The sequence below is a fragment of the Limnohabitans sp. TEGF003 genome (assembly GCF_055395455.1).
In genome coordinates, this window is sequence record NZ_AP029225.1 from 775,664 (window position 1) to 886,498 (window position 110,835).

Annotated in this window: 111 protein-coding genes (2 of these 111 only partly in view); 65 read left to right on the forward strand and 46 right to left on the reverse strand. The window is 62.4% G+C overall.

Features of this window, described 5'->3' with window-relative positions:
• Window positions 1-95 carry the 5' end (the start) of a crotonase/enoyl-CoA hydratase family protein gene (locus tag ACZ5RT_RS03730; protein ID WP_291929466.1) on the reverse strand. 652 nt of this gene lie to the left of the window's left edge, so the window shows 95 of its 747 coding nt (coding positions 1-95); its start codon is at window positions 93-95; the stop codon falls past the left edge of the window.
• A gap of 260 nt (window positions 96-355) precedes the next feature.
• On the opposite strand from ACZ5RT_RS03730, the gene ACZ5RT_RS03735 reads away from it, so the two are divergent.
• Window positions 356-1,228, forward strand: coding sequence for an amidohydrolase family protein (locus ACZ5RT_RS03735; protein ID WP_291929434.1), 873 nt, complete (start codon window positions 356-358; stop codon window positions 1,226-1,228).
• 15 nt (window positions 1,229-1,243) lie between these two features.
• Here ACZ5RT_RS03735 and ACZ5RT_RS03740 read toward each other — a convergent pair whose 3' ends face one another.
• Window positions 1,244-2,599: an MATE family efflux transporter gene (locus ACZ5RT_RS03740; protein WP_464453548.1), complete on the reverse strand. Its 1,356-nt coding sequence runs from the start codon at window positions 2,597-2,599 to the stop codon at window positions 1,244-1,246.
• A 38-nt stretch (window positions 2,600-2,637) separates the two neighbouring features.
• Window positions 2,638-2,979: an ATPase with chaperone activity gene (locus tag ACZ5RT_RS03745; protein WP_291929436.1), complete on the reverse strand. Its 342-nt coding sequence runs from the start codon at window positions 2,977-2,979 to the stop codon at window positions 2,638-2,640.
• A gap of 152 nt (window positions 2,980-3,131) precedes the next feature.
• Between ACZ5RT_RS03745 and ACZ5RT_RS03750 the strand changes: the two genes are divergently transcribed.
• Window positions 3,132-3,605, forward strand: coding sequence for a DUF4148 domain-containing protein (locus tag ACZ5RT_RS03750; protein ID WP_464453549.1), 474 nt, complete (start codon window positions 3,132-3,134; stop codon window positions 3,603-3,605).
• 65 nt (window positions 3,606-3,670) lie between these two features.
• Here ACZ5RT_RS03750 and ACZ5RT_RS03755 read toward each other — a convergent pair whose 3' ends face one another.
• Complete coding sequence (locus ACZ5RT_RS03755) at window positions 3,671-4,009, reverse strand: zinc ribbon domain-containing protein YjdM (protein WP_464453550.1); 339 nt, start codon at window positions 4,007-4,009, stop codon at window positions 3,671-3,673.
• A 108-nt stretch (window positions 4,010-4,117) separates the two neighbouring features.
• Here ACZ5RT_RS03755 and ACZ5RT_RS03760 point away from each other — a divergent pair, with 108 nt between their 5' ends.
• Window positions 4,118-5,878 carry an ABC transporter transmembrane domain-containing protein gene (locus ACZ5RT_RS03760; protein ID WP_464453551.1) on the forward strand — a complete coding sequence of 587 codons (1,761 nt, stop codon included), beginning with the start codon at window positions 4,118-4,120 and terminating at the stop codon, window positions 5,876-5,878.
• A gap of 115 nt (window positions 5,879-5,993) precedes the next feature.
• On the opposite strand, the gene ACZ5RT_RS03765 is transcribed toward ACZ5RT_RS03760, so the two are convergent.
• On the reverse strand, window positions 5,994-6,164 hold the full coding sequence (locus ACZ5RT_RS03765; RefSeq protein WP_464453552.1) for a hypothetical protein: 171 nt from the start codon (window positions 6,162-6,164) through the stop codon (window positions 5,994-5,996).
• Window positions 6,165-6,280: 116 nt separating this feature from the next.
• On the opposite strand from ACZ5RT_RS03765, the gene ACZ5RT_RS03770 reads away from it, so the two are divergent.
• The 18 genes from ACZ5RT_RS03770 to ACZ5RT_RS03855 all read left to right on the forward strand — a co-directional run bounded on the left by ACZ5RT_RS03770 (window position 6,281) and on the right by ACZ5RT_RS03855 (window position 22,471).
• A complete protein-coding gene (locus ACZ5RT_RS03770; protein WP_464453553.1) occupies window positions 6,281-7,195 on the forward strand; it encodes a polyprenyl synthetase family protein in 915 nt (304 codons plus the stop codon).
• A gap of 32 nt (window positions 7,196-7,227) precedes the next feature.
• Window positions 7,228-8,442 (forward strand): methyltransferase, encoded by a 1,215-nt coding sequence (locus ACZ5RT_RS03775; protein WP_464453554.1) that lies wholly within the window; start codon window positions 7,228-7,230, stop codon window positions 8,440-8,442.
• A 37-nt stretch (window positions 8,443-8,479) separates the two neighbouring features.
• The gene (bchC, locus tag ACZ5RT_RS03780; protein ID WP_464453555.1) at window positions 8,480-9,433 is read left to right on the forward strand and encodes a chlorophyll synthesis pathway protein BchC; all 954 of its coding nucleotides are present in this window, start codon (window positions 8,480-8,482) and stop codon (window positions 9,431-9,433) included.
• The gene (locus ACZ5RT_RS03785; RefSeq protein ID WP_291929443.1) at window positions 9,430-10,446 is read left to right on the forward strand and encodes a chlorophyllide a reductase iron protein subunit X; all 1,017 of its coding nucleotides are present in this window, start codon (window positions 9,430-9,432) and stop codon (window positions 10,444-10,446) included. Before bchC ends, ACZ5RT_RS03785 begins: the two co-directional genes overlap by 4 nt.
• Window positions 10,447-10,459: 13 nt before the next feature.
• Window positions 10,460-12,013 (forward strand): chlorophyllide a reductase subunit Y, encoded by a 1,554-nt coding sequence (gene bchY / locus ACZ5RT_RS03790; RefSeq protein WP_291929444.1) that lies wholly within the window; start codon window positions 10,460-10,462, stop codon window positions 12,011-12,013.
• Window positions 12,010-13,536 carry a chlorophyllide a reductase subunit Z gene (gene bchZ, locus ACZ5RT_RS03795; protein WP_464453556.1) on the forward strand — a complete coding sequence of 509 codons (1,527 nt, stop codon included), beginning with the start codon at window positions 12,010-12,012 and terminating at the stop codon, window positions 13,534-13,536. Before bchY ends, bchZ begins: the two co-directional genes overlap by 4 nt.
• Window positions 13,537-13,676: 140 nt before the next feature.
• Window positions 13,677-13,820, forward strand: a complete 144-nt coding sequence (gene pufB, locus ACZ5RT_RS03800) for a light-harvesting antenna LH1, beta subunit (protein ID WP_019425952.1) — start codon at window positions 13,677-13,679, stop codon at window positions 13,818-13,820.
• Between the two features lie 44 nt (window positions 13,821-13,864).
• Entirely contained in the window at window positions 13,865-14,089 is a 225-nt protein-coding gene (locus tag ACZ5RT_RS03805) for a hypothetical protein (RefSeq protein ID WP_100120009.1), read from the forward strand.
• A gap of 10 nt (window positions 14,090-14,099) precedes the next feature.
• Complete coding sequence (gene pufA / locus ACZ5RT_RS03810) at window positions 14,100-14,309, forward strand: light-harvesting antenna LH1, alpha subunit (RefSeq protein WP_053168888.1); 210 nt, start codon at window positions 14,100-14,102, stop codon at window positions 14,307-14,309.
• An 83-nt stretch (window positions 14,310-14,392) separates the two neighbouring features.
• Complete coding sequence (pufL, locus tag ACZ5RT_RS03815; RefSeq protein WP_108426794.1) at window positions 14,393-15,229, forward strand: photosynthetic reaction center subunit L; 837 nt, start codon at window positions 14,393-14,395, stop codon at window positions 15,227-15,229.
• Between the two features lie 47 nt (window positions 15,230-15,276).
• The gene (gene pufM / locus ACZ5RT_RS03820) at window positions 15,277-16,254 is read left to right on the forward strand and encodes a photosynthetic reaction center subunit M (protein ID WP_108426793.1); all 978 of its coding nucleotides are present in this window, start codon (window positions 15,277-15,279) and stop codon (window positions 16,252-16,254) included.
• Window positions 16,251-17,312, forward strand: a complete 1,062-nt coding sequence (pufC, locus tag ACZ5RT_RS03825) for a photosynthetic reaction center cytochrome PufC (RefSeq protein WP_464453557.1) — start codon at window positions 16,251-16,253, stop codon at window positions 17,310-17,312. Before pufM ends, pufC begins: the two co-directional genes overlap by 4 nt.
• A gap of 35 nt (window positions 17,313-17,347) precedes the next feature.
• Entirely contained in the window at window positions 17,348-18,175 is an 828-nt protein-coding gene (locus ACZ5RT_RS03830; RefSeq protein ID WP_464453558.1) for a hypothetical protein, read from the forward strand.
• Window positions 18,168-19,700, forward strand: a complete 1,533-nt coding sequence (gene crtD, locus ACZ5RT_RS03835) for a 1-hydroxycarotenoid 3,4-desaturase CrtD (RefSeq protein WP_464453559.1) — start codon at window positions 18,168-18,170, stop codon at window positions 19,698-19,700. The genes ACZ5RT_RS03830 and crtD overlap by 8 nt, the downstream gene beginning before the upstream one ends.
• Window positions 19,697-20,560: a carotenoid 1,2-hydratase gene (locus tag ACZ5RT_RS03840; protein ID WP_464453560.1), complete on the forward strand. Its 864-nt coding sequence runs from the start codon at window positions 19,697-19,699 to the stop codon at window positions 20,558-20,560. Before crtD ends, ACZ5RT_RS03840 begins: the two co-directional genes overlap by 4 nt.
• Window positions 20,561-20,664: 104 nt before the next feature.
• Window positions 20,665-20,817, forward strand: a complete 153-nt coding sequence (pufB, locus tag ACZ5RT_RS03845) for a light-harvesting antenna LH1, beta subunit (RefSeq protein ID WP_019429105.1) — start codon at window positions 20,665-20,667, stop codon at window positions 20,815-20,817.
• Between the two features lie 12 nt (window positions 20,818-20,829).
• Window positions 20,830-21,024: a light-harvesting protein gene (locus ACZ5RT_RS03850; RefSeq protein WP_291929450.1), complete on the forward strand. Its 195-nt coding sequence runs from the start codon at window positions 20,830-20,832 to the stop codon at window positions 21,022-21,024.
• A 49-nt stretch (window positions 21,025-21,073) separates the two neighbouring features.
• Window positions 21,074-22,471 carry a PucC family protein gene (locus ACZ5RT_RS03855; protein WP_464453561.1) on the forward strand — a complete coding sequence of 466 codons (1,398 nt, stop codon included), beginning with the start codon at window positions 21,074-21,076 and terminating at the stop codon, window positions 22,469-22,471.
• Window positions 22,472-22,685: 214 nt separating this feature from the next.
• Here the strand turns inward: ACZ5RT_RS03855 and ACZ5RT_RS03860 are convergent, their stop codons facing one another.
• The gene (locus tag ACZ5RT_RS03860) at window positions 22,686-23,333 is read right to left on the reverse strand and encodes a LysE/ArgO family amino acid transporter (protein WP_464453562.1); all 648 of its coding nucleotides are present in this window, start codon (window positions 23,331-23,333) and stop codon (window positions 22,686-22,688) included.
• Window positions 23,334-23,408: 75 nt separating this feature from the next.
• Here ACZ5RT_RS03860 and ACZ5RT_RS03865 point away from each other — a divergent pair, with 75 nt between their 5' ends.
• On the forward strand, window positions 23,409-24,302 hold the full coding sequence (locus tag ACZ5RT_RS03865; protein ID WP_464453563.1) for a LysR family transcriptional regulator ArgP: 894 nt from the start codon (window positions 23,409-23,411) through the stop codon (window positions 24,300-24,302).
• 120 nt (window positions 24,303-24,422) lie between these two features.
• Here ACZ5RT_RS03865 and ACZ5RT_RS03870 read toward each other — a convergent pair whose 3' ends face one another.
• The 19 genes from ACZ5RT_RS03870 to bchF all read right to left on the reverse strand — a co-directional run bounded on the left by ACZ5RT_RS03870 (window position 24,423) and on the right by bchF (window position 46,161).
• Window positions 24,423-25,265: a carbohydrate ABC transporter permease gene (locus ACZ5RT_RS03870; RefSeq protein ID WP_369907565.1), complete on the reverse strand. Its 843-nt coding sequence runs from the start codon at window positions 25,263-25,265 to the stop codon at window positions 24,423-24,425.
• Between the two features lie 26 nt (window positions 25,266-25,291).
• Window positions 25,292-26,194, reverse strand: a complete 903-nt coding sequence (locus ACZ5RT_RS03875) for a carbohydrate ABC transporter permease (RefSeq protein WP_108426903.1) — start codon at window positions 26,192-26,194, stop codon at window positions 25,292-25,294.
• Between the two features lie 34 nt (window positions 26,195-26,228).
• The gene (locus tag ACZ5RT_RS03880) at window positions 26,229-27,560 is read right to left on the reverse strand and encodes an ABC transporter substrate-binding protein (protein WP_291929457.1); all 1,332 of its coding nucleotides are present in this window, start codon (window positions 27,558-27,560) and stop codon (window positions 26,229-26,231) included.
• Between the two features lie 58 nt (window positions 27,561-27,618).
• Window positions 27,619-28,692: an ABC transporter ATP-binding protein gene (locus ACZ5RT_RS03885; protein ID WP_464453564.1), complete on the reverse strand. Its 1,074-nt coding sequence runs from the start codon at window positions 28,690-28,692 to the stop codon at window positions 27,619-27,621.
• A 258-nt stretch (window positions 28,693-28,950) separates the two neighbouring features.
• Entirely contained in the window at window positions 28,951-29,394 is a 444-nt protein-coding gene (locus tag ACZ5RT_RS03890; RefSeq protein ID WP_464453565.1) for a BLUF domain-containing protein, read from the reverse strand.
• Window positions 29,391-30,485, reverse strand: a complete 1,095-nt coding sequence (locus ACZ5RT_RS03895; protein WP_464453566.1) for a phytoene/squalene synthase family protein — start codon at window positions 30,483-30,485, stop codon at window positions 29,391-29,393. The genes ACZ5RT_RS03890 and ACZ5RT_RS03895 overlap by 4 nt, the downstream gene beginning before the upstream one ends.
• Window positions 30,472-32,043 (reverse strand): phytoene desaturase, encoded by a 1,572-nt coding sequence (locus ACZ5RT_RS03900; protein ID WP_464453567.1) that lies wholly within the window; start codon window positions 32,041-32,043, stop codon window positions 30,472-30,474. Before ACZ5RT_RS03900 ends, ACZ5RT_RS03895 begins: the two co-directional genes overlap by 14 nt.
• An 8-nt stretch (window positions 32,044-32,051) precedes the next feature.
• Window positions 32,052-32,837 carry a putative photosynthetic complex assembly protein PuhE gene (gene puhE, locus ACZ5RT_RS03905; protein WP_464453568.1) on the reverse strand — a complete coding sequence of 262 codons (786 nt, stop codon included), beginning with the start codon at window positions 32,835-32,837 and terminating at the stop codon, window positions 32,052-32,054.
• Entirely contained in the window at window positions 32,831-33,913 is a 1,083-nt protein-coding gene (gene acsF, locus ACZ5RT_RS03910; RefSeq protein ID WP_464453569.1) for a magnesium-protoporphyrin IX monomethyl ester (oxidative) cyclase, read from the reverse strand. The genes puhE and acsF overlap by 7 nt, the downstream gene beginning before the upstream one ends.
• Before the next feature lie 19 nt (window positions 33,914-33,932).
• A complete protein-coding gene (gene puhC / locus ACZ5RT_RS03915) occupies window positions 33,933-34,454 on the reverse strand; it encodes a photosynthetic complex assembly protein PuhC (RefSeq protein ID WP_108426776.1) in 522 nt (173 codons plus the stop codon).
• On the reverse strand, window positions 34,451-35,104 hold the full coding sequence (gene puhB, locus ACZ5RT_RS03920) for a photosynthetic complex putative assembly protein PuhB (RefSeq protein WP_464453570.1): 654 nt from the start codon (window positions 35,102-35,104) through the stop codon (window positions 34,451-34,453). Before puhB ends, puhC begins: the two co-directional genes overlap by 4 nt.
• Entirely contained in the window at window positions 35,101-35,865 is a 765-nt protein-coding gene (gene puhA / locus ACZ5RT_RS03925) for a photosynthetic reaction center subunit H (protein WP_464453571.1), read from the reverse strand. The genes puhB and puhA overlap by 4 nt, the downstream gene beginning before the upstream one ends.
• A 27-nt stretch (window positions 35,866-35,892) precedes the next feature.
• Complete coding sequence (locus ACZ5RT_RS03930) at window positions 35,893-37,341, reverse strand: BCD family MFS transporter (protein ID WP_464453572.1); 1,449 nt, start codon at window positions 37,339-37,341, stop codon at window positions 35,893-35,895.
• Complete coding sequence (bchM, locus tag ACZ5RT_RS03935) at window positions 37,338-38,045, reverse strand: magnesium protoporphyrin IX methyltransferase (protein WP_416558960.1); 708 nt, start codon at window positions 38,043-38,045, stop codon at window positions 37,338-37,340. Before bchM ends, ACZ5RT_RS03930 begins: the two co-directional genes overlap by 4 nt.
• A 21-nt stretch (window positions 38,046-38,066) precedes the next feature.
• Window positions 38,067-38,978 carry a ferredoxin:protochlorophyllide reductase (ATP-dependent) iron-sulfur ATP-binding protein gene (gene bchL / locus ACZ5RT_RS03940; protein ID WP_019429120.1) on the reverse strand — a complete coding sequence of 304 codons (912 nt, stop codon included), beginning with the start codon at window positions 38,976-38,978 and terminating at the stop codon, window positions 38,067-38,069.
• On the reverse strand, window positions 38,975-42,802 hold the full coding sequence (locus ACZ5RT_RS03945; protein ID WP_464453573.1) for a magnesium chelatase subunit H: 3,828 nt from the start codon (window positions 42,800-42,802) through the stop codon (window positions 38,975-38,977). Before ACZ5RT_RS03945 ends, bchL begins: the two co-directional genes overlap by 4 nt.
• A complete protein-coding gene (gene bchB, locus ACZ5RT_RS03950; protein ID WP_464453574.1) occupies window positions 42,777-44,357 on the reverse strand; it encodes a ferredoxin:protochlorophyllide reductase (ATP-dependent) subunit B in 1,581 nt (526 codons plus the stop codon). Before bchB ends, ACZ5RT_RS03945 begins: the two co-directional genes overlap by 26 nt.
• A gap of 17 nt (window positions 44,358-44,374) precedes the next feature.
• Window positions 44,375-45,655, reverse strand: a complete 1,281-nt coding sequence (locus ACZ5RT_RS03955; RefSeq protein WP_464453575.1) for a ferredoxin:protochlorophyllide reductase (ATP-dependent) subunit N — start codon at window positions 45,653-45,655, stop codon at window positions 44,375-44,377.
• Window positions 45,652-46,161 carry a 2-vinyl bacteriochlorophyllide hydratase gene (bchF, locus tag ACZ5RT_RS03960; RefSeq protein ID WP_464453576.1) on the reverse strand — a complete coding sequence of 170 codons (510 nt, stop codon included), beginning with the start codon at window positions 46,159-46,161 and terminating at the stop codon, window positions 45,652-45,654. The genes ACZ5RT_RS03955 and bchF overlap by 4 nt, the downstream gene beginning before the upstream one ends.
• A 247-nt stretch (window positions 46,162-46,408) precedes the next feature.
• Between bchF and ACZ5RT_RS03965 the strand changes: the two genes are divergently transcribed.
• The 7 genes from ACZ5RT_RS03965 (at window position 46,409) to ACZ5RT_RS03995 (ending at window position 53,952) form a co-directional block, all read left to right on the forward strand.
• Window positions 46,409-47,215 carry a cobalamin B12-binding domain-containing protein gene (locus ACZ5RT_RS03965; RefSeq protein WP_464453577.1) on the forward strand — a complete coding sequence of 269 codons (807 nt, stop codon included), beginning with the start codon at window positions 46,409-46,411 and terminating at the stop codon, window positions 47,213-47,215.
• 130 nt (window positions 47,216-47,345) lie between these two features.
• Complete coding sequence (ppsR, locus tag ACZ5RT_RS03970; RefSeq protein WP_464453578.1) at window positions 47,346-48,734, forward strand: transcriptional regulator PpsR; 1,389 nt, start codon at window positions 47,346-47,348, stop codon at window positions 48,732-48,734.
• A 73-nt stretch (window positions 48,735-48,807) separates the two neighbouring features.
• Window positions 48,808-49,743: a chlorophyll synthase ChlG gene (chlG, locus tag ACZ5RT_RS03975; RefSeq protein ID WP_464453579.1), complete on the forward strand. Its 936-nt coding sequence runs from the start codon at window positions 48,808-48,810 to the stop codon at window positions 49,741-49,743.
• Window positions 49,740-51,101 (forward strand): BCD family MFS transporter, encoded by a 1,362-nt coding sequence (locus tag ACZ5RT_RS03980; protein WP_464453580.1) that lies wholly within the window; start codon window positions 49,740-49,742, stop codon window positions 51,099-51,101. Before chlG ends, ACZ5RT_RS03980 begins: the two co-directional genes overlap by 4 nt.
• Window positions 51,098-52,306, forward strand: coding sequence for a geranylgeranyl diphosphate reductase (locus ACZ5RT_RS03985; protein ID WP_464453581.1), 1,209 nt, complete (start codon window positions 51,098-51,100; stop codon window positions 52,304-52,306). Before ACZ5RT_RS03980 ends, ACZ5RT_RS03985 begins: the two co-directional genes overlap by 4 nt.
• Window positions 52,307-52,364: 58 nt before the next feature.
• Complete coding sequence (locus ACZ5RT_RS03990; RefSeq protein WP_464453582.1) at window positions 52,365-52,856, forward strand: TspO/MBR family protein; 492 nt, start codon at window positions 52,365-52,367, stop codon at window positions 52,854-52,856.
• Window positions 52,857-53,118: 262 nt separating this feature from the next.
• On the forward strand, window positions 53,119-53,952 hold the full coding sequence (locus ACZ5RT_RS03995; protein ID WP_464453583.1) for a cobalamin B12-binding domain-containing protein: 834 nt from the start codon (window positions 53,119-53,121) through the stop codon (window positions 53,950-53,952).
• Window positions 53,953-53,986: 34 nt separating this feature from the next.
• Here the strand turns inward: ACZ5RT_RS03995 and bchO are convergent, their stop codons facing one another.
• The 5 genes from bchO to ACZ5RT_RS04020 form a co-directional block, all read right to left on the reverse strand.
• Window positions 53,987-54,874: an alpha/beta fold hydrolase BchO gene (bchO, locus tag ACZ5RT_RS04000; protein ID WP_464453584.1), complete on the reverse strand. Its 888-nt coding sequence runs from the start codon at window positions 54,872-54,874 to the stop codon at window positions 53,987-53,989.
• A gap of 6 nt (window positions 54,875-54,880) precedes the next feature.
• The gene (locus ACZ5RT_RS04005; protein ID WP_464453585.1) at window positions 54,881-56,749 is read right to left on the reverse strand and encodes a magnesium chelatase subunit D; all 1,869 of its coding nucleotides are present in this window, start codon (window positions 56,747-56,749) and stop codon (window positions 54,881-54,883) included.
• 13 nt (window positions 56,750-56,762) lie between these two features.
• On the reverse strand, window positions 56,763-57,788 hold the full coding sequence (bchI, locus tag ACZ5RT_RS04010) for a magnesium chelatase ATPase subunit I (RefSeq protein WP_464453586.1): 1,026 nt from the start codon (window positions 57,786-57,788) through the stop codon (window positions 56,763-56,765).
• A gap of 65 nt (window positions 57,789-57,853) precedes the next feature.
• Window positions 57,854-59,116, reverse strand: coding sequence for a Coenzyme F420 hydrogenase/dehydrogenase, beta subunit C-terminal domain (locus ACZ5RT_RS04015; RefSeq protein WP_464453587.1), 1,263 nt, complete (start codon window positions 59,114-59,116; stop codon window positions 57,854-57,856).
• 13 nt (window positions 59,117-59,129) lie between these two features.
• On the reverse strand, window positions 59,130-59,720 hold the full coding sequence (locus ACZ5RT_RS04020) for an NnrU family protein (protein ID WP_464453588.1): 591 nt from the start codon (window positions 59,718-59,720) through the stop codon (window positions 59,130-59,132).
• 192 nt (window positions 59,721-59,912) lie between these two features.
• Between ACZ5RT_RS04020 and ACZ5RT_RS04025 the strand changes: the two genes are divergently transcribed.
• The 10 genes from ACZ5RT_RS04025 (at window position 59,913) to ccmI (ending at window position 67,681) form a co-directional block, all read left to right on the forward strand.
• Window positions 59,913-60,239 carry a high-potential iron-sulfur protein gene (locus tag ACZ5RT_RS04025; RefSeq protein ID WP_464453589.1) on the forward strand — a complete coding sequence of 109 codons (327 nt, stop codon included), beginning with the start codon at window positions 59,913-59,915 and terminating at the stop codon, window positions 60,237-60,239.
• A 196-nt stretch (window positions 60,240-60,435) separates the two neighbouring features.
• Window positions 60,436-61,068: a cytochrome c biogenesis heme-transporting ATPase CcmA gene (gene ccmA, locus ACZ5RT_RS04030; RefSeq protein WP_291926687.1), complete on the forward strand. Its 633-nt coding sequence runs from the start codon at window positions 60,436-60,438 to the stop codon at window positions 61,066-61,068.
• A gap of 65 nt (window positions 61,069-61,133) precedes the next feature.
• Window positions 61,134-61,790 (forward strand): heme exporter protein CcmB, encoded by a 657-nt coding sequence (gene ccmB, locus ACZ5RT_RS04035; protein ID WP_464454188.1) that lies wholly within the window; start codon window positions 61,134-61,136, stop codon window positions 61,788-61,790.
• Window positions 61,791-61,800: 10 nt separating this feature from the next.
• Complete coding sequence (gene ccmC / locus ACZ5RT_RS04040) at window positions 61,801-62,559, forward strand: heme ABC transporter permease CcmC (RefSeq protein ID WP_464453590.1); 759 nt, start codon at window positions 61,801-61,803, stop codon at window positions 62,557-62,559.
• Window positions 62,556-62,738: a heme exporter protein CcmD gene (gene ccmD / locus ACZ5RT_RS04045; protein WP_464453591.1), complete on the forward strand. Its 183-nt coding sequence runs from the start codon at window positions 62,556-62,558 to the stop codon at window positions 62,736-62,738. Before ccmC ends, ccmD begins: the two co-directional genes overlap by 4 nt.
• Window positions 62,735-63,181 (forward strand): cytochrome c maturation protein CcmE, encoded by a 447-nt coding sequence (gene ccmE / locus ACZ5RT_RS04050; RefSeq protein ID WP_416558938.1) that lies wholly within the window; start codon window positions 62,735-62,737, stop codon window positions 63,179-63,181. The genes ccmD and ccmE overlap by 4 nt, the downstream gene beginning before the upstream one ends.
• Before the next feature lie 27 nt (window positions 63,182-63,208).
• Window positions 63,209-65,278, forward strand: coding sequence for a heme lyase CcmF/NrfE family subunit (locus ACZ5RT_RS04055; RefSeq protein WP_464453592.1), 2,070 nt, complete (start codon window positions 63,209-63,211; stop codon window positions 65,276-65,278).
• Window positions 65,275-65,889, forward strand: coding sequence for a redoxin family protein (locus ACZ5RT_RS04060; protein ID WP_464453593.1), 615 nt, complete (start codon window positions 65,275-65,277; stop codon window positions 65,887-65,889). Before ACZ5RT_RS04055 ends, ACZ5RT_RS04060 begins: the two co-directional genes overlap by 4 nt.
• On the forward strand, window positions 65,886-66,422 hold the full coding sequence (locus ACZ5RT_RS04065; RefSeq protein WP_464453594.1) for a cytochrome c-type biogenesis protein: 537 nt from the start codon (window positions 65,886-65,888) through the stop codon (window positions 66,420-66,422). The genes ACZ5RT_RS04060 and ACZ5RT_RS04065 overlap by 4 nt, the downstream gene beginning before the upstream one ends.
• A complete protein-coding gene (gene ccmI / locus ACZ5RT_RS04070) occupies window positions 66,422-67,681 on the forward strand; it encodes a c-type cytochrome biogenesis protein CcmI (protein ID WP_464453595.1) in 1,260 nt (419 codons plus the stop codon). The genes ACZ5RT_RS04065 and ccmI overlap by 1 nt, the downstream gene beginning before the upstream one ends.
• 112 nt (window positions 67,682-67,793) lie before the next feature.
• Here ccmI and hemE read toward each other — a convergent pair whose 3' ends face one another.
• The 3 genes from hemE to ACZ5RT_RS04085 all read right to left on the reverse strand — a co-directional run bounded on the left by hemE (window position 67,794) and on the right by ACZ5RT_RS04085 (window position 70,750).
• Entirely contained in the window at window positions 67,794-68,930 is a 1,137-nt protein-coding gene (gene hemE, locus ACZ5RT_RS04075) for a uroporphyrinogen decarboxylase (RefSeq protein WP_464453596.1), read from the reverse strand.
• 90 nt (window positions 68,931-69,020) lie between these two features.
• Window positions 69,021-70,376 carry a chromate efflux transporter gene (gene chrA / locus ACZ5RT_RS04080; RefSeq protein WP_464453597.1) on the reverse strand — a complete coding sequence of 452 codons (1,356 nt, stop codon included), beginning with the start codon at window positions 70,374-70,376 and terminating at the stop codon, window positions 69,021-69,023.
• On the reverse strand, window positions 70,373-70,750 hold the full coding sequence (locus ACZ5RT_RS04085; protein WP_291926709.1) for a hypothetical protein: 378 nt from the start codon (window positions 70,748-70,750) through the stop codon (window positions 70,373-70,375). Before ACZ5RT_RS04085 ends, chrA begins: the two co-directional genes overlap by 4 nt.
• Before the next feature lie 184 nt (window positions 70,751-70,934).
• On the opposite strand from ACZ5RT_RS04085, the gene ACZ5RT_RS04090 reads away from it, so the two are divergent.
• The 3 genes from ACZ5RT_RS04090 to ACZ5RT_RS04100 are packed head-to-tail and all read left to right on the forward strand — an operon-like array spanning window position 70,935 to window position 73,066.
• Window positions 70,935-71,705, forward strand: coding sequence for a GntR family transcriptional regulator (locus ACZ5RT_RS04090; RefSeq protein ID WP_464453598.1), 771 nt, complete (start codon window positions 70,935-70,937; stop codon window positions 71,703-71,705).
• Window positions 71,706-71,708: 3 nt separating this feature from the next.
• Window positions 71,709-72,761 carry a Rieske 2Fe-2S domain-containing protein gene (locus ACZ5RT_RS04095; RefSeq protein ID WP_464453599.1) on the forward strand — a complete coding sequence of 351 codons (1,053 nt, stop codon included), beginning with the start codon at window positions 71,709-71,711 and terminating at the stop codon, window positions 72,759-72,761.
• Window positions 72,758-73,066, forward strand: coding sequence for a 2Fe-2S iron-sulfur cluster-binding protein (locus ACZ5RT_RS04100; RefSeq protein ID WP_464453600.1), 309 nt, complete (start codon window positions 72,758-72,760; stop codon window positions 73,064-73,066). The genes ACZ5RT_RS04095 and ACZ5RT_RS04100 overlap by 4 nt, the downstream gene beginning before the upstream one ends.
• A gap of 74 nt (window positions 73,067-73,140) precedes the next feature.
• Here the strand turns inward: ACZ5RT_RS04100 and ACZ5RT_RS04105 are convergent, their stop codons facing one another.
• On the reverse strand, window positions 73,141-74,052 hold the full coding sequence (locus tag ACZ5RT_RS04105) for a LysR substrate-binding domain-containing protein (RefSeq protein ID WP_464453601.1): 912 nt from the start codon (window positions 74,050-74,052) through the stop codon (window positions 73,141-73,143).
• 257 nt (window positions 74,053-74,309) lie between these two features.
• Here ACZ5RT_RS04105 and ACZ5RT_RS04110 point away from each other — a divergent pair, with 257 nt between their 5' ends.
• From ACZ5RT_RS04110 to ACZ5RT_RS04195, 18 genes are all read left to right on the forward strand, one after another.
• Window positions 74,310-75,338, forward strand: coding sequence for an amidohydrolase family protein (locus tag ACZ5RT_RS04110; RefSeq protein WP_464454189.1), 1,029 nt, complete (start codon window positions 74,310-74,312; stop codon window positions 75,336-75,338).
• A 135-nt stretch (window positions 75,339-75,473) separates the two neighbouring features.
• Window positions 75,474-76,157, forward strand: a complete 684-nt coding sequence (ligK, locus tag ACZ5RT_RS04115; RefSeq protein WP_291927873.1) for a 4-carboxy-4-hydroxy-2-oxoadipate aldolase/oxaloacetate decarboxylase — start codon at window positions 75,474-75,476, stop codon at window positions 76,155-76,157.
• A 139-nt stretch (window positions 76,158-76,296) separates the two neighbouring features.
• Window positions 76,297-77,232, forward strand: coding sequence for an amidohydrolase family protein (locus tag ACZ5RT_RS04120; RefSeq protein WP_464453602.1), 936 nt, complete (start codon window positions 76,297-76,299; stop codon window positions 77,230-77,232).
• 80 nt (window positions 77,233-77,312) lie between these two features.
• Complete coding sequence (gene ligA / locus ACZ5RT_RS04125; RefSeq protein WP_291927877.1) at window positions 77,313-77,750, forward strand: protocatechuate 4,5-dioxygenase subunit alpha; 438 nt, start codon at window positions 77,313-77,315, stop codon at window positions 77,748-77,750.
• A 37-nt stretch (window positions 77,751-77,787) separates the two neighbouring features.
• Window positions 77,788-78,666 (forward strand): class III extradiol dioxygenase subunit beta, encoded by an 879-nt coding sequence (locus ACZ5RT_RS04130; protein WP_464453603.1) that lies wholly within the window; start codon window positions 77,788-77,790, stop codon window positions 78,664-78,666.
• 103 nt (window positions 78,667-78,769) lie between these two features.
• A complete protein-coding gene (locus ACZ5RT_RS04135; protein ID WP_464453604.1) occupies window positions 78,770-79,726 on the forward strand; it encodes a Gfo/Idh/MocA family oxidoreductase in 957 nt (318 codons plus the stop codon).
• Between the two features lie 12 nt (window positions 79,727-79,738).
• Entirely contained in the window at window positions 79,739-80,917 is a 1,179-nt protein-coding gene (locus ACZ5RT_RS04140; RefSeq protein ID WP_464453605.1) for an MFS transporter, read from the forward strand.
• Between the two features lie 68 nt (window positions 80,918-80,985).
• Window positions 80,986-81,819 carry a shikimate dehydrogenase gene (gene aroE / locus ACZ5RT_RS04145; protein WP_464453606.1) on the forward strand — a complete coding sequence of 278 codons (834 nt, stop codon included), beginning with the start codon at window positions 80,986-80,988 and terminating at the stop codon, window positions 81,817-81,819.
• 6 nt (window positions 81,820-81,825) lie between these two features.
• Entirely contained in the window at window positions 81,826-82,263 is a 438-nt protein-coding gene (locus ACZ5RT_RS04150) for an acyl-CoA thioesterase (protein ID WP_108426736.1), read from the forward strand.
• Between the two features lie 4 nt (window positions 82,264-82,267).
• Window positions 82,268-82,513, forward strand: coding sequence for an ATP-binding protein (locus tag ACZ5RT_RS04155; RefSeq protein WP_464453607.1), 246 nt, complete (start codon window positions 82,268-82,270; stop codon window positions 82,511-82,513).
• Between the two features lie 24 nt (window positions 82,514-82,537).
• Entirely contained in the window at window positions 82,538-83,230 is a 693-nt protein-coding gene (locus ACZ5RT_RS04160) for a TetR/AcrR family transcriptional regulator (RefSeq protein WP_464453608.1), read from the forward strand.
• Window positions 83,231-83,329: 99 nt separating this feature from the next.
• Window positions 83,330-83,863 carry a TRAP transporter small permease gene (locus ACZ5RT_RS04165; protein ID WP_464453609.1) on the forward strand — a complete coding sequence of 178 codons (534 nt, stop codon included), beginning with the start codon at window positions 83,330-83,332 and terminating at the stop codon, window positions 83,861-83,863.
• Between the two features lie 16 nt (window positions 83,864-83,879).
• The gene (locus ACZ5RT_RS04170; protein ID WP_291927983.1) at window positions 83,880-85,157 is read left to right on the forward strand and encodes a TRAP transporter large permease subunit; all 1,278 of its coding nucleotides are present in this window, start codon (window positions 83,880-83,882) and stop codon (window positions 85,155-85,157) included.
• A gap of 90 nt (window positions 85,158-85,247) precedes the next feature.
• Window positions 85,248-86,279: a TRAP transporter substrate-binding protein gene (locus ACZ5RT_RS04175; RefSeq protein WP_108426732.1), complete on the forward strand. Its 1,032-nt coding sequence runs from the start codon at window positions 85,248-85,250 to the stop codon at window positions 86,277-86,279.
• 63 nt (window positions 86,280-86,342) lie between these two features.
• Window positions 86,343-86,783, forward strand: a complete 441-nt coding sequence (gene aroQ / locus ACZ5RT_RS04180) for a type II 3-dehydroquinate dehydratase (protein ID WP_291927906.1) — start codon at window positions 86,343-86,345, stop codon at window positions 86,781-86,783.
• Between the two features lie 27 nt (window positions 86,784-86,810).
• Complete coding sequence (locus tag ACZ5RT_RS04185; RefSeq protein ID WP_464453610.1) at window positions 86,811-87,644, forward strand: shikimate dehydrogenase family protein; 834 nt, start codon at window positions 86,811-86,813, stop codon at window positions 87,642-87,644.
• A 41-nt stretch (window positions 87,645-87,685) separates the two neighbouring features.
• Entirely contained in the window at window positions 87,686-88,561 is an 876-nt protein-coding gene (locus ACZ5RT_RS04190) for a 4-hydroxyphenylpyruvate dioxygenase (protein WP_291927911.1), read from the forward strand.
• 13 nt (window positions 88,562-88,574) lie between these two features.
• A complete protein-coding gene (locus ACZ5RT_RS04195) occupies window positions 88,575-89,456 on the forward strand; it encodes a sugar phosphate isomerase/epimerase family protein (RefSeq protein ID WP_464453611.1) in 882 nt (293 codons plus the stop codon).
• 55 nt (window positions 89,457-89,511) lie between these two features.
• Here the strand turns inward: ACZ5RT_RS04195 and ACZ5RT_RS04200 are convergent, their stop codons facing one another.
• From ACZ5RT_RS04200 to istA, 3 genes are all read right to left on the reverse strand, one after another.
• The gene (locus ACZ5RT_RS04200) at window positions 89,512-90,519 is read right to left on the reverse strand and encodes a dipeptidase (protein WP_464453612.1); all 1,008 of its coding nucleotides are present in this window, start codon (window positions 90,517-90,519) and stop codon (window positions 89,512-89,514) included.
• A 61-nt stretch (window positions 90,520-90,580) separates the two neighbouring features.
• Window positions 90,581-91,396 (reverse strand): IS21-like element helper ATPase IstB, encoded by an 816-nt coding sequence (istB, locus tag ACZ5RT_RS04205; protein WP_464453613.1) that lies wholly within the window; start codon window positions 91,394-91,396, stop codon window positions 90,581-90,583.
• On the reverse strand, window positions 91,389-92,909 hold the full coding sequence (gene istA, locus ACZ5RT_RS04210; protein ID WP_464453614.1) for an IS21 family transposase: 1,521 nt from the start codon (window positions 92,907-92,909) through the stop codon (window positions 91,389-91,391). Before istA ends, istB begins: the two co-directional genes overlap by 8 nt.
• A 118-nt stretch (window positions 92,910-93,027) precedes the next feature.
• Here istA and ACZ5RT_RS04215 point away from each other — a divergent pair, with 118 nt between their 5' ends.
• From ACZ5RT_RS04215 to ACZ5RT_RS04225, 3 genes are all read left to right on the forward strand, one after another.
• Window positions 93,028-93,546 (forward strand): hypothetical protein, encoded by a 519-nt coding sequence (locus tag ACZ5RT_RS04215; protein ID WP_464453615.1) that lies wholly within the window; start codon window positions 93,028-93,030, stop codon window positions 93,544-93,546.
• A gap of 170 nt (window positions 93,547-93,716) precedes the next feature.
• Entirely contained in the window at window positions 93,717-97,331 is a 3,615-nt protein-coding gene (locus ACZ5RT_RS04220; protein WP_464453616.1) for a DUF748 domain-containing protein, read from the forward strand.
• Between the two features lie 66 nt (window positions 97,332-97,397).
• A complete protein-coding gene (locus ACZ5RT_RS04225; protein ID WP_464453617.1) occupies window positions 97,398-98,399 on the forward strand; it encodes an aldo/keto reductase in 1,002 nt (333 codons plus the stop codon).
• Between the two features lie 370 nt (window positions 98,400-98,769).
• Here the strand turns inward: ACZ5RT_RS04225 and ACZ5RT_RS04230 are convergent, their stop codons facing one another.
• Genes ACZ5RT_RS04230 through ACZ5RT_RS04245 form a run of 4 tightly spaced genes read right to left on the reverse strand, consistent with a single transcriptional unit; the run spans window position 98,770 to window position 103,479 of the window.
• Window positions 98,770-99,909: an ABC transporter permease gene (locus tag ACZ5RT_RS04230; protein WP_464447237.1), complete on the reverse strand. Its 1,140-nt coding sequence runs from the start codon at window positions 99,907-99,909 to the stop codon at window positions 98,770-98,772.
• A 1-nt stretch (window position 99,910) separates the two neighbouring features.
• Window positions 99,911-101,083, reverse strand: coding sequence for an ABC transporter permease (locus ACZ5RT_RS04235; protein ID WP_464452710.1), 1,173 nt, complete (start codon window positions 101,081-101,083; stop codon window positions 99,911-99,913).
• Window positions 101,084-101,090: 7 nt separating this feature from the next.
• Window positions 101,091-102,059, reverse strand: a complete 969-nt coding sequence (locus ACZ5RT_RS04240; RefSeq protein WP_191819796.1) for an HlyD family secretion protein — start codon at window positions 102,057-102,059, stop codon at window positions 101,091-101,093.
• Window position 102,060: 1 nt separating this feature from the next.
• Window positions 102,061-103,479 carry a TolC family protein gene (locus ACZ5RT_RS04245; RefSeq protein WP_464452709.1) on the reverse strand — a complete coding sequence of 473 codons (1,419 nt, stop codon included), beginning with the start codon at window positions 103,477-103,479 and terminating at the stop codon, window positions 102,061-102,063.
• A gap of 93 nt (window positions 103,480-103,572) precedes the next feature.
• Between ACZ5RT_RS04245 and ACZ5RT_RS04250 the strand changes: the two genes are divergently transcribed.
• Entirely contained in the window at window positions 103,573-104,166 is a 594-nt protein-coding gene (locus ACZ5RT_RS04250; RefSeq protein ID WP_066692010.1) for a TetR/AcrR family transcriptional regulator, read from the forward strand.
• A gap of 100 nt (window positions 104,167-104,266) precedes the next feature.
• Here ACZ5RT_RS04250 and ACZ5RT_RS04255 read toward each other — a convergent pair whose 3' ends face one another.
• Window positions 104,267-105,217 carry a LysR family transcriptional regulator gene (locus tag ACZ5RT_RS04255; protein ID WP_464452708.1) on the reverse strand — a complete coding sequence of 317 codons (951 nt, stop codon included), beginning with the start codon at window positions 105,215-105,217 and terminating at the stop codon, window positions 104,267-104,269.
• A gap of 209 nt (window positions 105,218-105,426) precedes the next feature.
• Here ACZ5RT_RS04255 and ACZ5RT_RS04260 point away from each other — a divergent pair, with 209 nt between their 5' ends.
• Window positions 105,427-105,858 carry a DUF4148 domain-containing protein gene (locus ACZ5RT_RS04260; protein ID WP_374351360.1) on the forward strand — a complete coding sequence of 144 codons (432 nt, stop codon included), beginning with the start codon at window positions 105,427-105,429 and terminating at the stop codon, window positions 105,856-105,858.
• A gap of 419 nt (window positions 105,859-106,277) precedes the next feature.
• On the opposite strand, the gene manD is transcribed toward ACZ5RT_RS04260, so the two are convergent.
• The 4 genes from manD to ACZ5RT_RS04280 all read right to left on the reverse strand — a co-directional run.
• Window positions 106,278-107,489 carry a D-mannonate dehydratase ManD gene (gene manD / locus ACZ5RT_RS04265; protein ID WP_464453618.1) on the reverse strand — a complete coding sequence of 404 codons (1,212 nt, stop codon included), beginning with the start codon at window positions 107,487-107,489 and terminating at the stop codon, window positions 106,278-106,280.
• Window positions 107,490-107,564: 75 nt separating this feature from the next.
• A complete protein-coding gene (locus tag ACZ5RT_RS04270; RefSeq protein WP_464453619.1) occupies window positions 107,565-108,968 on the reverse strand; it encodes a mannitol dehydrogenase family protein in 1,404 nt (467 codons plus the stop codon).
• Window positions 108,969-109,161: 193 nt separating this feature from the next.
• Window positions 109,162-110,223, reverse strand: a complete 1,062-nt coding sequence (locus ACZ5RT_RS04275; protein WP_464453620.1) for a malate/lactate/ureidoglycolate dehydrogenase — start codon at window positions 110,221-110,223, stop codon at window positions 109,162-109,164.
• 147 nt (window positions 110,224-110,370) lie between these two features.
• Window positions 110,371-110,835, reverse strand: partial view of a UxaA family hydrolase gene (locus ACZ5RT_RS04280; protein ID WP_464453621.1) — the 3' portion only. The gene runs 1,065 nt beyond the window's last position; only the last 465 of its 1,530 coding nucleotides appear in the window; the start codon falls outside the window, past its right edge; its stop codon occupies window positions 110,371-110,373.

Here is a 110,835-nt window from a genome sequence, read left to right on the forward strand (position 1 = left end):
TGGAACACGTCGCGCAGCGCCTCGATCAGGCCGTCGTTCAAGGCGTTGCGCTTGGCTGGGCGGCACAGGCGGACCACGGCAACGGCGCCCTGCATGCTCAAAGCAACGCCTTGTGCTGCTGCACGGTCAAGAATGGGCTGGTTTGGATGGCTCATGGTGGCGTCCCTCAAAAGACTTGACCCAAAGGGCAAGAAGGTTATTATCAATAACGATATTGTGCGCAGCGGAATGCACTTTCATGCTTGGGGCTTACCCTAGGTTTTGGCCGAAAATGCCCCTTCCTCGCGCGCAGATGAGCGGGAGAGGGCGGCGATGGGCTATCGTGCAGCTGTGAGACTTGAGAGACTGGAAACCCATGAAACACGAAGACTTGATCGCGATTGACATCCACACCCATGCCGAAGTGAGTTGCTGGAACCCGTTTGACAACTACGGTGAGGAATACGACCGCGCGGCCGACAAGTACTTCGGCTCCAACCGTCGCCCAACGATTGCCGAGACGGTGGCTTATTACCGCGAGAAGAAGATCGGTCTGGTCATGTTCACCGTGGACAGCGAGTCACAGCTGGGCCGCCGCCGCATTCCCAACGAAGAGATCGCCAAGGCCGCACGGGACAACAGCGACATGATGATCGCCTTTGCCAGCATCGACCCGCACAAGGGCAAGATGGGCGCGCGCGAAGCCGAGCGCCTGATCAAGGAAGAGGGCATCAAGGGCTTCAAGTTCCACCCCACGGTGCAGGGCTTTTTGCCGTATGACCGGATGGCCTGGCCGATTTACGAGGTGATCAACCACTACAAACTGCCCGCCATTTTTCACACCGGGCACAGCGGCATTGGTTCGGGCATGCGCTGCGGCGGGGGTCTTCGCCTGCAAAACAGCAACCCGATGTTGCTCGAAGATGTGGCCATCGACTGGCCCGATATCCAGATCGTGATGGCGCACCCGAGCTTTCCGTGGCAGGACGAGGCGCTCAGCCTGGCCACACACAAGCCCAATGTCTGGATCGATTTGTCGGGCTGGAGCCCCAAATACTTCCCCAAGCCGCTCATTCAGTACGCCAACACCTTGCTCAAGGACAGGGTCTTGTTTGGCAGCGACTACCCCCTGATCACGCCTGAGCGTTGGATGCAGGACTTTGAAGTGGCGGGCTTCAAGCCAGAGGTGATGCCCGGCATCTTGAAGGGCAATGCGCTGCGCTTGCTGGGCTTGGACAAGGCGGCTTGAGCCCAGCTTGTGGGCTCAGACTTTGCGGCCCCAGGGTGTGAATTTGACGGCAGCCGCTGTCGCCAAGCCATACAGCACCATGGCCCAGGCCACGAGTTGGTAGAAGTGGCCGGACGTGCCTTGGTGCTGGGCCAGCCACAAGCCTGCGCCGGCCACCAAAACCAGACGCAGCGTGCCCGCCAACACCGGCCCCATGACTTGCCCTGCGCCTTGTGATGCGAAGTACAAGGTCAGGCCCAGTCCAAAAAATGGAAACGCCGGGCCTGCGGTCACGAGATAGTGACGCGCGTAGCTCAGCACCGCCTCGTCTTGCGTGAACAGCCGGGCCCACACATCGGGCGCCAGGGTCACGACGGCCCCAATCAGGGCCAGATTGAAAGCGGACACGCCGCCAGCCACCCAGGCCACGCGCCGCGCGCGTTGCACATTGCCCGAACCCATGGCCATGCCCACCATGGGCACCGAGGCCACCCCAATGCCAAAAGCGATGGGGATCAACAAGAACTCCAGCCGTTGGCCGATGCCGTAACCCGCCAAGGCCTCGGTGCCCAGTTGGGCCAACAGCCCGGTAAAAATCAAAATCGCCAGCACCGATTGCACCGGTGACAAACAGGCGACGGCACCCACCTTGAGGATGTCGGCAAACATGCCGCCTTGCATCTCAAAGCGTTGGCATGGCATTGTCAGACGGCCCTGGCCAGTGATCAAATACCAAAGGAAATAGGCCACGCCCGCCGCAGTGGCGATGATGTGCCCCAGGGCCACCCCCACCATGCCCATGGCGGGTACCGGACCGGCACCCAAGGCCAGCACCCCACCCAAAATGATCTGCAACAAGGCGGTGGCCACCAGCGCCACGGAGGGCGTGCGCATGTTCCCTGTGCCGCGCAAGACGGACGCCAGCGTGTTGATGAGCCAGACCAGCAGGGCACCTGCGAACAAAACGCCAGAGTAACGCACGGCTTCTTCGAGCACGGCGTCCCGGCCGCCGAGCAGTTCGTACAAGCGGGGACCGAAAGTCAGAAAAATCGCGCTGTAGATCACACCCGCACCCACGCCAATCACCAAGGCGTGCAGCAGCAGCGTTTGGGCGCGTGCGGTGTCCGATGCGCCCAATGCGCGGCTGATGGCTGCCGAGACACCGCCGCCCATGGCCCCGGCTGACATCATTTGCGTGAGCATGGCGAAGGGAAACACCAGGGCCATGGCCGCCAGTGGGGCGGTGCCCAGGCGGCCCACGTAGTAAGTCTCGGCCATGCCGACCAGCACCGTCATGACCATGGCCAGCACATTGGGCGCTGCCAGACGCAGCAAGGTGGGCAGGATGGGAGCGGTCAGCAGCGTTTGCAAGTCGTTGTGCGGTCGGGTCATGGCCGCATCTTGGCAGTTTGCGGTCTGGGCGCGGTGACTTAGGCGACAGGTGTCTCGGGTCCGGACCCTGACAGGAGCTCGGCCATCGGCCAGTTCAACAGTTCGGCCAGGCGGCAGACCACCCAGCGCGCTTCGACAGGCGAGACCACGGCAGGTTCGGCGAGCAGGCCCAACTCGCATTGCTGCAGCACCAGCTCCTCGGTGATGCCCAAGGTGAACTGCATGTTGGCGGCTTGCTCGGTCAGCAAATTGGCCAGGTCTTCGCACAAATCGTAACGCGCGGCCATGTCGCGCAGGCCCAGGGTGGGTTTGATTTTTCCGGGGGGAACATAAAGCGCCATGAACGATGGCGGGATGTGGATCTGGAATTCTTCGGTCATGGGTGTCAAGGCAATCAGGGGTGAATTAACGCACAGACCCGGGCTCGGGAACTTTTTTTAATGGAAACCCACGCCGCCTTGTCGGGCCCGGTCGATGACGATGGGCTCGAAGCAGGCGGGGTTGTCTTACATGAAAGGAAATCGATATGCGTATGTCCACCCCACTCTCGGCCCTGACTTTGGCCTTGCTGGCGCTCTGCATAGGGCAAGCCTCAGCACAAAACACGGGCCCCAAAACCCGTGCAGAAGTCCAGGCCGAACTTCAAGAGGCGATCCGCACGGGCAATATGCCTGCCAACGACGAAAGCGGCCGTATGCTCAATGAGGTCAACCCTTCGGCCTACCCACCCAAACCGGTCGTGCCTTGCAAGACCCGCGAACAGGTCAGGGCCGAGCTGGAGGAGGCCAAACGCACAGGCAATATGGTGGCCGCTGGTGATCAGGGCTGTCTGCTCAATGAGATCAACCCTTCCGCCTACCCCGCCAAGCCTGTGGCGTCTTCCAAGACCCGAGAGCAGGTCAAGGCCGAGCTGGAAGAAGCCAAGCGCACGGGGAACATGCCTGCCAACGATGAATCAGGCCGCTTGCTCAAGGACGTGTACCCGCACCTCTACCCCAAGAAGTAAGCCCAAGACCGTGGGGTGAAAACAGGTCGGCCCGCCAGGGGCTGGCCCTGTTTCTGGCTGCAGGCTCAGACTTTTTTGACGAAAGCGGTTTTCAGCTGCATCGGTCCGAAGCCCTCGATTTTGCAATCGATGTCGTGGTCACCCTCGATCAAGCGGATGTTCTTGACCTTGGTGCCAACCTTGACCACAGCGGATGAGCCTTTGATCTTCAGGTCTTTGACCAAGGTCACGGTGTCTCCGTCTTGCAGCACATTCCCGTTGGCGTCTTTCCAGACTTTGGCGTTGTCGCCTGCGTCGACTTCGCTGGGGTTCCATTCATGGCCACAACTGGGGCAGATCAAAAGCGTGCCGTCTTCGTAGGTGAATTCGTCGTGGCATTGGGGGCAGGGTGGCAAGGTGCTCATGGTGGCGTGTGGCGCAAATGCTCGATTGTCGTCGGCAAACGCCCTGAAATGCGGCGTCCGGATTTGACGTTATGCTTGTAGCGACTGTTCCTGGACCCCTTTTTGTACATGGCTGCATCTCCCAAATCGCTCACGGGCCTTGTCCCCTTTCTGAAGCCTTACCGCGTGGCCATGGGCATGGCGGCCCTGTTTTTGCTGTTGGCAGCGGGCACCACGCTGGCTTTTCCCTGGGTCTTGCGCCAGCTGATTGACCAGGGCCTGTCGGCCGGGGCGTCGGCCGAACAGCTGTCGGGCAACTTCCTGCAGCTGTTTGGTGTGGCAGCGGCTTTGGCCGTGTTTTCTTCCGGGCGTTACTACACCGTGAGCTGGTTGGGTGAGCGCATCACGGGCGATTTGCGCAACGCGGTTTACGGCCATGTGCTCAAGCAAAGCCCCGCCTTTTTTGAAACCACGCAATCGGGCGAAGTGCTCTCGCGCCTGACCAACGACACCACGCTGGTGCAGACGGTGGTGGGTTCGTCGTTTTCGATGGGCTTGCGCAACCTGGTCATGGGGGCCGGGGCGCTGATCATGCTGGTGTGGACCAACCCGATCCTGATGCTGCAGGTGGTGGCGGTGCTGGTGGCGGTGATTTTCCCCAGTGTCTATCTGGGTCGCCGGGTGCGTCGCCTGTCGCGGGCCAGCCAGGACCGCGTGGCCGACTCCAGCGCCATCGCCTCCGAGGTGCTCAACGCCATCAGTGTGGTGCAAAGCTACACGGCCGAGGGGCGCGAAACCCGCCGCTTCATCGATTCGACCGCCCGCGCCCTGGGCACGGCGTTGGGCCGCATCCGGGCACGCGCGGTGCTCGTGGGCTTCATCATCATGGCGTCGAGTGCGGTGTTGTTGTGGGGCCTGTACATGGGCACGCTGGCCGTGCGGGCAGGCACCAGCACGGCGGGCCAGTTGGGCGAGACGGTGTTTTATGTGATCTTGCTGGCCAGTGCCTTTGCGGTGCTGGGCGAGGTGTACGGCGATATGTTGCGCGCAGCGGGCGCGACCGAGCGCCTGATGGAGTTGCTGCACACCGAGTCGAACCTGAAGATCGCGGCCCAGCCGAAACAAGCGCCCTGGCCGCAAGGCGGCTCGTCCTTGCAACTGGAGTCGGTACGCTTTCATTACCCCTCTCGCCCCGACACCTGGGCACTGGACCAATTGACCGGCCAGATCCATCCCGGCCAGACCGTGGCCGTGGTGGGCCCCAGCGGCGCTGGCAAAACCACCTTGTTCGATTTGCTGATGCGCTTTCACGATCCGCAGTCGGGCCGCATCGTGCTGGACGGCGTGCCGATTGACCAGATGGACCTGCACGACCTGCGCGAGCGCATGGCCATCGTGCCGCAGGAGCCGGTGATTTTTTCGGGCACGGTGATCGAGAACATCCGTTATGGCCGACCCGACGCCAGTCTGGACGAGGTGCATGCCGCCGCAGAAGCTGCCTATGCCCAAGAGTTCATCCGCGAACTGCCCGAGGGCTTTGACACCTATCTGGGCGACCGGGGCGTGCGTTTGTCAGGCGGGCAGCGCCAGCGCATCGCCATCGCAAGGGCCATTTTGAAGAACCCGCCGCTCTTGCTTCTGGACGAAGCCACCAGCGCGCTGGACGCCCAAAGCGAAAAAATGGTGCAGGCCGCGCTGGACAAAGCCATGGTCGGCCGCACCACCCTGGTCATTGCGCACCGCTTGGCCACGGTGCAACGCGCCGACGTGATCTGGGTGCTGGAGCGAGGCCGCCTGATGGAGCAGGGCACACACGCCGAGCTGCAGGCCAAAGGTGGTTTGTACGCCAGCCTGGCGGCGCTGCAGTTCAATGCGGCGCAAAGCAGCTGAACACGGCTTCGCCCAAGGCTGACCCCCTCACAACCTTCGCGCACGGGGGTGCGCTCCCACGCGCAAGCCGCCCGTTCTTGAGCCCATAGGCCATGCCCAGCGCAAGGGGGGTGCCTCAAGTCGGCTTGTCGTCTCTTTCGGTCGCCTGATCGGCGGCTTCTTGTGCGGCTTTCTCTCGCGCCCGCTGCTGGCGCGTTTGTTCTTGCGCCTTGCGCACGTCGTGCATCTGCCAAAAGGCAAACACGAACACCAGACCAAAAATGCCCAACTCCAACCAAATTCCCATGGCTTGACCTTTCGGGTGTCGATGTGTCAATAAAGATTGACAGCATGAGTTATCAGGTTATATTGACAGTTAAGCCTGTCAGCTTGGGTTGACGGGCCTTCCCTTTCGGAGGTCCCATGAGTCTGTTGACACGCGCCGAGCAAGCCCTGAACACGCATTTTGACCAAGCCGCAGGTGTGGGTGCGCCTTCCAGGCTGGTGGCGGCCATGCGACATGCGGTGTTCTCGGGCGGGGCCCGCATCCGGCCACAGCTGTGCATGGCCGTGGCCACTGCCTGTGGCGACGACGCCCCCCAGTTGACCAATGCCGCCGCCGTGGCGCTGGAGTTGATGCATTGCGCCTCTTTGGTGCATGACGACATGCCCGCCTTTGACAACGCCGACACCCGGCGCGGTCGCCCCACGGTGCACAAGGCCTTCAGCGAACCGCTGGCGCTGCTGGCCGGTGACGGCCTGATCGTCATGGCTTACCGCGTCTTGCTGCAAGCGGGTGCGCAGCGGCCCGACCGTCTGATCGCACTGATGGACAACATGACCACGGGCGTGGGCCTGCCCAACGGCATTGTGGCCGGGCAAGCCTGGGAGTGCGAAACCAGCGCCGATCTGGGCCAATACCAGCGTGCCAAAACCGGTGCCTTGTTTGTTTCGGCCACCTGCGCGGGTGCGCTCAGCTGCGGCTACGAGCCGGAGCCCTGGGCGCCATTGGGTGCCTTCCTGGGTGAGGCGTATCAGGTGGCCGACGACATCCGCGACGTGATCGCCGACGCCGCCACTTTGGGCAAGCCTGCAGGCCAAGACGTTTTGCATGCCCGACCCAGCTCGGCCCAGGCACTGGGTCTGGACGGGGCCATTGCCCACTTTGACCACCTGATCGCGCAGGCCGCCTCGTCGATCCCGGCCTGCTCATGCCGCGACATGTTGCGTCAGCTGGTCCAGCTCGAAGCCGAGCGCTTGGTGCCCAAGGCTTTGTGCGAAGGCTACTTCAAGACCCACCCGGCTGTCGCCCCGGCCCGCATCCGTGCGCCGCATTGAGCGCTGAGCCCGCAAGACACCAAGGAAGCCGCATGTCCCAACCTCTGGATTTGGCCGCCATGCAGGCCCACACCGCCCCCACTTCTTTCAAGGACGCCTGGCAGGCCCGCCTGGAGCGTTGGTACGCGCACCCCGGTCTGTACCGCTGGTCGCTGCGCAATCCGCTCACGCGCTGGCTCACGCGCCGCCGCACCCGCAAGTTGTTTGATCTCATGGCCGGGTTCGTGCACAGCCAGGTGCTGCTCGGCTTCGTGCGGCTGGACCTGTTTCGCGCACTCCACCAAGCACCCGCCAACCTGACGGATTTGTCGCGCCGCACAGGGCTGGCCCCGGCTGTGTTGCAGCGTTTGCTGCTGTCGGCCGTGGCGCTGGGCCTCTTGGAGCACCGCAGCCAAGGCCGTTTTGGCTTGGGGCCGCTGGGCGTGCCGCTGGCGCAACACGAAGGCATTGCCCAGATGATCGAGCACAACCACCTGCTCTACCAGGACATGCAAGACCCGGTGCAGTTCCTGAACAACGCCTGGAGCGGCGGCATGGCCGAGTACTGGCCCTATGCCCACGAAAAACCGGCTGTCCACATGCCGACATCGGAGGTGGACAAGTTCACCCGCTATTCGCAGCTCATGGCCGCTTCGCAAGGCTTTGTGGTGCAGGAAATCTTGTCGTCTTACTTCTTTGACGAGCACCGCTGCGTGCTCGACGTTGGGGCGGGCAAGGGCCGCTTTGTGAGCGAGCTGGCCGCGCATGCGCCGCACCTGCAGTTCAAGATGTTCGATCTTCCGCCGGTCCTCGAGCTGGCCCGCGAAGGCCTGAAGGCCAAGGGTTTGACCGAGCGCGTGAGCCTGCATCCCGGCAGCTTTCTGGATGACCCCTTGCCCGAAGGGGCTGACCTGATCACCCTGGTGCGCGTGGCACACGACCACCCCGATGCGGTGGTGCGGCAGATTCTTCAAAAAGCCCATGCCGCTTTGCCGGTCGGCGGCGTCTTGCTGTTGGCCGAGCCCATGGCCCAGCCCGACGAAGAAGCCGGTCAACCCGAAGCCTCGGTCGATGCCTACTTCCATTTTTACCTGCTGGCCATGGGGGCAGGGCGGCTGCGTACGCCACAAGAGCTGCAAACCATGATGCAAGAGGCGGGTTTTACCCATGTGGAGCAGGTGCCCAACGCCATGCCCATCCACGCCCGCATTCTTTTGGGGCGCAAATCTCAGTGTTTACCCTTGGTTTCCGAGAATAGTGTCAATTAACTTTGACATATAGCAATGTAAAGCAAAGAATACAATCATGAGATCTCAAGCCGTCGTCTTCAACAGCCCCAAGCAACTGAGCTTGCAGGCGCTGGACTTGCCCGAATTGCAGGCTGGTCAGCTGGACGTGGCGGTCGAATACAGCGGCATCAGCACCGGCACCGAACGCATGCTCTGGGACGGCAGCATGCCGCCCTTCCCGGGCATGGGCTACCCGCTGGTGCCCGGCTACGAGACGGTGGGCCGCGTGGTTCGCGCCGCTTCAGACACCGGTGTGCAAGCCGGTCAGCGCGTGTTTGTGCCGGGTGCCAATTGCTTCAACGGGGTCAAAAGCCTGTTTGGTGGCGCCGCTTCGCGACTGGTGGTCACTGCGCAAAAAGTCGTGCCCGTGGCCGAACACCTGGGCGCGCAATCGGTGCTGCTGGCGCTGGCGGCCACGGCTTACCACGCTGTCTCGGGCGGGGGTCAGCAAGACCCGTTTGAAGCCCCTGAACTGATTGTGGGCCATGGTGTCATGGGCCGCCTGCTGGCGCGCCTGACGGTGGCGGCTGGCCTGCCCGCGCCCACCGTGTGGGAAACCCAGACCGAACGCTCTGCCGGTGCCGAAGGCTACACCGTGGTGCAGCCGCAAGACGACCCGCGCCGCGACTACCGCACCATTTACGACGTGAGCGGCGACGGCAGCCTGCTCAATGGCCTGATCCAGCGCCTGCGCCCCGGTGGCGAGCTGGTGCTGGCCGGTTTCTACAAACAAGACCTTTCCTTTGCCTACGCCCCGGCCTTCATGCGCGAAGCGCGCATGCGCATCGCCGCCGAGTGGAAGCGCCCCGATCTGTTGGCCGTCAACGAGCTGGTGAACACCGGCCGTTTGTCGCTCGACGGTTTGATCACCCACACCCAGCCATCGACGCATGCTGGTTCTGCCTACGAGACCGCCTTCGGAGATGCGAGCTGTCTCAAGATGATCCTTGATTGGAGTGCCTCCGCATGAACACCCCCACTGACACCGCTGCCACCACCCAGCCCATCAAATTTGTCGAAGTGCTGCGCCGCGAGGCCGACGTGGAGCCCGACGCCGTCAGCACCAGCGAAGTGACCAAAGAGACGCAAATCATTGCCATCTACGGCAAAGGTGGCATTGGCAAAAGCTTCACGCTGGCCAACCTGTCTTACATGATGGCGCAGCAGGGCAAAAAAGTGCTCCTGATCGGCTGCGACCCCAAGAGCGACACCACCAGCTTGCTGTTCGGCGGCAAAGCCTGCCCCACCATCATCGAGACCTCATCGCGCCTCAAACTCTCCGGTCAGGCCGTGAGCATTGGCGACGTGTGCTTCAAGCGCGATGGCGTGTTCGCCATGGAATTGGGTGGTCCCGAGGTCGGTCGTGGCTGCGGCGGTCGCGGCATCATCCACGGTTTTGAAACGCTCGAAAAACTCGGTTTCCACGACTGGGGTTTTGACTACGTGCTGCTCGACTTTTTGGGCGACGTGGTCTGCGGTGGCTTTGGCCTGCCCATTGCCCGCGACATGTGCCAAAAAGTGATCGTAGTCGCCAGCAACGACCTGCAGTCGCTGTATGTCGCCAACAACGTGTGCAGTGCGGTGGAGTATTTCCGCAAGCTCGGCGGCAACGTGGGCGTGGCCGGCATGGTCATCAACAAAGACGACGGCACGGGCGAAGCCCAAGCCTTTGCCAACAACGCCGGTATCCCGGTGCTGGCCGCCATCCCGGCCAACGAAGACATCCGCCGCAAGAGCGCCAGCTACGAAATCATCGGTCGGCCCGATGGCGAGTGGGGCCCGCTGTTTGCCGAGCTGGCCAAGAACGTGGCCGAAGCGCCTCCGATGCGTCCGAAACCCCAGACCCAGGACCAGTTGCTGGGCCTGTTCAGCGCCGACGTGGTCGGTCGCAATGTGGTGCTGGAGCCCGCCACCGTGTTCGACATGGTGGGCAAGCACGAAGACATCAAGCCTTCGCTCGAAGTCGTGTACGACGCCGCCTGAGCAGGACACCACCATGTCGCGCACCATCCCGATTCACCCCAGCACCGACGCCCCCAATCCCGCAGGGTTGCAAGGCGACGGCATGGGTTGCCACGCCGGCACCGAGGCCATGGTGGCCGCCGCCAAAGAAGCGGGCAAGTCCGAGGTGCTCGACCAATACGCCCGCGATTACCCGCGCCAGCCCGATGCCGGTCCGCACGACCAGCCGCAAAGCATGTGCCCGGCCTTTGGCTCGCTGCGCGTGGGTTTGCGCATGAAACGCACCGCGACCATCCTGTCGGGCTCGGCCTGCTGCGTGTATGGCCTGACCTTCACCTCGCATTTTTACGGCGCACGCCGCAGCGTGGGCTATGTGCCGTTCAACTCCGAGTCGCTGGTCACGGGCAAGCTGTTTGAAGACATCCGGGAAGCGGTGCACGCCGAGGCCGACCCGAGTCAGGTCGACACCGTCATCATCATCAACCTGTGCGTGCCCACCGCCAGCGGCGTGCCGCTGCAGCTGCTGCCCAAAGAGATCAACGGCGTGCGCATCATCGGCATCGACGTGCCTGGCTTTGGGGTGCCCACGCACGCCGAAGCCAAAGACGTGCTGGCCGGGGCGATGCTGAAATACGCCCGCGAAGAAATCATCAGCGGCCCAGTGGCCGCGCCCCGCGCCGGTCGAGGCGACAAGCCCACGGTGGCCTTGCTCGGCGAGATGTTCCCGGCCGATCCGGTCATCATCGGCCAGATGCTCGCGCCCATGGGCCTGGCCGCAGGCCCGGTGGTGCCCACCCGCGAGTGGCGCGAGTTGTACGCCGCACTCGACTGCTCGGTGGCCGCCGCCATCCACCCCTTCTACACCGCCAGCGTGCGCGAATTCAAAGCCGCTGGCCGCCCTGTGGTGGGCTCGGCCCCGGTGGGCCTCGAAGGCACACAAGACTGGTTGCAACACATCGGCCAGGCCGCTGGCATCGCGCAGGCGCAGATCGATGTGGCGCGCAACCAGGCCCTCACGCAAATGCGAGGCTTGCTGATGCAAAAGCCGATCTCGGGCCGCATCACCTTGAGTGGCTACGAAGGCTCCGAATTGCTGGTAGGCCGCTTGCTCATTGAGTGTGGTGCCGATTTGCGTTATGTGGGTTCGGCTTGCCCCGCCACCGAGTGGAACGCGCAAGACATCGCCTGGCTGCAGGCCAAGGGCGTGCAGGTGCAAATGCGCGCCTCGCTCGAGCAAGACCTCAACGCCATGTACGAATACCGGCCGCAGTTGGCCATCGGCACCACCCCGGTGGTGCAGATCGCCAAGCAAAACAGCGTGCCCTCGCTCTACTTCACCAACCTGATTTCGGCCCGTCCCTTGATGGGCGTGGCCGGTGCCGGGTCTTTGGTGCAAGTGGTGCAAGCGGCCATGGGCAACCAGGCCCGCTTTGACGCCATGAAGGATTTTTTTGGCGATGTGGGCGCAGGCCACGCCGCAGGCGTGTGGGAGTCGGTGCCCAAAGACCGGCCCGAGTTCAAGGCCGAAACCCGCCGCCAGATTGAAAAGCTTTTGAAGAAGCGCAAAGCCGAGGAGATGGGTTCATGAACCAGGTCACACCTCCTCCTAGCACCGTGGCCAAGCCCAAATCGCCACTGATCCTCGACCATGACCGCGCAGGCGGGTACTGGGGCGCGGTGTATGTGTTCACCGCCATCAAGGGTTTGCAGGTGGTGATCGATGGCCCCGTCGGCTGTGAAAACCTGCCTGTCACCTCGGTGCTGCATTACACCGACGCTTTGCCGCCCCACGAGTTGCCGATTGTGGTGACCGGTCTGGCCGAAGAGCAACTGGGCCGTGAAGGCACCGAAGGCGCGATGAAGCGCGCCCACGCCACGCTCGACCCTGAGTTGCCCGCGGTGGTGGTGACCGGCTCGATTGCCGAGATGATCGGTGGCGGCGTCACGCCCGAAGGCACCAACATCGCCCGCTTTTTGCCGCGCACCATCGACGAAGACCAATGGCAATGCGCCAACCGCGCCATGTACTGGCTGTGGAGCGAATACGGTCTGCGCAAAGTGCCTGCCCGCAAGCCTTTTGAAGACCGTCCGGCGGGTGAAAAGCCTCGTGTCAACATCATTGGCCCCTGCTACGGCACTTTCAACAGTGCCAGCGACCTGGCCGAGATCCGCCGCCTGGTGCAAGGCATCGGTGCCGAGGTCAACATGGTCTTCCCGCTGGGCAGCCACTTGGCCGATGTGTCGCGCCTGGTCGAGGCCGATGTGAACATCTGCATGTACCGCGAGTTTGGCCGCATGCTGTGCGAGGCGCTGGAGCGTCCTTATTTGCAAGCGCCGATTGGCCTGCACAGCACCACCAACTTCCTGCGCAAGCTGGGTGACCTGCTGCACCTCGACCCCGAGCCCTTCATCGAGCGTGAAAAGCACACGACGCTCAAGCCCATGTGGGACCTGTGGCGCTCGGTCACGCAAGACTTTTTTGCCACCGCCAGTTTTGCCGTGGTGGCGGGCGAGACCTATTCGCGGGGGCTGAAAAACTTCCTCGAAAACGAAATGGGCTTGCCCTGTCGCTTCAGCGTGTCGCGCACCGCGGGCACCAAGACGGACAACGCCGCCGTGCGCGAACTGGTCAAAACGCAGACGCCGCTGATCATGTTTGGCAGCTACAACGAGCGCATGTACCTGAGCGAGATCTCCGGTGGCAGCCCCATGCGCGCGGCCTTCATTCCTGCGTCCTTTCCTGGTGCCATCATCCGCCGCCACACCGGTACCCCCTTCATGGGCTACAGCGGTGCGAGCTATGTGATCCAGGAAGTGTGCAACGCGCTGTTCGATGCGCTGTTCAACATTTTGCCGTTGGGCACCGAGATGGACAAGGTGGAAGCCACCCAGGCGCGTGGCGTGGTCGCCCCCAACGCCAGCTGGCAAGACCAGGCCCAGCAGCGCTTGCGCGATGTGGTGCAAAGCCAGCCGGTGCTGGTGCAGATTTCAGCGGCCAAGCGCTTGCGCGACCAAGCCGAACAACTCTCGCAGGCCCAAGGGCACAGCGAGGTGACCGAAGCCCATGTGAACGCGGCCAGCCGCGAACTGGGTCTGGGGGTGACGGCATGAGCGCACCAGCCTTTCAAACAAACACGGGTGCTGCCCCTGGCAGTGCCTTTCAAGGAATGTCGTGGCCTTTGGCTGCGGATGCCCATCTGCGCGGGCTGTGCGCAACCCGGGTCGCAAGGCCTCTTTAAAAGGAGCAAAACATGTCCACCAAGACATCAATTTCCGGACTCACCGATGAGGAAGCCCAGGAGTTCCACCATTACTGGATGCAGGGCACCGTGGGCTTTACAGCAGTTGCTGTGCTGGCCCACATCCTGGTCTGGGCGTGGCGTCCCTGGTTCTGATTCAGAGCCTGTTTTTTCATCCATAGATTGACGGAGTCACTGTCATGCAAAACACAACCCACCTCAACGAGGACCATTCGCGTGCGGATGAGTCCCCTGCGTTCTGGTCCATTTTCCTCATCGGATTCGGATGTCTGTTCGTGGTCGTCGTACTGGCCAAACTGGTCGGCGTTCACTGGCGGGATCTGCTGCCCGGTGCAGAAGATGCCAAGAGCATGAGTCAGGGTGTGAAAGCGGCGGTGTACACCTTCATGTCCCACATCATTTAGGAGATTCACCATGTGGAGAATTTGGCGACTTTACGACCCATTGCGTGCCATGGTACTGCAGGGCATTTTCTTGTTTGGCCTGGCCGCGATGATTCACCTCATCTTGCTCAGCACCAACAAATTCAACTGGCTCGACGGTGCGAAAAAACCCGTCGCTGCATCGGCGCAAAACTCGCCGCTGCCGACTGCGGTGGCATCGCTCGCCGCACCCAAGTCCTGATCCAGGACTTGCCGTTCAGAAGCCGTCATTGACCTCGTGTCAAGGCGGCGTCTGTTGATCCACTGATGCAGGAGGACCCAACCATGGCCATGCTGAATTTTGAGAAAAAGTACCGTGTTCGCGGTGGTACCCTGCTGGGTGGTGATTTGTTCGACTTCTGGGTCGGACCGTTTTACGTCGGTTTCTTCGGCGTCACAACCTTGTTCTTCTCGTTCCTGGGCACGGCCCTCATCTTGTGGGGCGCCTCACAAGGGCCCACCTGGAACCTCTGGCAGATCAGCATCGCACCGCCTGATCTGTCGTATGGCCTGCGCTTTGCGCCCCTGATGGAGGGCGGCCTGTGGCAGCTCATCACGGTGTGCGCTATCGGCGCATTCGGCTCGTGGATGATGCGCGAGGTCGAAATCTGCCGCAAGCTGGGCATGGGCTTTCATGTGCCCGTGGCCTTCGGTGTGGCCATCTCGGCTTATGTCACTTTGGTGGTCGTGCGGCCGGTGCTCATGGGCGCCTGGGGCCACGGCTTTCCGTACGGCATCTACAGCCACCTCGACTGGGTGTCCAACGTGGGCTACCAGTACCTGCACTTTCACTACAACCCGGCGCACATGATCGCCGTGAGTTTCTTCTTCGCCAGCGTGTTTGCCTTGTCGCTGCACGGCGGTTTGATCTTGTCGTCCACCAATCCCGCACCGGGCACCGTGGTCAAGACCCCCGAGCACGAGGACACGTTCTTCCGCGACATCATCGGCTACTCGATCGGCACCTTGGGCATCCACCGCCTGGGCCTGTTCCTGGCGCTGGCGGCTGTGTTGTTCAGCGCCCTGTGCATCGTGCTCAGCGGCCCCTTCTGGAGCCGTGGTTGGCCTGAGTGGTGGAGCTGGTGGCTGAACATGCCGATCTGGTCCCAGTGGCCACTCTGATTCGGACTGCACGCAGCCCGAACCCCAAGAATTGAGGAGTACCGCAAATGGCCGACTATCAAAACCTGTTCACCACGGTGCAAGCCGTGGGTCCAGTCCACCACGGGGTGGAACTCGGACACGGCAACAGCCCGCGCACGGGGCAGCCCCTGATCAACTACTGGATCGGCAAGTTGGGCAATGCCCAACTCGGCCCGATTTACCTGGGTGGTCTGGGTCTGGCTTCGCTCGTGTTCGGCATGATCGCCTTCACCCTGATCGGCATGAACATGCTGGCCTCGGTCAACTACGACCCGATCCAGTTTGTGCGCCAGCTGTTCTGGCTCTCGCTTGAGCCGCCACCGCCCAGCTACGGCCTGAGCATGCCGCCGCTCAACCAAGGTGGCTGGTTCCTCATCGTGGGCCTGTTCCTCACCGCATCGGTCATGTTCTGGTGGGCCCGCACCTACCGCCGCGCGGTCGAGCTGGGCATGGGCACACACATCGCCTGGGCTTTTGCTGCAGCCATCTGGTTGTTCCTGGTGCTGGGTTTGTTCCGCCCCATCCTGATGGGTTCTTGGGGTGAGGCGGTGCCTTACGGCATCTTCTCCCACCTGGACTGGACGGCGGCTTTCTCGTTGCGCTACGGCAACCTGTTTTACAACCCCTTCCACGCGCTGTCCATCGTGTTCCTGTACGGCTCGGCGCTGCTGTTTGCCATGCACGGCGCGACCATCCTGGCCGTGACCCGCTTCGGTGGTGAACGCGAGATCGAGCAGATCACTGACCGGGGTACGGCCTCGGAACGTGCGGCCTTGTTCTGGCGCTGGACCATGGGCTTCAACGCCACCATGGAATCGATTCACCGCTGGGCCTGGTGGTTCGCTGTGCTGTGCCCCATCACCGGCGGCATCGGCATCTTGCTGACTGGCACCGTGGTGGACAACTGGTACCTCTGGGCCATCAAGCATGGCGTGGCGCCACCGTACCCCGAAATCTTTCCAGCGGTGGTGGACCCCGCGCTGAGCACAGGAGCCAAGCCATGAACCCGAACACCACACACCATCCCAGTTGGGTGAGCCGCATGGCCAAAAGCTTGGGGCTGGCCCTGGTCGGCATCGTGCTGGCTGGCTGTGAACGCCCGATTCCCGAATCGGTGCAAAGCGGCTACCGGGGCACCGGCATGGCGCAGGTCTACAACGCCCGTTTGCTCGAAGTCAAAACCGAGCTCAACCAACCGCCAGCGGTCATTCCTTCGGCGGGGTCTGACGGCCCCAAGGCCTCGCAGGTTTACAAGAACGTCAAGGTTTTGGGTGACCTGAGCGTGGGCGATTTCAACCGCCTGATGGTGTCCATGACCAGCTGGGTGGCCCCTAACGAAGGCTGCGCCTATTGCCACGCCTTGCCCAATTTCGAAGACGACAGCAAGTACACCAAGGTGGTGGCGCGGCGCATGGTCGAGATGACGCAGCACATCAACGCCGACTGGCAGCCGCACGTCGCGCAGACCGGGGTGACCTGCTACACCTGCCACCGGGGCGAGCCGGTGCCCAATGCCATCTGGTTCAAGTCCAATCCGCAGCCTTATGGCTCGAACTTCATGGGCGACAAGGCGGGTCAAAACGAGCCTTCGGCCGTGGTCAATTTGTCATCCCTGCCCAATGACCCCTTCACCCCGTTTTTGCTGGACAAGCAGAACATCCGTGTGAATGGTCCCACGGCTTTGCCATCGGGCAACCGCCAGTCGATCAAGCAAGCCGAGTGGACCTATGGCCTGATGACGCACATGTCGACTTCGCTGGGCGTGAACTGCACCTATTGCCACAACACGCAGTCCTTCCAGAATTGGGAAAACAGCCCACCGCAGCGTGTGACGGCCTGGCACGGCATCCGCATGGCGCGTGACCTGAACCTGACCTTCATGGAGCCTCTGACCGAAGTCTTCCCGGCCCACCGCAAGGGTCCGCTGGGTGATGTGGCCAAGCTCAACTGCGCCACCTGCCACCAGGGGGTCTACAAGCCGCTGAACGGTGCGCCCATGGCCAAGGACTTCCCGGAGTTGCTCAAGCCCGCTTTGGCTGCGTCCAAAGTCGCGGCCAAGTAGTCCGCTGGCCCTCGCACCTTTGCCGGACGCCCGTCATGGAAGCCCTTGCCCACCTTCATGACCCGCTGTCCGGTGTGGTGGTGGTGTTGCTGGCCGACTTCTTGCGCCAGCACCAGGGTTGGGGCTGGTTGCGGCTGGTGGCCGGAGCCACGCCCTACAAGGACGTGCCGGGGCTGACCATGGTCAAGGTCATGGGCAGTGGCCACGGCGGGGGTTTTAGCCTGCGCCCCAGTGCCACGCACCAGGGCCTGATCTGCACGTTCACCCACCTCGATCTGGCCCTGCAGTTTCTGGACAGCCCGGCGGTGCAGGCTTACCGCAGCCGTGCGCGTGAATGCTGGAGCGGCGTGATGGCGGTGCAATCGGCGCGCGGCCACTGGGACAAGCAAGCCTGGCAAGCCAGCAGCGCCCAATCACTGGGAGAGACAGGTCAAGATGCTGCGCAAGCGCCAGGCCCCTTCGCTGTGCTGACACGCGCCAGCATTGTGCCCACCAAGGCCATGGCCTTCTGGCGTTATGCCCCGGCGGCCCAGGCTGACCTCGACCAATCCCCCGGTTGCCTGTTGGCCATGGGCTTGGGCGAGGCGCCCTTGGTGCGCCAATGCACCTTCAGTTTGTGGCAAGACACGGCATCGATGCTGAACTACGCCCACCAGGGTGCGCACCAGGTGGCCAGTGCAGCGGCCTACAAACACCAGTTTTTTTCCGAGTCGCTGTTCGTGCGCATGCAGGTGCTGCAGATGGCCGGGGTCTGGAAAGGTCAGCCTTTTCAGTTTGACAACGCTTCGCCTCTTGGCGCTGCCGCGGCGCTGGACACTGCACCCGTTGTGGATGCGCCCCGTCTGGAGATCAGCCATGTCTGAGCCACGTGTCGTCATCGTCGGCGCGGGCATGGGCGGCTTGTGCAGCGCCATTGCGCTCGCTCACCGAGGGCTCGACGTCACCGTGGTCGAAGCCTCGGGCGAGCCCGGCGGCAAGGTGCACAGCCGCGAAGTGAACGGCGCACACATCGACAGCGGCCCCACCGTGTTCACCATGCGCTGGGTGTTCGACGACTTGCTGCGCAGCGTGGGCACCAGCGTCGAGGCCGAGATGCGCATCACGCCGCTGCAGGTGCTCGCCCGCCACTTCTGGCCCGATGGCAGTCAGCTCGATTTGTCGGCCGATGCGCAAGAGAGTGAAGCGGCCATTGCCGCTTGGTCCAGTGGCGATGAGGCGCGGCGATTCAGGGATTTTTGTAAAACCACGCGCCAACTTTACGCCACGCTCGAAGGCCCGATGATCCGCGCCCAGCGCCCCAGCATAGGCGGCTTCATGGGCGACTTGGGGTTCAAAGGCTTGGGCGTGTTGGCCCAACTGGGCCCCATGCGCAGCCTGTGGCAGCAGCTGGGCCAGCAGTTTTCCGATCCGCGTTTGCGCCAACTGTTTGCGCGCTACGCCACCTATTGCGGCTCATCGCCTTGGCAGTCGCCCGCCACCCTCATGCTGATCGCGCAGGTCGAGATGGACGGGGTCTGGTCGGTCGAGGGCGGCATGGTCGGCATGGCCCAGGCGCTGGCCCGCGTGGCCCGCCGACGTGGTGCGGTGTTTCGTTACCACAGCACCTGCCAGCGCATCGAGCAGCGCCAAGGGCGGGTGTGCGGTGTGCAGCTGCAGTCGGGCGAATTTTTACCGGCCGAGCGCGTCATCTTCAACGGCGATGCTGCCGCCTTGCGTCAGGGCTTGTTGGGCGAGGACATGCGACGCGCCGTGCCGCAGGCCGCACCGCCGAGATCCCTGTCGGCCTTGACTTGGTCTATGCACACCCCCGCCGATGGCGTGGCGCTGGACCGGCACAACGTGTTTTTTCAAAGCACTTACGCCAGCGAGTTCGAAGACATTTTCGAGCGCCAGCGCCTGCCCGAGCAGCCCACGGTCTATGTCTGTGCGCAAGACCGGCCTGCGCCCTTGGCCCCAGGCCAGGCCGAGCGCATTTTTTGTTTGGTCAACGCCCCCGCCAGCGGTGATGGCAATGCGATCACCGAGGAGGCTTTAGAACAATGCCAAACACACACCTTTCAGCACCTTCGCAGGCTGGGCCTGACCCTGACGCCCACCACGGCCAACAGCCTTCGCACGACGCCGCAGGATTTTCATCGGCGTTTTCCGTCCAGCGGCGGGGCACTGTACGGGCAGGCGACGCACGGCTGGACCAGCATCTTCAGCAGACCTGGCTCCACCACACCCCTGCAGGGCCTGTATCTGGCGGGGGGCAGCGTGCACCCGGGACCGGGCGTGCCGATGGCGGCGCTGTCCGGGCAGCGGGCGGCCGAGGCGCTGATGGCGAGCCTCGCTTCGACCAGCACGTTCCCGACGGGGGCTACCTTTGGTGGTATGTCGACGCCATGAGTGACGACGGCCAGCACGGCATCACCCTCATCGCGTTTGTGGGCAGTGTGTTCTCGCCGTATTACGCCTGGGCGCGTGGGCGCGGCCAGGCCCATGCCGACAACCACTGCGCCCTGAATGTGGCCATTTACAGCAAAGGCCAAGGCCGCTGGGCCATGACCGAGCGCGGCCAGCGCCACTGCGCCCGCAGCGCCCGCCAGTTCACCATCGGCCCGAGCCAATTGAATTGGGATGGCGACTGCCTGACCATCGACATCGACGAAGTGTGTGTGCCTGTTCCTCGCCGTGTGCGCGGCCGCATCAAGCTCTGGCCGCAGCAGCTGTTTGGCTATTCCACGCCACTGGATGTGAACGGGCGTCACCGCTGGGGGCCGCTGGCCCCGGCGTCGCGCATCGAAGTCGACCTGAGTGCCCCCGACCTGAAGTGGCAAGGCCATGCGTACCTGGACTCCAACGAAGGCGACGAGCCGGTGGACCGGGGCTTTCACACCTGGGACTGGTCACGCGCCCGCATGCGCGACGGTAGCACCTTGGTGTTTTACGACATGCAAGCGCCCGGCACCGATGACCGCGTGCTGTCGCTGCGCTTCACGCCCAAAGGCACGTTCGAGCCGATGGCCACCCCACCCGTGCAGCGCTTGCCCAAGACGGGCTGGCGCATCGACCGGCGCATGCGCAGCACGCAAGCCGTGCGGGTGTACGAACAACTCGAAGACACGCCGTTTTACCAGCGTGCCTTGCTGCAATTTGACTACGCGGGCGAGCCCTTGCTTGCCTTTCACGAAACCCTGTCGGTGCCGCGTCTGGTGTCACCGGTGGTTCAAGCCATGCTGCCCTGGCGCATGCCACGGCGGGCTTGAGATGAACACCCTTGAACTTCTTTTCAAGGCAACCCCATTCCTGGCCGTGGTGGCCATGAATAGCCCTCGTGCGGGCCGTGCACGTCTTCTGCAAGGAGAAAACTATGTCTAACTCAGACAAAGTCTGGCCAACGGGACTGACCGAGGCCGAATCGGAAGAGATTCACCGCAATCTCATCCAGGGTACGCAGATTTTCGGCATGATTGCCGCATTCGCCCATCTGCTGGCCTACATCTATTCACCCTGGCTCAAGTAAAGGAGACACAACATGATCTACTCGAAAATGTGGTGTGTGGTGAAACCTTCGGTCGGTATCCCGGTGTTCATTGCGGCTGTGGCGATTGCGTCCTTCAGCGTGCACCTGGCTCTGACCATCAACACCTCCTGGGTGAAAAACTTCCTCAACGGCGGCGCCAAAGTGGTCGCTGCTGCGCCTGCTGCAGACGCGACGGTGAAGAAGTAAAGGGTGCAAGCCCGAACGGCCAGACGCGCAAGCGTCTGGTCTTTCCTGTATGAACAAAACAAAAACACGATCCTCTCTTGCGCATGTGCTGGCCAGCATGGGCCCGCGTTTTTTGCCTTTTGCGGACGCCGCCAGCGATGATTTGCCGCTGTCCCGTCTGCTGCGCTTGTCGCTGTTTCAAATTTCTGTGGGCATGGCCATGGTCATGCTGGTGGGCACCCTCAACCGCGTGATGATCGTCGAGCTGCAAGTGCCGGCCACGCTGGTGTCGCTGATGGTGGCCCTGCCTTTGCTCGTGGCGCCGTTTCGGGCGCTGATCGGTTTTCGTTCGGACAATCACCGCTCGCAACTGGGCTGGCGGCGTGTGCCTTACATCTGGATGGGCAGCTTGCTGCAGTTTGGTGGCTTTTCCATCATGCCTTTTGCGCTGTTGGTGCTGGCCGGTGCCGGCCAGGCCAGCCAGGCCCCCGCCTGGGTGGGGCTGGTGGGTGCCGCGGGAGCCTTCGTGCTGGTGGGCATCGGCATGCACACCGTGCAAACCGCGGGTCTCGCCTTGGCCACCGACCTGGCGCCCCCCGAGCGCCAGCCCCAGGTGGTCGGCCTCATGTATGTGATGCAGCTGGTCGGCATGATCGGTAGCGCCTTGATGTTGGGCCATTTGCTGCGTGACTACAGTCCGGGTCAGCTGATCCGCGTGGTGCAGGCCGTGGCGGTGATGACCTTGGCGCTCAACGTGATCGCCCTGTGGAAGCAGGAGCCGCGCAGCCGCCTGCGCAAACCGGGCACGCCCATCGAACACACTTTCGCACAAGCCTGGCAACTCTTTTGCCAAGGCCCGAACACCTTGCGGCGTTTGCTGGCGGTGGGCCTGGGCACCATGGCCTTCACCATGGAAGACGTCTTGCTGGAGCCGTATGGCGGCGAGATCCTGAGCCTGAGCGTGTCCACCACCACCTTGCTCACGGCCAATCTGGCCTTGGGCGGTCTGATTGGTTTTGCTTGGGCTTCGCGTGTGCTCAGCCGCGGCGCTGACGCCTACCGCATGGCCAGCTGGGGCGCCTGGGTGGGCGTGCCCGCCTTTGTGGCCGTGATCGCTTCCGGCCCGCTGGCCTCTGCGCCTTTGTTCGCTCTGGGTATTTTTCTGATCGGCCTGGGCGGCGGTTTGTTTGCCCACGGCACCCTGACCGCCACCATGCAAATGGCCCCGCCCGAGCAAACCGGCCTGGCCATGGGGGCTTGGGGCGCAGTGCAGGCCACGGCCGCAGGCCTGGGCATGGCGCTGGGCGGCATGGTGCGCGACGGCGTGGCGCTCGGCAGCAGCTCGGTCATGGCTTACTCGGTGGTTTATGGCCTCGAACTTCTGCTGCTGGCCTTGACCCTGTGGGCCATGGCGCCTTTGATACGGCCAGCGGGTGCGTCTGTACGGCCACCGCTCAACTCTGCATAATGTCCCCCAACCGTTTGGACCCTTCACCCTCAACTCAAGGAAAAGCCATGGAAATCAAACACATCCTCATCATCATGTTCGTGGTTTTTGGCCTGTTCATGCTGGCCAACTGGTTCAACCGTCCCAAAGGCCCACGCAAGTGAGGCCTGACGGCGCCCATCCCCCAAAACCGTTGCAAGGCGGTTTTTTTGTGCCTGTGACCAGCCTTGCCGTTTTACAGCGTGCGCCAGACATGGCGCACCAGCAGGCCCGAGAGCACCCACATGGTCGCGCCGATCAACGCGTCCAGAATTTGCCAGGCGCGGGGCTTTGCAAACCAGGGGGCCAGCCAACGCGCCCCAAAGCCCAAAGCGCTGAACCACAGCACACTGGCCGCGCTGGCCCCGGCCGAAAACCAGCCCTGCAAGGGCACGGGCTGCTGCGCCCCGATGCTGCCCACCAAGAGCACCGTGTCCAGGTACACATGCGGGTTGAGCAAGGTGAAAGCCGCCGCTTGCGCGAGTGCCGACCCACGGCCCATGCCTTGGCCCAGGCTTCTCACATCCAGCGTGCTGGCTTGGCGCGCCCGCTGCAATGCCCGCCAGCCATAGATCGCCAAAAACGCCGCCCCGGCCAAGGCCAGGGCGCGCGCCAGCCCCGGCCGGTCACCCAGCGCCTGTGCCATGCCCAACACGCCGGCCGTGATCAGCAGCGCATCGGCCGCCGCGCAAAAGGCCACCACGCTGACCACATGTTCGCGGCGCAAACCCTGGCGCAACACAAATGCGTTTTGCGCCCCGATCGCCACGATCAGGCCCAGGCTGAGCAACAGGCCTTGGACAAAAACGGGCCAAGCCAACAAAAGGGTGTCATGCAAGTTCATGGGGCATGAGCTTGTCAGTCTTTCAAGATTAAGACAAACTGTCTTTGCTTCATCAGCTTTAGAAAAACTAATTTCATGCTCGACTATTTCTCTTTGGCAGCCTTGGCGGCCGTGGTTCGTGAGGGCAGTTTTGAACGTGCAGCACGCGCTTTGCACGTCACGCCGTCCGCCGTGTCGCAACGCATTCGCTTGCTGGAAGAGCGGGTGGGCTGCGCGCTGGTGGTGCGCGGCCAGCCCTGCCAGGCCACCGAGACCGGTCGACGCCTGTGCCAGCACATGGACCGTGTGCGTCTGCTCGAGCAGGAGCTGCAAGGCAGTTTGCCGGGGCTGGCCCCGGAAGGCGTGGCGCGTGTCACGCTGCCCATCGCGGTGAACGCTGACAGCCTGGCCACCTGGTTTGCCCCGGCCCTGACCGCGTTTGCAGCCGAGGCACCCGTCTTGATGGCGGTGTCGGTCGACAACGAGGACCACACCACCGAGTGGTTGCGCAGCGGCGCGGTGCTGGCCGCTGTGACGGCCACGGCACGCCCGGCCACCGGTTGCAACAGCCGCGCCCTGGGGGCCATGCGCTATGTGGCGGCGGCCAGTCCCGCTTTTGTACAGCGCCACTTGGCGTCCGGCGTGACAGCCGGGACCCTGGCCCAGGCGCCCAGTCTGGTGTTCAATACACAGGACGAGCTGCAGGCCCGCTGGGTGCGGCGTCTGTGCCATCGGCACGTGGAGCTGCCCCGGCACACTTTGCCCTCCACGCAGGCTTTTGTGCAGGCCTCACTGGCCAGCATGGGCTGGGGTTTGCACCCCCTCACGCTGATTGCCCCCCACTTGCGAAGTGGTGCCTTGCTGGAACTGGTGCCGGGCACACCGCTCGATGTGCCCTTGTATTGGCAGGAAACCCGCGCCGCATCCGCTTTGCTCGATGGCCTGAGCCGCACAGTGCTCAAGGCCGCGCAGGGCAGTTTGATCGCTTGAACGGCAGATCCGGTCTGAAGGGCTTTAGGCACACAGGCGTGTACGGGCGACAGCGCCATCGGCATGGCCGGTGCCTGTGTGGGTGGTGCGCTGTGCCAGTCACCCAGGCCATGGGTGAAATTATTCTTTGACGGATCCGGTCATCCCGGAGACGTAATACTCCACAAAGAAAGAGTAGATGAAGGCCACGGGCAAAGAGCCAAAGAGCGCTCCAGCCATGAGTGCACCCCAGTGGTAAACGTCACCTTCCACCAGTTCTGTGACCACCCCCACCGGCACTGTTTTCACCTCACTGGACGACACGAAGGTGAGCGCGTAGATGAACTCGTTCCATGACAAGGTGAATGCGAAGATGCCTGCCGAGATCAGACCCGGAACCGACAAAGGCAGGATGATTTTGACCAGGATTTCCCAGCGGTTGGCACCGTCAATCATGGCGCACTCTTCCAGTTCAAAAGGAATCGAACGGAAGTAACCCATGAGCAGCCAGGTGCAAAAAGGAATCAGAAAAGTCGGGTAGGTCAGGATGAGCGCCAAGCGTGTATCAAACAGGCCCAGCTCAAACACCACCGATGCCAAAGGAATGAACAAAATGGACGGTGGCACCAGGTAGGCCAGGAAAATGGCCAGTCCGGTGTGTTTCGCTCCCTTGAAGCGCAAACGCTCAATCGCATAGGCCGCCAGCACCGAAGCGAACAAGGAGAAGAAAGTGGCCGTCACCGAGACCACCACGGTGTTCCACATCCACTGTGGGTAAGCGGTGCGAAACAGCAGCTTTTCAATGTGTGCGAGTGTGGGGGCGATGATCCAGAAAGGGTTGCCATCACGCGACAGCAGTTCGTTGTCAGGTTTGAAAGCCGTGATGCCCATCCAGTAAAACGGAAAGAGCAAAACGAAAAGAAACACCAACAGGGGCAGATAGGTTTTGAAAACCTTGGTGGCGTTGGTGTCCAGGTAGGACATGCCTACGCTGTCGTGTGTGTCTTTGCTCATTTGTCACTACCGCCTTGTTGCCATGTACGGCGTTGAAGTCCGAAATAACTGAACAGAATGGCGGCTAGCAAGAAGGGCACCATGGCGATGGCGATGGCCGCACCTTCACCCAGAGCGCCCCCGGGTATGGCACGCTGGAACGACAGGGTGGCCATGAGGTGTGTGGCATTGAGCGGACCACCCCGTGTGAGCACATAAATCAGCTGGAAGTCGGTGAATGTGAACAGCACCGAGAAAGTCATGGTGACTGCAATGATGGGGGTCAGCAGTGGCAAGGTGACATGCCAGAACTGCTGCCAGGGCGTGGCACCATCAATGGCCGAAGCCTCGTAGTAAGACGGTGAGATGGTTTGCAGACCTGCCAGCAGCGTGATGGCGACAAAAGGTACGCCGCGCCAGACATTGGCGGCCAGGGTGGAAAGGCGCGCATTCCATGGCGAGCCCAGGAAGTCGATGTAGGCGTCGATCCAGCCCATCTTGACCAGAACCCAGCTGATGATCGAGAACTGCGAATCGAAAATCCACCAAAAAGCAATCGCCGACAAGGCCGTCGGGACGATGTAGGGCAGCAAAATGACAGCCCGGAAGAACGATTTGAAGCGAATGTTTTTGTTCAGCAACAAAGCCAGCCAAAGCCCCAGGAAGAACTTGAGCACGCTGGCCACGGTGGTGTAGAACATGGTGTTGAACAGGGCCAACTGGGTGACGCTGTCCGACAACAAGAAGATGTAGTTTTCAAGACCAATCCATTGACCACCACGGCCAATTTTGGTGTCGGTGAAACCCAACCAAACACCCAAGCCGAGAGGGTATGTCAAAAACAGCAGCAACAGGAGTGCTGCAGGCATCATGAAGATCAAGCCCAGCACATTGCGGCTGTTTTGAATTCTCTCGAGCAAGGGTGTCATGGGTTCTTTTCAGTTTTGAAAACGATCAGACCTTGTAGTAACGCTCAGCACGTTTTTGGGCGCGCTCTGCGGCTTCTTTGGGCGTCCTGGAGCCACTGGCTGCTTCTGCGACCATGTTGACGATGATGAAGTCAGCACCAGCACCGGCCGAGGCGTAGCCCAGCTTGCCTGCGTAGCCCGCAGGGCGCATGTTTTTCACGGGGTCGCGGTAGGCGGTGTGCTTGGGGTCGGAGGTCCAGATGGCCGACTTGGTGTAGAAGTCCAGTGGGGGCGCGATGTAGCCACCTGCCGCTGTGAGCCAAGGATCGAACTGCTCCTTTTCCATCATGAAGCGCAGGAATTCCTTGGCTGCGTTCGGGAATTTGGTGTACTTCATCACCATTTGATTGAAGAACAAATGCGACTCTGTGGGGGTGCCCACAGGGCCCACGGGGTAGGGGGCATGGTGCACGTCGGCATTCATCGCCCGCACCTTTTCGTCGGGCGATGTTTTGGTCGCGTAGTAGATGGAGATGCCGTTGTTGGTCAGGCTGATCTGGCCATCCAGGAATGCCTTGTTGTTGTTGGGGTCGAGCCAGGACAAGGTGCCGGGAATGAAGGTGGCGTACATCTCTTTGGCGTATTCCAGGGCCTTGATGGTCTCGGGGCTGTCGATGACGACCCTGTTGTTGGCATCAACCAATTTGCCGCCAAACGCCCACACCAGCCAGTTGCACCACAGGCCGTCACCCGTGGCATTTCCCAGTGCAAAGCCCGCAGGCGTGCCTTTTTCCTTGAGTGCTTTCAGCAACTTGAGGAAGTTGTCGGTGTCTTTGGGGAAAGTGTCAAAGCCCGCTGCTTTGACTTGACTTTGGCGATAGACCAGCATGGCGCCGGCCGCACCCAGGGGCACGCCAATCCATTTTTTACCGTCTGGTTTCAGGTAGGCATGGCAAGCGGGGAAGAAGCCGCCGTATTTTTTGCCCAGGTACTCACACAGGTCTGTGACGTCCAGCAGTTTTTCAGGATACAGGTTGGCATCGTCGTTGGTCGACAAAATGATGTCAGGACCCGCACCCGTGTTGGCGGCAACAGCGGCCTTGGGGCGCACATCTTCCCAGCCTTCGTTGTCGACCCGCACTTCAACGCCTGTGAGTTCAGTGAACTTTTTCACGTTGGCCATGTAGGCATCGATGTCACCTTGCACAAATCGGCTCCAGCGCAGCACGCGAAGTTTGGCGCCCTTTTCCGGTTTGAAGCTGAGGTTTTGCGCATGCACCGCAGGGGCGTAGGCCATGGCACCCAAGCCGAAGGTGGTGGAAGCGGCTGCAACTCTGGCAGAGCTTTCGAGGAAGTCACGTCGATTCAGTTTGGTCATGAAATGTCTCCTGTTTTGAGTGGGTTGGCGGCGAGAAAACGGATGGGGAAATCAGCGATCAGGCAGCAAGCCTATTGCCGGTCGCTGCGTCGAAGACGTGAGCCCGTGACATGTCGGGCTGGAGGTGGATGGTGCTGCCCAAGGCAAATTCGTGTCGTTCGCGGAAAACCGCAGAAAATTCAACGCCTTCGTGTCGGCAAGCGACAAAGGTGTCCATCCCCGTGGGTTCCAGAACAGCCACCCGGGCCGTGATGCCGCCGCTGTCCACCAGCGTCAGGTGTTCGGGGCGCGTTCCAAAAATGATGGGTTGCCCGTTTTGGCCTGCCAGAGGTCTTGGCAGGGGCAGCCGCAGACCGTCCTGCAATTCGACTTGGCACTGTTGGCCGTCCACCACCAGTTTGCCGGGCAAAAAATTCATGGCCGGAGAGCCAATGAAGCCTGCAACAAACTGATTGGCCGGCATGTCGTACAGATCCAGCGGAGAGCCGGTTTGCTCGATGCGGCCGTCGCGCATGACCACAATTTGATCGCCCATGGTCATGGCTTCAATTTGGTCGTGCGTGACGTAAATGGAAGTGGTTTTCAGGCGTTGGTGCAGCTCTTTGATCTCGCTTCGCATGGCCACGCGCAGCTTGGCGTCCAGGTTCGAAAGCGGTTCGTCGAACAAAAAGACTTGCGGGTCGCGAACGATGGCACGGCCCATGGCCACCCGCTGGCGTTGGCCACCGGACAGCTGACGGGGGTAGCGGTCGAGCAAAGAGCCGAGCGCCAAAATGTCAGCCGCACGGGCCACTTTGGCATCGATTTCATCTTGGGGTTTTTTGGCCAGGGTGAGCGAGAAGGCCATGTTCTGGCCAACCGTCATGTGCGGGTAGAGCGCATAGTTTTGAAAAACCATGGCGATGTCCCGCTCTTTGGGGGGGAGGTCGTTGACTTGACGTGCACCGATGTGGATTTCGCCACCGCTGGTTTCTTCGAGGCCGGCAATCATGCGCAACAACGTGGACTTGCCGCAACCTGATGGACCGACAAGCACGGTGAAAGAACCGTCTTGGATTTCAATGTCCACACCATGCAGAATCGGAACATCCCCAAAATTCTTTTTGACAGATCGGATCGATACACTGGCCATTGAAAGCTTTCCTGTTTGAACGAATCTGAATCTGAACTGCAACTGCGCATGATTCAAATTGACATTCAGTATCACATTCTTGGGCCAATTCCTTATACCCACTTACCCTAATGGATCGTCTCCTATGTTCACCGATGCACAGGGGGTGACATGGGTCTAGGGGGTGAACTCTCGGCCATGTGCCCCAGCATGACCGCGGCATCTCCTGCGCGGAGGGGTCATGCGCGGTCGGGGTCTGATCGCTGCGGGGCCTGAGGCTCAGGTCACCGGCATTTGAATGGGCTGTCCGGCCTCCAGCAAATCCATCACCTGCTGCATGACCTGAGCGCCAGTGGCCGAGTAGGGGTCAAAGTCGGGGTGGTGCAGTCGGACCATGGGGTCGTCCACCGACAGGTGCACCAGCGCCATGGACCACTGGCCAAAGCGGCGTTCGTGGATTTCTTCGTAGTGCAGGATCTCCACATCCTGGTGGCGGGTGTCGGCGCTGATGCGGCGGTACAGCGCGTTGACCTTGCTGCGCTCGCCTTCGATCACCTGAAAGAAAAAGCCTTGCCCCTGGCACAGCACCCCGGTGATGGCTTGCGCAGGGTTGTTGGCTTGCGCTTGCGCCAGGATGCTGGTGGTCATGGTGGTGGTTTGCGGACCGACGGCACGGCTCACGTACAGCAGGCGCACGGTGATGCTGTGGCTGGGCACTCTCATGGTGTGGGGTGCACCGCGTTGCGGTCCAGGCGCTCGGTCTCGCGGCGCTCGAACAGGTTGAGCATCCAGGCCACGCGCTGGGGCATGGCCCGGTTGGGAAAATAGGCCTTGTTGCCGGTTTGCTGGGCGGCGTCGCGGCAGCCTTGCACCAGGCCCACAATGGCGGCCAGCGGCGCGGGGCTGTGGTCGGCCACGCGGATCCAGTGCACCTGGGTCCAGGCGCTGGCCAGCAGCATGAGCTTGCGTGTGGTGCTCACCACCGTGCGTTTGTTCACCGAGTCCAGGCCTTCGCGGCGCAGCTGGTGGCCGATCTCGGCGTAGATCATGCTGGCCGCGCAAATGGCGGCGCGGCAGTCGGGCGGCAGGGCGGCAATGCCCGAGTGCGCTTGCTTGTACAGGCGGTCGGCTTCATCCAGCAAACGCGCCACCACCTGTGCGATGGCCGGGGTGAATGTGGGTTGGGCCATCCAGGCTTCAGGGTCGATGCCGGCCTCGACCAGCCAGCGGCGCGGCAGGTACAGGCGGCCAATGCTGGCGTCGTGGCCCACGTCGCGCGCGATGTTGGTCAGCTGCATGGCCACGCCCAGCTCGCAGGCCCGTGCCAGCGTGTCCATGCTTTGCGGCCCCATGATCCAGCTCATCATCGCGCCCACACTACCTGCCACCCGGGCACCATAGGCGTGCAGGTCTTCGATGCTGTCGTAAGTGCGGCCGCTCGCGTCCCAGGCAAAGCCTTCGATCAGTGCGTCCAGCAAATGGCGCGGCAGTTTGTATTGCTGGACTACCAGGCTGAGCGCGTGGTCTTCCACATGGTCGTGCGGGGTGCTGGCATAGATGGCGTCCAGGCGCTCTTGCAGAGCGGCCAGCGGCGTGTCGCCCGCAGCGGCTTCGTCCACCAGGTCGTCGGCCACGCGGCAAAAGGCGTAGAGCGCAATGGCCGCTGTGCGCACGCGCAGGGGCAGCAAGCGGCTGGCGGCAAAAAAGGTTTTGGAGCCGCCCTGCATCATGGCCACGCAGGCCTGCAGGTCCTGCGAGTCGAAGTCGAGTTCTTGCAAACTGACAGCGTTGGGGGTGCGTTCAGATGTTGACATGGGGGATCACCGATTCCAAAGCTTTGGCCGACATGAGCACGCCCGGCACGCCCGCGCCCGGGTGCGTGCTGGCCCCCACGACAAACAGGCCCGGCACATCCTCGCTGCGGTTGTGTGGGCGAAACCACGCGCTTTGCAGCAGCAGCGGCTCGAGGCCAAACCCCGCGCCTTTGTAGGACCACAAGTTGTCGAGAAAGTCTTGCGGCGTGGTCACCTTGCTGGTCACGATGCACTCGCGCAGGCCGGGCAACACGCTGGCCTCCAGGCTCTCGGCAATGGCGGCGCGGTAGGTCTCGGCAAAGGCGTTCCAGTCGGTGCCGCTGTCCAGGTGCGGCACGGGTGAGAGCACATAAAAGGTGTCGCAGCCCTCGGGGGCCAACGAAGGATCGGTGGCGGTGGGGCGGTGCAAATACAGGCTGAAGTCGTTGGCCAGATGGTGCTTTTGAAAGATGTCTTGCAGCAGGCCTTGGTAGCGCGGGCCCAGCACCATCATGTGGTGCGGCACGTCTTTGTACTGGCGCGAGGTGCCGAAGTACCAGACGAACAGGCCCATGGAGTATTTGCCATTCGCGATCTTGCGGTCGGTCCACACGCGGCGGTGCTCAGGCGCGACGAGGTTTTTGTAGGTCCAGGCGGTGTCACCGTTGCTCACCACGATGTCGGCGGGCACGAATTCGCCGCTTTGCAACTCGATGCCGCAGGCACGGCCGTTTTCGATGCGGATTTGCGTCACAGGTGCGTTGCAGCGCAGCGGCACGCCGCGCTCTCCCAACAAGCCGACCAGTCCTTTCACAATCGCCCCGGTGCCGCCCATGGCCGAGTGCACACCCCAGGTGCGCTCCAGCGAGTTGATCAGGGCGTAGGCACAGGTCACGGCAAACGGGTTGCCGCCGATCAGCAGCGGGTGAAAGCTCATCACGATGCGCAGCTTGTCGTTGCGCATGTGTTTGGCCACCAGGCTGTACAGGCTGCGCCAGGCGCCCATGCGCAAGAAGTCGGGGATGGCGGCCATCAGGTCGCTGACCTTGTCAAAGGCCATGTCCCCCATGCCTTCAAAGCCCAGGGTTTTGCAGCGCTCGGCTTCTTCCAAAAAGCGTTCGTAGCCCGGCAGATCATCGGGTTCAAAGCGGGCGACTTCGGCGCGCATGTGCTCGGGGTCGCCGTTGTAGTCGAACCAGGTGCCATCCGAGAAACGCACACGGTAAAACGGGTCCATGGCCACCAGCTTCACGTCGCCCGCAAAGCTCTTGCCGCACAGCGCCCACAGCTCTTCGAGCAAAAAGGGCGCGGTGATGATGGTGGGGCCGGCATCAAAGGTGAAGCCGTCCTGGTGGTGCACATAAGCGCGGCCACCGGGGGCGTCGAGTTTTTCAAACACCTTGACCTCGTAGCCTTTGACGCTCAGGCGAATCGCTGCGGCCAGCCCGCCAAAGCCGCTGCCAATGACCACCGCCACCGGGCGCTGGCGCAGCTGGGACGGGGTGCCCAGCTCTGGGCCTTGCGGCGAGACGGGAATGCCGAAACCTTCGGTGCGGTAAGCATGGGTGGTGGTGTTCATGGGGGCCTTCAAGGGGGTGTGGTCAAAGCCGGTTTGGTGGTCTGGCCCATGGCCCAACCCCACAGCCGCTCCAGTGGCCAAGGAAAAATCATGATGACGTGTTCCACGATCGCCAGGCCCAGCAAAGTGGCCAGCATGACCCAGCCGGTGGTGATGGCCACTGCGCCTTGTTGCGCCAGCCAGACCAACCAAAACCAGGTGCCCATGGCCACGCCCATCGACAGCACGAACCACAGCGACATGCCGCTGGTGGTGCGGAAATAACTGGCGAGGTACTTCAGGTGGGCAGGCAGGTACTGCGCGCCGTTTTGCGGCACGCCAAAAAACAAATTCAGTTTGGCCGACAGGCGCATGCACCACAGCATCGCAAAGGTGCAAATGGCCACATGGCTGACCTGACCCGCTTGCATCCACCACAACAAGGCGAAGTTGGCCAACAAAGCCAGCTCGTGGTACAGCATGACCTGCACCGACTGCACAAATCGTGGCCAGCCCGTGGCCCCCGCGTCCAATGGGGTTTTGCGTGGACCGGTGATCCAGCCGGTCAAAAAGGCGAGCTCGTGCCAGCCCCACATCACGATCACGCTGCCAAAGGCGAGGTAGGCGTTGAACACGCTGACCTCTTGCATGCTGTGGGCCACGCCCCAGAAACTCAAGGCCAAGAGCACCGTCCAGCCGGCCAGGCTGAAACGGAAGCTGCGCGCAGGCAGCCGGTCGAGCCACAAAATCACGCCCGTGCCGAGCCACCAGCACAGGGCCGTGAAAACGCAGGCCCAGACCACTTCATTCACCATGCCGGTTCCATGCGGACCTGGGGCGAGAGGTCTTGTTGAATGACGGGCATGAAATACAGGCGCGCAAACGTTGCCGCGGCTTTGACGGCGCACACGCCTTGCTGCAATTTACCCACCACGCCCCCGCGGGTCTTGGCTTTGGCCATGGCTTGCGACAGGGCAAACAGGCGTTCCAGGCCCCGGCGGAAGACGAGGTGATCGGTGTCGAGCGCCAGCGGGAAGACCTGCTTGGTGATCTCGGTGGTGATGCGGAAGACTTGGTAGTCGTATTCGCTCGAGTCGAGGCCCATGGCCTCGTGCAGCATGGGGCGGGTGTGGTCGCGCACGTACATGGTGGCGTAGACGGCCAGCAAGAAAAAGCGAATCCACAGCTTGTTGCCACCGCTCAGCAACTTCGGGTTGGCGCGCATGATCAGGGCAAACGATTCACCGTGGCGGAATTCGTCGTTGCACCACAGCTCGAACCAGCGAAAGATGGGGTGAAAGCGTTTTTCGGGGTGCTTCTCAAGCTGGCGGAAGATGGTGATGTAGCGCGCGTAGCCGATCTTTTCCGACAGGTAGGTCGCGTAGTAAATGTATTTGGGCTTGAAGAAGGTGTATTTCTTGGTGCGCTTCAAGTTGCCCAGGTCGATACCCAGATTGAAGTCGCGCAGTGAGAGGTTGATGAAGCCCGCGTGGCGCGATTCGTCGCGCGCCAGGTAGGTCATGAGCTGCTTGATGTCGGGGTTGGTGACGTTCTTGCGGATCTCGTTGTAGAGCACGCAACCCGAAAACTCGGAGGTGAGCGAACTGACCAGAAAGTCCATGAACTCCTGGCGCATCTCGGGCGAGAGGCTGGCCATGCCCGCGGCCACTTCGCCCGCAAAGGCTTCGTCGCGCTGGAAGTGGTCGTGGTTGTTGTCGCCCTCGTACTCGGCCATCATCTTGTCCCACTCGGCGCGCACCGGCTCGATGTTGATGCGGTCCATGGCATCGAAGTCGGTGGTGTAAAAACGCGGGCTGATCATGTCGCTGTGCACCGCCTTTTTGTTGGCGTCTTCAGCGGTTTCGATGGTGTGGACAGCGGTGGCGTTCATGGGGTTCTCCGGTGCGGGTTCAATCGGGTTTAACGGGTTCGCGGTGGGGGGTGTTCACAGGCGTGGTGTCTTGCCCTGCCAGTCTTAGGCCCGCGAATACGGCGGCGTTGCTGGGACCAAAGGACTCCAGGTCAATGCGCTGGCCGGTGCTGGGGTCTTGCAAGGTCAGACGGCCGTCGGTGCGGCCGATCAACAAAAAGGGGGCTTCTTTCCCCAGGCTCTCGCGCTGGCGCTCACGGGCCAGGGCACGCAAGGTGCTGCGCAGAAAACCTTGCTCACCCGAAAACTGGGCCACTTGCTGGCCGCTGCGGTGGTCCACCACGGCGATGTCGCCGCTGGGCAGGTCGCGAAACTGCAGATCGCGCTGCCACTGCACGGCGGCATCGGGGGTGCGCGGGTCCAGGCCCGACCAGCGTGCCAGGCCCACGGCCACCAGCATGGCCAGCAGCATCACGCCGATCCAGGCCATGGGCCGGTTCAGGCCTTGGCTCTGGGGGGCTTGGCGGTTGTGCTGCCAGTCATGTGGGGGCAGGGTGTTCATGCCAGCATGCCTTGGGGTGGTGTGGCTTGGCTGCTCACAGGGGCATCGCCCAGCTGCAGGCTTTGGCCTGCACGTTCTGCGCGCCACAGGTTCAGCAGCAGCTCGCCCACTTGTGCGCTCTCTGGCACGCAGCGCAAGGTGGGCTGGGGCCGGGTGACGTGCCAGGCACGCTGGTGCGGCCACAGGTGGGCCCAGCCAATGCGGTCTTCGGGGTGCAGGGCCAGCGCGATGTCGCCCGTGCCCGCACCTTGGGTCTTGAGGGACGCCCCCGCGATGCGTTTGAAGGGCAGGTTGAAGGTCAGTGTGAGCACGATGCCGATGCGCATGACCACGCGTTTGTTGGTCAGGGTGTAGAGCGTGCTGCGCGCCGACATCCAGGCCGTGCCCAAGAGCAGCGCCAGGGCCAGGGCGTAGAGGCTGGCGGCCACCACCAGAGGTTTCCAGTCGACCTGTCCTTCGGGGGCCGTGAGGTTGATGGCCTGCACCGCGAGCATGAGCGCGAAGTACAGCGCGATCTTGCGCACATGAAACGCGTGGATGGCCAGACGCTTCCAGTCGGGTGCGCCCTGCCAGACCACGCGCTCGCCCTGGGGCAGGGCGCTGGGCAGGCCGGGGGCAGCTTCCCACTCGTGTTCGTGGGTGGCTTTCATATGATGGGTTCCTGACGCTCAGGGGTGGCGTACAAGGTGCCCGCACCGTAGTAGGCGGTGATTTTTTCTTCTTCGAGCAAGGTGATCTGCGCGTTCGATTTCGTCTGCGGCACGTTCGCGAACTGGTGACTCAAAATGGCCTGCACATGCGTGCCGTCTTTCTTGATGCGCGCAAAGGTCATGGGCAGCAGCACGCGCTTGTCGGAGTTCGCCAATTGCACTTCGGCGTAGCGGAACATCATCTCCATGCGGTCGACCCAGAGCTCGACCACGGTACCGGCCACGACCTTGTCAGCGCCCCAGACGGGCAAGCCACGCGGGTCCACGTCTTGTTTGGCCACCGAGTGGTCAGTCGCCACGCGCAAGGGCACGATTTTGGGGTGACCGTGCGGGTCTGCATCGGGGATGTCGGCGCGCATGGCCCAGGCACCGGGGCCCACGCCTGCCAAGAGCGGATCGCCCACGGGCTCCAGGGGGGCACCGTTCCAGCCGTGGGTGGGTTGGCCGCTGTAGCTGCCGTCTGGGCGGGCCAAATCAGGCGACAAGTAGGTGTGGCCGTCTTGCGTCTTGAAGGCCTTGGGCTCGGGCACGGGGGGCCAGCCTTCGATCTTGGGGCCGTTTTCGCGGCCCGAATCCATGGGGTAACCCTCGCGGTGGTTTTCACGCAAGAGGTAATAAATCAGTCCCGCGAAGAATGCCCAAAACATGTACAACACGATTTGGGCCACATCGACGTACTGGGTGATTGCGCCTGTTTCCATGGCTGTCTCCTTCAAAAAATCGGTGTATCAGCCCGGCAGTTGCGCCAGGCCAAAGGGTTGGGTGGGTGTGCTGACTGCCCGTGCAGCCAGACGGCTGGCACGCAACATGGGCCCCAGGGCCACCAGCACAACAAACAACAAATACATTTCCAGGTGGTAAACGAAGCTGTAGGCGGTGATGGGGGTGACCAGCACCTCGCCCAAAGCGCCCGACATGGCCAACACCGACACGCCGTCGCGCAAAGCCCCGCCCAGCGCCATGGCAGCCCCCGCGCTGGTGGCTTGCACCGCGCCCCAGGTGCCGATGACCAGACCCCCCAGGTGACCCAGCGGGCTGCCGTCCTCCGCCATGCCCATGGCCGTGACCAGCATGCCCACCGAAAACAAACCGCCGCTGAAACCGATCAGGCCCACGCCGATGCGGAACATCCAGGCCGCTTCGAGCGGGCCCGAAAAAATCACCATCGCAAACGCGGGCAAGCCCAGCAGCACACCCAGGCTGGCGAGGCGACAGGCGTGCATGCCGCCGGACAACCAGCGGGCTGACAAGAGAAAGGCCAGCAAAGCGCCACCCGCACTCAAGGCCGTGAGGGCGCTGGTGGCGCCCACGTCGAGTTTCAAAATCTCGGCCGCGTAAGGCTCGAGCACGATGTCTTGCATGTTGAAGGCGAAGGTGCCGATGCCCAGGGTCCACAAAAAGCGGCGCATCTGCGGCTGGGCCATCAGGTCACGCCAGCTGCTGGCAAAGCCCCCGGCTTCACGGCGACCGCGCTTGGCACTTCGTGCCTCTTGTTTCCACAGCGAGGCCAGGTTCATCACCGCCACCATGACCGCGCAGCCTTGCACCAGCTGGATGAGTTTTGGGGGGCTGAAGTCGCTCAGCACCAGGCCAAACACCGCGCTGCTGGCGATCATGCCCACCAGCAGCATGCTGTAGAGCAGGGCCACGACGCGAGGGCGTTTGTCGTCGCTGGCCAGGTCGTGCGCCAGCGCCATGCCCGCGGTTTGTGTGACCTGGATGCCCGCACCCACCAGCACAAAGGCCAGGCATGCGCCCAGCTGACCCACCCACAAATTGGCGGCTTCGGGCTCGGATAAAAGCAACAAGGCAAACGGCATGATGGACAGGCCGCCAAACAGCAGCAAGGTGCCGGTCCACATATAGGGGATGCGGCGCAGGCCCAGCGCCGAGGGGTGGGTGTCGCTGCGGTAGCCGATCAGGGTGCGCAGCGGCGCGAACACCATGGGGATGGCGACCGCCAAAGCGACCCACCAGGCGGGCACCTGCAGCTCGACGATCATGACCCGGTTGAGCGTGCCCACCAAGAGTGCCGTCACCATGCCGATCACCACCTGGAACAGCGACAGGCGCAGCAAGCGCGCCATCGGCAGCTCGGGCGAGGCTGCGTCGGCAAACGGCATGAAGCGCGTGCCGTGGGCCGTCAACCAGCGGGGGACCGGGATGCGCAGTTTCATGAGCGGGTCCACTCCCAGGCTTGCGAGGTGTAGAAACCACTGGCCACGCGCTGCATGCGTGCGCCTTGCCAGCCCTGCAACTCGGGGTGGTTTTGCATGCGTTGCAGCAGGTCGGCGTGCGCCACGGGCGACAAAGACGGCGAGCGGTCGCTGCGCGGGAACAGGCGGCCCGCGCTGTGCATCAGGGCCAAGAGCGGTGTGCGCGGCGCGAAGGTGAAGGCCATGGAGCCGCGGGTGCGCTGGGCCAAACCGGCCAGCGCTTCGGCGATTTGGTCGCTGTCGTAGTGGATGAGCGAGTCCATGCACACCACATGGTCAAAGTGGCCCAAGTCGGGGCTGAGCATGTCGCCCGACAAAAACTCCACCGAGCCTGGCAGGGTGGGATGCTCGGCCGCCATGCGTTCGGCGGCGAGCTTGACCAGCGTGGGCGACAGGTCAATCGCCATGACATCCGCACCGCGCAGCGCCGCTTGCAAGGCCAGCGCACCGGTGCCGCAACCGGCGTCGAGCACGCGCAGGCCGCGCAGGTCTTGCGGCAACCACGACAGCAGGGTCTCGCGCATGGTGTCGCGCCCGGCGCGCACGGTGGCGCGGATGCGGCCCACCGGCTCGTTCGAGGTCAATCGCGCCCAGGCATCGGCCGCGGTGCGGTCAAAGTAGTGCTCGATCTGGCTGCGGCGTTGTTCGTAGGCGGTGGTGTTCATGGTGTGCTTTCTGGCGGGTGTTCAGTCAAAACCCAGCAGGTCAAAAATGTCGCGGTCTTTCATGGGGATGGACGGCAGCGGGTCGGCACCCAGCCACAGCGCGGCGGCCAGCCGCATGTACTCGTCTTGCACGGCTTTCACAGCCGGTGTGGGCTCGAGCTCGAACAGGGTGCACTTTTGCAAACGGCTCTTGCGGATCTCGTCGAGCATGGGAAAGTGCGCCATGGTTTTGAGACCGGTGACCGCGTTGTACTTGTCGATCTGGTCGGTCGCGTCGCTGCGGTTGGCGATCACGCCGCCCAAACGCACGTTGTAGTTTTTGGCCTTGGCACCAATGGCTTGGACGATGCGGTTCATCGCAAAGATGGAGTCGAAATCGTTGGCCGTGACGATGAGTGCGCGGTCGGCGTGTTGCAGCGGGGCGGCAAAACCGCCGCACACCACATCGCCCAGCACGTCAAAAATCACCACATCGGTGTCTTCGAGCAGGTGGTGTTCTTTCAGCAGCTTCACCGTCTGGCCGACCACGTAACCGCCGCAGCCGGTGCCCGCGGGTGGGCCCCCGGCTTCGACGCACATCACGCCGTTGTAGCCTTTGAAGACAAAGTCATCAAGGCGCAGTTCCTCGGCATGGAAGTCCACCGTTTCGAGCGCGTCGATCACGGTGGGCATGAGTTTTTTGGTCAGGGTGAAGGTGGAGTCGTGCTTGGGGTCGCAGCCGATTTGCAGCACGCGCTTGCCCAACTTGCTGAAGGCCACCGACAGGTTGGACGAGGTGGTGCTCTTGCCGATGCCGCCTTTGCCGTAGACCGCAAACACCTTGGCAGTGCCGATCTTCACCGTGGGGTCCATCTGGAACTGCACGCTGCCCTCGCCATCGGCCCCACGGACCCTCTGGATGCTGTTCACCGGGATGCTGGTGGTTTCGATCATGCTGGGAGTCCTTCGTGTATGCCTTCAAGGCGGTCTTCAAGTTCTTCACCGGCCCGCAGCAAAGCTGTCATGGTTTCGGCGTCGGGTTGCCAGTACTGGCGGCGGGTGGCCTCCAGCAGGCGGTTGGCCACTTTGGCCGATGCGGTGGGGTTGAGCTGGGCCATGCGCTCGCGCATGGCGGGGTCCAGCACAAAGGTCTGGGCCAGTTGCTGGTAGACCCAGGGCTGGACTTGTCCTGTGGTGGCCGACCAGCCCATGGTGTTGGTGAGGTGGGCTTCGATCTGGCGCACGCCTTCGTAGCCGTGTTGCAGCATGCTTTCGTGCCACTTGGGGTTGAGCATGCGGCTGCGGGTTTCCAGGGCCACTTGTTCGGTCAGGCTGCGCACCACGCCGTCACCTTGGGTTTGGTCGCCAATGAACACAGGTGGCGCTTCGGCGGCGTTGCCGTCACGCTGGTGCTTGGCCTGCAGCACGGCGCGGCTGATGCCACCCAAGGTGTCGAAGTAGGTGTCGATGCTGGTCACGCCCAGCTCCACCGAGTCGAGGTTTTGGTAGGTGAGTGAGACACTGGCCAGCGCGCTTTGCAGCACGGCGGTGTTGCGCACCGGGCGACCTTCGCGGCCATAGGCAAAGCCCTTGCGCTGGGTGAAGGCGTCGCCGAGTTCGTTTTCGTTTTCCCAGCAGCTGCTGTCGATCAGGTGGTTCACGTTCGCACCGTACGCGCCCTCGGTGTTGCCGAACACGCGCAGCGCGGCGCACTCCATGTTGCTGCCTTCGTGTTCGGCCAGGTAGGCCAGCGCGTGTTGGCGCACAAAGTTTTGCTCAATGGGTTCATCGGCGCTGGCCGCCAAAAACGCGGCTTCGGCCAGCAGGCGGATTTGCATGGGCAGCAGGTCGCGGAAGATGCCCGACAAGGTGATGACCACGTCGATGCGGGGGCGGCCCAACTCGGCCAAAGGAATCAGCTGGGCCCCTGCCAAGCGGCCGTAGCTGTCAAAGCGCGGTGCGGCACCCATCAAGGCCAGGGCTTGCGCCATGGGGCTGCCTTCGGTCTTGAGGTTGTCGGTGCCCCACAGCACCATGGCCACGGTCTCGGGCAGGGCCTGGTGGTCTTGCTGGTAGCGGGCCAGGAGCTTGTCGGCCTGGCGCATGCCATCGCGCACCGCAAAAGCCGATGGCATGCGGAAGGGGTCGAGGCCGTGCAGGTTGCGCCCGGTGGGCAAGACGTTGGCGTTGCGGATCAGGTCGCCGCCGGGGGCGGGTTGCAAATAGCGGCCGTCGAGGGCGCGCATCAGGCCTTGCATTTCGTGGTCTTCGCCCAGCAGGCGGTTGCTGCGCACCAGTTGGCGCAGCGTCTCGGCTTGGGCTTTGTCGCCAGCGGGCAGCTCGGTGCTGAACTGTGCGCTCAGTTGCGCTTCGCTGGCACCGTCGACCAAGGCCTCCATCAAGCTGGCGTTTTGAGCGCCGGTCAAGCCCATGGCGTCGGCCATGACTTGGAGGGTGCCCAAGCGCTGCTCGCGGGTGGGGGCTTGGCCCATGACGTGCAGGCCTTCGGGGATCAGGGCGTATTCGAGTTCCAGCAACTGGTTTTGCAGTTGCTCGATCCAGGCGGTGGGATCGGCCGCCTGAATGGCTTGAACGGACAAGTCGATGCTCTGCGCTTGTTCGCGGATCAGCGTCGTGAGGCTCTCGCGGTCCTGCGCCTGGTCCGGGCCCATTTGTTGCCAGCGCTCAATCGACTGCTGCAGGCTGACCAGTTCTTTGTACAAGCCCGAATGCGTGAGCGAGGGGGTGAGGTAGCTCACCAGCGTGGCCGCACCCCGGCGTTTGGCCAATGCGCCTTCGGACGGGTTGTTGGCGGCGTACAGGTAGATGTTGGGCAGCGCACCAATCAGGCGGTCGGGCCAGCACTGGGCCGACAGACCGGTTTGTTTGCCCGGCATGAATTCGAGTGCGCCGTGCGTGCCAAAGTGCAGCACCGCGTCGGCGGCGTAGTCGTCGCGCAGGTAGCGGTAGAAGGCGCTGAAGGCGTGGGTGGGGGCGCAGCCGGTTTCAAACAGCAGGCGCATCGGGTCGCCTTCATAGCCAAAGCCCGGTTGCACCGTGACCACCACCTGGCCAAAGTCTGCGCCGAGCACAAAGATCGACTGGCCGTTGGTCAAATGTTTGCCGGGGGCAGGGCCCCACTGCGCTTCGATCTCGTTCAACCAGCGTTCGTTTTGCACGTGGTGACCGGTGTCGATGGCGTGCAGCACATTGGCTTGTGTGCCGTACTGGCTGGCGTTGCCTTGCAACAGGCGGTTGCGCAGATCGTCCACGCTGTCCGGCAATGTGACTTGGTAGCCTTCGAGCGACAAGCGCTGCAAGGTGTTGAAGAGCGACTGAAAAACGGAGAGGTAAGCGGCCGTGCCCACGCTGCCCGCATTGGGCGGGAAGTTGAACAGCACGATGGCCAGCTTGCGCTCGGCGCGTGGTTTGTCGCGCAGGCGCACCAGGCGCTCAACGCGGGCGGTGAGCATCTCGGTGCGTTCGCTGCAGGTGAACATGTCCTGGCTGCGCGGGCCGCTCGGGAAGGTGCAGCGCTTGTCGCAGCCGTGGCAGGTTTGACCGGCGGGCCCGGGACGGCCGCCGTAGACCATGGGCAAGATCGAGCCGTCGAGTTCGGGGATGGCCACCATGATGGTGTTTTCCACCGGCAGCAGGCCACGGGTGGAGTCGCCCCATTGCTCGATCGATTGGAATTCGAGCGGGTGTGCGGCGATGTAGGGCACATCGAGTTCGCTCAGGGCCACTTCGGCGGCGCTGGCGTCGTTGTAGGCCGGGCCACCGACCAAGGAAAAACCGGTGAGCGACACCAAGGATTGGATCTTCGCGCCCGTGCCTTGCTTGAAGAAACGGTCCATGGCCGGGCGGGCGTCCAGGCCGCTGGCAAAGGCGGGGATGACGCGCAGGCCGCGCGCTTGCAGTGAATGGATGACCGCGTCGTAATGCGCGGTGTTGCCGGCCAGCAAATACGAGCGCAGCAGCAGCAAGCCCACGGCGGGCTGGTCCTGGCGGCCGTGGCCAGGCAGGTCGCTCAGCTGCTCGCTGATGCGGTTTTTCATCTGTGGGTGGTACAGGCCGACCTCGGGGTATTCGATCGGATCTTCCGGTTGGGCCAGGGCGCGCAGCGGCTCGCGCGGGCCTTGGGCGTAGCGGTGCACCAAGGTTTTGACCAGGTGCTCGATGTTGTGCTCGGAGCCGGCCAGCCAGTAGCGCATGGTCAAGAAGAACAGTCGCAGGTCTTGCGCGGTGCCGGGAATGAAGCGCAGCAGCTTGGGCAAGCGGCGCAGCATGGCCATTTGCTTGGCCCCGGCGCTGGACGGTGCGCCCGTCTCGGAGCCGGTGTCTTTGTTTTTGGCGCTGGGGCGCAGCTTTTTGAGCAAGGCCATCAGGCCGCCCGATTCGCGGCCCATGACCAGCTTGCCCATGCGGGTGAGCTGCGTGACTTGCGGGGCTGACATGATGCAGACCATGGCGTCGCAATGGTCGCGGCGTGCCTGCAGGGCGTCCAACACCGGCAGGAAATGGTCTTCCATGAAGAGCATGGTGACGATGACCAAGTCGGCTTGCGCCACGGCGGCGAGAGCCGCGGCCAGGGCTTGGTCGCTGTCGCGCCAGGCCGAGGCGCTGTGGGTTTGCAGGTGCAGGCCGGGCAGGTCGCGGGCCAGACGCTCGGCGGCGCTCTCGGCGGCGCTGGCCAGGTGGCTGTCCATGGTCAGCAGGACCACGCTCATGCGTGGTGTTGAGGCGGCCTGTTTACCGGCTGAAGTGGGCTTTGGCATCGTAGAGCGTCTCCACGGTGATGGTCGCCACGCCCAGGTCTTGGGCAAAACGCTCGGTGTTGCGGCGGGCTTTGCCCCGCACAAAGAACGGGATCTTGCCCAGCTCTTTCTCGGCTTCCGTGCTCCAAGTGGCTTGGTTGGACGCGGCCGGGATGGGCAATTCGATGGCCGTGGGGGTGGCCATGACCGGTGTGTCGCTGCTTGGGGGACGAGCGGTTTCGGTCGCAGGCCGCGTGCTGCCCAAATGCGAGGGCGCAGCACCAGCGTGGAACTCGAAGTCTTCGCGGAACATGCCGATCAGGTGTTCTTCCAGGCCCATCATCAGCGGGTGCACCCAAGTGTCGAACAACACATTCGCGCCTTCAAAACCCATCTGCGGCGCGTAGCGGGCAGGGAAGTCCTGCACGTGCACCGGGGCGGAAATCACCGCGCAGGGAATGCCCTGGCGCTTGGCGATGTGGCGCTCCATTTGGGTGCCCAAAATCAGCTCGGGCTGCAGCGCGTTGATTTGGGTTTCGACTTCGAGGTAGTCGTCGGTGATCAGGGCTTCGACGCCGTAGCGCTTGGCACAGTCACGTACTTCGCGGGCAAATTCGCGGCTGTAAGTGCCCAGGCCCACCACCTCAAAGCCCATCTCTTGGCTGGCGATGCGGGCGGCGGCCACCACGTGGGTGGCGTCGCCAAAAATATAGACCCGCTTGCCGGTCAGGTAGGTCGAATCGACCGACTTGGCGTACCAGTGGGCGTGGGCGTTGCTCGGGTCTTGTGCGGGTTGGGGCAGGCCGGTGAGCGTGCAGACTTCGGCGATGAAGTCGCGTGTGGCGTGGCTGCCCAGGGGCACGGTCTTGGTGTAAGGCTGGTCGAACTGGCGCTGCAACCACTGCGCGGCGGCCAGGCCAATTTCGGGGTAGAGCACCACGTTGAAGTCGGCCTCGGCCAGTTTTTGCACATCGGCCACGCTGGCGCTCAAGGGCGCGACCACGGCAACATCGACACCGAGTTGGTTCAGCAGTTGCGTGATTTCCTTGACGTCGTCGCGGTGGCGAAAGCCCAGGGCGCTGGGGCCCAGGATGTTGCAGGTGGGTCTGACCTTCGCGGGCTTATCGGCGGCGGGTTTGTGCACCAGGTGGCGGCACAGTTGGTAAAAGGTTTCGCTCGCGCCCCAGTTTTCCTTGCGCTGGTAAGAGGGCAACTCCAAGGCCACCACGGGGATGGTCAGTTGCAGGGCTTGGGCCAAACCGCCCGGGTCGTCCTGAATCAACTCCGCCGTGCAGGACGAGCCCACCAACATGGCAGCGGGGTTGAAGCGCGCCATGGCTTGGCGTGCAGCGTCCTTGAACAGCTCGGCCGTGTCACCGCCCAAATCGCGCGCCTGGAAGGTGGTGTAGGTGACGGGCGGGCGGCGCGGCAGGCGCTCGATCATGGTGAACAGCAGGTCGGCGTAAGTGTCGCCTTGCGGGGCGTGCAGCACATAGTGCACGTCCGTCATGGCGGTGGCCACGCGCATCGCGCCCACATGGGGCGGTCCTTCGTAAGTCCAGAGCGTCAGTTGCATGGGGTGTTCCTGCGCTTTCAGGCGGCCAGCTTCAGGCGGCGCTTGAGCGGGCGGCTGAACAGTCCGGCCAAATCGGCCGCTTGTTCGTAGCCCTGGATGGGGGTGAAGACCAATTCGATGGCCCACTTGGTGGTGATGCCTTGGGCTTCGAGCGGGTTGGCCAAACCGAGGCCGCACACCACGAGGTCGGGGGCATCGGCGATGCAGCGGTCGAGCTGCAGGTCCACGTCTTGGCCTTCGCTGATGCGGGTGCCTGCGGGGATGAGCGCCAGTTCGGCGGCCATGTGCTGGCGGTGCAAATAGGGCGTGCCCACTTCCACCAAATCCATGCCCAGTTCGCGGTGCACAAAGCGCGCCAACGGGATTTCGAGCTGCGAGTCGGGGAAGAAGAAGATGCGCTGGCCTTGCAGCATTTGGCGTTGTACGGCCAGGGCTTTGTCGGCGCGTTGGCGCAGGGCGGCGGTGGCTTGTTCAAACACCTCGGCGGACACACCAAACTCGGTGGCGGCCGCTTGCAGCCAAGCGGTTGTGCCTTCTACGCCGAGTGGAAAGGGCGCGGGCAAATGCTGCGCGCCGCGCGACTGCAGGGCGCGGGCGGTGTCGGCCAAGAAAGGCTGGGCCAACAAATAGCGGGTATTGGGCCCGACCACCGGCATGGCCTGGCTGTTGCGCGGCGGGAAGAAACTGACCTGCAAACCCATGCGATCGAACAGGCTGCGCATCTGGTCTTCGACCACATCGGCCAAGGTACCGACCACCATCAGGGCGGGGGCGGTGTCGGTGCTGGCGGGCAAACCAGGAACCATGGCCGCCAGGCAAGCGTCTTCGCCTTGGGTGAAGGTGGTTTCGATGCCGCTGCCCGAGTAATTGAGCACGCGCACCTTGGGGTGGTGGATCTGGTTTTGGCGCTCGGCGGCGCGCGACAAATCGAGCTTGATGACCTCGGACGGGCAAGAGCCCACCAAAAACAACAAGCGGATGTCGGGGCGGCGCGCCAGCAACTGGCCGACCACCCGGTCGAGTTCTTCGTGCACATCGGCCAGGCCCGCCAAATCGCGTTCGTCGATGATGGCGGTGCCAAAGCGGGGTTCGGCAAAGATCATCACACCGGCGGCCGACTGGATCAGGTGGGCGCAGGTGCGTGAGCCCACCACCAAAAAGAAGGCGTCCTGAATCTTGCGGTGCAGCCAGATGATGCCGGTCAAGCCACAAAACACTTCGCGCTGTCCGCGTTCGACCAAAGGCACGACGTCGGTGCAACCAGCAGTTTCTGCGCGGATCGGGATGACGGTGCTCATGTGCTGGCCTGTGCACCCGTGTCGGGCAAAGAGGTGGAGGAAGGTTGTTTTTGCAGCCGCGCCATGCGCAGCTTGCGGATGTACTGCGCGGCATTGATGGCGTAGCTGCCGTACGCGGCCAGGGCCAGCCACAGCAAGTCGTTGGCGCTCCAAGCGCCTTGCCACCAAGCCCAGACATAGGCGGTGTGAAGGGCCATGACCCCCATGCTGACCACGTCTTCCCAATAGAAGGCGGGGGCAAACAGGTACTGGCCGAAGACCACTTTTTCCCAGATGGCGCCGGTGACCATGATGGCGTAGAGCACCACGGTCTTGAGCACCACCGAGGCCAGGGCCCAGTCGGTGTGCTCGCCGGTTTGCAGGCTGCGCAGCACCAGGTACAAACTGATGCCGAAAATCAAAAACTGCACCGGGGCCAAGACGCCTTGCACCAGGGTCCAGGCGGTCGCGTCACGCCGGGCGCGTTGCGCTGGCGTGTACAAAACCGGAGTGGAGGATGCGGGCATGGAGAACCTGGTTGGGTGGGTGGGCTTGGGATGAATGTAAGTCTGGACATACAGTGTGTCAACATAAATTGACAATATTCTCGAATTCTAGGGTTTACACTAAATACAAGTCTTCCCAACCCACTCACACTCAAGCCTGTGTTGTGCAGGGGCCTTCCGGTGCCCGGCCCAATGCAACTCTTGCGACGAGCACTCCGATCTCCAGGAGCCTGCCGCTGGTGTATCCCTCTGATGATCGGTGCTTGTCATGGCTCAATTCAATGTCGAAAACTCGCAGTCCCCGCCCTCCGGCCCCGGACTGACGCACCACTGGCCCGAAGCCTTGCGGCAGGTTGCGCCTGTGGGCCCACGTTTGGTGGGAGGCACCACCTTTGCCGGCAAGTCGGCGCTGGACATGGCGCAAATCCAGATCCTGGCGCAAGCCTGTCTGCAGGGCCTGGATGCGGCGCGCCAGGTGGTGTTCGGCTGGCAGCGCCAGGGGCAGTCACTGGAAGACATTTACCTTCAAGGCATCACGCCCTGCGCCCGTTTGCTGGGCGAGTGGTGGAGCGCCGACCGGCTCGATTTCGCCATGACCACCATCGCGTCGGCCCACTTGCAGCAGCTGCTGCACGACTTCAGCAGCGAGTTCCTGCAGGAAGCGCCGCGCCAGCCCAACGGGCTGAGCCTGCTGTTGCTGACCGAGCCGGGGGCCCAGCACAGCATGGGGCTGTTCATGCTCAGTGAGTTCTTCAAGCGTGCCGGCTGGACGGTCACCGTGGGCGTGCCGCAGGATGTGGCCGAATTCAAACGGCTGTTCCAGTCGGACTGGTTTGATGCGGCAGGCATCTCGGTGAGCACCGACCGGCACCTGGACACCCTGAGGACGCTTTTGCCGCAGTTGCGTGACAACTCGGACAACCTGAGCTTGCGGGTGTTTGTTGGTGGACCGATGGCGTTTGTGGCCCCTGAGCGCCTGCAAGGCCTGGCTGCCCAGGTGCTCGCAGAAGACGCGCCCACCACAGTGACGCGCATCACGCAAGCTATGTCGGACGCGGCTGTGAGCGTGAGCTGACGGGCCCTGTGTGTGCGTTTGAATACATTGAAACCGCAAGGCCAAGCGTTTTTCTGCTTATATTAGCCTATACTTGTATGACAAATTCAAGTGTCAATTTCCTGATACTCAAACGCAGTTGGTTTACAGCATGAAGCTTCCCTCATTGGACCCGTCCACCTTGTCCCAGTTGCTGGGTGTGGTGTCCGACGTCACCTTGGTCATGGACCTGCAAGGGGTGGTCGAGGATGTCTCCACTGGGCGCGACACCTTGGCCACACTCGGCTGCCAAGCCTGGGTCGGGCGTCGCTGGATCGACACCGTCACCACCGAAAGTCGCATCAAAATTCAGGAAATGCTCCAGTCCAAGGGCACACCCGACTTCATGCGCTGGCGGCATGTGAACCACCTGTCCCCTTTGGGGAACGAGGTGGCCCTGCAATATGTGCTTTTGCCGCTGGGCGGCAGCAAATTGCTGGCCCTGGGCCGCGACCTGGAAAGCCTGGCCGAGCTGCAGCGCCGTTTGGTCGAAACCCAGCAGTCGATGGAGCGGGACTATTTGCGCCTGCGCCACATCGAGGCGCGTTACCGCGTGCTGTTTGACACGTCCTCCGAAGCGGTGCTGATGGTGGACGCCAGCACCCAGCGCGTGCTGGAAGCCAATGTGGGCGCGCAGTCCCTGCTCAAGGATGCGGGCAAACGCCTGGTGGGTCGCGACGTGCGTGAGTGTTTTGAGGCCGACAGCCAAGGCGAAGTGCAGTCTTTGCTGCGCATGGCCTTGGCCACGGGTCGTATCGAGATGTGCTCGGCCCGAGTGGCGGGGCTGCCCTCCGCCTGGACGGTGTCGGCCACGGTGTTTCGCCAGGAGGGCGGGGCGCAGTTTCTGGTGCGCCTGGTCACTCGCGACGCTGTTGCGGCCCCCTTGCATGAGGCTGGGTCGTCGGCTGCACTCAGCGAGGCCATGGAACGCTTTCCGGACGGCTGGCTGCTGACCGACACCTCGGGCACAATCAAAAGCGTCAACGAAGAGGGCATGGCCTTGCTGGGCCTGACCGCCTCCTCGCAAGTGGTGGGCCAGAACCTGGAGCGCTGGCTGCAGCGTGGCGCGGTGGACTGGGGCGTGCTCAACACCAGCTTGCGCCAGCAGTTGCCGGTGCGCAATTTCGCCACCGAGGTGCGCACTTTGTCGGGCATGACCTTGCCGGTCGAGGTGTCGGCGGTGTGCCTGAGCCGGCCCGAGCCGATGTACGCCTTTTTCGTGCGCGACATGGACCGCCGCCTGCAAGGTGGGGCGTCTGTGGCGCAAAGCCACATCAACCCATTTGCCGATTTGTCCCAGCTGGTGGGACGTCGCCCCATCAAGGACATTGTGGGCGAGACGGTGGACACCATCGAGCGCCTGTGCATCGAGGCCGCGCTGGAGCTGACCCACAACAACCGCGCCTCGGCGGCGGAAATGTTGGGTTTGTCGCGCCAAAGCCTGTACGTCAAACTGCGCCGATTTGGCATGGTGGCCGAGGCTGAAGCCGACAATCCTTGAAGGATGTCATTTTGAGTTGACGATAAGTGTCAATCTTGATTGACATTTTGAAAACTCTCTTCACAATGGGGGCATGGACACCCCGCCACTCGCTCTGACACCCCCACGCACCCGGCCTGCGCTGGGCACGGTGGCGGAGTTCCTCAAACCGATCACCTGGTTTCCGCCCATGTGGGCTTTTGCCTGCGGCGTGGTGGCTTCGGGCCAGGACTTGGGGGCCCACTGGGCTTTGCTGCTGCTGGGTCTGGTGCTGACGGGCCCATTGGTGTGCGCCAGCAGCCAGGCCGTGAACGACTGGTTTGACCGGCATGTGGACGCCATCAACGAACCCAACCGCCCCATCCCCTCGGGCCGCATGCCCGGGCGCTGGGGTTTGGGCATCGCCATCGCCTGGACCGCGCTGTCGCTGGTCTGGGCCACGCTCATGGGGCCTTGGGGCTTTGCGGCCTGCACCCTGGCCATTGCCTTGTCCTGGGCCTATAGCGCACCACCCGTGCGCCTGAAAAACAACGGCTGGTGGGGCAACGCGGCCTGCGCCTTGAGTTACGAAGGACTGGCCTGGCTCACCGGCACGGCCGTCATGCTGGGCGGGGCCTGGCCGGGGCCGCACTCGGTGGCGCTGGCGCTGCTCTACAGCGTGGGGGCACACGGCATCATGACGCTCAACGATTTCAAGGCCATTGAAGGCGACCGCCGCATGGGCGTGGCCTCGTTGCCGGTGCAGCTGGGCGCGCACGGCGCGGCGCGCATGGCCTGCGTGTTCATGCTGGTGCCGCAGCTGGCGGTGACCCTGTTGTTGGCTTATTGGCAGCTCCCTTGGCATTCGGCGGCTGTCTTGGCCTTGGCGGTCTTGCAGCTGCCCTTGATGCTCAAATTTTTGCGCCAACCGATTGAGCGCGCCTTGCATGTCTCGGCCTTTGGTGTGCCGCTGTTTGTCAGCGGCATGATGGTCAGCGCCTGGGGGCTGCGCCAGTTGAGCCTGCTGCAAGCAAGCGTGGGGCTGGCATGAACACACCCCTGAACGCTGCCGTGTTTGGCTGGTTCCAGATCATCCGCCTGGGGCTGATCCAGGCCTGTCTGGGCGCGGTGGTGGTGGTGACCACGTCCACGCTCAACCGCATCATGGTGGTCGAGCTGGCGCTACCGGCTTTGCTGCCCGGTTTTTTGGTGGCCTGGCATTACGCGGTGCAAATGGTACGACCGCGCATGGGTTTCGGGTCAGACAAGGGGCGGCGCAGCACGCCCTGGATGATGGGCGGCATGCTCGTGCTGGGCGTGGGTGGCGTGATGGCCGCCTGGGCCACGGTGTGGATGGCCACGCAGCCGTTTTATGGCGCACTGCTGGCCTGGTTGTCTTTCGGCCTGATTGGCTTGGGCGTGAGCGCCTGCGGCACTTCGCTGCTGGCGCTGATGGCCAAGCGGGTGCCCGACGAGCGCCGCGCGCCCGCGGCCACCACCGTGTGGCTGATGATGATTGTGGGCTTCGCCGTCACGGCCGGGGTGGTGGGCAAGTTGATCGACCCCTACAGCCCGCAGGTGCTGCTGCATGTCTCGGCGGGCCTGAGTCTGCTCACGGCCTGCATCACGGCGCTGTGTTTGTGGGGCCTGGAAAAAGACGGCGACCCCGCCACGGTCGTGGCACCGAGCACCGAACGCCTTCAAAAACAGAATTTCAAAGAGGCTTTTCAAGAGGTCTGGGCCGAGCCTGCGGCGCGCACCTTTACCGTGTTTGTGTTCATGTCCATGCTGGCCTACAGCGCGCAGGATTTGATTCTGGAGCCTTTCGCGGGCGCCGTGCACGGCTTCACGCCGGGGCAAACCACGCAGCTGTCGGGCTGGCACCACATGGGCGTGCTGATCGGCATGCTGGCGGTGGCCGGGGCCGGTTCGCGCTGGGTGGCGGGGCGCCTGGGCTCGGTGCAGGCCTGGATGGTCGGCGGCTGTCTGGTGTCGGCGCTGGCCACGCTGGGTCTGGTCAGCTCGGCCGTGTCGGTCGATTGGCCGCTCAAGGCCAACGTGGTGTTTCTGGGGGTGGCCAATGGCGCGTTCTCGATCGCGGCGATTGCCACCATGATGCGACTGGCGGGTGAAGGTGGCCCGGGCCGCGAAGGCACGCGCATGGGTTTGTGGGGCGCGGCGCAGGCGGCGGCCTTTGGTTTTGGGGGATTGCTCGGCACCGCAGCCAGCGATCTGGCCCACGCCGTGTTGGGTGAACAGCGCACGGCCTATGCCGCCGTGTTTGGCATGCAGGCGCTCATGTTTGCGGTGTCGGCCGCGGTGGCTTCGCGCCTGCGCGCCGGGCCTGCACAGCGCCAGCGTTTGCGTTTGGATGGTCCCGTATTGCTGAAAGGTGGGTCAAGCTCATGAACCAGACCGATTACGACTTCGTCGTGGTGGGGGGCGGGCCTTCGGGAGCCACCGCCGCACACGATTTGGTGCGCCAGGGATGGCGCGTGTTGTTGCTGGACCGCCAGGGCCGGACCAAGCCTTGTGGCGGCGCGATCCCGCCGCGCCTGATCCAGGACTTCGATATTCCTGACCACCTGCTGGTGGCCAAGGTGCGCTGCGCCCGCATGATCTCGCCCGCCGACAACAAAGTGGACATTCCGATCGACAACGGATTTGTCGGCATGGTGGACCGCGACGAGTTCGACGAGTATTTGCGCGAACGCGCTGCGCAGTCGGGGGCGGTGCGCTGTCAGGCGATTTTTGACAAGTTGGAACATGACGCCAGCGGCCAGCTGTGGGTGCATTACACCCCGGTCACGCCCAAAGAGCATGCTGCCGCCGAGCATGCCCATCCGGTCAGGGTGTCCACCCGCATGGTGGTGGGGGCTGACGGTGCCCGCTCGGAAGTCGCGCGCCAAGCCATTCCCAATGCGCACAAAACCAAGTATGTGTTCGCGTACCACGAGATCATCGAAGCGCCCGTGGGTCAGCCCGGCTATGACGCGGCGCGCTGCGATGTTTACTACCAGGGTGAGGTCTCGCCCGACTTTTACGGCTGGGTGTTCCCGCACGGCAAGACCATGAGCGTGGGCATGGGCAGCGCCGACAAAGGCTATTCGCTGCGCAGCGCCACGGCGCGTTTGCGTGAAATTGCGGGTCTGACCCATGCGCCCACTTTGCGCCGCGAAGGCGCGCCGATTCCGCTCAAACCGCTGCCCCAATGGGACAACGGCCGCGACGTGATCGTGGCGGGCGATGCGGCGGGTGTGGTGGCCCCCTCGTCGGGCGAAGGCATTTACTACGCGATGGACTGCGCCCGGCGCGTGGCCAAGGCCGCCGATGAGGCCCTGAGAACCGGCAACAGCGCCTGCCTCAAACAAGGCCGCAAGAGCTTCATGAAGCAGCACGGTCGGGTGTTCTGGATCTTGGGCGTGATGCAGTACTTCTGGTACCAGAACGACCGCCGCCGCGAAAAGTTCGTCAAGATCTGCGAAGACCGTGACGTGCAGCGCCTGACGTTTGAGTCTTATATGAACAAGGAACTCGCACGCAAGGACCCGATGGCCCATGTGCGTATCTTCCTCAAGGACATGGCCCATCTGCTGGGCCTGGCACGAACGTGATGCCCTGGGTGCGTTGGCACACCGGACCCGCAGCTGGGATCCGGGGACAATACCGCTCATGAACAAATCTGCTTGGACCCGTTTGGCGGTGGCCTTTGCGTTGAGCTATGCCACGGCGGGCATTGGCGCGGCCTTGACCGAATTGGGGCCGTGGTACTTCGCGCTCAAGCACCCGGCCTGGAAGCCCCCTGATGCCGCGTTCGGGGTCATCTGGACCACGATCTTCAGCTTGTGCGCGATCAGCGGCTGGTTGGCCTGGCAGGCGGCCGACACCGTCGCTTTGCGTCGGCGCGTGGCGGGGCTGTTTGGCGCGAACGCGCTGGTCAATATCCTGTGGAGTGCGCTGTACTTCAAACTGCAGCGCCCTGACTGGGCCCTGTACGAAGTGGTGTTGCTGTGGCTGTCCATCCTGGCCCTGATCGTGGGGCTGTGGCGTCTGTCGCGCTGGGCGAGTTTGTTGCTCATCACTTACTGGGTCTGGGTCAGCATCGCCGCCGTGCTGAACTGGCAAACCGTTCAGCTCAACGGACCTTTTGTCGGTCTCGTGTAACACCGGGGGCTCCAATCTGCCTGGGTCGGTGGTTCAAAAGCAGTTGGTTTGAAGGCGTCGGGCCCACTGTGCAGGTGAGGGTTGACGCCTTGCCCTGGCAGCCCACCCGCCAGGGCTAGGGGTTTGCCATGCTTGTTGCAGCAGGGCAAAAAATCTATAAAGCAATCTGCAGCAGCGGACCGGCATGCTATGTTGCTGGCGAATTGACGCCCCGGTTTTTACCTTCCCCAAGGGTGACACGCTCGTGCTGCAAGGAACGCGCATGTCTGAGTTCAATGGCTTGGGTGGTCAATCGAATGGTTTGAAACGGGCCAACAACCTGCCAGAGGATTGCAAGGAATCCCTGCTGGCAGTGATCGAAAAGCAGATCATTCCCCGATTGCTCAATGTGCAGCAATTTTTCCCCGCCAAGGCCAAGGCTCTGAGCGAGCAGCTGCCAGCGGGCGAACTGCCCGAATTTTTGGCGTTCACCCAACACTGTCTGAGCGGCGATGGCTTGAAGGCCAACCAGCTTGTGGATGCCTTGATGGCCCGGGGTTTGGCGCATGACCGCATCTTTCTGGAATTGATCACCCCCGCTGCCCGCCACCTGGGGGTTTTGTGGGAGCAGGATCTGTGTGATTTCACCCAGGTCACGTGTGGCCTGGCCTTGATGCACCAGATGATTTACCGCTTGGGCTACGAGTCACCCGCCGGGCCCAGCGTCGAGGGCGAGAGCGAGCGGATCATGCTCGCCTGTGCGCCGGGTTCCCAGCATTTTTTGGGCTTGACCATCGTGGCCGACTTTTTCCGTCAGGCCGGGTCCGAGGTGGTGCTGGAAATCTCGTCCTCCGAGTCCGAGTTGCTGCGGGCTGTGGCCAACGAATGGTTTGATGTGGTGGGCATTTCGGTGGCCCTGGAGGCGCAGCTGCAGACCTTGCCGGCTTTGATTGGGCATTTGCGCGAAAGCTCGGGCAACCCCAAGGTCCGTGTGGTGCTGGGGGGGCCGATTTTCATGATCCGGACGTTCGACCCGCATGAGCTGGGTGCTGACGCGATCTTCACGGATGCGCGAGAAGCTGTGGGCGCCGTCAAGCACCTGGTCCGCGCCCGCTGAACTGTGCCAGCGGTCGCTGCTTTGCATGCCCTGCTCAACGGGGAGTGCACCAGCGCAGGATGTGCTCGGCCGTGCCCTGCGGGTCCTGTTCATGCGCCAAATGGCCCAGCCCGGGCTGAATGTGCTGGCGGGCTTGCGGCAAGCGCTGGCAGGCTTCGTCGGCCAAGGCGGGGGGCACGGTTTGGTCTTGTGCGCCGATGTGCATGAGCACCGGGTTGCGGATTTCGTGCAGGCGCGCAGCCAGGGGTTTGAGCCGCCAGGCTGCCATCATCGACAGCACGCCGTGCACATGGCCCGAGTCGCTGAGCACGCGGGTGTAGAGCTCGATGCCTGGCGCGTCCAGCGTGGAGCCGGTGCGCGCGATCCACTCGGCCACCGCGCCGGGCTTGGCCGCGAGCTTGGCGGTGGCCCAGGCCGAGAGCGGGTTGAGCGCCGCCAATTTCGCGGCCGGGCCGAACAACCACGAGGCCACACCCGGCAGCGGCAGCCAGGCCGGGTTCAGGCCGATCAAGGTGCTGCGCGAGGCGCTGTCAAAGTGCAGCGCCATGTGCGCGGCAATGGCGGCGCCCGCCGAGTGGCCCACGATGACCTGCGGCGTGAGTTGCAGTTGCAGCATCAAGGCCCGCAAGCCCTCGGCCATGCCGGGCAGCGACAGCGCGCCCTCGGGACCTCGGCTGGTGAAAGCGTGGCCGGGCAGGTCGGGCGCGACCACGGTGAAGTGCTCGGCCAGCGCGGGCATGAGGCCACGCCAGCTGAAGTTGCCCGAGCCGGTGCCGTGCAGCAGCAGCATGCACGGGCCTTGGCCCATTTGCTGCACATGCCACTGGATGCCGCCCGCTTGCACGAAGCGGCTGTGCTGCGCATGGGGCCAGTGGCTCCGGTGTTCGGCCCAGGCCATGCCGGGGTAAAAACTTTCAAACATGGCGGGTCATGCGCTGGGGTTGCGCACGCGTTCGATGGCGTGGGCCATGCGCTGCGACTGCACCTGCGGCATGGGCAGGTAGCTCGCGCCCATGGTCGCGGCCAGTTGCTGGGCCTGTACATCGGGTTGCATGGAGGTGTCTATCCACAAGGCGCGGTGGCCGCTGGCGCGCCACTGCTGGCCCCAGCTTTGGGCGTCGGTTTGGGCTTGGGCGCGGCCGCCCAGGCCTTGCAGCGTCACGTTGGCGCGGCCGTCGCTCAGCACCACCAGGATGGGTGTGACGCCTTGGCGCTGCAGCTGGGCCGCTTGTTCGTGCGCCATCTTCAGGGCCAGCGCCAGGGGCGTGCCGCCGCCACCGGGCAAGCCGGTCATGGCGCGTTTGGCGCGCACCAGTGAGCGGGTCATGGGCAAGAGCAGCTGCGCCTGCGCGCCCCGAAAGGCCACGATGCACACGCTGTCGCGCCGGGCATAAGACTGCTGCAACAACAACTCGACTGCGCCTTTGGCCTCGGCCAGGCGCTGCAGTGCGGCGGAGCCTGAGGCGTCGAGCGCCAGGATCAGGCAGCTGGAGGCGCGCTGCTGGTAGCGCTGGATGTGGAAGTCTTCGGCGCGAATCGCCACGCGGCCGGTGCTGTGCGCTTGCCGCAAACGCTGCTTGGGCGCGGCGGCGCGCAAGGTGGCCAGCACATGCAGGCGCGCCTGACCGCCGGGGCGGCCCGGGCGCGGGGGCAGGGGGCGGCCGCGCTGCGAACCTGCGCGGGTTTGGCCGCTGCGGCCCGAGGTGTGGTGGCTGGCCGCGCCTTGGCGCGTCATCAGCGCGTCGAGCATGTGGGGCGGCAAGCTGGCCAGGGCGGCAGCGACCATCATCTCTTGAAGGTCTTCGGCGCTGGGTTCGGCGTTCTGTTCGGGCGGTGGGCCGGGGTCTTCATCCTGATTTTTTTCAGCTTCGCTCTCAGGCGCTGGGTTGCCGTTGTCTGGTGTTTCTGGCGGTGGTGTGCCGTCCTCTGGTGGCGCCGGTTCTGATTCTTGTGCAGACGGCTCGGCTGGCCATTGCGTGGCGCGGGGGGCCAGCACGCAGCGCGCAGCAAAGCCCAGGTCGTCGGTGTCCAGTGTGCTGCGCCCGTTCAGCGCCGCATGGCCGCAGGCCACGCGCAGCGCCAGGCTGGGCACGCGCAAAGAGCCAATGCCCAGTCCCCAAGCGGCGGCGCACAGGGCTTGCATGTGTTCGTCGCTCGCTTGAACTTTTGGGAGCTGTTCGCGGGCGCGGGCCAAAGCGCCGGGGCTCAGGCGAATCTGCAGGCCGTCCGATTCGCTGTCGCCCTGCCACGCCGCGTGGATGTCGCTGGGCGAGAGTTCGTGCAGGTCCAGCCACACGCCCAGGCGCTCGGCCAAGGCCGCGCCCACGCCGGGTTCGTCGGGTAAGGATTCGTCGAGCGCGACCATGCCAAAACGGGTGGGCGTGGGGGCGGCGCTGTGGCGGGTGGGCGGCACCTGGCCTTGTTCGAGGGCTTGCACCAAAGGCGCGAGCAGGGCGGGCGACAGGCGCTCCGCCATGGGCAGGCACACCAGGCCTTGGTCGGCTTGTTGCAGCAAGCCCGCTTGCATGTGCAGCTGACCGGTTTGCAGGGTGTGGGCCAGGTCGATGCCGCCCAGCAACCGCTCGCTGTCCACAGAGCCGGGTACTTTCACCCAGCCGAGCCCCAAGCCCGCCAGCGCTTGCAGCCAGCGCTCGCGCACCGGGCCGTGCGGCGCGCGCAGACACACACCGCCAAAACCCAAGGGGTCCAGTTGCAGCAGCTGCAGCGCGGTGAGCGCGTCGTTCCAGCGCTCCAGCGGGTCGGAAGGCGTGGACGGTGGTGGGGCTTCGCGGGCCATGCGTGCAGCCAGTTCAGGCGGCCAGCACTTCTTGCAAGCTGCGCTGCACGCGCGCGCCCGAGTCGGTGTCGTCCAGCGGGTTGCGGCGCAGGCGGTGGCGCAGGGCCAGCGGGGCCATGCTTTGCAGGTGCTCGGCCTTCACGGCTTGGTGGCCTTGCAGCGCGGCATACGCCCGGGTGGCGCGCAGCAGCGTGAGCTCGGCGCGCAGACCATCGGTGCCCAGCTGCTGGCACAGGCGAGCGCACAGCATCAGCATGTCGTCGCTCACCTGCACCTCATCGAGCAGCTCACGCGCTTTGAGGATGCGTTTTTGCAGTTTCTGGTTGTCCTTGTGCCACAGCGCCTTGAAGGCGGCGGGGTCTTTGTCGAAGGCGTCGCGGCGTTTGATGATGCTCACGCGCAGCGCCAGGTCTTGCGGCGTTCGCACCTGCACCGACAGGCCAAAGCGGTCCAGCAGTTGCGGGCGCAGCTCCCCCTCTTCGGGGTTGCCGCTGCCCACCAGCACAAAGCGGGCGGGGTGGCGCACGCTCAGGCCTTCGCGCTCGACCAGGTTCTCGCCCGAGGCGGCCACGTCGATCAGCAGGTCCACCAAGTGGTCGTCGAGCAGGTTGACCTCGTCGATGTACAAAAAGCCCCGGTGCGCCTGGGCCAGCAGGCCGGGCGCGAAAGACTTCACGCCTTGCGACAGGGCTTTTTCCAGATCGAGTGCGCCGACCACGCGGTCTTCGGTCGCGCCCAAAGGCAGGTCGACCACGGCCACGGGTTGGCGTTCGGTTGGGGTTTTGGCTTTGGGGTCGCGGGCCTGGCAGACCGGGCAGGCGCCTGCGGGCTTAGCCGGGTCGCAGCGGTAAGGGCAGCCTTTGACGACCGAAATCGGAGGCAACAGGTCGGCCAGGGCGCGCACGGCAGTCGATTTGCCCGTGCCCCGGTCGCCCAAGACCAGCACGCCACCGATCGAGGGGTCGACCGCCACCACCTGGATGGCGAGGGTCATTTCATCTTGACCAACGATGGCCGCAAAAGGGAAGGTCAATGCCATGGGGCGTTCCGCAAAACTGTTCTCGGCCCATCATCCAAAAGACATGGCAAAGTGTCAAGTTAAATTTACAGTTTGTTGGCGGAGGCGTCCACTTTGTCAGATTCGGGTTTCAGGCCATAACGCGCCGCCAAATCCCAAACGTGCTGCGGCAGCATGTTTTTGATGCGCGCTGGCGCCTCGCGGCGCAGGTGCAAGATGGACTCGATGGCCTTCATCTCGACCCGGGCGCGAGCAAATTCCAGGCCGCGCGGGCCCACCCGCGGCATGAGCCAGTTGACCAGCGGCTTGATCCAGGCGGGCATGCGCCGCAGCGGCAGGCCGCCAGCGGCGCGCTCGGTATTGGCCATGAAGCCGCGCACCGGGCCATCGCGTTTGCCCCGGCTGATCGGCGCGCTGGTGACCAATTGCGCCTGAATGCCGTCCAGCACCGCTTGCCCGCGCGCGTTGCGCACCAGCAACCACTGCTGGCCATGCCCGCCCATGTAGCCCACGGTGATGTCGGCCAGCACATTGGTGTAGTCCACGCAGGTGCGGCAGGTCAGCGGGAAAAAGTCGGGCGGCAAGGTGGACAGCGGCAGGTTTAAAAACGGGATCAGGCGTTGGTCGCCTTGGTCGGTGCGCACCTCGACCTTGTAATCGGCGCGGAACTCCACGTAGCTGATGTCCTGCGGTCGGTCCGAAATCAGGCTCAAAAATTGGTGAAAGTTTTCGGTGGTGGTGTTGTCCGAGCAGGGCGTGCCGATCACGTAGAGCTGCTCCAGGCCTTGCTCGCGTTCGAGCTGCGGCTGGATGGCGCGCAGGGCGAAAATCTGGCAGGGGATGCCGATCACGGCCAGGCGCTTGTGGCCTTGGGCGAGTGCCGGCTCCACCAGGCTGAGCAGCGGCGCGTAGCCCATGCGCATGCCTCTGCACTGCGCCATGTCTTCGGCGCGGGTGACCAGCACCGGGCGTGGCCGCCAACGGTCGTGCGGGTCGGCGGCCATGGCGATCACGGCGTCGACCAGACCTTGTTCGAGCAGCACTTCGGCCAGCCGGGTGGTGATGCCGGTCCACTGTGCGCCCTGAGTCGGTGGGTTCAGGCGCGCGCTCAGGATCTGTTGGTAAGGCCCAAAGAACAACTCATCGGGCCGGGCTGGTTGCGCCGAGGTGCCTTGTTGGCGCACACGGCCATGCACGCGCTGCTCCAAGCCCGGGTAATCGGGCTGGATGAACTGGCAGGCTTGGCCGCAGCGCTTGGGCTCGGCCGTGCGCGAGAGGCCGCAGTCGGTGCACAGTTTGCGGGCGGGGGCCGCGTCGGCGAACGCGGCGATGGGGTGTGCCGGCTGCACGGGCGCTTGGAGCTCAGCCAGCGCGGGTGAACGGCATCACGCCCACCAGCCAGAGGTGCAAACCGCCCATCAGGAAAGCGGCCCACACCCCGGTGCCCACCAGCACGGCCAGCAAAGTCCCGAGCAGTTTGCCCTCGGGTGCAGTGTGCATGCTCAGGCGATCGCGCTGGCGGGCGGCGCGGAACACCAGCACCGACCAGACCAGAAACCCCCCGAACAACAGCACATCGGCCAGGTTGCCATTCGACAGCAAATGCCCCAGCGCCCAGACCTTGACCGACAAGGTCATGGGGTGGCGCAGTTTGGCTTTGATCTGGTTACCGGGCACGTAGGTGGCCACCAGCAAGACCATGGCGACCCACATCAACAAGATGGTGGCGTGTTGCATGCCGCGAGGCGGCGTCCACAACACCACCGGATCGAGGCGCGCCTGGCCATAGCCTTGAACCAACAAATAAAGCCCCAACAACGATGCGGCCGCATACACCGCTTTGAAACCCAGCGCACCCCAACGGGTGATGGCGTTCTGGCGCACTTGCGGTGCCAGACTTTGCAGCGAGTGGATGCCTAAAAACAGGACCAGGCCGATGAGCAGTTGCAGCATGTCAAAACCTTTGCAGTTCAGGGTGGGATGGTGCCGCATTCTGACATGGGTGTGTCCACAGCGGTTGACATTCAAAAAGCAGGGCTTTCCTGTGTGTTTTGCTCAAGTATCAAGCCCGGAATGACAAGGTGACTGTTCTGGCGCACAATGAACCGTTCAGTAATTTCTGACCATTTCTATCAGGAGTCCTTCATGTCCCGTTTTTCTTCTCTTTCCTCGACACGCCGCGTGTTCATGATGCAAGTGGCCACGGCCGCTACTGCCGTATTGGCCGTGAGCGAAGCCTCCGCCCAAGCCATGCTGGATGAAAAAGACCCGCAGGCTGTGGGTCTGGCCTATAAAGCCGATGCCACCAAAGTGGACAAGGCCAAGAACCCCAAGTACGTTGCGGGCAATAACTGCGCCAACTGCGCTTTGTTCCAGGCCAAGGCCGGTGCTGCAGCCGGTGGTTGCCCACTGTTCGCGGGCAAGCAAGTGGCCGCCAAAGGCTGGTGCTCGGCTTGGGCCAAAAAAGGCTGATGCATGCACAGCCTCTTGGGCAAACACCGGTTTGCCCAGAACGCCAAACCGCCTTCGGGCGGTTTTTTTGCGGCTGTGGAGCCCTCGGGCTCAAGGTTTACCCTGATTTACCCGTCTGCTTCAGGTCTTTGAACACACAAAGTGTCAATCTATCGTTACACTGGGCTTTGTCTTCAACCGACCGGAAAGCCCTTTCATGGCGTCTTGGGTGCTCACAGCGATGGACCTGGCCTGCCAAAAGGCCCAGCGGACACTGTTCGAGGGCGTCAGCTTTTCCGTGCCTGCGGGCAGCTGGTTGCACATCGAAGGCGGCAACGGCTGTGGCAAGACCAGTTTGCTGCGCATCCTGTGCGGCTTGTCCCCGGCCGCACACGGTCAGGTCAAGTGGCCGTCTTTTTCTCTTCCAACCTCGCTCTCGCGCCCCGACCGCTCGGTGCTGCATTACATCGGCCACGCCTTGGGCCTCAAGCCCGATCTGAGCGCTTGTGAAAACCTGTGCGCCGATGCCCAGGTCAGCGGTTTGGCGCTCAGCCGCGTGCAGGCGCTGCAAGCCTTGACCGCCCAGGGCCTGCAAAGCCGGGCGCATTTGCCGGTGCGGGTCTTGTCGCAAGGCCAGCGGCAAGGTGTGGCCTTGGCGCGTTTGCGCACCAGCCCGGCGCGGCTGTGGATCCTGGACGAGCCCCTGGTGGGCCTGGATGCCCAGGCCACCGCCACGGCCCGCGCCTTGCTGCAGTCGCATGTGGACGCGGGCGGCGCTGTGGTCATGACCAGCCACCACGATGTGGGCCTGCAAGGCCCGGGTGCACGCTTGCAGTTGGGTCGCGCATGAATGCCTCGGCCATCACCGCTGCGGTCCACGCGCCTGCGCCCGCGCTGCCCAGCCCATGGCTGGCCATGGGCGGCGTGCTGCGGCGCGACCTGCGCCTCGCCTTGCGGCGCAAGGCCGAGTGGTTGGGGGCGGTGTTTTTCTTTGTGCTGGTGGCGGCCTTGTTTCCGCTGGCCATCGGCCCGGAACCCGCCACGCTGCGCCTGATCGGGCCGGGCGTGTTGTGGGTGGCGGCCTTGCTGGCGAGCATGCTCAGCCTGAATCGCCTGTTCGAGGCAGACCACCAGGACGGCTGCCTGGAGCAGCTGGTGCTGTCGGCCGCGCCCTTGTCCTGGTTGGTCACGGCCAAGCTGTTGGCGCATTGGCTGATCTCGGGCTTGCCCTTGGTGCTGTTGTCGCCGCTCTTGGGCCTGCAGTTCGGCCTGGGGCCAGAGGCCTTGGGCATTCTGGCGCTCACGCTCTTGATCGGTACCCCCGTGCTGTCCTTGCTGGGCGCGATCGGCGCGGCGCTCACTTTGGGTGTGCGCGGCGGTGGCGTGCTGCAGTCGCTCTTGCTTTTGCCCTTGTATGTGCCGGTGCTGGTGTTCGGCACGGGTGCGGTGGATGCGCAGATGCGCGGCCTGGGCGCAGAGGCGCATGTCTCGGTCTTGTTGGCGCTTTTGCTCGGTTCAGCGGCCTTCAGCCCCTGGGCCTGTGCAGCGGCTTTGCGCCTGGCGATGGAATGAGGGATTGAACATGAAGCTCTTCCATTACGCAGCGCCGCAGCACTTCTACCCCCTGGCCGGTCGCCTGTGGCCCTGGCTGGCACTGCTGGCCACGGTGCTGGCACTGGCGGGTTTGTGGGTGGGCTTCATGGTGGCGCCGTCCGACGCGCAGCAGGGCCAGGCCTACCGCATCATTTACATCCATGTACCGGTGTCGTGGATGGCCATGGTGATTTACCTGGCCATGGCTTTTTGGAGCGTGTTGGGCCTGGTGTTCAACACGCGCTTGTCGGGGCTGATGACGCGGGCACTCGCACCCACCGGGGCCTTGCTGGCGTTTTTGTCGCTGTGGACCGGGGCCTTGTGGGGCAAGCCCATGTGGGGCACCTATTGGGTGTGGGATGCGCGCTTGACCTCGATGCTGATCCTGCTGTTTTTGTATTTGGGCCACATCGCACTGACCTCGGCGATCGAAGACCCGCGCCGCTCGGACCGGGCAGGCGCTTTGGTGGCGGTGGTGGGGGCGGTCAACGTACCCATCATTTATTTTTCGGTCAAGTGGTGGAACACCTTGCACCAAGGCGCCTCGGTGTCCCTCACACAATCGCCACGCATGGCCAGCATCATGCTGAGCGGCATGCTGCTGATGAGTCTGGCGGTGTGGTTGTACGCGGCGGCCATCGCTTTGTGGCGCGTGCGCAGTTTGATGTTGGCGCGTGAGAGTCACGCGGCCTGGGTGCAGCAGCTGCCTGAAGTCCTGGCGCACCGGGCTTTGCGAGGTGCCGCATGATCTGGTCCAGTACATCCGAGTTTTGGGCCATGGGCGGCTATGGCGTGTACGTGTGGGGCAGCATGGGCGTGAGTGCGGCTTTGCTGGCACTCGAAGTGTGGCTGGCGCGCATGGGCCGTCAGCAGGCGCTGGACGAAGTGTGTGAAGCCATGGATGCATCGGCCGGAGAAGCTTCATGAAAAGCCGTCACAAACGAGGTCTGGGCATCGGATTGGGCTTGCTGCTGCTGTGCGGTGCGGCGTATTTCGTGCTCAACGCCTTCCAGAGCAACCTGGTGTTTTTCTTCACGCCCACACAAGTGGTGGCGGGTGAAGCGCCCAAAGAAGGGCACTTTCGTGTCGGGGGTCTGGTCAAGGCAGGAAGCATCCAGCGCGATGGCATGGCGGTGGCTTTTGTGGTGACCGACACGCAGCGCGAGGTGCCGGTGCGCTACGTGGGCCTGCTGCCCGATTTGTTCAAGGAGGGCAAGGGCGTGGTGGCGCAAGGCCGCCTGGATGGGGGGCTGCAGTTCGTGGCCAGCGAGGTGCTGGCCAAGCACGACGAAAACTACATGCCGCCCGAAGCCCAGCACGCGCTGGACGAGGCGGCCAAGGCCCGCATGGGCGCGGCGGTGCAGCGATGACCGCCGCCGCTTGCACAGGAGCCAAGCATGTGGCCTGAAGTGGGCCACATGGCCTTGATCATGGCGGCCTGGGTTGCCGTGCTGCAAGCGGTGCTGCCGCTGTGGGGCAGCCTGTCGGCGCGGCGTGCGGGCTGGCAAGCGCTGGCGCGGCCTTTGGCGGTCTTGCAGTTGGCTTTGATCGTGTTGGCCTTCGGGGCCTTGTGGCACGCGTTCTTTGTGCATGACTTCAGCGTCAAGTACGTGGCCCACCACTCCAACACCTTGCTGCCCACGCCGTATCGCCTCTCGGCCATCTGGGCCGGGCACGAAGGCTCGCTGCTCCTGTGGGTGTTGATGCTGGCGCTGTGGTCGGTGGCGGTGGCCACGTTTTCCAAGCGCTTGCCGCAGGCTTTGGTGGCGCAGGTGCTGGGCGTGATGGGCGCGGTGTCGGTGGGTTTTCTGGCCTTCATCCTCACACTGTCCAACCCGTTTGCGCGGCAGTTTCCGGCGCCGTCCGAGGGGCGCGATTTGACGCCGTTGCTGCAAGACCCGGGTCTGGTGATCCACCCGCCCATGCTCTACATGGGCTATGTGGGTTTGTCGGTGGCTTTTGCGTTTGCCATGGCGGCGCTGCTGTCGGGGCGGCTGGACGCCGCCTGGGCGCGCTGGGCGCGGCCCTGGACCGTGGCGGCGTGGGGCTTTTTGACGCTGGGCATCGCTTTGGGGTCGTGGTGGGCCTATTACGAACTCGGCTGGGGCGGCTGGTGGTTTTGGGACCCGGTGGAAAACGCCTCGCTCATGCCGTGGTTGGTGGCCACCGCGCTGATACATTCGCTCATGGTCACCGACAAGCGCGGCCAGTTCAAGGCCTGGACGGTACTCTTGGCCATTGGCGCGTTTTCGCTCAGCCTGCTGGGCACCTTCCTCGTGCGCTCGGGCGTGTTGACCTCGGTGCACGCTTTTGCGACCGACCCCAGTCGGGGCGTATTCATCTTGCTGTTTCTGTCTGTGGTGGTGGGCGTGTCGCTGGCCTTGTTTGCCTGGCGCGCGCCGCAGTGGGCCAACGCTTCGCAGCCGGTCGCCGGTTCGCGCGAATCGTTTTTGCTGCTCAACAGTGTGCTGCTGGTGGTGGCCATGGCGGCGGTGTTGCTGGGCACTTTGTACCCGCTGATCATCGACGCGCTGAACCTGGGCAAGCTCTCGGTCGGCCCGCCGTATTTCGACCGCGTGTTCGTGCCGCTGATGGTGCCGCTGCTCTTGGCCATGGTGCCGGGCACGGTGGTGCCTTGGCATGTGGCGCGCTGGGCGGCGGTGCGCTCGGTGCTGGTGCCGGGGGCGCTGGCGCTGCTGGCGGCCAGTGCCTGGGCCACTTGGGGCGCTGCGCCGCAGGATGCTGGGGCCGTGACCACCGCAGGCGGCTGGCTCACGGTGATGGGCGGCACGCTGGGCGGCTGGATCGTGCTGTCGGGTGCTTGGCAAATCGTGCAGCGCCTGCGCCTGCCGGGATCGCCGGGCCTGGCCTGGTGGGGCATGCAGGTCGCGCACCTGGGCGTGGCGGTGCTGGTGCTGGGCATCACGGGCGTCAAGTCCTTTCAGGTGGAGCGCGATGTGCGCCTGGGGCTGGGCGACTCGACCGTGGTGGCCGGGGTGCGCTACCAGCTGATCAGCGTGGACAACCACCTGGGGCCCAACTATTTGGCCTTGCGTGCGCAGATCAAGGTGTTCGAAGGCGAGCCGGGTAACGAGCGTGAAGTCGGCACTTTGCGGCCCGAAAAGCGCCGCTATGTGTCCAGCGCCATGCCCATGACCGAGGCCGCGATCGACCGCAACCTCTGGCGCGACCGCTATGTGTCTTTGGGCGAGCCTTTGGCGGGCGAGCCGCCGCAGTGGAGTTTCAGGGTCTACCACAAGCCGTTTGTGTCGTGGATCTGGCTGGGCGCGGTGTTCATGGTGTTCGGGGGCGGTTTGGCGGTGTTGGATCGGCGCTACCGGCAAGCATCCACATCAGCCCGTGTACCCAGCGCGGATGCCGACAAGGGCGCGGGTGTGTCAGCGCTTCCAGGCGCTGCGCCTGCCGCTTTGGGGTCGGCTGCTGTGGCCAAAGGTGCCGTGGCATGAGCGCGCCTTCTGCCCATGTCCCCAGCCAGCGCATGCCGCGCTGGGTGTTTGCCCCGCTGGCGCTGTTTTTGGGCATGGTGGTGTTTTTGGCCGTGGGCCTGACGCGCAACCCGCAAGAGATTCCTTCGCCACTCATCGGCCGACCCGCGCCGGCATTCCAGTTGCCGGTGGTGGGCGGGCCGGGCGTGTTCAACGCGGCGCAATTCAAAGGGCAAGTCACACTGGTCAACCTGTGGGCCACCTGGTGCGCGGGTTGCAAGGATGAGCACCCGATCTTGATGGCCTTGTCCCGTCAGCCGGGGCTGCAGATGCTGGGCATCAATTACAAGGAGTTGCAGGCTTCGGAACTGTCGGGCCAGGACCCGCAAAGCGCCGAAGCCTTGCAAAAAGCCACGGCCCGCAGCCAGGCCTGGCTGCAAAAAAATGGCCAGCCCTTTGGCGTGAATCTGCTCGACATGGATGGCCGTGTGGGCATGGATTTTGGCGTGTACGGTTTGCCCGAAACCTACCTGGTCGACCGTGCGGGCGTGGTGCGTTTCAAGCATGCCGGGGCCCTGACGCCTGAGGTGGTGCAGCATCAATTGCTGCCGCTGCTCAGGAGCTTGCCATGACGCGCGCGGTCATGGCCTGGGTGTTGGCCAGCGTTGGACTGTGGGGCAGTTGCGTGGGGGCGCAAGTCCCGGCTGCTGCGGCCCAGGGCGGCGTTGCCATGCCGCAGGTGCAGGTGGCTTTGCCGAATGCGGGCGCAGCGGTGGTGGCGCACCGCGACGCGCCCATGTCGGATGCCGTCAAGGCGCGCTGGGACCACATCGCGGCCGAGTTGCGTTGCCTGGTGTGCCAGAACGAATCGCTCGCCTCGTCCAACGCCGAGCTGGCGGTGGACCTGCGGCGCGAGGTGCGCAGCCTGATCGAGCAAGGCCAAAGCGATGCCGACATCCGCAGCTTTTTGGTCAGCCGTTACGGTGACTTTGTGCTCTACAAACCTGAGGTCAAGCCCGTCACCTGGCTGTTGTGGTTTGGCCCCTTTGCCCTCCTGTTGGGCGCGCTGGCCGTGGCTTGGCGCTGGATGCGCCGCACCCCGGCTGCGCCTGAGCCCTTGACCGATACCGAACGCGAGCGCGTTCGCCAACTGCTGGAGTCCTGATGACATTGGTGCCACCTGGCTTGGGTCTGTTGTTCGCCTTGCTGCTGCTCGGTGCCCTGGCCGCCTGGGTCTTGCACCGTGGCCTGAACAAACAGGCGGGCACTACAGCCGATGCCGAGGCGTCCATGGGCAGCGATGTCCAGGCCGCGGCCCACCGTCGCATCCAGCAGCAGCACCTGATCGATCTGGACCATGCCTTGGCCGAAGGCCGCTTGAACACGGCCCAGCACGCCGACGCACGCGACGAGGTGCTGCGCCATGTGTTGGCCGACGCGGCGCTGGCGCAGGGCGCGAGTCCCGTGGTCACAACGCCTGGGCGCTGGCTCTGGATCGTTGCGGCCCTGGTTTTGCTCAGCGGCCTGAGCTACCTGCAGCTGGGTGCACCGCAGACCTGGTGGCCCATGCCATTGAGTCAGCGTGTGCAGATCACCGCCACCACACCCGCACAACTGGCCGAACAAACCCGCGTGTGGCAACAAACCACACAACAACGCCCGGAGGATGCCGAGGCCTGGCTGACCCTGGCGCGTTTGCATGCCGCGCAAAACGCGCACGCGCTGGCCGAGCAAGCTCTGGCGCGTGTGCTGACTTTGTCGCCCGAGCCCGATCTGTGGATCGAGCGCGCGCAGATGAAAGCCTTGAGCGCAGGCGGTGTGTACGCCGGGGCGCCCTGGCAGTGGATTCAGGAGGTGTTGCGCGTGCAGCCGATGCACTTGAACGCCTTGGTCCTGGCCGGCAGTGCGGCCTGGTCTGAAAAACAGCACGCGGCGGCGCAAGGCTATTGGCAACGCGCCTTGAGTCTGGTGCCGTCCGAGAGCGAGGCGGCGCAAGGTCTGCAGCAAGCCTTGGCTCAAGTGGCGGAGATGGCTCAGGCAGCCCCAAGCGCATCGGCAACGTCTGCCTCTTTGGCGGGCGATGCCCAGCCGGTCATTCGGGGTGAGGTGCGTGTCTCGCCCGAGGTGCAGGGCCAGATCGCTGCAGGCGCCACCTTGTTCGTTTACGCCGTGGCCGAAGAGGGCTCGCGTCGTCCCGTGGCCATCTGGCGCGGCACGCCCACATCCTGGCCGGTGCCCTTTGCATTGAGCGACAGCATGGGCATGGGTGCACCACCGGTCTTGTCATCTCTGGCGCAAGTGCGCATGGTGGCCCGCATCTCCAAAACCGGCTCGGCGCAGAAGCAAGCGGGTGATTTTCAGGTGGAGTTGCCCGGTGTGAAGACCGGCGTGCAAGGCGTGGTGCTTCAGATCACCGGTCGCTGACGATCTCCGTGAGAGCGAGCACCCCGTAGGTCGGACCTTCAGGTCCGACGTTTGCCCGCTGCACCACAGACCCACATCAGGTCAGAAGCCGCCGACCTGCCCATGCCATGACTCAGCGCTGACGCAATGTCCGCGAATGGCTGTGCACCGCCTCGACCAGCGCCGTGACATGCTCGGGCGGGGTGTACTGGCTGATGCCGTGGCCCAGGTTGAAGATGTGGGTGGGGCCGGTTCGGGTGGTGTCGGTGTGCGGCTTGCCAAAGCTGTCGAGCACCCGGTGCACTTCGGTCGCGATCTGCGCGGGCGGTGCAAACAGGATGTTCGGGTCGATGTTGCCTTGCAGCGCCTTGCCGGGGCCGCCCACTGGGCCACCCACCAAGGCACGTGCGCGGCCCAGGTTCATGGTCCAGTCCAGGCCCAGCACGTCGCAGTTCAGACCCGCCATCTCGGGCAGCCACAGGCCGCCGCCCTTGGTGAACACGATGCTGGGAACGCGCTGGCCATTGTGCTCGGTCTTCAATTGCGACAGTACGCGGGCCGTGTAGGCCAGGCTGAACTGCTGGAAAGCCCCATCGGCCAGCACGCCGCCCCAGCTGTCAAACACCATCACCGCTTGGGCGCCCGCTTCGATTTGCGTGTTCAGGTACAGGGCCACGGCGTCGGCGTTGATGGCCAGGATGCGGTGCATCAGGTCCGGGCGGCTGTACATCAGGGTCTTCACATGGCGGTAGTCGTCAGACCCCGCGCCCTCGACCATGTAGCACGCCAGCGTCCAGGGGCTGCCGGAAAAGCCGATCAGCGGCACGCGGCCGTTCAGCGCCTTGCGGATGCTGGTCACGGCATCGAACACATAGCGCAGCTTGTTCATGTCGGGCACGGCGAGTTCTGCCACGGCGGCTTCGTCGCGCACATTCTTGGCAAAGCGTGGGCCTTCGCCCTGGGCGAACGACAAGCCCAGGCCCATGGCGTCAGGCACCGTGAGGATGTCGCTGAAGAGAATGGAGGCGTCGAGCGGGTAGCGGTCGAGGGGTTGCAGCGTCACTTCGGTCGCGTAATCCACATTGGTGGCCAGGCCCATGAAGCTGCCGGCCTTGGCGCGGGTGGCGCAGTACTCGGGCAGGTAGCGCCCGGCCTGGCGCATGAGCCAGACGGGGGTGTGGTCGGTGGCCTGGCGCAGGCAAGCGCGAAGGAAGGTGTCGTTTTGAAGGGGGGCGAATGCCGAGGACGCGCTGGAGGTGTGGGATGCCATGAAAGAACCTGAAGTCAAGGCGTCCATTGTCTCAGGCCATCGAGCCAGGGTCCAGCAAATCCAGCGCCATGGATGGCTTGTGGTGCCGCATCACAACAGGGCATGCCTGAGCAGACCCAGCACCACACAAGCAGCCAGCACGCGCACCACGCTGTAGCCTTTCCAGACCAAGGCCCAGATGGCCAGAAAGGTCAACGCGATCGCGCTCAGATCGGGCAGCATGTGCCAGCCGCCTGGCAGCCAGGTCTGGCGCGCGAACACACCCGCCAGGTGCAGGATCACGCCGATCACGGCGGCCGTGATGCCTTGCAAAGGCCCGGCCCATGAAGGCATGTGCCGTGTCGATTCGACCAGCGGGCCGCCCGCCAGGATGAACACGAAGGAGGGCAGAAAGGTGAACCAGGTCACCACGCAGGCGGCCAGGACCCCGCCCAGCAGCGGATGGCCGAACAAGGCCTGGCCGTGCCCGCCCAGGAAACCGACAAAGGCCACCACCATGATCAGCGGCCCGGGTGTGGTCTCACCCAAGGCCAGACCATCCATCATTTGCGCGGCCGTGAGCCAGCCGTACTGCACCACTGCCGCTTGCGTCACAAAAGGCAGCACCGCATAGGCCCCGCCAAACGTCAGCAAGGCCGCTTGGGTGAAAAAGCCGCCCATTTGCGTGAGTGTGTGGCCCACCCCAAAGGCCGCAGCGATCAGGCCCAGGCTCAACGCCCACAAGCCCACGCCGATGGCCAGAGCGCGCCACAGTCGCTGCGGGCTGTGGTGGGTGTGTGCAGGCTGTGCAGAGTGGTCGCCGAGCCAGGCCGAGGTGTCGCTGGATGGTGCATCTGAGCTTGGCTGCGTGCTGGGGCCAGGCGCGTCGGGCCGGTGGCGCGCCATGTAAAAGCCCGCCGCCGCTGCGGCCACGATGATCACGGGAAAAGGCAGCCCCCACAAAGTGCCCAGAAAAGACAAAGCCGCCAGCACCCAGAGCCAGCGACTTTTCAGTGTGCGCTTGGCCATGCGGTGAGCGGCCTGCAGTACCAGCGCGGTCACCGCAGGCTTGAGTCCCCACAGCAAGGCTTGTCCCCAGGGGTGCTGGCCCCAAACGGTGTAAGCCCCGCTCAGCACGATCAGCAGCAGCAAAGAGGGCAGCACAAACAGCGCACCCGCCGCGATACCGCCGCGTGTGCCATGCATCAGCCAGCCGGTGTAGGTGGCCAGCTGCTGCGCTTCGGGGCCGGGCAGCAGCATGCAGTAATGCAGCGCGTGCAGGTAGCGTTTTTCAGAAATCCAGCGGCGTCGCACCACCAGTTCTTCGTGCATCAGGGCGATCTGGCCTGCAGGGCCGCCAAAGCTGACGCAGCCCAGCCAGAACCAGAAGCGCAAAGCCTCCCTGAAGCTGACCGGGGCGGTGTGTGCGGGGCTTGTCGGCATGGTGTCCTGGTTTGCGCTGCTCATGGCAGGCCAAATTGTTCGCGAAACGCCTGGGCGAAAGCCGGTGAGCCACTGATGCTCAAACTCAAGGCCATGGCTTGCTGTTCGGCCCCGAAAGGGAGATGCAAGGTGCCCGTGGTCGGGTCGAATTTGGCGGGAAGGGGCAAGCCCGGGTGAGCGTCGCCTTGCACCGTCACTTGCAGGTCAAAGTCCCAGTTCGCGCCGTCTTCCAAAGGGCCAGGGCCTCGCGCGTCAAACCGGTGGCACCAAGCCAGAACTTGGGCCACTTCGGCCAGCAGGGCACTGTTGTAGTGGGGGGCGGGCTGCGCCAAGGCATCCCAGCACAGCACGCCCTCGGCGTCTTCGCTGCAGTCAAAGTCCAGCAATTGCAAATTCATGGCGCCCTTGTCCGAAATCGCACCCATTGTCGCCGCAAGCCCAATGACGCTGACTGCGCACTTGTGCTGGATACATTAATCAATGATTTGCTTAAATTTTGTGCAAAAAATCCAGAAATAAGGGCTTATCTGTATACAGAAAGGCGGGCGTTGGTGGTTTAATGCCTTTTTTGCCAAATACCCCATGCCTGCAACCGCCGTTCACGATCAGGACCACGACAGCGCCGAGGAGGGCGGCTCGCAAGCCGTCAAGGCGCAGCAGCGCCTGCGTGAGCTGATCCTGGCGGGTGACCTGCCTGCCGGCAGTCGCATTGCCGAGCTGGCCCTGGTCGAGCGCTTGGGCATGTCGCGCACCCCGATCCGGGCGGCTTTGATGCGTCTGGGGCAAGAGGGTTTGCTCGAAGCCTTGAGTGGCGGTGGTTACGCGGTGCGCACGTTCTCGGAGCGCGAGGTGGCCGATGCCATCGAGTTGCGCGGCACGCTCGAAGGCCTGGCCGCTCGGCTGGCGGCAGAGCGGGGTGTGCGCCCCGTGGTGCTGCGTCAAGCGGGTGAATGCCTTGACCAGATTGACCAGCTGCTGCGGCAAGTGACGCTGGACGACGACAGCTTTTCCAGCTATGTGCGCCTGAATGGTTGTTTTCACAAACTGCTGGCCGAGATGGCCGACAGCGCCGTGCTGGCCCGCGAGATCGACCGGGCATCGCGCTTGCCTTTTGCGTCGGCTTCCGGTTTTGTGGGGGTGCAAGCCCACAGCCCCGATGCCCGCGACATGCTGGTGGTGGCGCAGCACCAGCACCGGCAGGTGCTGGACGCGATTGCGCAGCGCGAGGCCGGTCGTGCGGAGGCGCTGATGCGCGAACATTCCCGCCTGGCGCGGCACAACCTGGGCTTGGTCATGCAAAACCCCCAGCAGGTGGACATGCCGGGCATGCAACTCATTCGAAACAAGGTCTGAAACATGTTCATCAAAAACACTTGGTATGTGGCTTGCGCCCAGAGCGAACTCGAAGCCTTGGGTGACAAGCCGCTGGGCCGCACCATTTGCAACGAGCAGATGGTTTTCTTCACAGGTCCGGACGGCAAGGTCGCCGCTGTCGAAGATTTTTGTCCGCACCGCGGTGCGCCCTTGTCCTTGGGCAAGGTGTGCAAGGGCAAGCTGGTCTGCGGCTACCACGGCCTGGAAATGGGCTGCGACGGTAAAACCGTGCACATGCCCGGCCAGCGCGTGCGCGGCTTTCCAGCCGTCAAAAGTTACGCCGTGGTCGAGCGCTATGGTTTTGTCTGGGTCTGGCCCGGCGACCAGGCCAAGGTCGATGAGGCGCAGATGCCGGTGTTCGAATTCTTCGACAACCCGGCTTGGGCTTATGGCGGTGGGCTGTACCACGTCAAAGCCGACTACCGCCTGATGATCGACAACCTGATGGACTTGACGCACGAGACTTATGTGCACGCCAACAGCATTGGCCAGCCCGAGATCGATGAGACACCTTGCACCACCACGGTGGAAGGCGACCAGGTCATCTTGCAGCGCCACATGCAAGGCATTCAGGCGCCACCGTTTTGGCAAATGGCCATGAGTGCCAACGGCCTGGACCCGCAGGCCAAGGTGGACCGCTGGCAGATTTGCCGCTTCACGCCGCCCAGCCACATCATGATCGACGTGGGCGTGGCCTTGGCGGGCAAGGGCGGTTTTGATGCGGCACCCGAGCACAAGGCTTACAGCGTGGTGGTGGACTTCATCACGCCCGAGACCGAAACCTCGCACTGGTACCACTGGGGCATGGCGCGCCAGTTCAAGCCGGAAGACGCAGCGCTGACCGACAAGATCCGAGTTGGCCAAGGTGGCATCTTCAACGAAGACATGGAAATGCTGCAGTTGCAACAAGCCAACATCAGCAAGTGGCCAGACCGCAAACTGCTCATGCTCAACATCGATTCGGGCGGCGTGCAGTCGCGCCGCATCATTGACCGTTTGCTGGCCTTGGAAAACACCCCCGGAGTGACTGCATGAACACCACAGATTTGACCCAAGCGCCGATCGCTGCCGATGGCAGCTTTGAGGTTCAGTTGCAAAAGAGCGGCCATATTTTTCAGGTGGGCAAAGAGCAGTCGATCTTGAGAGTGTTGCAGGACGCCGGACACGATGTGGCGTTCTCCTGCTCCGAGGGCATTTGCGGCACCTGCCAGACGCGCGTGCTGGCGGGCAAACCTGACCATTGGGACATGTACCTCACGCCCGAGGAACAGGAAAAGGGTGACTGCATCATGGTGTGCTGCTCACGCAGCCAGACGGCGCGTTTGGTGCTGGACCTCTGACACTTGGCCATGATCATTCTTCGCCGTTTTGGCCTCAACGGCTGATTGCTGCGGCATCACCCGCTGTGACCACTTTATCCAGTGGTCAGCCACGCCTGAGAGACTTCCGTGATCAAGGCGAGCGTGGCCTGTTGGGTCAGGGTGGTGGGGCGCAAGGAACTGACGGCTGTTGTGAGCTGAATGGTCAAAGCAGGCGCTGACACGGGCCGCACCGTAAAGGCCGAGGGCCGCACCGAGCGCATGACGGCATTGCGCGACAGGATGGCACAGCCCGCACCGTCCGCCACCAAATCGAGAATGGCGCTCACACCGTCGATTTCCAGCGCGATCTGCGGGCGGCAACCAATTGAGGCCATTTCCGATTCGACATGCATCCGGATCGCATTGGGCCGGGTCGGGATGACCAGGGGCAGTGAAGCCACTTCCTTCAGCGTGATGGGGGGCGGGGGCGGATCTTCCTGCAAGCCGGGCGGGCGGGGCTGGACCAGCAGCAATTCTTCCTGCACCAGCGGTGTGTGCTCGATCCCTTGCAATTGGCTCGGGTTGTAGAGCACGGCAATGTCGAGGCGACCGTTTTGCAGGTTCTCTTGCATGGCGGTGGACAGGCCTTCGCTGATGGACAGTTGGGCGTGGGGCATCTTTTGGCGAAAAGCCCGGGTCAAAGGCACGGTGAGCACCCGCGCCACGCTCGGAGGCATGCCCAGCGCCACGCGGCCTGTCAGGCCCGTGCGCACCCGACCCAACTCCTCGCGCGCCCGCTCCACCTGATGGAGGATGCCCCGGCCGTGCTCCAGCAGCAGCAGCCCGGCCTGTGTGGGTGTCGCACCACGCCCGTTGCGCACCAACAGATTTTGTCGCAGCTCGACTTCGAGCATGCGTATCTGGCGGCTGAGCGCCGGTTGGGCGATGTTCAGGGCCTGAGCCGCCCGGGTGAAACTGCCCAGTTCGGCCACGCGTACAAAGTATTCCAGCTGTTTGAGGTCCATGACTGGCCTTTCTGTTGGCTTTATTTTGTCATAGCGATCACTTGGTTATGCGGATTTGTTCTAGCTGGTAGATGGCCTCGGGTCTGTGCGATGGGGGCGTGAAGCTTCACAATCACAGAAGAAATTCGGCATATTGCCTTGTGTAGGTCGGTGGCAACAGCTCCGGCCTGCATCACAGGTGCACTTTGTCGGGGCTGAAGCCGCCGACCTACACGACACCTTCAACGCAGGAACCTGAGATGAGCCAAACGAACCCCTTGATCATTGACGTGCACGGCCATTACACCACCGCCCCCAAGGCGCTGGAAGAGTGGCGCAACAAACAAATTGCGGGCATCCAGGACCCCGCTTCCATGCCCAAAGTGTCGGACCTGAAAATCAGCGATGACGAACTGCGCGAAACCATCGAGACCAACCAGCTGGCCAAGATGAAAGAGCGCGGCTCCGACATCACCATCTTCAGCCCCCGCGCCAGCTTCATGGCCCACCACATCGGCGACTTCAACGTCTCGTCCACCTGGGCGGCCATTTGCAACGAGCTGTGCTACCGCGTGAGCCAACTGTTCCCCGACCACTTCGTGCCTGCGGCCATGCTGCCCCAGTCGCCCGGCGTGGACCCCGCGACTTGCATCCCCGAGCTGGTCAAGTGCGTCGAACAATACGGCAACGTCGGCATCAACCTCAACCCCGATCCCTCGGGCGGCCACTGGACTTCGCCCCCTTTGTCCGACAAGGCCTGGTACCCCATTTACGAGAAGATGGTCGAGTACGACATCCCCGCGATGATCCATGTGAGCACCAGCTGCAATTCATGCTTCCACACCACTGGCGCGCACTATCTGAACGCCGACACCACCGCCTTCATGCAGTGCCTGACCAGCGATCTGTTCAAGGACTTCCCGACGCTCAAGTTTTTGATTCCGCACGGCGGCGGCGCGGTGCCTTACCACTGGGGCCGTTTCCGGGGTCTGGCACAAGAGTTGAAGAAGCCTTTGCTGCAGGACCATCTGCTCAACAACATCTTTTTTGACACCTGTGTCTACCACCAGCCGGGCATCGACCTGCTGACCAAGGTGATCCCGGTCAAAAACATCTTGTTCGCGTCCGAGATGATCGGCGCGGTGCGCGGCATCGACCCCGAAACCGGCCACTACTACGACGACACCAAGCGCTATGTGCAAGCCACGGCCAACCTGAACGACGAAGACCGTTACATGGTGTTTGAGGGCAATGCGCGCCGTGTGTTCAAACGCTTGGACGACCAGCTGACGGCCAAGGGCAAGTAAACGGCGGCCTGTCTTCCATCGACTTTGGCCATGCGCGCACATTTTTTGTCATGCCCGACCTGATCGGGCATCCATGCATCTGGATCCCCGCCTTCGCAGGGATGACCGTTGCAGATTGAACCAGGAGAACTGACCATGTACGAACTCGGCGTTGTTTACCGCAACATCACCCGGGCAGACCGCGCAGCCGCTGATGGTTTGGCCGCATTGGGCTCCGCCACGGTGCACGAAGCCATGGGCCGCGTGGGCCTCATGAAGCCCTATATGCGCCCCATTTATCCCGGGGCGCAAGTGTCCGGAACCGCCGTGACAGTGCTGCTGCATCCGGGTGACAACTGGATGATGCATGTCGTGGCAGAACAGATTCAGCCCGGCGACATCGTGGTCGCGGCCATCACGGCCGAATGCACCGATGGTTACTTTGGTGACCTGCTGGCCACGTCGTTCCAGGCGCGTGGTGCACGCGCTTTGATCATCGACGCTGGGGTGCGCGATGTGAAAGAGCTGCAAAAGATGAACTTCCCGGTGTGGAGCAAAGCCATCAGCAGCAAGGGCTGCATCAAGGCCACTATCGGATCGGTGAACATCCCTGTGGTGTGCGCGGGCATGATCGTCAACCCCGGCGATGTGATCGTGGCCGATGACGACGGTGTGGTGTGTGTCCCCGCAGCCCGTGCGGTGCAAACACTTGAGGCGGCGCAAAAACGTGAAAGCTTTGAAGGTGAAAAACGCGCCAAGCTGGCTTCTGGCGTGCTGGGTCTGGACATGTACAAGATGCGCGAGCCGCTGGCTGCTGCGGGTCTGAAGTACATCGATTGATCCACCGCTCGTGGTGGTGCGATGCGCGGCTGCGGCCGTGCCGGGGCTCATCAGTCCTTCGGCCAGCAAATCGCCCCAACACGGCCACAGCCGCGCATCGCAAGAAGCGACAGCGCCTTGCATCCACAGGAGAATCAAAGTGAGCAAACCTACAACAGGTGATTTCACCAAAACCGCAGGCTGGATGGACTGGTACACCGGTCCTTCCAAGCCCGTTTTCAAGGTGCCCGAAGGCGCGGTCGACGCGCACTGCCACGTGTTTGGCCCCGGCGCCGAGTTTCCCTATGCGCCCGAGCGCAAGTACACGCCCTGCGATGCGTCCAAGCACCAGTTGTACGCGCTGCGTGATCACCTGGGATTTGCGCGCAACGTGGTGGTCCAAGCCACCTGCCACGGCGCAGACAACCGCGCCATGGTGGATGCCTTGGTCCACTCGGGCGGCAAGGCGCGTGGCGTGGCCACGGTCAAGCGCAACGTAACGGACGAAGAAATCCAGGCCATGCACGATGCCGGTGTGCGTGGTGTGCGCTTCAACTTCGTCAAACGTCTGGTGGACTTCACGCCCAAAGATGAGCTGATGGACATCGCCAACCGCATCGCCAAGTGGGGTTGGCACGTGGTCATTTACTTCGAGGCGGTCGATCTGCCCGAGCTGTGGGACTTCTTCACCGCACTGCCCACCACCGTGGTGGTGGACCACATGGGCCGACCCGACGTGTCGCTGCCCGTGGATGGACCGCAGTTTGCGCTGTTCCAGAAGTTCATGCGCGAGCACAAAAACGTGTGGAGCAAAGTGTCTTGCCCAGAGCGCCTGTCGGTCACTGGCCCCAAGGCGCTGGATGGTGAGCAGAACGCTTACCAGGACGTGATTCCGTTTGCCAAGCGCATCGTGCAAGACTTCCCCGACCGCGTGCTGTGGGGCACCGACTGGCCTCACCCCAACCTGAAAGACCACATGCCCGATGACGGCCTGCTGGTGGACTTCATCCCGCACATCGCGCCCACGGCCGAGCTGCAGAGGAAGCTGCTGGTGGACAACCCGATGCGCCTTTATTGGCCGGAAGAAGTGAAATGATTTTGATGTCATCCCGGGCTTGCCCCGGGATCCATGGATGCCCGCTTTCGCGGGCATGACAAACCCCTGAAAGGTATTCGATGGCATTAGACAAACCCTACAAAGACGTGCCCGGCACGATCATCTTTGACGCCGAGCAATCGCGCAAAGGCTATTGGCTCAACCAGTTTTGCATGTCGCTCATGAAAGCTGAGAACCGTGAGCGGTTCAAGGCCGACGAGCGTGCTTATCTGGACGAATGGCAGATGACCGAGGAGCAAAAGCAGGCCGTGCTGGCGCGAGACCTGAACTGGTGCATGCGCACCGGCGGCAACATCTACTTCTTGGCCAAGATCGGCGCGACCGATGGCAAGAGCTTCCAGCAGATGGCGGGTTCCATGACCGGCATGACCGAAGAGGAATACCGCAACATGATGATCGCAGGTGGGCGCAGCATCGAGGGCAACCGCTACATCGGCGAAAACGGCAGCGCCCAGGCCCACAACCAGCCCCAAGGCGCAGCAGGCAAAAAACCTTAATTGGGGTCAGATCCCGATTATTTTGAGAGAACAAGACATGGCCAAAATCACCGCATCCGTTTTCACTTCGCATGTGCCCGCCATCGGCGCTGCCATGGATTTGGGCAAGACGAAAGAAGACTACTGGAAACCGCTGTTCGCGGGTTACGACTTCTCCAAGCAATGGATGAAGGACAACAAGCCCGATGTGATCTTTCTGGTGTTCAACGACCATGCCACGGCCTTCAGCCTGGACATGATTCCGACCTTTGCGATTGGCACGGCCGCCGAGTACGCACCTGCCGATGAAGGCTGGGGCCCACGCCCGGTGCCCCAAGTCAAGGGTCATCCCGAGTTGGCTTCGCACATCGCGCAGTCGGTCATTCAGCAAGATTTTGACCTGACCATCGTCAACAAGATGGACGTCGACCACGGCCTGACGGTGCCCCTGTCGCTGATGTGCGGCGAGCTCGATCCGGTGAAGGACGCCTGGCCTTGCCCGGTGATCCCGTTTGCGGTCAACGTGGTGCAGTACCCCGTGCCCAGCGGCCAACGTTGCTTCAACCTGGGTCAGGCGATTCGCCGTGCGGTCGAGAGCTACGACGAAGACCTGAATGTGCACATCTGGGGCACAGGCGGCATGAGCCATCAGTTGCAAGGCGCGCGTGCGGGCCTGATCAACCGCGAGTGGGACAACGCCTGGTTGGACCAACTCATCAACGACCCAGCGGCTGCCGCTGCCACACCGCACATCGACTATGTGCGCGAAGCGGGCAGCGAAGGCATCGAGCTGGTCATGTGGCTGATCGCCCGGGGCGCGATGAGCGACATCCAGGACGGCCAAGCCACAGGCCCTGCGCCCAAGGTGCGTCACCGCTTCTACCATGTGCCTGCCAGCAACACAGCGGTCGGGCATGTGATTCTGGAAAACAGTTGATCCCCTGTAGGAGGTCGCCCCCGCAGCCGAATGTTGTTAAACCCTCATTCGGCCGCAGGGGCGACCTCCTACAAAATACCCGATACGAACTGAGGATAAAACCATGAGCAAAACCATCAAAGTCGCCCTGGCGGGCGCAGGTGCCTTCGGCATCAAACACCTGGACGGCATCCAGAACATCGACGGCGTGGAAGTCGTTTCGCTGATCGGCCGCGAGTTCGCTAAAACCAAAGAGGTGGCGGACAAATACGGGATTGGTCACGTCACCACCGATCTGAACGAGTCGCTCGCTTTGAAAGAAGTCGATGCGGTCATTCTTTGCACGCCCACCCAGATGCACGCCAGCCAGACCCTGGCTTGCCTGAAGGCGGGCAAGCATGTGCAGGTCGAGATTCCGCTGTGCGACGTGTACAAGGAAGGTCAGGAAGTCCTGCGCGTTCAAAAGGAAACCGGTCTGGTGGCCATGGTGGGCCACACCCGCCGCTTCAACCCGAGCCACCAGTGGGTGAACCACAAGATCAAGGCAGGGGAGTTCAACATCCAGCAAATGGATGTGCAGACCTACTTCTTCCGCCGCACCAACATGAACGCGCTGGGCCAGGCCCGCAGCTGGACCGACCACCTGCTGTGGCACCACGCTGCGCACACGGTGGACCTGTTCGCCTACCAGTGCGGCAGCCCCATTGTCAAAGCCAACGCGGTGCAAGGCCCGATCCACCCCACGTTGGGCATCGCCATGGACATGAGCATCCAGCTCAAGGCGGCCAACGGCGCGATCTGCACTTTGTCGCTCAGTTTCAACAACGATGGCCCCCTGGGAACTTACTTCCGCTACATCGGCGACACCGGCACCTATCTGGCCCGTTACGACGACCTGTACACCGGCAAGGAAGAAAAGATCGACGTGTCGCAAGTGGCTGTGTCCATGAACGGCATCGAGTTGCAGGACCGCGAGTTCTTTGCGGCCATCCGTGAAGGCCGCGAGCCCAATTCGAGCATCGCGCAAGTGCTGCCTTGCTACAAGGTCTTGCACGATCTGGAACAGCAACTCCATGGCTGACAGGCCGTTGAATTGAGCACAGCGCAAACCGAGCGCAACAGTTTGCGCGTGATGGGTCTGGCGGGTTTCGCCAGCATGGCCTCGATGCGCCTGTGCGACCCGATGCTGGTGGTGCTGGGTCAGGAGTTTCAGGTCACGACGGGTGAGGCTTCCCGTGTGGTTTCGGCCTTTGCCGTGGCTTATGGCGTGCTGCAATTGTTTTACGGCCCGCTGGGCGACCGTTTTGGCAAGTTGCGCGTCATTTCCTTGGCGGTGCTCGCTTGCGCCGTGTTCAGTGCCGTCACCAGCATGGCCTCAGACCTGACCTTGCTGGTGGTCATGCGCGGCTTCATGGGGGCAGCAGCCGCGGGCATCATCCCCTTGTCCATGGCCTGGATCGGGGATCAGGTGGCCTATGACCGCAGACAAGAAACCCTGGCCAAACTCATGGGTTACACCGTGAGCGGCATGATGGCCGGGCTGTGGTTTGGTGGCTTTGCGGCGGAGCATCTGGGCTGGCGAGCGGCGTTTGCGGTGGTGTCCGCACTCTTCACCTTGGCGGCGTTCATGTTGTGGCGCAAGTTGCGCAGTGCCTCAACCCAAGCAGCAGCCTCAGGCGCGACCAGTTTCGTTGCGTACTTTGCCAACACCTTCCAGATGTTGCGTGTGGCGCGTGTTCGACAGGTGCTTACCGTGACAGCGATCGAAGGCGCATTGGTCTTCGGCGCCATGGCCTTCATTCCGACACATTTGCACCAGCAATTTGACATGAGTGTGGTCTTGGCTGGCTCGGTCATGATGCTGTACGGTGTGGGTGGCTTGCTCTACAGCCAATTGGCTCGCCGTTGGTTAGGCTGGTTGGGCGGCGAACGCGGTCTGGTCAGAACCGGTGTAGCCTGCATTGCACTGGGTTTGTTCACGCTGGGCTGGGCGCACCAGCCGGTTCTGGGCATGTTGGCTTGTTTGGCCACAGGTTTTGGTTTTTACATGTTGCACAACACCCTGCAGGTTCAGGCCACCCAAATGGCTCCGGCATCCCGTGGCACGGCGGTCACTTTGTTTGCTTGTCTGCTTTTCTTTGGGCAGTCAAGCGGTGTGCTGCTGATGGCCGAAAGCGTTGACCACGGCTGGCTGCCTTACGCCTTCAGTCTGGCTGCCGCGGGTGTGGCTGTGCTGGGGTTTTTTGTGCACCGCTTGGTGGGGCGGCACTGATCCCAATCAGTCAGGTCCCCTGCATCTTGGGGCGATAAGATGGCGGCCTCGTTTGCTGGAACTTTTTCATGACCGACCGTTACGCCGTCATCGGCAACCCCATTGAGCAGAGCAAGTCGCCGCTCATTCACACCGCTTTTGCTCAGGTGACGGGCCAAGACATCGAATACACCAAACTGCTGGCCCCATTGGGTGGATTTGCGGCGGTGGTTGACACGTTTCGTGCATCCGGAGGCCGGGGCATGAATGTGACCGCTCCTTTCAAGCTCGATGCCTTTGCCTATGCGACCGATCTGGCACCCAGTGCGCAGATGGCTGGCGCTGTGAATGCCATGAAGTTCGAGGGTGACAAGGTGTATGCCGAAAACTTTGACGGTGTCGGCTTGGTGCGCGATCTGGTGCACAACCTGAACTGTCCTGTGCAAGGGCGTCGGGTGTTGATTTTGGGTGCAGGCGGCGCCACACGCGGTGCTTTGTTGCCCCTTCTGGTCGAACAACCAGCCGAGTTGGTGATCGTCAATCGCACCGTTGCTAAAGCTCAGGAGTTGGTCGAATTGGCCCGCAAACACCAAAGCGGTTCGGTGCCGGTTCGGGGCATCGGTTATACCGATCTGAGCGATCAAAGTTTCGACCTGGTGTTGAATGCCACTTCAGCCAGTCTGGCGGCTCAATTGCCGCCTTTGTGGGCCTCGGTTTTTGCGCCGGGCTGTCTGGCTTATGACCTGACCTATGGCAAAGGCCTCACGCCTTTCCTGCAGCTGGCCAAACAGGCCGATGTGACGCGCTTGGCCGATGGCGTGGGCATGCTGGCCGAGCAAGCCGCCGAGGCGTTTGCATGGTGGCGTGGCGTGCGCCCAGACACCCGCAATGTGATCGAACAGCTCACGGTGCCCCTCATCTGATCTTTTATGCCCCGTATCCAGTTCTCCCTTCCTGAGCGCTTTGTCTTTGCCACGGACATCCAGATTTACATCAGCCACGTCAACCAGGGTGGGCACCTGGACAACGCGCAGCTGCTGACACTCGTGTCCGAAGCCCGTGTGCGGTTTTTCAAATCACTGGGTTACACCGAGGGCAATGTGGCGGGTCATCCCATTGTGGTGGGTGACATGGTGGCGCAGTACAAGTCTGAAGGCTTTCATGGCGAGACCATGCGGGTGAGCATGGTGCCGCAAGACCCCAATAAATACGGTTTTGACCTGGTCTACCGCATGGAGTGTCTGGACACTGGCCGCGAGGTGGCGCGCGGCAAAATTGGCATCGTGTTTGTGGACCGGCAGACGCGCACCGTGGCGCTGGTCCCTGAAGCGTTTTGGCACAAGGTGGCCGAACTGAAGGCCCTCTGAGCCCATGCGGCTGCCGCACATCCACACCAACCGTTGCACCGGCTGCGGCTGGTGTGTGGCGGCGTGTCCACCACGTGTGCTGAGCCTGCAGGTGCAGGCCTGGCGAAAGCGGTCGGTCTTGCACGCGCCAGAGGCCTGCACCGGTTGCAGCCTGTGCGAGCGGCGTTGCCCCTTCGGTGTGATCAACATGGTCAAAACCTCCTCCGCGCCCACAAGGGATGGGTCTGAGGACCCAAGGCTTGGGCCGTGACTTGAGGCGATCTATACTCGTCAAATGAACCAATTGGTACATTCCGATAAAAATCTGACGGCCGACACAGATTCGGCCAAAGAAACCGGTCGCACCAACGACCCGGCCCGCACCATGGCCGAGATCCTGGCCGTGGCCACACACGAGTTTGCCGACAAGGGACTGACGGGGGCGCGCATCGACGCCATAGCGGCGGCCACGCGCACCAGCAAGCGCATGATCTATTACTACTTCGGCAGCAAGGACGGGCTGTACCTGGCGGTGCTCGAAGAAGCCTACCGGCGCATGCGCGCCATCGAGTCCGATCTGCACCTGGACGACTTGCCGCCGATGGATGCCTTGAAGAAGCTGGTGGAGTTCACCTACGACCACCACCGGGACAACGAGGATTTCATCCGGCTGGTGATGAACGAGAACATCCAGCGCGGGGACTATCTGCGCAAAAGCCAGAGCATTCAACAGTTGAACACGAACGCCATCGCCTCGGTCAAGGCGGTGTATGACCGGGGTGTGGCGCAGGGCGTGTTCAGGTCAGGGCTGGACCCGGTGGACATCCACTCGGCGATTTCGGCCTTCACATTCTTCAATGTGTCCAACCGCCACACCTTTGGCCTGATTTTTCAGGACCGTGCCAGTCAGGACAAAGCCACCACCCTCAAGCGCGTGCATGTGGTCGAGTTGATCCAGCGTTTTGTCAGCCATTCCATTTCGGCATAACTGGTAGCGATCGCAAGCATTTGGCTATGAGGGTAATTACTGATCATGAAAAACTAACCAGTTCGTACATTATCAGCAGTCCTATTTGGGAGATGTGTGGTGGTTCAAAAATTCATTGACGGGTTTTGCCAAGTGCTGAGCGTGGTCATTGCGGCTTGTCTGGCCGTGATGGTGGTGCTGGTGTTTGGCAACGTGGTCATGCGCTACGGTTTCAACTCGGGCATCACCTTGTCCGAAGAGTTGTCGCGCTGGTTGTTTGTCTGGATGACGTTCATGGGTGCGGTCATTGCCCTCAAGGAGCATGGCCACCTGGGCACCGACATGCTGGTGGGCAAACTCGGTCCAGCGGGTAAAAAGTTCTGCTTGGCCCTGTCCTACCTGGCCATGTTGTTCATTTGCTGGCTGCTGTTCAGCGGTGCTTACCAGCAAACCGTGATCAACCTGGACAGCACCAGCGCGGTGATGGAAGTGTCCATGGCCTGGATTTATGCCCCCGGTGTGGTGTTTGCGGTGCTGGGCGGCTTGATCTTGTTGACCGAGTTGTTTCGCTTGCTCACCGGGCAAATGCGAGACGAAGACCTGGTCATGATCCAGGAATCCGAAGAGTCGCCGCATGGCGCAGACAAAGCCTGAGCGCGCGGGGACGGACATGACGATTGCCATTTTTGTTTTCTCATTGATCGGTGCCATGGCCATTGGCATCCCGATCGCGTTTTCTTTGCTGATCTGCGGTGTGGCCCTGATGTGGCATCTGGACATGTTCGATGCCCAGATCCTGGCGCAGAACCTGCTCGAAGGCTCCAACAGCTTCCCATTGCTGGCGGTGCCGTTCTTCATGCTGGCTGGTGAAATCATGAATGCGGGCGGTCTGTCGCGCCGCATCGTCAACTTTGCCATGGCCTGCGTTGGGCACATCAAAGGCGGTCTGGGTTATGTGACCATCATGGCGGCTGTGATCATGGCGGCCTTGTCGGGCTCTGCCGTGGCCGATGCGGCGGCGCTGTCGGCTTTACTCTTGCCCATGATGGTGGCTGCCGGCCATGACCGGGCCCGTTCAGCTGGCCTGATCGCTTCGGCCGGCATCATCGCCCCGGTGATCCCACCCAGCATCGGCTTTGTGATCTTTGGCGTGGCGGGCAATGTGTCCATCTCCAAGCTGTTCATGGCCGGTATCGTGCCCGGCATCCTGCTGGGTGCGTCGCTGTGGATCACCTGGTGGTGGCTGGCGCGGCGCGAGGTGGTGCAAGTGCCGCCCCGCAAATCCATGGGCGAGATCCTGGTGGCCATGCGCGAGGCCACCTGGGCCTTGGTGTTGCCTTTGATCGTGGTGTTCGGTCTCAAGTTCGGCGTTTTCACACCCACCGAAGCTGCGGTGGTGGCGGCGGTGTACGCGCTGTTCATCTCCACCTTCATCTACCGCGAACTGGGTCTGAAAGATCTGTACCCCTTGTTTGTGAATTCGGCCAAGACCAGTGCGATCGTGATGTTTCTGGTGGCTGCGGCCATGGTCTCGGCCTGGCTGATCACGGTGGCCAATTTGCCTGCGCAGTTGATCGAGCTGTTGCAGCCTTTGCTGGACAGCCCACGCTTGCTGATGCTGACCATCATGGTCATCACCATGGTGGTGGGCACCGCGCTTGACATGACACCGACCATCCTGCTCTTGACGCCTGTGCTCATGCCTGTGGTCAAGGCCGCTGGCATTGACCCGGTTTACTTCGGCGTGTTGTTCATCATCAACAATGCGATTGGTCTGATCACACCCCCCGTGGGCACGGTGCTCAATGCGGTGGCGGGTGTCGGCAAAATCAGCATGGACGAAGTCACGCGCGGCGTGATGCCGTTCATGATCGCCCAATTCATCATCATGTTCGCCATGGTGGCGTTCCCGGCCTTGGTCATGGTGCCAGCCCGTTGGTTCTATTGATTCCTGGTTTGGTTGTCTGATCGGGTACGCCTGACGACCAACCCCTTGATGCACAGCGTACGTCCTTCAATTTTTTTCTGGAGACATCTCATGAAACGTGTATTCATCCAATCCTTGATCGCCACCGTGGCCTTGGCCGCCATGGGCGTGGCATCGGCCCAAGACAAAACCATCAAGTTCGCTAACCAGAACGCAGCCGGTCACCCCATCGTGTTGGGCATGGAAAAGTTCAAGGAAATCGTGGAGAAGAACTCCGGCGGCAAGATCAAGGTCAACGTGTTCCCCGGTGGCACTTTGGGCAGTGACCAGGCCAACGTTTCCGCCATTCAGGGCGGAACCTTGGAGATGGCGTCGATGAACTCGGGCATCTTCGCTTCGCAAGTCAAGGAATTCGCAATTTTTGACTTCCCCTTCATGTTCGGCTCTGGCAAAGAAGCTGACGCGGCCGTCGACGGCGCGTTTGGCAAGAAGCTGCACGCCAAGCTGGAAGACAAGGGCATCATTGGCCTGGGCTTTTACGAGCTGGGTTTCCGCAACATCACCAACAGCAAGCGCGCCATCAACAAGGTGGAGGACCTGGAAGGCCTGAAACTGCGCGTGATCCCCAATCCGATCAACGTGGACTGGGTCAAGGCCCTGGGCGCCAACCCCACACCACTGCCATTCCCCGAGCTGTATGCCGCTTTGGAACAAAAAGCTGTTGACGGCCAGGAAAACCCGGTGGCCACCATCAACGGTGCCAAGCTGTACGAAGTGCAAAAGCACCTGGCCTTGACCGGCCACCAGTACAACCCCCAGTCGGTCATCATCAGCAAGAGGTTCTGGGAAAAGTTGTCGGCTGCCGAGAAAAAAATCGTGGCCGATGCCGTGACCGAGTCGGCCAAATTCCAGCGTGAAAAAGCCCGTGCCTTGGAAGCCAGCATCCTCGACAACCTGAAGAAAAACGGCATGCAGGTGACCCAGTTGCCAGAAGCTGAAATGGCCAAGCTGCGCGACAAGATGCGCCCTGTGACTGCCAAATACGGCGTGACCGTGGGCCAAGACCTGGTCAAGGAGCTGCAAGCCGAAATTGAAAAGGTGCGTACAGCGGCTGCTGCGCCTGCCAAGAAGTCAGGCAAGTAATTGCCCGCGAAGGCTTCGCCGCGTGTGCGGCGGGGCCATCTTTTTTTACCTGAAGGATTTGTCATGAAAGTCTTGATGCTGCACGGCGTGAACCACAACATGTTCGGCAAACGCGACCCCCAGCAATACGGCACCATCACCCTCGATGAAATCAATGCCAGCCTGCACAAGCTGGGCCAAGAGCTGGGCGCTGTGGTCGAGTGCTACCAGACCAACCACGAAGGCGACATGTGCGAGCGCATTCACCAGGCCTACTTTGACAACGTCGATGCCGTGCTGATCAACGCGGGTGCCTGGACCCACTACAGCTACGCCATTCGCGATGCGCTGGCGGTGCTGACCTGCCCAGTCGTGGAGTTGCACATGTCCAACATCCATGCCCGTGAAGAATTCCGTCACAAGTCGGTGTTTGCCGAGATCGTCAAAGGCCAGATCTGTGGCTTTGGCGCCGACAGTTATTTGCTGGCCTTGCGCGCTGGCGTTTCTGCGGCCAAAGCCGCTTGATTGCTCCGATCCCCCATCGCCCATTCCATGATCAACGGCCACACCGAACTCATCGCCCACATCGGCTACCCCACGCACACCTTCAAGTCGCCGATGATCTACAACCCCTACTTTGAAGAGGCGGGCATCAACGCGGTCGTCGTGCCCATGGGCTGCCAAAGTGCGCACTACCCTGCGTTCCTGAAGTCGGTGTTCACGCTGGAAAACATCCGTGGCGCGCTGATCACCATGCCGCACAAGGTCAGCACGGTGGGCCTGCTCGACGAGGTGACCGCCACGGTGCGCGTGGCCGGTGCCTGCAACGCGGTCAAGCGCTTGCCCGATGGTCGCCTGGTGGGCGACATGTTTGATGGTGCAGGCTTTGTGCGGGGCGTGCAGCGCAAGGGCTTTGATGTGACCGGCAAGCGCGTGCTGGTGGTGGGCACCGGTGGCGTGGGCTGCGCCATTGCTGCCTCGCTGGCTGGCGCAGGCATTGCCGCCATCAGCTTGTTCGATGTGAACACGGCGGGCTGCGAAGCATTGGCCCAACGCCTGAAAGACAACTACCCCCGAATTGACGTGCGCACGGGATCGAGCGATCCGGCCGGTCACGATCTGGTCGTCAACGCCACCCCCATGGGCATGAACGATGGCGACCCGTTGCCGATGGATGTGTCGCGCCTGTCGCCTGACACCTTTGTGGGCGAAGTCGTGATGAAAGCCGAAACCACCGCATTTTTGGCGGCGGCGCAGGCACGCGGCTGCCGCACGCAGGTGGGCACCGACATGCTGTACGAACAAATCCCGGCCTATCTGGAATATTTCGGCTTGCCGACGACCACCGCCGATGTGTTGCGACGCGTGGCGCGGTTGAGTTATTGAGCCCTGACCCTTCGAACCGAGCGTCTGACTGGAGCCTTGAGATGACCCTGAACAAAGTGGACCGCGAAGCCGTCCCCGACATGCCCAACCGTCTGGGCATTGCCGGCATTGAATTCATCGAATACGCCACCAGCCGCCCGCAGGCGCTGGGGCAGGTGCTCGAGAACATGGGCTTTCGCCCAGTGGCCCGCCACCGCTCGCGAGAGGTCACTTTGTACCGCCAGGGCACGATGAACCTGGTGGTGAACGCCAACCCTGATGACGCCCGCGTGAGCGCCACGGTGGATGGTCAGCCTGTGATGTCGGCCGTGGCGTTTCGGGTGCAGGATGCCCTGAAAGCGCACACCCGTTGCCTGGACTTGGGGGCCTGGAGCGTGGGCAGCCACGCGCAGGCCATGGAGCTGCACATTCCCGCCATCCATGGCCCCGGTGGCAGTCGCTTTTACTTTGTGGACCGCTGGCAAGAATTTTCCATCTACGACATCGACTTCAAACCCATCCCCACGGTGGACCCAAATCCACCTGCGCTGGCAGGCATGAGTTATTTCGGTGTGGTGCAGTACATCGGTGCGTCCCGCAGTGCCGACTGGCAAACCTATTACGAACACATGTTCGACTTCAGCGCCATACCTGACGAGGAACGCTTTGGTATCCTGCCCAAGGGGAAGCTGATGAAAAGCCCCTGCGGCACATTCCTGTGGCAACTGATCGAGCCCGAGCCCTGGATGGACGGTGACGACAGCCCCGAGTGCCTGCAGCGCATCGGTTTTGGCGTGCCCGATGTGGGGCAGGCCGTGATGGCGCTGAAAGCCCGTGGTGTGGAATTTGTCGAGTCGACCCAATTGCATCCCGAAGATCGGGGTGCCTTGACCCGCGCGGCACTGGGCTCTGTAGCCTTTGAACTTGTTCACCAATGAGCCGGGAGCTGCCATGAACTTGCTCGACGGCTACGGCATGGACACCATCACCATGGCCGGCACCCTGGAGGCCAAGCTGGCCGCCATGAAAGGGGCAGGTTTTTCGCAGGTGATGCTGATGGCTCGCGATTTGGTCACGCACCCTGGTGGCGTACAGGCCGCCGTAGCGGCGGTTCAGGCCAGCGGCATGCGACCCACTGGCTTTCAGGTACTGCGTGATTTTGAAGGCTTGTCGGGTCACCTGCACAGCTACAAACTCGACATCGCCAAAGCCATGCTCGAGATGTGCGCAGCCACGGGCAGCAAAGTCTTGCTGGCTTGTTCGTCCACTTCGCGCCACGCCACGCAAGACCTCGATGCCATTGCCGCCGACCTGAAAAAACTTGCCATGCTGGCCGTGCCTTTGGGCATCAAGGTGGCCTACGAAGCCTTGTCCTGGGGACGCACGGTCAACGAGTTTACGACCAGCTGGGATGTGGTGTGCCGCGCCGATTGTCCCAATCTGGGCATCGGCATCGATTCCTTCCACATCTTTGCCGCCAAGACCTCTTTGGACGCCATCGAAGAGCTCGACCCGTCCAAAATCTTTCTGGTGCAACTGTCGGACTTCATGTGGCAGGAAACGCCCACCTTTGAAGAGCGCATGACCACGGCCCGCACTTTCCGAGTTTTCCCGGGCGAGGGCGTGCACAGCGAGCAGCTGGCCGATCTGGTGTTGCGGTTGGACCGCATTGGCTACCGGGGTGACTACAGCTTCGAGGTTTTCAACGACGACTACCAGCAGCTGCCGCTGGAGACCGTGGCTGAGCGCGCTCGGCGCAGCGCCATTTGGTTGCACCAGGACGTGCTGCACAAATCGGCGCCTTTGCCGCAGTGGACCTTTCGGCCAGTCTGAACTGTCGATGGTGCCTGTGCTGACAATGTGAATGTTGCCCGTGGGCGAGTCACAGTCAGACCATGGCAGCTTTCAGCACACGAGCGTAGTTGCCAATGCACACTTTTTGAATGTCGGTGTCACTCAGTCCAGTGTCTGACAGCAGGTTGGCGACCAGTCTCAATTCACGGTAATAGTTCACAACACCATTGGAGCCTACGCCTTCAATATCGGTGCCAAAGCAAACGTGGTCTGCGCCCAATTCTTTGACCATTTTTGCGATGCCCTCCGCATAGGTTTTGAAGCGTTTTGCAGGATCTAATGCAATCGGGTATTCAGGGTATTGGGCTCGGCCACCTTCGCTGATACCCAGTGACCACAATCCGATAACCCCCCCTTTGTCGGTGATTTTTTTGGCGTTACTCATGGCCAGTCGGCGTGCCAAAACCCCAAATTTATCGTCGTAGCGTCCTTGTGTCATGGAGACCCAACCGTGTGACCAGATCACAGGTTTTTGGGAAATTTCCAAAGCTTGCTCCACACTGATGGCATCGCTGTGGGCCAGATCAATCAGGATCCCCAATCTGTTGCATTCTGCGACCAATGACTTGCCCAAAGCCGTCAGTCCGCCAAAGCGTGGCGCGATGGTTTGCAGATCGCCCACAGGATTGCGGATGTAATGCACCAGCTGCAAATGGCGCAAACCTATGGCATGAGCCTTGGCCAGATCCTCCAGCTTGCCTTCCAGAAAGTCTGCGCCCTCGGATGACAACACCACAAAAGTCTTGCCTTTCACGGCCTCATCCACATCGGATGCGGATGTGACATGGGGAGTTTTTTTGTCCGACAGATATGTCTTAATTTCACGAATTTTCTTATTGAACTCGAAAGCCAGCTGGCCATTGCCAGGTTCGGCTCTTTGCTCAATACCGGATGGCGTCGATTTCAACCAGGGACCATCCGGCACCACACACCAGGCCATCAAGCCCAGTTGAGCCTCCTGTGCTTGCTCTAGAAAATCGGAACGCGTTACGGTTCTTTGTACCAAGCCAAGATGCGAATGTACGTCGGCCTGTTGATTCATCAGCCAAACTGAGCCAGTGTTCACGTTGAATATTGAGCCACTGGTTTTAGGGAAGTTTTGTTCAGTTGGTTGTGGATAAGTCTAGCTGCTCGGTGCCCTGGGCTTCTCCTTTCTGGGCTTTGGCCCGCTGAGGTTTGGTGGGAACGGCGGCGGCCGTTGAGTTCTTGAACCGCCAGCTTTCATTGCCTGTCTCCACGATGTGGCAGTGGTGCGTCAGACGGTCCAGCAGCGCCGTGGTCATCTTGGCATCGCCAAACACGTTGCTCCATTCCGAGAAGTTCAGGTTGGTCGTGATGACCACGCTGGTGCGCTCGTAGAGCTTGGAGAGCAAGTGAAACAGCAGTGCCCCGCCGGACTGGGTGAATGGCAGGTAGCCCATCTCGTCTAGGATCACCATGTCCACGTACATCAGCCGATAGGCCAGTTGACCGGTTTTGTTTTGCGCTTTCTCCAGCTCCAGAGCGTTGACCAGTTCCACCGTGGAGAAGAATCGAACCCGCTTGCCATGAGCACGGATGGCTTGGACGCCCAGACTGGTGGCCAGGTGGGTTTTGCCCGTGCCCGGGCCACCCACCAACACCACGTTGTGCGCCGAATTCACAAACTCCAGGCTGTGGAGCTTTTGGACCAAGGCCTCGTCCACATGGGCCTGCGTGAAGTCAAAGCCCAACAAATCCCGGTGCGCCGGGAATCGGGCCACACGCATTTGATAGGCCATGGAGCGCACCTCGCGTTGCGCCTTCTCGGCCTTGATCAATTGCATCAGCACCGTTTCGTGGTCCAGCGACTTGATGCGGGCCGTGCCTTGAACTTCCGGCCAGGCACTGGCCATGCCGTGCAAGCCCAGCTCCTTGAAGTCAGCAATCAGATCAAGCATGGCTGACCTCCTGTCCGCTCATCTGCTGACTTCGCAGCCGGTCATACCGGTCCACATTGGCCTGTGACGGCCTGCTCAGGTTCAGGTGGGTGTGCACCGGCTCGTTGCTTCGGGTTTGTTCCTTCAGCCGCGAGAGCACGTTCAGCACATGCTCGGCGCTGACCCGCCCGGACTGCAAGGCCAGCTCAGCGGCCACCAGCACAGCTTCCAGCCCGTGCAAGGTCACCGCGTTGAGCACCTGCGCCATGACCCGATCTCCACCGGGGTGCCGCAGCAACTGATCCTGCAACTGCCGTAATGGCTCGGGCATCGTCCTGAACGGTGCTCCATTGCGCAAAGCGCCGGGCTTGCGCTCGATCAGCGCGATGTAGTGCGTCCAGTCATAAATGGTCTGGTCCCGCTCAAAGCAGCGCTTGAGCCGGATGAACTCCCCCTCCGGCGAGACCACCATCAAATGGTCGTGATACACCCGCACACTCACCATCGCGTTGACCCATTCGCAGGGCACGCTGTAACGGTTACGCTGGAAACTGATCAGCGATGTGGAAGACACCCGCGCCGGGTGCTCGATGTACCCATCAAATGGCCGGGGATTAGGCATCAGCCGCAGCCGCTTGTCTTGGTACACATCGGCAATGCTCATCTGAGTCCATTCGGGATGCTGCAAATGCTCCCAGGCGTCGACACAGGCTTTGTGCAGCCAGGCGTTGAGTTCTTCGAGCGAGTTCCAGCGCCGCTCACTGGCCTCGCGCCAGATGCCCCGTCGCCGGTCCTGCACGTTCTTCTCAACGATGCCTTTCTCCCAACCCGATGCCCGGTTGCAGAACTCAGGATCAAACAGGTAGTGGCCCGTCATCGTTTCAAAGCGGGCGTTGACGATGCGCTTCTTGCCTTCGCCCACCTTGTCCACCGCCGTCTTCATGTTGTCGTAGATGCCGCGCTTGGTGATGCCGCCAAACACAGCAAACGCCCGGGCATGGGCCTCAAACAACATCTCGTGCGCCTGGTTGTAATAGGCCGACAGCACAAACGCCCGGCTGGCCGCCAGTTTGGTGTGCGCCACCTCCAGGCGCCTGCGCAAACCGCCAATGACCGCGTACTCGGTGCTCCAGTCAAACTGGAACGCCTCGCCCATGTCAAAGTGCATCGGCACAAAACCCTGCCCCTTGGCCGCCAAGTCCTGCTCTTTGCGCCAGCGCAGGGCAAAGGTGTACACCGGCCCGCGCCTGCCCGGATAGCCCAGCGCCCGCAGCCCTTCAAACAATGCCTTGGTGCCCCGGCGCTCGCGTTTGTTGCGATGACTGTCGGACTTCAGCCACTGCGCCAGCACCTCCTCAAATGGCTCCAAAATCCCCGGACCTGATGCCCGCTTCGGATAACGGGGCTCCACCATCTCGGGCTGATCCAGCCACTTCTTGGCCGTATTGCGAGAAATCCCCAGCCGGTTGCTGGCCTCGCGAATGGATATGCCGTCCCTCAAGACAAGACGGCGCAATTTGCTCAATGTACTCACGTTGATCACTCCGGACCACCCTGCCCAAAAAATCAGCAGGGTAGCCCTCAACGTGGCTCAGTTTTCAGCGTGTAAACCTCGGAAATTGGCTCAATTTTGGTTGTGATTCAACAGTCGGGTGGTTCAAACCAATCTGGCCGGCGCGATCATGCTGGACATCCAGCGTTCACAGCGCACCCTCAGCCCTCTGGCGGACTTCATCGCTCCGGCCGATCGGGCTTCGTTTCTGAACTTCCACCAGGAAGTTCTGAGCGGCAAGTGCCGTCGCTATTGCGAAGTGACCCTATGTGCCACCGCACACCGCGCCGAGATGGTGGTGCGAATCGATGCCACGCTCGATGAAATGGGCGACGAGTGCAGGCTGGTGATGATCGATGTGACCGAAGAGAAAAAAATCGCAGCCCAGGAACTGGCCTTGGAGCGTCAGCAGCAAGAGCGCTTGGCCAGACAACCCTTCATGCTGTGGTTCAAGGACCCGCAGGGACGCTTGGTCTCCGCCAATGCGAGTTTGCTGCAAGACTGGCAGCACTTTGCGCAGGACGCGGCACTGGAAAAAATTGATGTCCAGAGCATGCCGATGACCTTCTTCCATCCTTCCGTGCCTGGTTTGATGGCGGAGGCGACCAAGTCCACCTGAGTCAGCTGGCGGCGTGGGCCGCAGGCCTCAACACCCGGGCGATGGGGTGTCTGGTGGCTTTACCGTGAAAAAGAACCAAGGCTGTTTCGGCCAATTTGTATCCGTGGGCTTACATTTGCGCCCCCGGATCGCCGAAAATCAGGCTTGTTGTTCTTTACCAAGAGTCGATCATGAATGTGGGCCTTCTCAAGCGCTGGCAACGCCGGGTTTTGTTTGTCGTGCTCGGGGTGGCGGTGCTCTGGGCGGTCAGTTGGGCGGCACTGCCGGCACTGGTTCAGTGGCAAATCGAAAAGCAGGGCACTGCGGCGCTGGGGCGTGTGGTCACAGTCGACCAAGTGGTTTTTCGGCCTTGGTCCATGCGTTTGATTCTGCGTGGTGTGCGCGTGGCACCCGCCGAGGCTAAAGACCCGGTTTCGCAAGCCCAGTTGGGTGTCGACGAGGTCGAAGTCAACGCCTCTTTGCAGTCCCTGTTTTTATGGGCGCCCGTGGCTGACGCTGTGCTGGTGCGCAATCCGCAGCTGCAGCTGACGCACTTCGGGCAAGGCCGTTTTGACATCGACGATGTTCTGGCACGTTTCGCGTCTGGGGATTCCAAGGGGTCGGGTGTTCCCCGTTTGTCCCTGTTCAACATTCAAATCCTTGGCGGTGGCGTTCAGTTTCGGGATGAACCCAAATCGGTCACCCACACGCTGAGCGATGTGCGTCTGGACATCCCTTTTTTGAGCAACATTGGCGGTCGACGCGAGGTCGCCACCCATCCGAGGCTGGCCTTCCAGTTCAATGGCTCCAGCTTTGACTCCGATGCAGAAACCACCCCGTTTGCATCGGACCGACGCACACAAGCACGCTTTCAGATCAAAGGGCTCGATGTCAAACCCTACCTGCCTTATTGGCCTGCAGCCTGGCCTGTTCGATTGGCAGACGGGCAGCTGGACATGGACATTCGCCTTGATTTCCGGCAACACACCTCGCCCGAATTGTCGGTCTCGGGTCATCTGGGTTTGCAGGGGCTGAAACTCCATGAGAAGCTGAACCGCACCGATGTGCCTTTGTTGCAGCTGGGTGGCCTGGACTTGAAGATCGATGCCTGGCACCCTTTGGATGGCGTGTTCAAACTCGGTACCTTGAGTCTGGACAGGCCGGTGGTGCACTTGCGGCGTCACGCGGATGGGGCATTGAACTGGGTCCGTTTGCAGCGCACTTTCCTGCCGCAGACACCCCAGGCTCAGACGCCGCCAAGCCAAGCGGCTGATACAGCGACGGCCAAGGGCAGTGACTTCGCTCTCAAGCGGCTTCAAATCAGAGCAGGGCAGCTGCATTGGCAGGACGCTACAGTGGCCATGCCTGCCAGTCTGGCACTGTCGGAGCTGTCGGTCGAAGGGCAGGACTTCAGTTGGCCAAGCCGGCAAGCGGCATCCTTTCGTGGGCAAGCCCTTTTGCAGGGGGCGAAGGTGTCATGGGAAGGGACGACCGACCTGCGCAGTGCTCAGACGCGCATGACGTGGCGCGATGTTCCGCTCAAAACCATAGCGCCCTATTGGGCCGCACGGTTTCGCCCGGGCCTGAACGGCCAATCTTCTGCGCAGCTCAGTCTGGACTGGCGCGCTGCAGCAGGCACCACGCCATCTTCCTTGGTGTTCAAGGCGCCACAGATCCACATGACCGATGTCTTGCTGGGCACGCCTGAGCAGCCCGAGGCCGGATGGGCAGAGCTGGCCATTGAGCAGCTTGACGTGGATATTTTCAGACAGCAGGCCAGTGTGGGGCGGGTAGCCTGGCGCCGACCCCTGCTGAATGTCAGCCGTAACCCCCAGGGGCGCTGGATGGTCGAGGACTGGCGAATTGCCCCCCCTGTTGCTGAGCCCGCAGAGGTGCCCGCCAAGCCCTGGCAATTGGCGATGGGGCCAATGCAGATCACCGGTGGTGTATTGAACCTGGACGACCGATTTGTGCCCGGGGGTGCCAAGGTGGATGCGCGGGACTTTAACCTCAGCATTGGCGCTTGGCAGCCTTTGTCGGCATCGCCGCAAATGACCACGGTCAAAGGCGATTTCATCACCGGGGCGCAGCGCCGCGAGCCGGGCAAACTGGGTTTTGAAGGGGCGTTCCGCTTGCCCTCTGCGGCAGACGGACAGGCTAAGGCCACACCCTTGGAAGTCCAAGGTCGTTTGCAACTGAGCCGTTTCCCCTTGCACAGACTGCGCGGCTATTGGGCAGACCGGGTCAACTTCGATTTGCGAAGGGCGGAGTTGAGTTACTCAGGCGGCCTGGATCTGACCATGCCCGATGCGGGGCTGGGCCTGAATGCGCGGGGTCATCTCTCGGTTGACAACCTCCGGGCGCTGAACCGATCGGACGGAGAGCCTTTGCTGGACACCCAGACCCTGAGTTTGCGCGGGCTTGAGCTGAGGGTGGACGCGGGTGCAATGACGCGTTTGAAAATTGCAGAGACAGCCTTGAGCGATTTCTTTGCGCGCGTGGCCATCGATCCTCAGGGCCAGCTCAATTTGCAACACCTGATCAAGGCCGAGCCTTCCTCCTCGTCCGCCCCCTCAGCCTCTTCGCAACCACCCGTTGCACCGGCCTTGATCGAATTGGGACCCATTGGGGTGGTCAAGGGTCGGGTTTTGTTTTCGGACCAGTTCATTCGGCCCAACTACTCGGCGGACATCACCGAGCTGGCGGGCAGTTTGGGAGCCTTGTCCAGCCAGGCGAGTGGGGCCGATACGGCCTTGGCCGACCTGAGCTTGCGTGGGCGCGTGGCGGGCTCTGGGAGCTTGGAGATCTCGGGTCGCATCAACCCCCTCACGCGGCCTGTGGCGCTGGACGTGCGCGGGCAGGTGCGCGATCTGGAGTTGCCACAACTCTCGCCTTACAGCAGCAAATATGCGGGTTATGGCATTGAACGGGGCAAGCTCTCGGCCGAGGTCAATTACCGGATTGGTGCAGATGGCCAGCTGCAGGCGACGCATCAGATTGTTCTGAACCAGTTGCGCTTTGGCGAGCGCTCGGACAGTGCGGATGCCCCTAATTTGCCAGTCAAGCTGGCGGTCGCTCTGCTGGCCGACCGCAATGGGGTGATTGACATCAACTTGCCGGTCAGTGGTTCCCTCAACGACCCAGACTTTCGGGTGGGGCCCATCGTCTGGAAAATGGTCCTCAACCTGATTGGCAAAGCCATCGTCTCGCCTTTCAGTCTGATTTCGGGGGCTTTCTCGGGGGAAGAGCAGCTGCAGCAAATCGAGTTCGCGCCGGGCAGTGCCCATCTCGATGCGGCGTCCCGCCAAAAGCTGGAGACCGTGGCCCGGATGGTGATCGACAAACCGGCTTTGCGCCTGACCTTGACGGGCGAAGCGGCTATGGAGAGCGAGCGCGATGCCTGGCGCAGAGCCCAGCTGCGCGAGGCGGTCATGGCTGAAAAACGCCGACGCCAGCCCCGTGACGCGCAGGCCTCGGTCCCTGTGCTGCAAGTGAACCCAGAGGAATACCCCGCTTTGCTCCAGTCGGTGTACCGCCGCTCGCCGATCCCCAAGCCCCGCAATGTGCTCGGCTTGGTCAAGGACATGCCACCCGCCGACATGGAAGCTTTGCTGCTGGCGGCGATGGCCGTGGATGAAACGGACATGCGTGAACTGGCCCAAGCCCGGGCCCAAGCGGTGCGCGAGGTCTTGCTGGGTCTGAATGTGCCGGCAGCCCAGTTGTTTCTGGGTGCGCCAGTGGTGGCCAAGGCCAGCTCCGCATCGGCGTTTGTGCCCAAAGTGCTTTTGGCGGTGTCTACCGATTGAGGCTGCTGCCCTGCGAGCCCTCTGTGGCCTGGGCAGCGGGCCGAAGCGAGCGTCTAAGATACCGGCATGAAAAACCGCCAAATCGCCTCCTTTTCGGTCAGCGCCATCGGCTTGGGCTGCATGAACCTCAGCCATGCTTACGGGGCACCTGTCTCGGCCCAACAGGGCGAGCGTGTGCTGCTCACCGCCCTGGACCAGGGCGTGACTTTTTTCGACACCGCCGCCTTGTATGGTTTTGGAGCCAACGAGACGCTGGTCGGCCAGGTGCTCAAACCGCACCGTCAGAAATTCACCTTGGCCAGCAAATGCGGCATGCAAGGCGTTGAGCAAAGCGACGGCAGCAAAGTGCGCGTGATTGATGGCCGACCTGAGACGATCAAAAAGACCTGCGAAGACGCGCTGCGTCGCCTGCAGACCGATGTGATCGATCTGTATTACCTGCACCGCTGGGACAAAAAAGTGCCGATCGAAGACAGTGTGGGTGCTTTGAGTGACTTGGTGCGCCAAGGCAAGATCCAGACCATTGGTCTGTCCGAGGTGTCGGCCACCACCTTGCGCAAAGCGCATGCCGTGCACCCGATTGCGGCGCTGCAAACCGAGTATTCGCTGTGGACCCGCAACCCCGAGATCGCGGTGCTGCAAGCGTGTCGCGAACTGGGTGTGGCCTTTGTGGCCTTCAGCCCAGTGGCGCGAGGCTTTTTGTGTGGCCCGCTCGACATTGCGGGTTTGGATGCCAAAGACATCCGCCGCACCATGCCCCGCTTTGCACCCGACAACTACGCCGCCAACCTGAAGCTGCTGCCCGCCTACAACGCGCTGGCACAAGAAGCCGGTTGCAGCCCCTCGCAACTGGCGCTGGCCTGGCTGCTGCACCAAGGCGAGGACATCATCCCGATTCCCGGCACCACCTCGGTGGACCATCTGCTCGACGATCTGGCGGCAGTGGATGTACAGCTCGACGCCGGTCTGCTGGCACGGCTTGACGCCCTGATCAACCAGCGCACCGTGGCAGGAGACCGCTACAACGCGCAGGCCAACAGCGAGGTGGATACCGAGGTGTTTGGCTGATTGATCTGTCGTCCTTGGCTTGAGCAGAGGAGCCGTTTGAGCTGTCATCCTCGGGCTTCCCCCGAGGATCCATGTCTTGATCACTGACCAAGCAATTGGCTGGTTTGGGTGTGAGGGGGTGTTTAAGCCTGGGAGCGGAACTTGGGTGTGGCGGGCTTGTAGGCAGCTAACGGCCAGAAGCTGCCATCAGCAGAACTTTGATCAACGGCCGCTCAGGGTCCAATCGCAATCCTCGGCTGCGATCAGCGTCCAGATCGTCGGCGTCCCAGGGGGCGATATTGCGGATGAAGTCGACGCGTGGCTCTTCCTCGAACCAGCAGCGTGCCTTCACAGCAGCCCATTGCCTGCGCGTGTGCAAGTATCTCCGTCCTCAATCGCCCTGCGGCTTACCGCCGAATTTCAAGACGAAGCTGCCGGCCACCACGGTCAGTGCCAACAGGCAACCGAGATAGGGCATCACGCTTTGCAGAGGGGCTCCCATTTGATTCAGGCGCAATGCAGCCTGCACTCCAGACGTTGTCGGTATCAACCACCGCAGATACTGCAACGGGAGCGGCAACGCTTCTGGCGGCCAGGAAAATCCGGCAAGAAACACCATCGGCAATGTCGAAAAAAGCAGGACTTGAAGGACCCGTTCGCGATCTCTACACCACAGGCCCACAAGTGACCCCAGCGTCACGATGGCCGACACGTACAGGACCAGGAAAACCAGGGAGCCAGCCACGTTGTTAGCGCGAGGGTAACCGTAGAGCCAAAAGACCCATCCGAAATAGAACAGGCCAGACACCAATCCCGGCAACAGGAATGCCAGCCAGCGCCCGATCCAGGCCATTGGACTGGCATAAGCCGCGCCTCGTTCGACCCAGGTCGCCACCAGCATACCCACGCCCATCAGGAGGGTCTGGTGCATGATGAACAAGGCAACGGCAGGAACAATGAAGCTGCTATAGCCTTCTGTAGGGTTGAACAGCGCCATGGCCCGGAAATCCACGGGAGTGCGGCTCTCGCCGGCTTGGCGGGGACTCTGTCCTTTGGCCTCTCGCTGCCTGATCTCAACACCTGCCGAGGCTGCGCCCACGGCCTCAGAAAAGCCGTACTGAACTGCCTTGCTGATGAGGGGATAGGCCCCGTTCGAGACCACGGTCACCATAGCGGGCATTCCCCTGGCAACATGGGCTTTCAGGTCGTCGGGCAGGACCAGATAGCCATCAATCTCACCACGACTCATGGCGGCTTGCGCGGCTCGCTCATCCGCCCCCACTGCCTTGACCTCGATGCGAGGATTGGCAAGTGCCAGACGATGAATCGAGCGTGAAAGCGCCGAGTGATCCTGGTCGACAACCGCCACCGGGATCCGGGTCACGACCTCCGGGCCAAAGAACCAGGGGTAGAAGAAAGCATAGAACAGGGGCGCAGCCACAAAGATCATCAATGCGCCCTTGTCGCGCAAGACGTCCCTCAGCGTTGCGACGAACCCTGACCTCAGCGAAGTGGGATGGTGCGAGGTCATGTCAACGCGCTCCCCAGGTCGATGGCTTGTCGCGAGCCTGGACCAAGCCCAAGGCCGCCAGCCCGAGCAACCCTAGGGTGGCCAGCAGGAATACAGCAGGTGTGGCGGCACTCGCGCCGAAGGTTAAGCCCATCAGCAATTGCTCGGTCTGCAATCGGATGTAGTGGGTGAACGGCATGGAGGTCGCCCACATCCGAGCACTGTCAGGCATCGCACTCAGCGGGAAACTCATACCGCTGAACGCGAATGCCGGGGCGGTCAAAAGCCCCGTGACGGACAACGCAGTGCGCAAGGACTTGGTCAGAGTGGCCGCCGCTGCACCCGCGGCCAGCGATAGCGCCATCAGTAAGGTCATGGCCAAGCAGATCCAGAGAAGGCTCCCAGGGATGTCCCAGCCACGCCCGGTCGTGATGTACCAGAGCGCCGCGGCGCCCACGCTGGTCAGGGTCACCCAGGGAATCGCCAGCTTGCCCAGCAAGGCTGCTCCGACGGCCCGCGGCCCCTCGTGCTGCAGCCACTGCCCCAGCGTCCTGTCCCTGAATTCACGGCCGACCGCCCAAGCCCCAGCCGTCATCGCGAGGATGTGAAGGATGGCGGGGATCGCGGCGGCAGTCAGGTACTTTTCGTAGTTGCCAGACCCGTTGAACAGTGCGATCGATTGGATTTGGATCGGGTTAAAGCTGACCTTGGCCTGTTGGGCCGATTCACCTCGCTTGTTTCGAGCAGACATTTCGATGCCGGCGGCCAGGGTCCCAACCACCGTGCGTACATCCCGCTGCAGCAGACTCGAATGCGTGGCGAACTGAGCGTTGTGACGCAGAATGACCTCCGTCTTTATCCCGCGCTTGATGTCTCTCTCGAAGTCCCTGGGGATGTTGATCATCCCGTAGACCCGCACCTCTCTTAGGGCAAGTTGGGCCGTGGACTCGCTGTCGAATTCGTCCACCACTTGCATGCCAGGCGAGGCGTTGAGCATGCGGACCAGTTGTCGCGATAGCGCGGAATGGTCTTCATCCATCACGCCAACAGGTAGGTTCCTGGGGATGGCGCTGGAGAATATCCAAACGACCAACACCACGGCCAATACAGGCACCCAAGTCACCATCGCCAAGTCCCAGGGACTTTGACCAAGGCGACGGGCCTCCCGCCTAGTGCTGTTGAAGAAGTGGCGCATGGTCAATTCACTCGACCAGCACGGACATGCCTGGGCGAACGCCCTCGATCATTTGGGTCGGACGGGCACGCACCTCGAAGGTCTTGATGTCAAAGCCCTGATCGGACCTGGTGGCACGCCACGTGGCGAAATCAGGCAGGACTGCTGCCCGGTAGACCTTGAAGCGAACCTTACGGCCTTTCAGGGCAGGCAAGGTGGCATCGAATTCTTTGCCGACGGCGAACTTGTCGAGTTTGTCTTCGCGCACGTTGAGCACCACCCACTGATCTGCCATGTTGGCAACCGTGACCACGGGGACGCCTTGGGGCGAAATTTCACCCACGCGCCCCAGCACCTTGACGACTTCGCCGGCCACTGGGCTCTTGAGTTCCGTCTCGGCCTTGGCCGCCTGGACTTCAGCTACGACTCCAGCCAATTGACGCGCCTGTGCGGCGGCAGCTTGCTTGTCCTCGGCACGGGCCCCGGCGCGAGCCATCTCGTATTGGGCCTGTGCAGCCAGGGCTTGATCGCGGGCTGTCTTGAAATTGGCTTCGGCCTCGTCGCGCTTTTGCGCAGCGATCAAGCCGTCCCTGGCCAATCCTTCGATCCGCTTGAACGACGCCTGTGCCAGGTCCGCCGCCGCCAATGCGCGCTGCCAGTTCAGACGGGCGATTTCCACCTCCTGGGGGCGGGCGCCATTTTGTGCCTTGGCCGCGGTGGCCTGCGCAGCCTCCTGGGCCGCAGTGGCCTGCGCCAGTTTTGCGGTCACCTCAGGACTGTCCAGGCGAATCAGCGGCGAGCCGACCGTGATGACATCCCCTTCCTTGACCAAGATGTCCGCGATCCGGGCACTGACCTTGGAAGCGACGTCTACTTCCTGAACCTCCATTTGCCCCTGGAACGCCTCGGCGCCAGGCTGTTGGGCCTTCCATAGGCCCACGCTGAGAACGGTGACTGCGCCGATGATGGCCAGAGTGATGGGTAGTTTCTTGTTCATCTCATTGCACTTTCAGATCGGCACGAGCCATGTAACTGCCGAATTGATCGGACAGGCCAGACACTTCAAGGAGATCGGCGAGCGCCTTGACATAGTCGTAAGCCGCTTGCGCCTGTTCCGTTTTGGCTTTGGCCAGGTTCACTTCGGCGTCGATCAGTTCCAGCGTGGAGTTGGTACCCGCCTTCTGGCCCTTGGTCTTGAGTTGGAGGACTGCATTGGCCAACTCCAGACTCGGGGTCAGCGCAAGGAACTGGCGCCGGGTTTGGTCGACGGCCATCCAACGTTTCTCGACCAGCAAGGCAATGTCATTTCGGGCTTGCTTGTCCTGGCTGTCCGCCATCTCGATGAGCCGGTGAGAGGCTTCGCTCATTAAGGAGCGGTCCACGCCACCCCACAACCTCCAGCTGACCCCGACGCCCACAACCCAATTGGCCTGGTCCGAGGAGCGCAGTTGGCGTTGGCCAAAGGCGAACACCGCAGGCTTCTTCTGAGACTCTTCCAGCGCATGAATTTGCTCGGCTTCACGCTTCTTGGCAGCCACCTTGGCCAATCCCGGGTGACGTTCCAGGGCCGCGTCAGTGAAGTAGCCGAGCGGCTCGATCGGCGAACTGATCACGAACAGCGGGCTCATCGGTTGAATCCGCTCAGCGTTGCGAAGGGTTCTGGCCAACGCCGTCGACGCCAACTCAGCGTCATCCCGGGCCTTCAGGGCGTTACGCTTGGCATCCTCCATCGCTGCGCGAGCCTGGAGTCGCTCGACCTGTGCGACAAGGCCTGCTTCCAGCATTCGCTGCGTGGCGGCGTCATGCTCCAGGACGGTCCGGTAGGCCACTTCACGCAATCCGGCGGCGCGTTCAGCCAGTTGGGCGCCGAAGTAGCGCTGCACGAACTCATTGAACACTTCCTGTTGTACCTGGCGGCCGTCTGCCCGGGCCTCTTCGGTTTTGGCTTGCAAGGCCTGTTTGATTGCCGTGGTGGCGCCACCGGTGTAGATCGGCAATATGGCCGAGACGGATGAGGTATTGCCACTGCGCTGCGTGCTCAGATCGAGGCTGTTCGGAAGTGGCGGCAAGTGTGCCAAACCGGTAGCCAGCGGCGCCGGCAACGCTGCAATCGACGAACCGATCGTGTGCGTCAGGGGGGTCAGATCAATGCCCTGTACGGCGCCCTGGAAGCGGAAAGCCGCAGCTCCTGCGGTCACCACGGGACCACCCAGATGCCGAGTGGCCTGCTCTTTTAATTGTGCGCTCTCAACAGAAAAGCGAGTCATTGCCAGGCGATCTGAATTGGCTTGCAGTCGATGGGCGGCTTCTTCGAAGTTGAGAGCTTCGGCATGTGTCAGCGTGGGAAGGCAAGCTGCCACCCCCATCAAGGCACTGAGTGTCAGCCTGGCAAGCAATCGATTTTGTTGATTCAACATGGCATTCTCTAGTTCGGTACCAATTGGTACCATAATCAAAATTCTACGCCGATTTTCGGTACTGTCAAGTACCGAGCATGAGATACTCGAACCATGAGCCGACCACAGATCCCTGACGATGAACACCGCACCCGGTTGCTGGAGGGAATGGCACGCGCGGTCACTGCTCACGGGTACGCGCAACTCACGACTTCAGACATCGTTCGCGAGGCGAATGTGTCCAAGAGGACCTTCTACCAATACTTCAAGGACAAGACCGACTGCCTGATCGCGCTGTTCAACCACTCTGCGCAAAAGATCGAGGCCACGCTGCGTGCCAGCATCGATCCCAAGCGAGATTGGAGTTCGCAGATTGATCTGACCATCAGGCTCTATCTGGAGACCTTGGCCGCCAATCCCTTGCTACTGCGCGCGTTGTTTGTGGAGATCCTTGCGCTTGGACCTGCTGGGCTGGTCGCCAGGCGCTTGGCAATGGAAAGACTAGCGGGGGTACTTCTGGCGGCCGCCGCCAACCATCGCTCAACTCCGATCCCGCAATGGCTGGCCACTGGGCTGATTGGTGGAATCAACGAAATGGTGCTGCAGCACATCGAGCAAGACCAGATTGCCCATTTGCCCCGATTGAGCAACCAAGCCGCCGCATTCATGAAAAACGCACTCCAAACCCGTGTGATGGAACCGACCTAGCGCGTCGATGGTCAGTCTGCAGGCGTCCATCGACACGCTTTCTCCATTTGAAGGCATCTGAAAATTTCAGGCTGAACCGCGGCCCGCGTGCGTCGGTGGCTCAACCAACGGAATCCGCTTTCGTTGAAGTGAATGCCTTCAAGGCCTTGTCGGTCTGAAGCTTTGTTTGCTCGATCAGATACTCCAGAAAAACCCGTGTCCGGTCGGGAATGAACTTACGGCTCGGCAATGCCGCATACAAGGCCAGCCGCCCTGTGATCCAGGGAGAGAGCACCCGAACCAAAGTGCCTTGTGAGAGGTAAGGTGCCGCGATATCCAAGGGCAAAGACATGATGCCGGCGCCATCAAGCGCAGCGCGCAACAGCGTGTCCATGTGGTTGGACAACAAAACAGGCTGAACTTCCACATCCTGCCATTGTTCTTCTCGTTGAGGACTCCACAAACGCCAAACGCGTGGTCGGGTTTGGGGCGATTTCAATCTCAGGCAATCATGGTGCGCCAGCTCCGCTGGCCTGCGTGGCTCCCCACGGCGCTGCAGGTAAGCCGGCGAAGCGACCAGGAAAGCTTCTGACTCGATGACCTTGCGCGCCACGATGTCAGCGTCGAAGTTGTCATCGGTGCCGAGCAAGGTGATGTCGAAGTCCTCAATGGCTGGCTCGGTCACGGGCGACACATGCAGCTCGATCCGCACCGCAGGGTACTGGCTGCGAAAGCGGCCCAGCAAAGGCGCGACAACATAGGTGGCCAGCAGGGGCGGCGCTTGGATTCGCAGTACGCCGGCCATCTCGGTGGTGTGCGAACTCGCCATCGCATCGGCATCATCGATGTCCTGCAGGATGTGGCGTATGCGGCTGAGGTATTGCTGGCCAGCCTCGGTGAGTGAGAGGCGCCGAGTGGAGCGCTGCAACAGCCTCGTGCCCAAGTGTTCTTCCAGGTCGGCTACGAGCCGGGTGACCACGGGGGCCGACATGTCCAGCGCCCGCGCTGCAGCGGCAAAGCCGCCCTCGTCCACCACGCTCTCAAAAACACGCATCGACTGCAGTCGGTCCATCCAGCGCTCCTTACAGGCTCTTCAAGAGCTTGCATTATTTCTCTTTTGGAAATGACCCAATGTTTTATTGGCTGTTTTTCCCTCGAATCAGAAATTTTAAAGTTCATCCCATCGATGCAGTGCTTTCCACACGAAGGTCCATCGACCCGGCCAGAAGCTCTGTCATGTTGACAGATCGGCCGTTTCTTGAAACCGAAAGGAAACCGATCATGAACCGCTATACCCTCTCCGCCCTGACCCTTGCCGTGGCAGCCCTGTCCGCTGGCCATGCCCTGGCCTTTGATGCTTCGGCCCCCAAAACCCGCGAACAGGTCAAGGCTGAATTGGCCGAAGCCATCCGCACCGGCGACATCGTGGTCGACCAAGAGAGCGGCAAGAAAGCCAATGAACTTTTCCCTGGCCGCTACGCGGCCAAACCGGTCGTCGAAGCTAAGACCCGCGAGCAAGTCAAAGCCGAGCTGGCCGAAGCCATCCGCACCGGCGACATCGTGATCGACCAAGAGAGCGGCAAGAAAGCCAATGAACTTTTCCCTGGCCGCTACCCGGCCAAACCGGTGGCCCAGGGCAAGACACGCGAACAGGTCAAGATCGAACTGGCCGAAGCCATCCGCACCGGCCAAATGCCGGTCATCACCTACTGAACTGACCACTGCCATCGGGCAGCATGACTTCGGTGTGAATGCACGCAGTCCACGCCGGGGTCATTGAAATCAGTGAATTCGGCGCTCAGCGCCGCGTTCACTGGAGCCGGGCAAGCCGCATAGATGGTTCGGGATGATGCTAGATCGCTGAGATGCAGCCACATGGCCATGTCGTGCTGGGCGCGCCGATGCACGAGTTCGGCCTGCCTGCATACCTGCTTTGGCATCTCCGGGGAAATCTAGGACTTTTGCAGGTCCGCTGATTTGCGGCCGAACGCCTGTTCTGAACTTCGCTATTAACCAGGAGCGGAAGTTCATTGTGGGTTCGTCGACGACCGCATCGGGTCGTGTCCAGACCATCGCAGCGTAGTGATGAACGTCGCCTAACGCTGCAAAGTAGCCCCCTAAGGTCAGCCCTTTCACCAATTCCAGAGCGTCCCATCGTGCTGCAGCCGGTTCACCGGCAAATAAGCCCTTTGGTACGGGTACTTGGCAGCCAGCTTCTCGTCGATGTCCACGCCGTGACCGGGGGACTCGCCGCAATACATCATGCCGCGCTCGAAGTGCCAGTCGTGCGGGAAGACCGAGAGCATTTCCTCGCTGTGCGGCATGTATTCCTGCACGCCAAAGTTGGGCACCCAGGTGTCAAAGTGCAGGGCGGCGCCCATGCACACGGGTGACAGGTCGGTGGCGCCGTGGCAGCCGGTGCGCACCTGGTACAGGCTGGCCAGGTCGGCGATGCGCCGCAAGTGCGTGATGCCGCCTGCATGGACGACGGTGGTGCGGATGTAGTCGATCAGCTGTTTTTCGATCAGTGTCTTGCAGTCCCAGATGCTGTTGAAAATCTCGCCCACCGCAATCGGCGTGGTGGTGTGGTGGCGTATCCACTGGAACGCTTCCTGGTTTTCAGCCGGGGTCGGGTCTTCCATCCAGAACATGCGCACGGGTTCCAGCGCCTTGCCCAGCTGGCCAGCCTCGATGGGCGTCAGGCGGTGGTGCACGTCGTGCAGCAAATGGATGTCGGGGCCCACGGCCTCGCGCACGGCTTCGAACAGGCCGGGCGTGTGGCGCAAATACTTTTCGGTGCTCCAGTCGTGTTCGCTGGGCAGATTGCCGTCGGCGGGTTCGTACATGCGGTTAGCGCCACTGACCCCATAGACCTTGTTCAGGCCCGGCACGCCGCTTTGGGCACGGATGGCCAAGTAGCCTTCTTCTTTGTGGCGCAAGACTTCATCGACCGTTTCGGCGGTGTCACGCCCATTGGCATGGCCGTAGACCATCACCCCGGTGCGGCTGCGTCCGCCCAGCAGTTGGTACAGCGGCATGTTGGCCATCTTGGCCTTGATGTCCCACAGCGCGGTGTCCACGGCGGCAATCGCGCTCATGGTCACCGGGCCGCGTCGCCAGTAGGCGCCTTTGTAGAGGTATTGCCAGATGTCTTCGATCTGCTGCGGGTCGCGCCCGATCAGGCAGGGGATGACATGGTCTTGGAGGTAGCTGACCACGGCCAGCTCGCGCCCGTTCAGTGTGCCGTCGCCGACGCCAGTGACGCCTTGATCGGTTTCGATTTTGAGGGTGACGAAGTTGCGGCCGGGGCTGCAGACGATGACGCGGGCGGCGGTGATTTTCATGTCAGTACAGTGGGTACAAAGCTACAAAATGTCGGACCTGAAGGTGCCGACCTACCGGGATGCCGCAACGGGTTGTCATGTGTTTGTGGCCAGCAGTTGTTGGACCGCAGCGTCCACGCCGTGCTGCAGAACTTGCTGGTGCCAATGCGTCACGCGGGCGATCCATGCGGTGTTGTGCGGCAAAGTTGTGCCCCACAGGTCTTCTCGGGCCAGCAAGGCGCGCACGCAGGCTTCGGGCTCGGTGCGTTGTGCGGCGCCCAAGGCCATCAGGCTGTGTGCTTGCGGGTCGTTCAGGGCGTAGGCTTGACCTTTTTCGTCCACGCCCAGGGTGTAGCGCACGAACACGGCTGCAGCCAGCGCATGGTGCTCAAACGAAGCACCTTGGGTGATCTGCCCCAGCACCGAGGGTGGCCAACGTTGCGGGATTTTTTGCGAGCTGTCGGTAGCGATCTGGTGCACGCTGTGCTTCAGATACGGGTTGCCAAAACGTGCGATCAGTGCGTCGCGATAGTCGGCCCAATCCGTGCGACTCAGGTGTGGCGCGACTTCGCGACTCATCAGCTGATGAACGAAGGTACGGATGTGGGGCATACCGATACAGCTGGCAATGTAAGGCCTGCCTGTGACCGCACCCATGAGCGCCATGGCCGTATGGCTGCCATTGAGCATGCGCAGCTTGGCTTCTTCGTAGCTGTGCACATCGTTCGTCACGCGCACGCCCGCAGATTGCAGCAAGGCCGCGTCTGCCGGGTCGGCGAAGCGGTTTTCGATCACCCATTCCCAAAAACCTTCGGTGCTCAGAGCGCATTGGTCTGGCGCGCCCAGCGCCTCTTGTGCAGCGGCCAGCACTTCGGCCGTGGCGGCCGGAACGATGCGGTCGACCATGCTGCACGGAAAAGCGCATTGCGCATCGAGCCAGCGCAGCAGTTCACCGTCATGTGTTGTGGCAGCGGTTTTGACCAGCACCTGCAGCTTGTGGCCATTGCCTTGCAGGTTGTCGCATGAGGCAATGGTGATGCCGGGCAAGCCTGCCTGCTGGCGCAGGCGCAAACCGTCCAGTAACAGCTGACCCAAGGCCGGGGTGTAGCCTTTTTCGGTGACGGTGAGGGTGACCCAGCGTGTGGTGGGCGCCGCGATGGCCTGCACCACGGCATCGCGCTCGGTAATGGCTACGCTCATGCGCCACAGCGCGCCGGGCACTTGCCATGTCACGCCCTGACCATCGGCCACGCGCACGGCGTACAGGCCGTCTTGTGCGCGCAACTGGTCCACCAGATCAGGCCGCGTCATGCCCACGCCGTGGATGCCCCAGCGTGTGTCGCCAGCGGTCAGCAACCGGTCAAATACCATGGCCTGGTGGGCGCGGTGAAAAGCACCCAGGCCCAGATGCACCACGCTCGGGGCATGGGCTTTGCGCTTGTACGCCGGGGTTTGAACAGAGGCGGGCAGGGCCATGAGCGTGGAGGCGGACAGTTTCATGGGGTCAAACGAGTGGGTGATTGGGGCTTGACAGCGATGCGTGGTGGTGAGGCGGATGAATTTGAGTTGTCATGCCGGACTTGATCCGGCATCCATGATTGCGGAAGGCATGGACCCCGGATCAAGTCCGGGGTGACATTCATGGGGTCCGGGGTGACAGTTGTTAAGCCAGTCCGGGGTGACAGTTGTTGGGTCAAGTCCGGGGCGACGTTTGGAGTTTTTTCTCGGATGCTTCGATCTCGGCCCAGGTGGTGTCATCGATCCAGATGCCGGATTTTTCGCGCTCGGCGCGGGCGGTGCGTTCAGGTTCACCCGCCATCTTGACGCCGTCACTGCCCGGCGCATCGGGGCTCTGGTGCAGCCAGTCGGCAAAGGCCAGCGCTTCTTGTTCAAACATGCTTTGTGTCCCCACACGAACCGGGTCGATCAACAGGGTCAGCATGCCGTTGAGCACGGCGCGTTGGTGGTCGGCTTCGCGGTGCCAGGTGCCGCTGCCTGTGAGTGCGCCGCCCAACAATTCGCAGGCCACGGCCATGCCAAAGCCTTTGTGGTCGCCAAAGGTCATGAGTGCGCCAAACAAGCCGTTGGACTGCGGCACCACCACCACGCCGGGGTTGGTGGTGGGGTGGCCGTGTTCATCGATCAGGTAACCCGGTGGCACCTGTTCCCCCTTGTTGTGCGCCACGCGCATCTTGCCTTGGGCCACGCGGCTGGTGGCAAAGTCCAGCACAAAGGGGGCGCGGTTGCCCATGGGCACGCCGATGCAGCAGGGGTTGGTGCCAAAGCGCCCGTCGCCACCACCAAAAGGCGCGACCACAGGGCGCGAGAGCACGTTCACAAAATGCACCGACACCAGGCCTTGCGCCACGGCCATTTCGGCGAAGTGGCCGATGCGACCCAGGTGGTGCGAGCGGCTCAGGGCCACGGTGCACACGCCGTGCTGTTTGGCGCGTTCAATGCCCATGTGCATGGCTTGCACACCGGTGATCTGGCCGTAGCCGCGCTGGCCGTCCAGGTTGAGCAATGGACCGGTGTCGAGCAGCACCTTCACGCCCGTGTTGGGGCTCAGGCCGCCTTCGAGCACCGCATCCACATAGCGTGGCACCATGCCCACGCCGTGCGAGTCGTGCCCGCTCAGGTTGGCCATGACCAGGTTGTCGGCCACCTGCGCGGCTTCAGCCGGGGCGCTGCCCGCTTGTTCAATGATGTGGGCGACTTTGGTGCGCAGCGCTGCGGCTTGGATGCGTTGACTCATGATGGTCCTTATCGGTCATTGTTTGATTCTTGTCACCCCGGGCTTGACCCGGGGTCCATCTTTGGCAGGGGTCATGTTGTTGGTCCACATGGATCCCGGATCGAGTCCGGGATGACAAATGGGAGTCAGGGATCACAAGGGGATGGCTCACATCACCGCGCCCACTTGCCAAGGCACAAATTCGTTTTGGCCGTAGCCGTGGCGCTCGCTCTTGGTGGGCTCGCCTGAGGCGGCAGCCAACATCATCTCGAAGATGCGTTGCCCCATTTCGGCGATGCTCACCCCGCCGTCCACGATCTCACCGCAGTTCAGGTCCATGTCCTCTTCCTGTTTTTTCCACAGCGCGGTGTTGGTCGAGAACTTGAGGCTGGGCGAGGGTGCGCAGCCGTAGGCACTGCCACGCCCGGTGGTGAAGCAGATCAGGTTCGCCCCGCCCGCGACCTGGCCCGTGGCACTCACCGGGTCGTAGCCGGGGGTGTCCATGTAGACAAAGCCTTTGGCGGTGACCGGCTCAGCGTATTCGTAGACCGCCTGCAGGTTGCTGGTGCCGCCCTTGGCCACTGCGCCGAGGGATTTTTCGAGGATGGTGGTCAGGCCGCCCGCCTTGTTGCC

Excerpts from the sequence above, each read along its gene's own strand:
- ACZ5RT_RS03735 (WP_291929434.1), top strand. The coding sequence starts at position 356 with ATGAAACACGAAGACTTGATCGCGATTGACATCCACACCCATGCCGAA.
- ACZ5RT_RS03740 (WP_464453548.1), bottom strand. The coding sequence starts at position 2,599 with ATGACCCGACCGCACAACGACTTGCAAACGCTGCTGACCGCTCCCATC.
- ACZ5RT_RS03745 (WP_291929436.1), bottom strand. The coding sequence starts at position 2,979 with ATGACCGAAGAATTCCAGATCCACATCCCGCCATCGTTCATGGCGCTT.
- ACZ5RT_RS03750 (WP_464453549.1), top strand. The coding sequence starts at position 3,132 with ATGTCCACCCCACTCTCGGCCCTGACTTTGGCCTTGCTGGCGCTCTGC.
- ACZ5RT_RS03755 (WP_464453550.1), bottom strand. The coding sequence starts at position 4,009 with ATGAGCACCTTGCCACCCTGCCCCCAATGCCACGACGAATTCACCTAC.
- ACZ5RT_RS03760 (WP_464453551.1), top strand. The coding sequence starts at position 4,118 with ATGGCTGCATCTCCCAAATCGCTCACGGGCCTTGTCCCCTTTCTGAAG.
- ACZ5RT_RS03765 (WP_464453552.1), bottom strand. The coding sequence starts at position 6,164 with ATGGGAATTTGGTTGGAGTTGGGCATTTTTGGTCTGGTGTTCGTGTTT.
- ACZ5RT_RS03770 (WP_464453553.1), top strand. The coding sequence starts at position 6,281 with ATGAGTCTGTTGACACGCGCCGAGCAAGCCCTGAACACGCATTTTGAC.
- ACZ5RT_RS03775 (WP_464453554.1), top strand. The coding sequence starts at position 7,228 with ATGTCCCAACCTCTGGATTTGGCCGCCATGCAGGCCCACACCGCCCCC.
- bchC (WP_464453555.1), top strand. The coding sequence starts at position 8,480 with ATGAGATCTCAAGCCGTCGTCTTCAACAGCCCCAAGCAACTGAGCTTG.
- ACZ5RT_RS03785 (WP_291929443.1), top strand. The coding sequence starts at position 9,430 with ATGAACACCCCCACTGACACCGCTGCCACCACCCAGCCCATCAAATTT.
- bchY (WP_291929444.1), top strand. The coding sequence starts at position 10,460 with ATGTCGCGCACCATCCCGATTCACCCCAGCACCGACGCCCCCAATCCC.
- bchZ (WP_464453556.1), top strand. The coding sequence starts at position 12,010 with ATGAACCAGGTCACACCTCCTCCTAGCACCGTGGCCAAGCCCAAATCG.
- pufB (WP_019425952.1), top strand. The coding sequence starts at position 13,677 with ATGTCCACCAAGACATCAATTTCCGGACTCACCGATGAGGAAGCCCAG.
- ACZ5RT_RS03805 (WP_100120009.1), top strand. The coding sequence starts at position 13,865 with ATGCAAAACACAACCCACCTCAACGAGGACCATTCGCGTGCGGATGAG.
- pufA (WP_053168888.1), top strand. The coding sequence starts at position 14,100 with ATGTGGAGAATTTGGCGACTTTACGACCCATTGCGTGCCATGGTACTG.
- pufL (WP_108426794.1), top strand. The coding sequence starts at position 14,393 with ATGGCCATGCTGAATTTTGAGAAAAAGTACCGTGTTCGCGGTGGTACC.
- pufM (WP_108426793.1), top strand. The coding sequence starts at position 15,277 with ATGGCCGACTATCAAAACCTGTTCACCACGGTGCAAGCCGTGGGTCCA.
- pufC (WP_464453557.1), top strand. The coding sequence starts at position 16,251 with ATGAACCCGAACACCACACACCATCCCAGTTGGGTGAGCCGCATGGCC.
- ACZ5RT_RS03830 (WP_464453558.1), top strand. The coding sequence starts at position 17,348 with ATGGAAGCCCTTGCCCACCTTCATGACCCGCTGTCCGGTGTGGTGGTG.
- crtD (WP_464453559.1), top strand. The coding sequence starts at position 18,168 with ATGTCTGAGCCACGTGTCGTCATCGTCGGCGCGGGCATGGGCGGCTTG.
- ACZ5RT_RS03840 (WP_464453560.1), top strand. The coding sequence starts at position 19,697 with ATGAGTGACGACGGCCAGCACGGCATCACCCTCATCGCGTTTGTGGGC.
- pufB (WP_019429105.1), top strand. The coding sequence starts at position 20,665 with ATGTCTAACTCAGACAAAGTCTGGCCAACGGGACTGACCGAGGCCGAA.
- ACZ5RT_RS03850 (WP_291929450.1), top strand. The coding sequence starts at position 20,830 with ATGATCTACTCGAAAATGTGGTGTGTGGTGAAACCTTCGGTCGGTATC.
- ACZ5RT_RS03855 (WP_464453561.1), top strand. The coding sequence starts at position 21,074 with ATGAACAAAACAAAAACACGATCCTCTCTTGCGCATGTGCTGGCCAGC.
- ACZ5RT_RS03860 (WP_464453562.1), bottom strand. The coding sequence starts at position 23,333 with ATGAACTTGCATGACACCCTTTTGTTGGCTTGGCCCGTTTTTGTCCAA.
- ACZ5RT_RS03865 (WP_464453563.1), top strand. The coding sequence starts at position 23,409 with ATGCTCGACTATTTCTCTTTGGCAGCCTTGGCGGCCGTGGTTCGTGAG.
- ACZ5RT_RS03870 (WP_369907565.1), bottom strand. The coding sequence starts at position 25,265 with ATGTCCTACCTGGACACCAACGCCACCAAGGTTTTCAAAACCTATCTG.
- ACZ5RT_RS03880 (WP_291929457.1), bottom strand. The coding sequence starts at position 27,560 with ATGACCAAACTGAATCGACGTGACTTCCTCGAAAGCTCTGCCAGAGTT.
- ACZ5RT_RS03885 (WP_464453564.1), bottom strand. The coding sequence starts at position 28,692 with ATGGCCAGTGTATCGATCCGATCTGTCAAAAAGAATTTTGGGGATGTT.
- ACZ5RT_RS03890 (WP_464453565.1), bottom strand. The coding sequence starts at position 29,394 with ATGAGAGTGCCCAGCCACAGCATCACCGTGCGCCTGCTGTACGTGAGC.
- ACZ5RT_RS03895 (WP_464453566.1), bottom strand. The coding sequence starts at position 30,485 with ATGTCAACATCTGAACGCACCCCCAACGCTGTCAGTTTGCAAGAACTC.
- ACZ5RT_RS03900 (WP_464453567.1), bottom strand. The coding sequence starts at position 32,043 with ATGAACACCACCACCCATGCTTACCGCACCGAAGGTTTCGGCATTCCC.
- puhE (WP_464453568.1), bottom strand. The coding sequence starts at position 32,837 with ATGGTGAATGAAGTGGTCTGGGCCTGCGTTTTCACGGCCCTGTGCTGG.
- acsF (WP_464453569.1), bottom strand. The coding sequence starts at position 33,913 with ATGAACGCCACCGCTGTCCACACCATCGAAACCGCTGAAGACGCCAAC.
- puhC (WP_108426776.1), bottom strand. The coding sequence starts at position 34,454 with ATGAACACCCTGCCCCCACATGACTGGCAGCACAACCGCCAAGCCCCC.
- puhB (WP_464453570.1), bottom strand. The coding sequence starts at position 35,104 with ATGAAAGCCACCCACGAACACGAGTGGGAAGCTGCCCCCGGCCTGCCC.
- puhA (WP_464453571.1), bottom strand. The coding sequence starts at position 35,865 with ATGGAAACAGGCGCAATCACCCAGTACGTCGATGTGGCCCAAATCGTG.
- ACZ5RT_RS03930 (WP_464453572.1), bottom strand. The coding sequence starts at position 37,341 with ATGAAACTGCGCATCCCGGTCCCCCGCTGGTTGACGGCCCACGGCACG.
- bchM (WP_416558960.1), bottom strand. The coding sequence starts at position 38,045 with ATGAACACCACCGCCTACGAACAACGCCGCAGCCAGATCGAGCACTAC.
- bchL (WP_019429120.1), bottom strand. The coding sequence starts at position 38,978 with ATGATCGAAACCACCAGCATCCCGGTGAACAGCATCCAGAGGGTCCGT.
- ACZ5RT_RS03945 (WP_464453573.1), bottom strand. The coding sequence starts at position 42,802 with ATGCCAAAGCCCACTTCAGCCGGTAAACAGGCCGCCTCAACACCACGC.
- bchB (WP_464453574.1), bottom strand. The coding sequence starts at position 44,357 with ATGCAACTGACGCTCTGGACTTACGAAGGACCGCCCCATGTGGGCGCG.
- ACZ5RT_RS03955 (WP_464453575.1), bottom strand. The coding sequence starts at position 45,655 with ATGAGCACCGTCATCCCGATCCGCGCAGAAACTGCTGGTTGCACCGAC.
- bchF (WP_464453576.1), bottom strand. The coding sequence starts at position 46,161 with ATGCCCGCATCCTCCACTCCGGTTTTGTACACGCCAGCGCAACGCGCC.
- ACZ5RT_RS03965 (WP_464453577.1), top strand. The coding sequence starts at position 46,409 with ATGGCTCAATTCAATGTCGAAAACTCGCAGTCCCCGCCCTCCGGCCCC.
- ppsR (WP_464453578.1), top strand. The coding sequence starts at position 47,346 with ATGAAGCTTCCCTCATTGGACCCGTCCACCTTGTCCCAGTTGCTGGGT.
- chlG (WP_464453579.1), top strand. The coding sequence starts at position 48,808 with ATGGACACCCCGCCACTCGCTCTGACACCCCCACGCACCCGGCCTGCG.
- ACZ5RT_RS03980 (WP_464453580.1), top strand. The coding sequence starts at position 49,740 with ATGAACACACCCCTGAACGCTGCCGTGTTTGGCTGGTTCCAGATCATC.
- ACZ5RT_RS03985 (WP_464453581.1), top strand. The coding sequence starts at position 51,098 with ATGAACCAGACCGATTACGACTTCGTCGTGGTGGGGGGCGGGCCTTCG.
- ACZ5RT_RS03990 (WP_464453582.1), top strand. The coding sequence starts at position 52,365 with ATGAACAAATCTGCTTGGACCCGTTTGGCGGTGGCCTTTGCGTTGAGC.
- ACZ5RT_RS03995 (WP_464453583.1), top strand. The coding sequence starts at position 53,119 with ATGTCTGAGTTCAATGGCTTGGGTGGTCAATCGAATGGTTTGAAACGG.
- bchO (WP_464453584.1), bottom strand. The coding sequence starts at position 54,874 with ATGTTTGAAAGTTTTTACCCCGGCATGGCCTGGGCCGAACACCGGAGC.
- ACZ5RT_RS04005 (WP_464453585.1), bottom strand. The coding sequence starts at position 56,749 with ATGGCCCGCGAAGCCCCACCACCGTCCACGCCTTCCGACCCGCTGGAG.
- bchI (WP_464453586.1), bottom strand. The coding sequence starts at position 57,788 with ATGGCATTGACCTTCCCTTTTGCGGCCATCGTTGGTCAAGATGAAATG.
- ACZ5RT_RS04020 (WP_464453588.1), bottom strand. The coding sequence starts at position 59,720 with ATGCTGCAACTGCTCATCGGCCTGGTCCTGTTTTTAGGCATCCACTCG.
- ACZ5RT_RS04025 (WP_464453589.1), top strand. The coding sequence starts at position 59,913 with ATGTCCCGTTTTTCTTCTCTTTCCTCGACACGCCGCGTGTTCATGATG.
- ccmA (WP_291926687.1), top strand. The coding sequence starts at position 60,436 with ATGGCGTCTTGGGTGCTCACAGCGATGGACCTGGCCTGCCAAAAGGCC.
- ccmB (WP_464454188.1), top strand. The coding sequence starts at position 61,134 with ATGGGCGGCGTGCTGCGGCGCGACCTGCGCCTCGCCTTGCGGCGCAAG.
- ccmC (WP_464453590.1), top strand. The coding sequence starts at position 61,801 with ATGAAGCTCTTCCATTACGCAGCGCCGCAGCACTTCTACCCCCTGGCC.
- ccmD (WP_464453591.1), top strand. The coding sequence starts at position 62,556 with ATGATCTGGTCCAGTACATCCGAGTTTTGGGCCATGGGCGGCTATGGC.
- ccmE (WP_416558938.1), top strand. The coding sequence starts at position 62,735 with ATGAAAAGCCGTCACAAACGAGGTCTGGGCATCGGATTGGGCTTGCTG.
- ACZ5RT_RS04055 (WP_464453592.1), top strand. The coding sequence starts at position 63,209 with ATGTGGCCTGAAGTGGGCCACATGGCCTTGATCATGGCGGCCTGGGTT.
- ACZ5RT_RS04060 (WP_464453593.1), top strand. The coding sequence starts at position 65,275 with ATGAGCGCGCCTTCTGCCCATGTCCCCAGCCAGCGCATGCCGCGCTGG.
- ACZ5RT_RS04065 (WP_464453594.1), top strand. The coding sequence starts at position 65,886 with ATGACGCGCGCGGTCATGGCCTGGGTGTTGGCCAGCGTTGGACTGTGG.
- ccmI (WP_464453595.1), top strand. The coding sequence starts at position 66,422 with ATGACATTGGTGCCACCTGGCTTGGGTCTGTTGTTCGCCTTGCTGCTG.
- hemE (WP_464453596.1), bottom strand. The coding sequence starts at position 68,930 with ATGGCATCCCACACCTCCAGCGCGTCCTCGGCATTCGCCCCCCTTCAA.
- chrA (WP_464453597.1), bottom strand. The coding sequence starts at position 70,376 with ATGAGCAGCGCAAACCAGGACACCATGCCGACAAGCCCCGCACACACC.
- ACZ5RT_RS04085 (WP_291926709.1), bottom strand. The coding sequence starts at position 70,750 with ATGAATTTGCAATTGCTGGACTTTGACTGCAGCGAAGACGCCGAGGGC.
- ACZ5RT_RS04090 (WP_464453598.1), top strand. The coding sequence starts at position 70,935 with ATGCCTGCAACCGCCGTTCACGATCAGGACCACGACAGCGCCGAGGAG.
- ACZ5RT_RS04095 (WP_464453599.1), top strand. The coding sequence starts at position 71,709 with ATGTTCATCAAAAACACTTGGTATGTGGCTTGCGCCCAGAGCGAACTC.
- ACZ5RT_RS04100 (WP_464453600.1), top strand. The coding sequence starts at position 72,758 with ATGAACACCACAGATTTGACCCAAGCGCCGATCGCTGCCGATGGCAGC.
- ACZ5RT_RS04105 (WP_464453601.1), bottom strand. The coding sequence starts at position 74,052 with ATGGACCTCAAACAGCTGGAATACTTTGTACGCGTGGCCGAACTGGGC.
- ligK (WP_291927873.1), top strand. The coding sequence starts at position 75,474 with ATGTACGAACTCGGCGTTGTTTACCGCAACATCACCCGGGCAGACCGC.
- ligA (WP_291927877.1), top strand. The coding sequence starts at position 77,313 with ATGGCATTAGACAAACCCTACAAAGACGTGCCCGGCACGATCATCTTT.
- ACZ5RT_RS04130 (WP_464453603.1), top strand. The coding sequence starts at position 77,788 with ATGGCCAAAATCACCGCATCCGTTTTCACTTCGCATGTGCCCGCCATC.
- ACZ5RT_RS04135 (WP_464453604.1), top strand. The coding sequence starts at position 78,770 with ATGAGCAAAACCATCAAAGTCGCCCTGGCGGGCGCAGGTGCCTTCGGC.
- aroE (WP_464453606.1), top strand. The coding sequence starts at position 80,986 with ATGACCGACCGTTACGCCGTCATCGGCAACCCCATTGAGCAGAGCAAG.
- ACZ5RT_RS04150 (WP_108426736.1), top strand. The coding sequence starts at position 81,826 with ATGCCCCGTATCCAGTTCTCCCTTCCTGAGCGCTTTGTCTTTGCCACG.
- ACZ5RT_RS04155 (WP_464453607.1), top strand. The coding sequence starts at position 82,268 with ATGCGGCTGCCGCACATCCACACCAACCGTTGCACCGGCTGCGGCTGG.
- ACZ5RT_RS04160 (WP_464453608.1), top strand. The coding sequence starts at position 82,538 with ATGAACCAATTGGTACATTCCGATAAAAATCTGACGGCCGACACAGAT.
- ACZ5RT_RS04170 (WP_291927983.1), top strand. The coding sequence starts at position 83,880 with ATGACGATTGCCATTTTTGTTTTCTCATTGATCGGTGCCATGGCCATT.
- ACZ5RT_RS04175 (WP_108426732.1), top strand. The coding sequence starts at position 85,248 with ATGAAACGTGTATTCATCCAATCCTTGATCGCCACCGTGGCCTTGGCC.
- aroQ (WP_291927906.1), top strand. The coding sequence starts at position 86,343 with ATGAAAGTCTTGATGCTGCACGGCGTGAACCACAACATGTTCGGCAAA.
- ACZ5RT_RS04185 (WP_464453610.1), top strand. The coding sequence starts at position 86,811 with ATGATCAACGGCCACACCGAACTCATCGCCCACATCGGCTACCCCACG.
- ACZ5RT_RS04190 (WP_291927911.1), top strand. The coding sequence starts at position 87,686 with ATGACCCTGAACAAAGTGGACCGCGAAGCCGTCCCCGACATGCCCAAC.
- ACZ5RT_RS04195 (WP_464453611.1), top strand. The coding sequence starts at position 88,575 with ATGAACTTGCTCGACGGCTACGGCATGGACACCATCACCATGGCCGGC.
- ACZ5RT_RS04200 (WP_464453612.1), bottom strand. The coding sequence starts at position 90,519 with ATGAATCAACAGGCCGACGTACATTCGCATCTTGGCTTGGTACAAAGA.
- istB (WP_464453613.1), bottom strand. The coding sequence starts at position 91,396 with ATGCTTGATCTGATTGCTGACTTCAAGGAGCTGGGCTTGCACGGCATG.
- ACZ5RT_RS04220 (WP_464453616.1), top strand. The coding sequence starts at position 93,717 with ATGAATGTGGGCCTTCTCAAGCGCTGGCAACGCCGGGTTTTGTTTGTC.
- ACZ5RT_RS04225 (WP_464453617.1), top strand. The coding sequence starts at position 97,398 with ATGAAAAACCGCCAAATCGCCTCCTTTTCGGTCAGCGCCATCGGCTTG.
- ACZ5RT_RS04230 (WP_464447237.1), bottom strand. The coding sequence starts at position 99,909 with ATGACCTCGCACCATCCCACTTCGCTGAGGTCAGGGTTCGTCGCAACG.
- ACZ5RT_RS04235 (WP_464452710.1), bottom strand. The coding sequence starts at position 101,083 with ATGCGCCACTTCTTCAACAGCACTAGGCGGGAGGCCCGTCGCCTTGGT.
- ACZ5RT_RS04240 (WP_191819796.1), bottom strand. The coding sequence starts at position 102,059 with ATGAACAAGAAACTACCCATCACTCTGGCCATCATCGGCGCAGTCACC.
- ACZ5RT_RS04245 (WP_464452709.1), bottom strand. The coding sequence starts at position 103,479 with ATGTTGAATCAACAAAATCGATTGCTTGCCAGGCTGACACTCAGTGCC.
- ACZ5RT_RS04250 (WP_066692010.1), top strand. The coding sequence starts at position 103,573 with ATGAGCCGACCACAGATCCCTGACGATGAACACCGCACCCGGTTGCTG.
- ACZ5RT_RS04255 (WP_464452708.1), bottom strand. The coding sequence starts at position 105,217 with ATGGACCGACTGCAGTCGATGCGTGTTTTTGAGAGCGTGGTGGACGAG.
- ACZ5RT_RS04260 (WP_374351360.1), top strand. The coding sequence starts at position 105,427 with ATGAACCGCTATACCCTCTCCGCCCTGACCCTTGCCGTGGCAGCCCTG.
- manD (WP_464453618.1), bottom strand. The coding sequence starts at position 107,489 with ATGAAAATCACCGCCGCCCGCGTCATCGTCTGCAGCCCCGGCCGCAAC.
- ACZ5RT_RS04270 (WP_464453619.1), bottom strand. The coding sequence starts at position 108,968 with ATGAAACTGTCCGCCTCCACGCTCATGGCCCTGCCCGCCTCTGTTCAA.
- ACZ5RT_RS04275 (WP_464453620.1), bottom strand. The coding sequence starts at position 110,223 with ATGAGTCAACGCATCCAAGCCGCAGCGCTGCGCACCAAAGTCGCCCAC.